The 108,013-nt window shown below is 72.9% G+C and carries 100 protein-coding genes, 2 tRNA genes, 1 pseudogene and 1 riboswitch; of the genes and pseudogenes, 38 read left to right on the plus strand and 65 right to left on the minus strand.

Annotated features, from left to right (window positions below; all coding sequences use genetic code 11):
* The first annotated feature begins 837 nt into the window (after positions 1 to 837).
* Positions 838 to 1,467 carry a CGNR zinc finger domain-containing protein gene (locus AC3ET4_RS07475; protein WP_431947230.1) on the plus strand — a complete coding sequence of 210 codons (630 nt, stop codon included), beginning with the start codon at positions 838 to 840 and terminating at the stop codon, positions 1,465 to 1,467.
* Here AC3ET4_RS07475 and sodX read toward each other — a convergent pair.
* Positions 1,371 to 1,772: a nickel-type superoxide dismutase maturation protease gene (gene sodX, locus AC3ET4_RS07480; protein ID WP_431947232.1), complete on the minus strand. Its 402-nt coding sequence runs from the start codon at positions 1,770 to 1,772 to the stop codon at positions 1,371 to 1,373. The two genes, AC3ET4_RS07475 and sodX, sit on opposite strands and share 97 nt — an antisense overlap.
* Positions 1,773 to 1,944: 172 nt before the next feature.
* On the opposite strand from sodX, the gene sodN reads away from it, so the two are divergent.
* Positions 1,945 to 2,340 (plus strand): superoxide dismutase, Ni, encoded by a 396-nt coding sequence (sodN, locus tag AC3ET4_RS07485; protein WP_361807747.1) that lies wholly within the window; start codon positions 1,945 to 1,947, stop codon positions 2,338 to 2,340.
* Between the two features lie 190 nt (positions 2,341 to 2,530).
* Here the strand turns inward: sodN and AC3ET4_RS07490 are convergent, their stop codons facing one another.
* The 7 genes from AC3ET4_RS07490 to AC3ET4_RS07520 all read right to left on the minus strand — a co-directional run bounded on the left by AC3ET4_RS07490 (position 2,531) and on the right by AC3ET4_RS07520 (position 7,051).
* Positions 2,531 to 2,770 (minus strand): hypothetical protein, encoded by a 240-nt coding sequence (locus AC3ET4_RS07490; RefSeq protein WP_431947235.1) that lies wholly within the window; start codon positions 2,768 to 2,770, stop codon positions 2,531 to 2,533.
* Positions 2,771 to 2,772: 2 nt separating this feature from the next.
* Complete coding sequence (locus tag AC3ET4_RS07495) at positions 2,773 to 3,456, minus strand: IS3 family transposase (RefSeq protein ID WP_431947404.1); 684 nt, start codon at positions 3,454 to 3,456, stop codon at positions 2,773 to 2,775.
* Entirely contained in the window at positions 3,456 to 3,755 is a 300-nt protein-coding gene (locus AC3ET4_RS07500) for a transposase (protein ID WP_431947237.1), read from the minus strand. The genes AC3ET4_RS07495 and AC3ET4_RS07500 overlap by 1 nt, the downstream gene beginning before the upstream one ends.
* A 97-nt stretch (positions 3,756 to 3,852) precedes the next feature.
* A complete protein-coding gene (locus AC3ET4_RS07505; RefSeq protein WP_431947239.1) occupies positions 3,853 to 4,539 on the minus strand; it encodes a hypothetical protein in 687 nt (228 codons plus the stop codon).
* A 108-nt stretch (positions 4,540 to 4,647) separates the two neighbouring features.
* Positions 4,648 to 6,513, minus strand: coding sequence for a zinc metalloprotease (locus AC3ET4_RS07510; protein ID WP_431947241.1), 1,866 nt, complete (start codon positions 6,511 to 6,513; stop codon positions 4,648 to 4,650).
* Positions 6,514 to 6,577: 64 nt separating this feature from the next.
* A complete protein-coding gene (locus tag AC3ET4_RS07515) occupies positions 6,578 to 6,790 on the minus strand; it encodes a hypothetical protein (protein ID WP_431947243.1) in 213 nt (70 codons plus the stop codon).
* Between the two features lie 45 nt (positions 6,791 to 6,835).
* A complete protein-coding gene (locus AC3ET4_RS07520; protein WP_431947245.1) occupies positions 6,836 to 7,051 on the minus strand; it encodes a hypothetical protein in 216 nt (71 codons plus the stop codon).
* 422 nt (positions 7,052 to 7,473) lie between these two features.
* On the opposite strand from AC3ET4_RS07520, the gene AC3ET4_RS07525 reads away from it, so the two are divergent.
* On the plus strand, positions 7,474 to 7,674 hold the full coding sequence (locus AC3ET4_RS07525) for a hypothetical protein (protein ID WP_488175913.1): 201 nt from the start codon (positions 7,474 to 7,476) through the stop codon (positions 7,672 to 7,674).
* A 299-nt stretch (positions 7,675 to 7,973) separates the two neighbouring features.
* Positions 7,974 to 8,318, plus strand: a complete 345-nt coding sequence (locus AC3ET4_RS07530) for a hypothetical protein (protein WP_431947249.1) — start codon at positions 7,974 to 7,976, stop codon at positions 8,316 to 8,318.
* An 84-nt stretch (positions 8,319 to 8,402) separates the two neighbouring features.
* Here the strand turns inward: AC3ET4_RS07530 and AC3ET4_RS07535 are convergent, their stop codons facing one another.
* The 3 genes from AC3ET4_RS07535 to AC3ET4_RS07545 form a co-directional block, all read right to left on the minus strand.
* Positions 8,403 to 8,603: a hypothetical protein gene (locus AC3ET4_RS07535; RefSeq protein ID WP_431947251.1), complete on the minus strand. Its 201-nt coding sequence runs from the start codon at positions 8,601 to 8,603 to the stop codon at positions 8,403 to 8,405.
* A gap of 344 nt (positions 8,604 to 8,947) precedes the next feature.
* Positions 8,948 to 9,349: a helix-turn-helix domain-containing protein gene (locus AC3ET4_RS07540; RefSeq protein WP_431947253.1), complete on the minus strand. Its 402-nt coding sequence runs from the start codon at positions 9,347 to 9,349 to the stop codon at positions 8,948 to 8,950.
* Positions 9,350 to 10,065: 716 nt separating this feature from the next.
* Entirely contained in the window at positions 10,066 to 10,347 is a 282-nt protein-coding gene (locus AC3ET4_RS07545; RefSeq protein WP_431947255.1) for a hypothetical protein, read from the minus strand.
* Positions 10,348 to 10,713: 366 nt separating this feature from the next.
* Between AC3ET4_RS07545 and AC3ET4_RS07550 the strand changes: the two genes are divergently transcribed.
* From AC3ET4_RS07550 to AC3ET4_RS07580, 7 genes and pseudogenes are all read left to right on the plus strand, one after another.
* Positions 10,714 to 13,476: a SpoIIE family protein phosphatase gene (locus AC3ET4_RS07550; RefSeq protein WP_431947257.1), complete on the plus strand. Its 2,763-nt coding sequence runs from the start codon at positions 10,714 to 10,716 to the stop codon at positions 13,474 to 13,476.
* Positions 13,477 to 13,537: 61 nt separating this feature from the next.
* Positions 13,538 to 13,684: pseudogene (locus AC3ET4_RS07555) on the plus strand (ATP-binding protein); the annotation flags it as partial.
* Positions 13,685 to 13,997: 313 nt separating this feature from the next.
* The gene (locus AC3ET4_RS07560; protein ID WP_431947259.1) at positions 13,998 to 15,515 is read left to right on the plus strand and encodes a hypothetical protein; all 1,518 of its coding nucleotides are present in this window, start codon (positions 13,998 to 14,000) and stop codon (positions 15,513 to 15,515) included.
* A gap of 16 nt (positions 15,516 to 15,531) precedes the next feature.
* Positions 15,532 to 16,422, plus strand: coding sequence for a 1-aminocyclopropane-1-carboxylate deaminase/D-cysteine desulfhydrase (locus AC3ET4_RS07565; protein ID WP_431947261.1), 891 nt, complete (start codon positions 15,532 to 15,534; stop codon positions 16,420 to 16,422).
* A 10-nt stretch (positions 16,423 to 16,432) separates the two neighbouring features.
* Complete coding sequence (locus tag AC3ET4_RS07570; protein WP_431947263.1) at positions 16,433 to 16,942, plus strand: GNAT family N-acetyltransferase; 510 nt, start codon at positions 16,433 to 16,435, stop codon at positions 16,940 to 16,942.
* 205 nt (positions 16,943 to 17,147) lie between these two features.
* Positions 17,148 to 17,561, plus strand: coding sequence for an ATP-binding protein (locus tag AC3ET4_RS07575; RefSeq protein WP_319138557.1), 414 nt, complete (start codon positions 17,148 to 17,150; stop codon positions 17,559 to 17,561).
* A 13-nt stretch (positions 17,562 to 17,574) separates the two neighbouring features.
* Entirely contained in the window at positions 17,575 to 18,537 is a 963-nt protein-coding gene (locus AC3ET4_RS07580) for an RNA polymerase sigma factor SigF (RefSeq protein ID WP_431947265.1), read from the plus strand.
* 42 nt (positions 18,538 to 18,579) lie between these two features.
* Here AC3ET4_RS07580 and AC3ET4_RS07585 read toward each other — a convergent pair whose 3' ends face one another.
* Complete coding sequence (locus AC3ET4_RS07585; RefSeq protein WP_431947267.1) at positions 18,580 to 19,005, minus strand: hypothetical protein; 426 nt, start codon at positions 19,003 to 19,005, stop codon at positions 18,580 to 18,582.
* Positions 19,006 to 19,079: 74 nt separating this feature from the next.
* Here AC3ET4_RS07585 and AC3ET4_RS07590 point away from each other — a divergent pair, with 74 nt between their 5' ends.
* Positions 19,080 to 20,048, plus strand: a complete 969-nt coding sequence (locus AC3ET4_RS07590) for a diacylglycerol/lipid kinase family protein (RefSeq protein WP_431947269.1) — start codon at positions 19,080 to 19,082, stop codon at positions 20,046 to 20,048.
* Positions 20,049 to 20,365: 317 nt separating this feature from the next.
* The gene (locus tag AC3ET4_RS07595) at positions 20,366 to 20,623 is read left to right on the plus strand and encodes a WhiB family transcriptional regulator (protein WP_018563321.1); all 258 of its coding nucleotides are present in this window, start codon (positions 20,366 to 20,368) and stop codon (positions 20,621 to 20,623) included.
* A 134-nt stretch (positions 20,624 to 20,757) separates the two neighbouring features.
* Here AC3ET4_RS07595 and AC3ET4_RS07600 read toward each other — a convergent pair whose 3' ends face one another.
* The 6 genes from AC3ET4_RS07600 to AC3ET4_RS07625 all read right to left on the minus strand — a co-directional run bounded on the left by AC3ET4_RS07600 (position 20,758) and on the right by AC3ET4_RS07625 (position 28,440).
* Positions 20,758 to 22,206 (minus strand): sensor histidine kinase, encoded by a 1,449-nt coding sequence (locus AC3ET4_RS07600; protein ID WP_431947406.1) that lies wholly within the window; start codon positions 22,204 to 22,206, stop codon positions 20,758 to 20,760.
* Between the two features lie 367 nt (positions 22,207 to 22,573).
* Positions 22,574 to 23,641: an SIS domain-containing protein gene (locus tag AC3ET4_RS07605; protein ID WP_431947271.1), complete on the minus strand. Its 1,068-nt coding sequence runs from the start codon at positions 23,639 to 23,641 to the stop codon at positions 22,574 to 22,576.
* A gap of 44 nt (positions 23,642 to 23,685) precedes the next feature.
* The gene (locus AC3ET4_RS07610) at positions 23,686 to 25,209 is read right to left on the minus strand and encodes a glycoside hydrolase family 3 protein (RefSeq protein WP_431947273.1); all 1,524 of its coding nucleotides are present in this window, start codon (positions 25,207 to 25,209) and stop codon (positions 23,686 to 23,688) included.
* On the minus strand, positions 25,206 to 26,093 hold the full coding sequence (locus tag AC3ET4_RS07615; RefSeq protein ID WP_431947275.1) for a carbohydrate ABC transporter permease: 888 nt from the start codon (positions 26,091 to 26,093) through the stop codon (positions 25,206 to 25,208). Before AC3ET4_RS07615 ends, AC3ET4_RS07610 begins: the two co-directional genes overlap by 4 nt.
* Before the next feature lie 5 nt (positions 26,094 to 26,098).
* Positions 26,099 to 27,064, minus strand: a complete 966-nt coding sequence (locus tag AC3ET4_RS07620) for a carbohydrate ABC transporter permease (RefSeq protein ID WP_431947277.1) — start codon at positions 27,062 to 27,064, stop codon at positions 26,099 to 26,101.
* A 98-nt stretch (positions 27,065 to 27,162) separates the two neighbouring features.
* The gene (locus tag AC3ET4_RS07625; protein WP_431947279.1) at positions 27,163 to 28,440 is read right to left on the minus strand and encodes an extracellular solute-binding protein; all 1,278 of its coding nucleotides are present in this window, start codon (positions 28,438 to 28,440) and stop codon (positions 27,163 to 27,165) included.
* Between the two features lie 223 nt (positions 28,441 to 28,663).
* On the opposite strand from AC3ET4_RS07625, the gene AC3ET4_RS07630 reads away from it, so the two are divergent.
* The 5 genes from AC3ET4_RS07630 (at position 28,664) to AC3ET4_RS07650 (ending at position 35,387) form a co-directional block, all read left to right on the plus strand.
* The gene (locus AC3ET4_RS07630; RefSeq protein ID WP_431947408.1) at positions 28,664 to 29,443 is read left to right on the plus strand and encodes a GntR family transcriptional regulator; all 780 of its coding nucleotides are present in this window, start codon (positions 28,664 to 28,666) and stop codon (positions 29,441 to 29,443) included.
* 132 nt (positions 29,444 to 29,575) lie between these two features.
* Positions 29,576 to 29,833, plus strand: a complete 258-nt coding sequence (locus AC3ET4_RS07635) for a DUF3311 domain-containing protein (RefSeq protein ID WP_431947281.1) — start codon at positions 29,576 to 29,578, stop codon at positions 29,831 to 29,833.
* Positions 29,830 to 31,461 (plus strand): monocarboxylate uptake permease MctP, encoded by a 1,632-nt coding sequence (gene mctP, locus AC3ET4_RS07640; protein WP_431947283.1) that lies wholly within the window; start codon positions 29,830 to 29,832, stop codon positions 31,459 to 31,461. Before AC3ET4_RS07635 ends, mctP begins: the two co-directional genes overlap by 4 nt.
* A 307-nt stretch (positions 31,462 to 31,768) precedes the next feature.
* Positions 31,769 to 31,845, plus strand: a riboswitch (cobalamin riboswitch).
* A 150-nt stretch (positions 31,846 to 31,995) separates the two neighbouring features.
* Complete coding sequence (locus AC3ET4_RS07645; protein WP_431947285.1) at positions 31,996 to 34,377, plus strand: ribonucleoside-diphosphate reductase subunit alpha; 2,382 nt, start codon at positions 31,996 to 31,998, stop codon at positions 34,375 to 34,377.
* Complete coding sequence (locus AC3ET4_RS07650) at positions 34,377 to 35,387, plus strand: ribonucleotide-diphosphate reductase subunit beta (protein WP_431947287.1); 1,011 nt, start codon at positions 34,377 to 34,379, stop codon at positions 35,385 to 35,387. Before AC3ET4_RS07645 ends, AC3ET4_RS07650 begins: the two co-directional genes overlap by 1 nt.
* Before the next feature lie 59 nt (positions 35,388 to 35,446).
* On the opposite strand, the gene AC3ET4_RS07655 is transcribed toward AC3ET4_RS07650, so the two are convergent.
* The 10 genes from AC3ET4_RS07655 to AC3ET4_RS07700 all read right to left on the minus strand — a co-directional run bounded on the left by AC3ET4_RS07655 (position 35,447) and on the right by AC3ET4_RS07700 (position 43,500).
* The gene (locus AC3ET4_RS07655; RefSeq protein WP_431947289.1) at positions 35,447 to 35,707 is read right to left on the minus strand and encodes a hypothetical protein; all 261 of its coding nucleotides are present in this window, start codon (positions 35,705 to 35,707) and stop codon (positions 35,447 to 35,449) included.
* Positions 35,704 to 36,060: a DUF6247 family protein gene (locus tag AC3ET4_RS07660; protein WP_431947291.1), complete on the minus strand. Its 357-nt coding sequence runs from the start codon at positions 36,058 to 36,060 to the stop codon at positions 35,704 to 35,706. Before AC3ET4_RS07660 ends, AC3ET4_RS07655 begins: the two co-directional genes overlap by 4 nt.
* Positions 36,061 to 36,200: 140 nt before the next feature.
* Positions 36,201 to 36,821, minus strand: a complete 621-nt coding sequence (gene def / locus AC3ET4_RS07665) for a peptide deformylase (RefSeq protein WP_431947293.1) — start codon at positions 36,819 to 36,821, stop codon at positions 36,201 to 36,203.
* A 73-nt stretch (positions 36,822 to 36,894) separates the two neighbouring features.
* On the minus strand, positions 36,895 to 37,866 hold the full coding sequence (locus AC3ET4_RS07670; protein WP_431947295.1) for a tetratricopeptide repeat protein: 972 nt from the start codon (positions 37,864 to 37,866) through the stop codon (positions 36,895 to 36,897).
* A gap of 220 nt (positions 37,867 to 38,086) precedes the next feature.
* A complete protein-coding gene (locus tag AC3ET4_RS07675; RefSeq protein WP_431947297.1) occupies positions 38,087 to 39,310 on the minus strand; it encodes an HD-GYP domain-containing protein in 1,224 nt (407 codons plus the stop codon).
* Entirely contained in the window at positions 39,307 to 40,608 is a 1,302-nt protein-coding gene (locus AC3ET4_RS07680; RefSeq protein ID WP_431947410.1) for an HD-GYP domain-containing protein, read from the minus strand. Before AC3ET4_RS07680 ends, AC3ET4_RS07675 begins: the two co-directional genes overlap by 4 nt.
* A 189-nt stretch (positions 40,609 to 40,797) precedes the next feature.
* Positions 40,798 to 41,118 (minus strand): mycothiol system anti-sigma-R factor, encoded by a 321-nt coding sequence (gene rsrA, locus AC3ET4_RS07685; RefSeq protein ID WP_431947299.1) that lies wholly within the window; start codon positions 41,116 to 41,118, stop codon positions 40,798 to 40,800.
* Complete coding sequence (locus AC3ET4_RS07690; protein WP_431947412.1) at positions 41,115 to 41,774, minus strand: sigma-70 family RNA polymerase sigma factor; 660 nt, start codon at positions 41,772 to 41,774, stop codon at positions 41,115 to 41,117. The genes rsrA and AC3ET4_RS07690 overlap by 4 nt, the downstream gene beginning before the upstream one ends.
* A gap of 230 nt (positions 41,775 to 42,004) precedes the next feature.
* Positions 42,005 to 42,646: an alpha/beta hydrolase family protein gene (locus tag AC3ET4_RS07695; RefSeq protein ID WP_431947414.1), complete on the minus strand. Its 642-nt coding sequence runs from the start codon at positions 42,644 to 42,646 to the stop codon at positions 42,005 to 42,007.
* Between the two features lie 38 nt (positions 42,647 to 42,684).
* On the minus strand, positions 42,685 to 43,500 hold the full coding sequence (locus tag AC3ET4_RS07700) for an SOS response-associated peptidase (protein WP_431947301.1): 816 nt from the start codon (positions 43,498 to 43,500) through the stop codon (positions 42,685 to 42,687).
* Positions 43,501 to 43,554: 54 nt separating this feature from the next.
* On the opposite strand from AC3ET4_RS07700, the gene AC3ET4_RS07705 reads away from it, so the two are divergent.
* The 4 genes from AC3ET4_RS07705 to AC3ET4_RS07720 all read left to right on the plus strand — a co-directional run bounded on the left by AC3ET4_RS07705 (position 43,555) and on the right by AC3ET4_RS07720 (position 47,074).
* The gene (locus AC3ET4_RS07705) at positions 43,555 to 44,250 is read left to right on the plus strand and encodes a M50 family metallopeptidase (protein WP_431947303.1); all 696 of its coding nucleotides are present in this window, start codon (positions 43,555 to 43,557) and stop codon (positions 44,248 to 44,250) included.
* A gap of 86 nt (positions 44,251 to 44,336) precedes the next feature.
* A complete protein-coding gene (gene aroA / locus AC3ET4_RS07710; protein WP_431947305.1) occupies positions 44,337 to 45,680 on the plus strand; it encodes a 3-phosphoshikimate 1-carboxyvinyltransferase in 1,344 nt (447 codons plus the stop codon).
* Between the two features lie 3 nt (positions 45,681 to 45,683).
* Complete coding sequence (rsgA, locus tag AC3ET4_RS07715) at positions 45,684 to 46,685, plus strand: ribosome small subunit-dependent GTPase A (protein WP_431947307.1); 1,002 nt, start codon at positions 45,684 to 45,686, stop codon at positions 46,683 to 46,685.
* A gap of 65 nt (positions 46,686 to 46,750) precedes the next feature.
* Complete coding sequence (locus AC3ET4_RS07720; protein ID WP_431947309.1) at positions 46,751 to 47,074, plus strand: DMT family transporter; 324 nt, start codon at positions 46,751 to 46,753, stop codon at positions 47,072 to 47,074.
* Positions 47,075 to 47,198: 124 nt separating this feature from the next.
* Here the strand turns inward: AC3ET4_RS07720 and AC3ET4_RS07725 are convergent, their stop codons facing one another.
* On the minus strand, positions 47,199 to 47,825 hold the full coding sequence (locus AC3ET4_RS07725; protein ID WP_431947311.1) for a TetR/AcrR family transcriptional regulator: 627 nt from the start codon (positions 47,823 to 47,825) through the stop codon (positions 47,199 to 47,201).
* Between the two features lie 170 nt (positions 47,826 to 47,995).
* On the opposite strand from AC3ET4_RS07725, the gene hisN reads away from it, so the two are divergent.
* Together hisN and AC3ET4_RS07735 are read left to right on the plus strand one after the other, a co-directional pair.
* On the plus strand, positions 47,996 to 48,793 hold the full coding sequence (gene hisN, locus AC3ET4_RS07730; RefSeq protein WP_431947313.1) for a histidinol-phosphatase: 798 nt from the start codon (positions 47,996 to 47,998) through the stop codon (positions 48,791 to 48,793).
* Between the two features lie 155 nt (positions 48,794 to 48,948).
* Positions 48,949 to 49,341 carry a CBS domain-containing protein gene (locus tag AC3ET4_RS07735; RefSeq protein WP_431947315.1) on the plus strand — a complete coding sequence of 131 codons (393 nt, stop codon included), beginning with the start codon at positions 48,949 to 48,951 and terminating at the stop codon, positions 49,339 to 49,341.
* Between the two features lie 82 nt (positions 49,342 to 49,423).
* On the opposite strand, the gene AC3ET4_RS07740 is transcribed toward AC3ET4_RS07735, so the two are convergent.
* Entirely contained in the window at positions 49,424 to 50,884 is a 1,461-nt protein-coding gene (locus tag AC3ET4_RS07740; RefSeq protein ID WP_431947317.1) for a catalase, read from the minus strand.
* A 155-nt stretch (positions 50,885 to 51,039) separates the two neighbouring features.
* On the opposite strand from AC3ET4_RS07740, the gene AC3ET4_RS07745 reads away from it, so the two are divergent.
* The gene (locus AC3ET4_RS07745) at positions 51,040 to 51,450 is read left to right on the plus strand and encodes a Fur family transcriptional regulator (RefSeq protein ID WP_431947319.1); all 411 of its coding nucleotides are present in this window, start codon (positions 51,040 to 51,042) and stop codon (positions 51,448 to 51,450) included.
* On the opposite strand, the gene AC3ET4_RS07750 is transcribed toward AC3ET4_RS07745, so the two are convergent.
* The 5 genes from AC3ET4_RS07750 to AC3ET4_RS07770 form a co-directional block, all read right to left on the minus strand.
* Positions 51,420 to 52,685 (minus strand): hypothetical protein, encoded by a 1,266-nt coding sequence (locus tag AC3ET4_RS07750; RefSeq protein WP_431947321.1) that lies wholly within the window; start codon positions 52,683 to 52,685, stop codon positions 51,420 to 51,422. The two genes, AC3ET4_RS07745 and AC3ET4_RS07750, sit on opposite strands and share 31 nt — an antisense overlap.
* Positions 52,686 to 52,885: 200 nt before the next feature.
* Positions 52,886 to 52,959 (minus strand) — tRNA-Met (locus AC3ET4_RS07755).
* A gap of 51 nt (positions 52,960 to 53,010) precedes the next feature.
* Positions 53,011 to 54,873 carry a tetratricopeptide repeat protein gene (locus AC3ET4_RS07760; RefSeq protein ID WP_431947323.1) on the minus strand — a complete coding sequence of 621 codons (1,863 nt, stop codon included), beginning with the start codon at positions 54,871 to 54,873 and terminating at the stop codon, positions 53,011 to 53,013.
* A gap of 199 nt (positions 54,874 to 55,072) precedes the next feature.
* Positions 55,073 to 55,146, minus strand: a tRNA-Met gene (locus AC3ET4_RS07765).
* Between the two features lie 39 nt (positions 55,147 to 55,185).
* Positions 55,186 to 58,044, minus strand: coding sequence for a UPF0182 family membrane protein (locus AC3ET4_RS07770; protein WP_431947416.1), 2,859 nt, complete (start codon positions 58,042 to 58,044; stop codon positions 55,186 to 55,188).
* 145 nt (positions 58,045 to 58,189) lie between these two features.
* On the opposite strand from AC3ET4_RS07770, the gene AC3ET4_RS07775 reads away from it, so the two are divergent.
* The gene (locus AC3ET4_RS07775; protein ID WP_431947325.1) at positions 58,190 to 58,744 is read left to right on the plus strand and encodes a PPA1309 family protein; all 555 of its coding nucleotides are present in this window, start codon (positions 58,190 to 58,192) and stop codon (positions 58,742 to 58,744) included.
* Positions 58,745 to 58,801: 57 nt separating this feature from the next.
* Here the strand turns inward: AC3ET4_RS07775 and AC3ET4_RS07780 are convergent, their stop codons facing one another.
* The 4 genes from AC3ET4_RS07780 to AC3ET4_RS07795 form a co-directional block, all read right to left on the minus strand.
* On the minus strand, positions 58,802 to 59,869 hold the full coding sequence (locus AC3ET4_RS07780) for a YlbL family protein (RefSeq protein WP_431947327.1): 1,068 nt from the start codon (positions 59,867 to 59,869) through the stop codon (positions 58,802 to 58,804).
* A 43-nt stretch (positions 59,870 to 59,912) separates the two neighbouring features.
* Positions 59,913 to 60,080 (minus strand): hypothetical protein, encoded by a 168-nt coding sequence (locus AC3ET4_RS07785; RefSeq protein ID WP_431947329.1) that lies wholly within the window; start codon positions 60,078 to 60,080, stop codon positions 59,913 to 59,915.
* Between the two features lie 170 nt (positions 60,081 to 60,250).
* Positions 60,251 to 60,709, minus strand: a complete 459-nt coding sequence (locus AC3ET4_RS07790; RefSeq protein WP_431947331.1) for a molybdenum cofactor biosynthesis protein MoaE — start codon at positions 60,707 to 60,709, stop codon at positions 60,251 to 60,253.
* A 58-nt stretch (positions 60,710 to 60,767) separates the two neighbouring features.
* Positions 60,768 to 61,871: an SDR family oxidoreductase gene (locus AC3ET4_RS07795; RefSeq protein WP_431947333.1), complete on the minus strand. Its 1,104-nt coding sequence runs from the start codon at positions 61,869 to 61,871 to the stop codon at positions 60,768 to 60,770.
* Positions 61,872 to 61,998: 127 nt separating this feature from the next.
* Here AC3ET4_RS07795 and AC3ET4_RS07800 point away from each other — a divergent pair, with 127 nt between their 5' ends.
* Together AC3ET4_RS07800 and AC3ET4_RS07805 are read left to right on the plus strand one after the other, a co-directional pair.
* On the plus strand, positions 61,999 to 63,435 hold the full coding sequence (locus tag AC3ET4_RS07800) for a zinc-dependent metalloprotease (RefSeq protein WP_431947335.1): 1,437 nt from the start codon (positions 61,999 to 62,001) through the stop codon (positions 63,433 to 63,435).
* Positions 63,432 to 63,959: an NUDIX hydrolase gene (locus tag AC3ET4_RS07805; RefSeq protein ID WP_431947337.1), complete on the plus strand. Its 528-nt coding sequence runs from the start codon at positions 63,432 to 63,434 to the stop codon at positions 63,957 to 63,959. The genes AC3ET4_RS07800 and AC3ET4_RS07805 overlap by 4 nt, the downstream gene beginning before the upstream one ends.
* A 37-nt stretch (positions 63,960 to 63,996) precedes the next feature.
* On the opposite strand, the gene AC3ET4_RS07810 is transcribed toward AC3ET4_RS07805, so the two are convergent.
* The 4 genes from AC3ET4_RS07810 to AC3ET4_RS07825 form a co-directional block, all read right to left on the minus strand.
* A complete protein-coding gene (locus AC3ET4_RS07810) occupies positions 63,997 to 64,758 on the minus strand; it encodes an AIM24 family protein (protein ID WP_431947339.1) in 762 nt (253 codons plus the stop codon).
* A gap of 16 nt (positions 64,759 to 64,774) precedes the next feature.
* Positions 64,775 to 65,458: an AIM24 family protein gene (locus AC3ET4_RS07815; RefSeq protein WP_431947340.1), complete on the minus strand. Its 684-nt coding sequence runs from the start codon at positions 65,456 to 65,458 to the stop codon at positions 64,775 to 64,777.
* 13 nt (positions 65,459 to 65,471) lie between these two features.
* Positions 65,472 to 67,103 carry a TerD family protein gene (locus tag AC3ET4_RS07820; RefSeq protein ID WP_431947342.1) on the minus strand — a complete coding sequence of 544 codons (1,632 nt, stop codon included), beginning with the start codon at positions 67,101 to 67,103 and terminating at the stop codon, positions 65,472 to 65,474.
* A 72-nt stretch (positions 67,104 to 67,175) separates the two neighbouring features.
* Positions 67,176 to 67,763: a M48 metallopeptidase family protein gene (locus AC3ET4_RS07825; protein ID WP_431947344.1), complete on the minus strand. Its 588-nt coding sequence runs from the start codon at positions 67,761 to 67,763 to the stop codon at positions 67,176 to 67,178.
* Positions 67,764 to 68,143: 380 nt separating this feature from the next.
* On the opposite strand from AC3ET4_RS07825, the gene AC3ET4_RS07830 reads away from it, so the two are divergent.
* Together AC3ET4_RS07830 and AC3ET4_RS07835 are read left to right on the plus strand one after the other, a co-directional pair.
* Positions 68,144 to 69,283 carry a TOMM precursor leader peptide-binding protein gene (locus AC3ET4_RS07830; RefSeq protein WP_431947418.1) on the plus strand — a complete coding sequence of 380 codons (1,140 nt, stop codon included), beginning with the start codon at positions 68,144 to 68,146 and terminating at the stop codon, positions 69,281 to 69,283.
* A 79-nt stretch (positions 69,284 to 69,362) separates the two neighbouring features.
* Complete coding sequence (locus AC3ET4_RS07835; RefSeq protein WP_431947346.1) at positions 69,363 to 70,733, plus strand: ABC1 kinase family protein; 1,371 nt, start codon at positions 69,363 to 69,365, stop codon at positions 70,731 to 70,733.
* A gap of 52 nt (positions 70,734 to 70,785) precedes the next feature.
* On the opposite strand, the gene AC3ET4_RS07840 is transcribed toward AC3ET4_RS07835, so the two are convergent.
* The 5 genes from AC3ET4_RS07840 to AC3ET4_RS07860 form a co-directional block, all read right to left on the minus strand.
* A complete protein-coding gene (locus tag AC3ET4_RS07840) occupies positions 70,786 to 70,986 on the minus strand; it encodes a hypothetical protein (protein ID WP_431947348.1) in 201 nt (66 codons plus the stop codon).
* Between the two features lie 74 nt (positions 70,987 to 71,060).
* Positions 71,061 to 71,372, minus strand: a complete 312-nt coding sequence (locus tag AC3ET4_RS07845) for a hypothetical protein (protein ID WP_431947350.1) — start codon at positions 71,370 to 71,372, stop codon at positions 71,061 to 71,063.
* Positions 71,369 to 71,788 carry a WhiB family transcriptional regulator gene (locus AC3ET4_RS07850; protein WP_431947352.1) on the minus strand — a complete coding sequence of 140 codons (420 nt, stop codon included), beginning with the start codon at positions 71,786 to 71,788 and terminating at the stop codon, positions 71,369 to 71,371. Before AC3ET4_RS07850 ends, AC3ET4_RS07845 begins: the two co-directional genes overlap by 4 nt.
* Positions 71,789 to 71,873: 85 nt before the next feature.
* Positions 71,874 to 72,152 (minus strand): hypothetical protein, encoded by a 279-nt coding sequence (locus AC3ET4_RS07855; protein ID WP_431947354.1) that lies wholly within the window; start codon positions 72,150 to 72,152, stop codon positions 71,874 to 71,876.
* Positions 72,153 to 72,304: 152 nt separating this feature from the next.
* Positions 72,305 to 74,539 (minus strand): ATP-dependent DNA helicase UvrD2, encoded by a 2,235-nt coding sequence (locus AC3ET4_RS07860; RefSeq protein ID WP_431947356.1) that lies wholly within the window; start codon positions 74,537 to 74,539, stop codon positions 72,305 to 72,307.
* A 154-nt stretch (positions 74,540 to 74,693) separates the two neighbouring features.
* Here AC3ET4_RS07860 and AC3ET4_RS07865 point away from each other — a divergent pair, with 154 nt between their 5' ends.
* Positions 74,694 to 74,951, plus strand: coding sequence for a mycoredoxin (locus tag AC3ET4_RS07865; RefSeq protein ID WP_431947358.1), 258 nt, complete (start codon positions 74,694 to 74,696; stop codon positions 74,949 to 74,951).
* Between the two features lie 62 nt (positions 74,952 to 75,013).
* Here AC3ET4_RS07865 and nudC read toward each other — a convergent pair whose 3' ends face one another.
* From nudC to AC3ET4_RS07880, 3 genes are all read right to left on the minus strand, one after another.
* Positions 75,014 to 75,949, minus strand: coding sequence for an NAD(+) diphosphatase (gene nudC, locus AC3ET4_RS07870; protein ID WP_431947420.1), 936 nt, complete (start codon positions 75,947 to 75,949; stop codon positions 75,014 to 75,016).
* Between the two features lie 61 nt (positions 75,950 to 76,010).
* On the minus strand, positions 76,011 to 77,399 hold the full coding sequence (locus tag AC3ET4_RS07875) for a M20/M25/M40 family metallo-hydrolase (RefSeq protein ID WP_431947360.1): 1,389 nt from the start codon (positions 77,397 to 77,399) through the stop codon (positions 76,011 to 76,013).
* A gap of 10 nt (positions 77,400 to 77,409) precedes the next feature.
* Positions 77,410 to 80,967, minus strand: a complete 3,558-nt coding sequence (locus tag AC3ET4_RS07880; protein WP_431947362.1) for an ATP-dependent helicase — start codon at positions 80,965 to 80,967, stop codon at positions 77,410 to 77,412.
* A 112-nt stretch (positions 80,968 to 81,079) separates the two neighbouring features.
* On the opposite strand from AC3ET4_RS07880, the gene AC3ET4_RS07885 reads away from it, so the two are divergent.
* Both AC3ET4_RS07885 and AC3ET4_RS07890 read left to right on the plus strand, forming a co-directional pair.
* The gene (locus AC3ET4_RS07885; RefSeq protein WP_431947364.1) at positions 81,080 to 81,358 is read left to right on the plus strand and encodes a type II toxin-antitoxin system Phd/YefM family antitoxin; all 279 of its coding nucleotides are present in this window, start codon (positions 81,080 to 81,082) and stop codon (positions 81,356 to 81,358) included.
* Positions 81,355 to 81,759 carry a type II toxin-antitoxin system VapC family toxin gene (locus AC3ET4_RS07890; RefSeq protein WP_431947366.1) on the plus strand — a complete coding sequence of 135 codons (405 nt, stop codon included), beginning with the start codon at positions 81,355 to 81,357 and terminating at the stop codon, positions 81,757 to 81,759. The genes AC3ET4_RS07885 and AC3ET4_RS07890 overlap by 4 nt, the downstream gene beginning before the upstream one ends.
* 10 nt (positions 81,760 to 81,769) lie before the next feature.
* On the opposite strand, the gene AC3ET4_RS07895 is transcribed toward AC3ET4_RS07890, so the two are convergent.
* Both AC3ET4_RS07895 and AC3ET4_RS07900 read right to left on the minus strand, forming a co-directional pair.
* On the minus strand, positions 81,770 to 85,114 hold the full coding sequence (locus AC3ET4_RS07895) for an ATP-dependent helicase (RefSeq protein WP_431947368.1): 3,345 nt from the start codon (positions 85,112 to 85,114) through the stop codon (positions 81,770 to 81,772).
* A gap of 252 nt (positions 85,115 to 85,366) precedes the next feature.
* Positions 85,367 to 85,762 (minus strand): MGMT family protein, encoded by a 396-nt coding sequence (locus tag AC3ET4_RS07900; RefSeq protein ID WP_431947370.1) that lies wholly within the window; start codon positions 85,760 to 85,762, stop codon positions 85,367 to 85,369.
* A 329-nt stretch (positions 85,763 to 86,091) separates the two neighbouring features.
* Here AC3ET4_RS07900 and AC3ET4_RS07905 point away from each other — a divergent pair, with 329 nt between their 5' ends.
* Positions 86,092 to 88,869 carry a lysylphosphatidylglycerol synthase transmembrane domain-containing protein gene (locus AC3ET4_RS07905; RefSeq protein WP_431947372.1) on the plus strand — a complete coding sequence of 926 codons (2,778 nt, stop codon included), beginning with the start codon at positions 86,092 to 86,094 and terminating at the stop codon, positions 88,867 to 88,869.
* 121 nt (positions 88,870 to 88,990) lie between these two features.
* On the opposite strand, the gene AC3ET4_RS07910 is transcribed toward AC3ET4_RS07905, so the two are convergent.
* The gene (locus tag AC3ET4_RS07910; RefSeq protein WP_431947374.1) at positions 88,991 to 90,043 is read right to left on the minus strand and encodes an ATP-dependent DNA ligase; all 1,053 of its coding nucleotides are present in this window, start codon (positions 90,041 to 90,043) and stop codon (positions 88,991 to 88,993) included.
* Positions 90,044 to 90,161: 118 nt separating this feature from the next.
* Here AC3ET4_RS07910 and ligD point away from each other — a divergent pair, with 118 nt between their 5' ends.
* The 4 genes from ligD to AC3ET4_RS07930 all read left to right on the plus strand — a co-directional run bounded on the left by ligD (position 90,162) and on the right by AC3ET4_RS07930 (position 94,681).
* A complete protein-coding gene (ligD, locus tag AC3ET4_RS07915) occupies positions 90,162 to 91,202 on the plus strand; it encodes a non-homologous end-joining DNA ligase (protein WP_431947376.1) in 1,041 nt (346 codons plus the stop codon).
* A 183-nt stretch (positions 91,203 to 91,385) separates the two neighbouring features.
* Positions 91,386 to 92,507 (plus strand): Rv3169 family protein, encoded by a 1,122-nt coding sequence (locus AC3ET4_RS07920; protein ID WP_431947378.1) that lies wholly within the window; start codon positions 91,386 to 91,388, stop codon positions 92,505 to 92,507.
* The gene (locus AC3ET4_RS07925; RefSeq protein ID WP_431947380.1) at positions 92,504 to 93,571 is read left to right on the plus strand and encodes a phosphotransferase family protein; all 1,068 of its coding nucleotides are present in this window, start codon (positions 92,504 to 92,506) and stop codon (positions 93,569 to 93,571) included. Before AC3ET4_RS07920 ends, AC3ET4_RS07925 begins: the two co-directional genes overlap by 4 nt.
* Positions 93,572 to 93,811: 240 nt before the next feature.
* Positions 93,812 to 94,681, plus strand: a complete 870-nt coding sequence (locus AC3ET4_RS07930; RefSeq protein WP_431947382.1) for a glycerophosphodiester phosphodiesterase — start codon at positions 93,812 to 93,814, stop codon at positions 94,679 to 94,681.
* Positions 94,682 to 94,801: 120 nt separating this feature from the next.
* On the opposite strand, the gene moeZ is transcribed toward AC3ET4_RS07930, so the two are convergent.
* The 11 genes from moeZ to AC3ET4_RS07985 all read right to left on the minus strand — a co-directional run bounded on the left by moeZ (position 94,802) and on the right by AC3ET4_RS07985 (position 107,774).
* On the minus strand, positions 94,802 to 95,980 hold the full coding sequence (gene moeZ / locus AC3ET4_RS07935; RefSeq protein WP_431947384.1) for an adenylyltransferase/sulfurtransferase MoeZ: 1,179 nt from the start codon (positions 95,978 to 95,980) through the stop codon (positions 94,802 to 94,804).
* Positions 95,981 to 96,085: 105 nt separating this feature from the next.
* Positions 96,086 to 96,847, minus strand: coding sequence for a spherulation-specific family 4 protein (locus AC3ET4_RS07940; RefSeq protein ID WP_431947386.1), 762 nt, complete (start codon positions 96,845 to 96,847; stop codon positions 96,086 to 96,088).
* Positions 96,835 to 97,755, minus strand: coding sequence for an NAD-dependent epimerase/dehydratase family protein (locus AC3ET4_RS07945; RefSeq protein WP_431947388.1), 921 nt, complete (start codon positions 97,753 to 97,755; stop codon positions 96,835 to 96,837). The genes AC3ET4_RS07940 and AC3ET4_RS07945 overlap by 13 nt, the downstream gene beginning before the upstream one ends.
* 118 nt (positions 97,756 to 97,873) lie before the next feature.
* Complete coding sequence (locus AC3ET4_RS07950; RefSeq protein ID WP_431947390.1) at positions 97,874 to 98,917, minus strand: hypothetical protein; 1,044 nt, start codon at positions 98,915 to 98,917, stop codon at positions 97,874 to 97,876.
* Positions 98,914 to 100,704, minus strand: a complete 1,791-nt coding sequence (gene pelF / locus AC3ET4_RS07955; protein WP_431947392.1) for a GT4 family glycosyltransferase PelF — start codon at positions 100,702 to 100,704, stop codon at positions 98,914 to 98,916. The genes AC3ET4_RS07950 and pelF overlap by 4 nt, the downstream gene beginning before the upstream one ends.
* Before the next feature lie 248 nt (positions 100,705 to 100,952).
* Positions 100,953 to 102,599: a dipeptide ABC transporter ATP-binding protein gene (locus AC3ET4_RS07960; protein ID WP_431947394.1), complete on the minus strand. Its 1,647-nt coding sequence runs from the start codon at positions 102,597 to 102,599 to the stop codon at positions 100,953 to 100,955.
* Positions 102,596 to 103,594, minus strand: coding sequence for an ABC transporter permease (locus AC3ET4_RS07965; protein WP_488175915.1), 999 nt, complete (start codon positions 103,592 to 103,594; stop codon positions 102,596 to 102,598). Before AC3ET4_RS07965 ends, AC3ET4_RS07960 begins: the two co-directional genes overlap by 4 nt.
* Positions 103,591 to 104,460 (minus strand): ABC transporter permease, encoded by an 870-nt coding sequence (locus tag AC3ET4_RS07970; protein WP_488175916.1) that lies wholly within the window; start codon positions 104,458 to 104,460, stop codon positions 103,591 to 103,593. The genes AC3ET4_RS07965 and AC3ET4_RS07970 overlap by 4 nt, the downstream gene beginning before the upstream one ends.
* A gap of 79 nt (positions 104,461 to 104,539) precedes the next feature.
* Positions 104,540 to 106,252 carry an ABC transporter substrate-binding protein gene (locus AC3ET4_RS07975; protein ID WP_431947398.1) on the minus strand — a complete coding sequence of 571 codons (1,713 nt, stop codon included), beginning with the start codon at positions 106,250 to 106,252 and terminating at the stop codon, positions 104,540 to 104,542.
* A gap of 159 nt (positions 106,253 to 106,411) precedes the next feature.
* Complete coding sequence (locus tag AC3ET4_RS07980; RefSeq protein WP_431947400.1) at positions 106,412 to 106,528, minus strand: Ms4533A family Cys-rich leader peptide; 117 nt, start codon at positions 106,526 to 106,528, stop codon at positions 106,412 to 106,414.
* A gap of 40 nt (positions 106,529 to 106,568) precedes the next feature.
* The gene (locus tag AC3ET4_RS07985) at positions 106,569 to 107,774 is read right to left on the minus strand and encodes a DUF3152 domain-containing protein (protein WP_431947402.1); all 1,206 of its coding nucleotides are present in this window, start codon (positions 107,772 to 107,774) and stop codon (positions 106,569 to 106,571) included.
* Between the last annotated feature and the right edge of the window lie 239 nt (positions 107,775 to 108,013).

Below are 108,013 nucleotides of genomic sequence, written 5' to 3' on the forward strand. Positions count from 1 at the left end.
CCCCCCCCCCCCCCCCCCCCCCCCTCCCGCGTTCCCCCGCGGCACGGTACGGATCACTTCAGCCCGAGGACGATCGCATCGGACACCGAACGCCAGACCTCCCGTGCCTGCGCGCACCCGGCCGTACGAGGGAACGAGGCGTGCCATGCCGGGGCCGGCTCCCGTCCGTCCGCAGGGGTCCCGTGGACGGCGAACCGCTCCCCGGCCGGACCGGCCGGCACCGGCTCGGCCGTGGCGGCGGGCCGACCACTGCCCCCCGTCGTCGACACCGGCCGCCCGCTCCCGCTCGCGGCGGGTCCGGTCGCGCTCGCGTACGGCCGCGTCCAGCCGGGGCGTCGAGTCGTCGGGCAGGGGATCCGCGTCGGGGAGGACCCCGCCGTCCCCCGGCAGGCCGGCCGGGGGTGCCGCGGAGGGACGGCGGCTCGGGCGCCCGCAGCCGGTGCGGGGCGGTGGCGGTGGGCACGGCGTCGCGAGTGCGGTACGGCGGCCGCGCCGGCCGGCCCGGGTCGCGGGGACCGGCCGTGACGAGAGTGATCCGGTCGCGGGCGAAGCGGCCGTGGGCGATCGTCGTCAGCGCCGGGCCGAGGTCCGCACCGGTCGACCCCGCGTCCGGGAGACGCAGCGGCAGCCGGCCGGAGAGGCCGCCGGCGCCGCAGGCCGGCTCCGGCACCCGGAACTCGGCACGGGCCGGCGCCCCCGCTGTGTCGAGCAGGACGCGCGACCGCTCCCCGGTCGCCGCCGCGGTGGTGTCGGGCCTCCGGCTCCCCGCCCTGCCGTAATACCCTTGGACCTTAAGCAGTCATTACCGACCATAGAGCGCACGCGTAAGGACTACCAGTGGAACTCGCCTATTACTCGGACTATGCCGTGCGCCTGGTGAACAGCGAGGAGCCCGAGCGCGGCGTCGACAACCTGACCTCGGTCGACGCCGTACGCGAGCTCTTCGGTCCGGGCAGCCTGGCCGCGGGCCGGGCCGGCGAAGCCGACGTGCAGCGGCTGCGCGCGGTGCGCACCCGGCTGCGCGGCGTCTTCGAGGCCGCCTCCGAGGGCGACGAGGTGCGCGCCGTCGACCTGCTGAACGCCCTGCTGCTGGCGTTCCCGGTCAGCCCGCAGATCTCCGGCCACGAGTACCTCGACGAGAGCGGCCGACCGAACTGGCACATGCACCTGGCCGAGCACGCGGCCACCGCGACCGCCGCGTACGCCGCGACCGCCTGCATGGGCCTGGCCTTCCAGCTGACCGACCTCGGTGTGGACCGGCTCGGCATCTGCCAGGCCGCCACCTGCCGCAACGCCTACCTCGACACCTCGACCAACCGGTCCCGCCGCTACTGCTCGGACCGCTGCGCGACCCGCGCCAACGTCGCGGCCTACCGCGCCCGCAAACGCCTGGAGAACGAGCGGTCCGCCCTCAGCGGCCTGACGCAGGACACCAGCCAGCCCGCCACACCCGCCGCCGAGCGCTGAACCTCGCGCGGCGGCCGGAAGCGGCCGCGCCCCCGGGCGAGCACGAGTTCGTCCGGGACGGTGCCGAACTCCCTGCTGTCGTTCTCCACGAAGGTGTTGTCGCCCAGCACCCACCAGCCGCCCTCCCGCCGCTCCACCGCGCGTTTGACGATCAGCAGGTCCTGCTGGAGCGGATGCCGCAGCACCACCACGTCCCCCTCCCGGACTTCCGCGGCGCTTTTGACGTGCTGCACCAGCAGCCAGTCGCCGCTCCGCAGCGTCGGCACCATCGACGGCCCTGTCACCTCGACCAGCTGGTACGGCACGCTCCTCCTTCGTTCTGCACCGGCCCCCGCTTGCGCGGGGCCCCTCCTCCATGCTCCCCCAGCCTCAGGGTGACACCCGACTTTTGTCCTAAGCACCAAGGGGCACCCGAGAAAACCACTCGACAGGGGAGTAATCTCCCTGGTGGAAAGACGATCACGAGGAAGGACAGTCATGCTCGCTCGCCTGTTCGCGCCCAAGGTCAAGGTCAGCGCTCACTGCGACCTGCCCTGCGGTGTCTACGACCCGGCCCAGGCCCGCATCGAGGCGCAGTCCGTCAAGGCGGTCCAGGAGAAGTACCAGGCCAACGAGGACCCGCACTTCCGGGCCCGCGCCATCGTCATCAAGGAGCAGCGCGCGGAGCTCGTCAAGCACCACCTGTCCGTGCTGTGGAGCGACTACTTCAAGGCCCCGCACTTCGAGAAGTACCCGCAGCTGCACCAGCTCTTCAACGACGCGCTGAAGGCGGGCAGCGCCGCCAAGGCCTCGACCGACCCGGCGACCGGCCAGAAGCTGCTCGAGCTGATCGACCAGATCGACGCCATCTTCCAGGAGACGAAGAAGGCCTGACCTGCCGTCGGCGACAGCGCCCGGTCCGCGCGGCCCCACGAGGGCCCGCGGGGACCGGGCGCTGTCGTATGCGGACAGCCCGAAGGGCGGTCGCACCGGCGCGGCCGGGAGCGACCGGGCGGGGTGGTGCCGTGCCGCGGTACCGTCCCCGTGCCGCCGGCCCAGCGCGACGCGCCCTGGTGCCCTCCCGTCAGCACGCCGCCGGTCGCACGACGCGCAGCCAGCCGATGACCGCGTCGACGGTGGCGTAGTCGAGTTCGGCGATCCGGGCGACGGCGTTCGCGTCGTCGCGGCGGACCGGCACTCCGGCGGCGTCCAGTGCGCAGTGCAGCATGATCTGGTGCGCCTGGGTGGGCGGCAGGGTCTGCCCCGGACGGATCTGGGAGCGCAGCAGGGAGGAGATCGGCAGCGGGGGTGTCGGTCGGTCCATGGTCAACCTCGGTTTCCCTCGAAGTAGTCGGACAGGGCTGTGCTGAGTTCGAGCCGGCTCTGCCAGGGGCGGTGGTCCAGGAGTTCCGTCCGTGCCCGGGCCCAGAAGGCGCCGACCAGGGCGTGGTCGTTCCGGCCGGCGACCAGGCCGGTGGGGGGAGCCAGACCGTGGGCGTGGGCCCGCTCGGTGAAGACGAGCGTGGTGAAGCGCCCTTCGGGCCGCGGCCCCGGATGGACGGAGTGCCGCAGGACGGCCCTGCTCAGGGCGTCGGCCGCCACCGCCGCGGCCGGTGCGCAGCCCGTGCTCCAGCCCATCAGCCGGCGGGCGTGGGCGTCGAGCACGACCACGCAGAGCAGGTCGCCCTGACCGGTGGCGAGTTCGACGGCGTCGGTCACCCAGAGCCGGTCGGGCACGCCGGGACGGCCCTGGAGCCCGGCGCGGCGCATGAGCAGCTCCACGGTGCCGTGGCTGATGGAGACGCCGTGCCGCAGGGTGAGTTCCTCGTGGATGCGCCGGTATCCGAAGGTGCCGCGCGAGTCGGCGTGGATGGAGGCGATGAGGTCCGTCAGCCACTGGTGGCGGGTGGCCCGGGCCGAGGGGGGCCGGCTGCGCCAGGTGAAGTACCCCGACTCGGAGATGCCGAGGACGCGCGTCGCGGTCCGGATCGGAAGCCCTTCCCCGGCCATCACCCGCACGGCCTCGAATCGTCTTTTGGGGACACCACATCGCGCAGCAGCTCGGTCGCCCGGCGGTGGACGGCGAGCTCGGTCTCCAGTTCGGCGATGCGCTTGCGTGCCGCGGTCAGCTCGGCGGTGTCCACCGGTGAGCTCCGCGGCCTGCCCAGGTGCGGCAGATGCGTGCGCCGCCACTGGTAGATCGTCTGGTCGCCGAGCCCGAGGTCCAGGGCGACCTTCTTCACGGGCTCGCCGGCCGCCAGCAGGTCGAGGGCCTTGCGGCGCAGCTCGGGTGGATAGCGTCTGGGCACGTGATGCCTCCGGAAGGCCGGTCGTGGTCCCGGGCCGGGGACCCGTCTGGGGTTGGGGAGGTGAGGGACGGGCCCCCGGCCCGGAAGCGGTGGGGCGTCAGCTGACGTGGCGGTTCATGGTCACGGTGGGCCGGAACTCCCGCAGCGGGCCGGTGCCGGCTCCCGCCGGAACGGCCGCCGCGGCACGGTCGAGTACGGCCCTGACCTCGGCGGCGAGCGCGTCCGCACGGCGCTCGATCTCCGTCACCGGGTCGCCGCACCTGCGAAGCTCGGCCACCCGGCGCCGGATGTCGGCGAGCCGGTCGCGGTCGCGGGCGCTCAGGGTGAGCGGCCTCGGGGTGGCCACGACGAACTGGTAGGCGCCGGCGAAGGTCTGGCAGCCGGTGCAGTGCTGGTTGACGGCCCGGCTGATGTTCGTAGCGTTGATCCGCCGGAGGTCGACACCGGAGGTCGTGACGATCTGGAAGGACAGGGCGATCGACCGGCACGGCCGGGAGGGCGAGCAGCCCACGGAGGCGGCGACCGCCCGGTTGTGCGCGGTCGCGGCGACCAGCGGCCCGAACTGGCGGAGGGAGAACTCCTCGTCGTACTGGACTGGATGCGCCCGGTTGGCGAGGGTGTGCGCCTCGTCCACGGCGGTGCCGACGCTGCGGGGGATGTGCGACCCCTGTGCGGCGCCGGCCGGGGCCGCGGTGGCCAGGGCGACGAGGCCGGCGGTGGTCAGCACGCCCAGCCGGACGGCCTTGCGGCCCACCGTGCTGGTGCGGGGCTTGCGGTGCGTCACGGACTTCTCCTGTACGGGTGGAAGGGTGGTCGGGGGAAGGGGGTCCCAAGGGACCCGGCCGGCACGTGCGGGACGTGCCGGGTCGGCCCGCGGTTCGGCACTGGAGGGTCAGGTCGGCCACGGCGCGGGGAAGGTCACGGTGAAGCTCGGGACGGGAGGCTCGGAGGGCGTCTCGGACTCCGACGGCGAGGCGGTGGGCGAGGTCGCGGACGGGCTCGGCCCGGCCGTGGCCGTGGCGGTGGCCGTGGTGGTGCCGCTCGGCTCCGGTTCGCTCCGCGTGGTCTGTGGGCTGGGCGGCTTCGACGGTGAGGGGCTGCCGCCCGCGGAGGCCGAGGGGGAGGCGGACGGCGACAGCGAGGGAGACGGGGGTGCCGAGGGCGATGCGGGACCGGTCGCCGGCGGCTCGCCCGCGGCCCCCGTCACCGGCGGTGTGCTGGCGCTCGGCAGCGGTGCGGGGGCGACCGGCCGCACGGGCCGGAGCTCGGGCACTCCGGGCTGCAGGATGGGGGCGATCGGGGGCTGCGGCGGAAGCGGCTTGGGGGTCATCCCGCCCATCCACGCGGCGCACAGCGCCGCGGCTCCGGCCAGCGTGGCCCCGCCGATGAGGAGCCTCAGCCGCAGGTTCCCCTCCGTGGCCCGCACGACGTAGCGGACGAGCCGGCCCCCGAGGCGCACCGAGAGGTACACCGCCCCCGCGAGGGGGAAGATCAGCATGAGGCTGCCGATGACCCCGACCGCTCCGGCGGCGAAGCGGCCGTCGGCGAAGGCGGCCCCCGTCCCGGTCAGCTGCTCGACCAGGGACCGCAGGCTCGTCTCGAGCAGACGCGGCAGGTTCCACAGCACGTAGCCGAGTTCGGCGAGCAGCAGGGGCACCATCGTCAGGACCCAGGTCGTGACGATGGCCCGGGCGGAGCGCTTGAGGTCGGCGACCTCGGGGGGCACCGGACGGCCCGGCAGCATGCTGCGCAGGATCGGCTTGATCTTGCCGAAGAGGTCCGGGACGCCGGCGAGGTCGCCGAGGATGTAGTAACCGTCCAGCCGGACGGCCGGCATCAGCTGCTCGATGATCTCGAAGTGGGCGAGGTAGACGGCGGCGAGGAAGAAGGACTGCCCGGTGGCGAAGTAGCCGCCGGCCAGGGCCAGCATGAAGACGACGTTGAAGTAGACGCCGCCCAGGTCGGTGCGCATGCGCCCGCCCCGGCCGATCCGGTAGACGTCGGTGACGTCGGTGTACATCGACGGCCAGATCAGGAAGATGCCGCAGCCGATGGCCCCGGGCCGGGCGCCTCCGTAGCGGCAGGCGGAGGCGTGCCCGAACTCGTGGAAGACGAGCGAGGCGACGGTCAGCGCGAACACCACCAGCATGAGCACCGGCTGCTCCAGCACCTGCAGCACCGGGGTCATCGCCCCGTGCAGGGCGAACAGCCAGATCTCCATGGCGACCGCCGCCGCGAGCACGAGTGCCACCACCAGCGGCCGGTGCAGCCAGGCCAGTGAGCGGGCGATCCGGGCCACCTGCCGTTCGCGGAAGACGACCCGGTGGCCCTTCAGGACGAGCAGGAGGTCCGCGGTGGGCCCGGTGACCTCGTCGTCCTCCTGCCCGAAGGGCACGGTCACGCCCAGCGGCTGGAGCTTGTTCTCGATCAGGTAGCGCACGTTCTCGGCGCTGACCTCGCGGCCGAAGCGCCCGCTGACCCGGTGCGAGACGGCCTCGGTGTCGCGCCGCCCGTCGATGGCGCGGGCGACCAGGTACAGCAGCCGGCTCAGCTGGACGACCTGCCCGTCCCCCCGGCGGACGATGTACCGGGGTTCGGTGGTCCCCGATCCCTTGTACTCGCCGAGGAGTTGCAGGCCCGCGCCGAGCCGCGGGACGGGGAAACCCGTGTCGCAGGGAGGAGGGTCCCCCACGTCCGCGCCGTACACCGCCGTGTCCGTGGGGCCGAAGCGGTGCGCAATGTGACTTTCCGTCACCATCCTGCTCTTCCTCCCGGGACGGACCGCGCCGCGACGGGCGCGGTCCGCACGCGTACGGGCGTTGTTACTGGCGGATGGTGATGGCCTGGACGGCCTCGGACTGGGCGACCGCGAACGGGGAGAACTGGTTCGCCGCGAGCGACTCGTTGTGGGCGTCGACGTGCGCGATGTTCTTGGTCACGTGCGTGGTCTTGACGAAGCTGAACTTGAGCTTGCCCAGGGCCTCGCGGCCGGGCAGCAGCTCCGCGGACTCGGCGTCGAGCTGGTCGGTGTTCATGGAGGGATGCCTTTCTCGGTGTGCGGAAGGAGGTCGGGTCGCGGACTACTGGCGGACGGTGATGGCCTGGGTGGCCTGCGACTGGGCGACCGCGTACGGCGAGCACTCGTTGCCGGCGAGCGACTCGTTGTGGGCGTTGACGTGGGCCACGTGCTTGGTCACGTGCGTGGTCTTGACGAAGTTGAACTTGAGCTTGCCCAGGGCCTCGCGGCCGGGCAGCAGCTCCGCGGACTCGGTGTCCAGCTCACGCATGTCGAGCATGGGGGATCCTTCGGACGAGGGGTGCGGACGGGAACGGACCCCGACGGGGCGTCCATCAGCACCGGACGATCTGTCTGACGGCGTTGGACAGTAGCCGCGCACCGCGGCCCCGGCAAGCGGCATGACGCACCGGACGATCGTCAACGCAGCCACGGGACAAGGGAATCGGCAGGTGAGGGAGCCGGCGCGGGCCGCCCCGGACGACGGCCCCGGCCCCCGGACATCACTCGAACGGGTCAATCCGCCCCCTGCCCGACGTGGGGATGTCCCGACAGAAGGGGGCGAAGCTCGACGAACCGGTGGCTATCCTCTCGACCCCCGAGGCGTTCGGGCCCACCGAGCGCGCGGTGAGAGGGGTGCACGTGCTTGTCGTTCACGGGGCGACCGCCACAGCCGTCGTCCGCCACCGGAGCGGAGAACCGGTGGTCATGCTTTCCGGCGAACTCCCCGAGGTCCTCACTCCGGCCGCCCTGGACGAACTGCTGAATCTCGCGGCGGCCGTCCTCACCTCCGAGGAGACGGCTCTCTTCCGCCGCTGTCTGACCGCGCTGCGCTGCGGGGAGAAACTCCGGGAACACCGCATCGAGATCGAGGGCGCCGTCCTCACGGTGTACAGCGGTTGAGCCGACCCATATTCCGAGTTTTTCGGCATCGCATTTTCCGGGGCATTTGGAAAAACGCGCGGCACCGCACGACATGCCGTATGAGGATCACCCTGGAGAGTGTTTCCCGGGGGTCTCGGCAGGGACTCATCGAATACCTGACGGCAAAGGTCAGGAGCGTTTTTCGGTAAAAACCCCGCAATTGCCCCGCAGTCGCCCGTTCGGCCGCCTCTCCCCCGTCGGCGGAATGAATGCGGCACACGTCACGAGTAACGTCTGGCGGGCCAACCGGCAATTCACCGAGTGTGAGGAGAAACGCGGTGAGAAACTTCGTTCGCGCTGCCGCGACGGCGGCACTGGCCACGGTGGCCATGGCCGTCCCCCTGACGGCGACGGCGTCGGCCACCCCGTCCCATTCCGCGTCCGCCGCCTACCGGAACGCCGGCTCCGGCCCATGGGGCGGGGACCACGGGCGCTGGGACCGGGACCGCGGCCGCTGGGACCGGGACCACGGGCGCTGCGGGCCACGCCTGTGGGGTTACGGCAGGTGGGACGGCCACCGGGACCGCGGCCGGGGCCACGGCCACGGCTTCGCGCACCAGCGGTACGACCGCTTCGGGTTCAGCCGGCACCGACTCGACTGCGACTGCCGCTACCGCTACTGAACCGCCGTCATGACGTGGGCCCCCGGGAAGGGCATTCTCCCGGGGGCCCACCTCCGCGCGTGTCCGGCGAGGCCGCCGCGCGGTTCAACTGCTGTATACGGTGAGGACGGCGCCGTCGATCTCGATGCGGTGTTCCCGGAGTTTCTCCCCGCAGCGCAGCGCGGTCAGACAGCGGCGGAAGAGAGCCGTCTCCTCGGAGGTGAGGACGGCCGCCGCGAGATTCAGCAGTTCGTCAAGGGCGGCCGGAGTGAGGACCTCGGGGAGTTCGCCGGAAAGCAGGACCACCGGTTCTCCGCTCCGGTGGCGGACGACGGCTGTGGCGGTCGCCCCGTGAACGACAAGCACGTGCACCCCTCTCACCGGAGGCATCGGGTCCGCGAACTCGTCCCGAGAGTGGAGAGAATATCCCCGCGCTCCCCGCTCCTTGTCCGTTCTGGGTTACTTCACCACCACACGCCCCGTCAGGGACGGCTTGGGCACGGCCGACCGGACATCTCGTACCGGTCACCGGACGGTGGCAACAGCCACATCAGCACACTGCTGCACCAGACGGACCGGGCCGACCGCTGTAGGCGCCGAGCGGCGTTTGGCGGTGCGATGTTCCCTGCGCCGGCGTGCGCCGCGCCGGGTCAGCCGGACTCCGACTCCGTCCGCGACCGGGGCTCGGTGGAACCGCGGAGGAGCGATTCGACGAGGGCCGCGACATGCCGACGGTCGGCCTCGGACAGTTGCCGGACGCTGGCGATGAGGGTGGCGACCTCGGGGTCGGAGGCGGCGCCGGCGTCGTCCTCGACGTACAGATGGATCCCGCACGCCTCCGCCGCCGCCCGCCGCACCGCCTCCAACGGCAGCTCCAGGCCCCGCGACAGACCCTCCAGCGTGGCCTGCTGCGGCATCCGGGTCACCCGTGCCACCGTCGCCAGGTGATGCACCGTCGACCGCGGGACACCGCCGCGCCGCGCCACATCGCCGTACGACCAACCCCGCTGCTCCAGCCGGCGCTTGATCAGTTCCTGCAGTGCGTTCACCACGGGATGGATTCTTCCTGCTAGCACGTCGGTTGACCCGTCCGGGTGAGATCGAGTCTACAGCGGCCCCCTCCGCCGGCCCCGGATCCACGCCCCCTCACCTGCGCCTTCACCCCGGTGTGCCACATTGGCCGAAGCCGAGTGCCGCAAAGTGCTTGCCACGGCGCGAGATGGACGCTAGCGTCCAATGTCATTGGACAAGTCGTCCAACGATCGCGGGTGACACGACGCGGCCCCGTCCACGCCCGTCCGCCCCACCGGGTCCGTCCGCGAAGGCGGTCCGCGACCCGGAATCCACACGGCGGTCCCGCGCTCCCCGGGGCACTTTCGTCCGGCGACGCCAAAACCGCCCTCCCTTCTCCGAACCCGTACCTTCAACGCCCCGGGGCGCGGCACGTCACGCCCTCCCCCGGTCGCGTCGGACGGAATCTAGGGGCGATCAAGGCGCCTGCAACCCGGTTGCACGGAACTGGCCGCTTTTGGCCTCTCCGATCACATGGCACAACGGCACGGCCATTGACTCTCACCGCGTCGACAGCAGATATATGCATGCTGCGCCGAGGTCGCGGAAGCGGTGTGCCGCGCCGCACACCGACCACGACCGGCGGAACGTGTGAACGGTATGCGCGGAATTCGAGGGCGCGCCCTTGCGGCGGGCTTCCACCGGACCTCCCTGCGCCATTCCCGGTGCCCCCCGCGCCCTCCCCGTGCCACAGGACCTACCCCCCGGGAGGCCGCTCGCCGGACTGCGGGCCCCGGCGGCGTCCCGCGGCGCTGTCGACGGCCTCGACGACGGGCCGCCGGTCCGCGTCGGACCCGCGCAGGGCGTTCACGCGCAGGGTGTGCAGCATCAGGAGCATCAGCAACGGGCACATCAGGGCCACGGCGAGGATGAAGATCGCGCCGAGCGGCGCTCCCAGCCAGACGGCGACCACCGCCGCGACCGCCGCGGCGAACCCGTAGAGCACGTAGCGGCGACCGGTCACTCTCGTCCTGTCCATGGCGGCCTCCCGCGGTCTCGCCGACGGCCCGCTTTCATCCTACGGCGGCGGTTCCACGCCGTGCCCGGACGCGACAGCCCCTTTCCGCGGCCCGCTCCGTCCCGCCTCGGCACCACGCGTCGCCCGGCCCGTCCGGGGCGCCGCCGCATCCCGTCCTGCGGCGAGGCGCCCGGCCCCGGCACCCGCCGTCGCCCCGGGCCGGGACGGGCCGGGACGGGCCGGGACGGGCCGGGACGGGCCGGGACGGGCCGGGACGGGCCGGGACGGGCCGGGACGGGCCGGGACACGGCGGCTACAGCGTCGCCGCTCCGGGCAGTGTTAGAAATGTCGCGTGGTCGACTTTTTCGACCGATTCGGGGCACAGCCATGCGGTCAGTGACCGAGAAGAGGTCGCGCAGCGTCGCCGGACAGGTCTTCATCCTGCAGGTGGCGATCGTCGTGCTGCTCGTCGCGTGCGGCGTGATCGCCGTCGTCCTGCAGTCCCGGCACGACAGCGAGCGCGAGGCCGTCAACCGCTCCATCGCGGCGGCGAGCGCCTTCGCGCGCGCCCCCGGCCTGGACGACGTGCTCAAGGAGCCGGACCCCTCGCGGACCCTCCAGCCGATCGCCGAACTGGCCCGCAAAGAGGCCGAGGTCGACTTCATCGTGGTGATGGACACCGACGGCATCCGCTACACGCACCCGAACCCGGCCCTCATCGGCAAGCGGTTCGTGGGCGCCATCGGGCCGTCCCTGCAGGGCCGGATCCACATCGAGAGCGTGCACGGCCCCCTCGGCCACGAGGTCCAGGCGGTGGTGCCCGTCTTCGAGCGCGCGGACGACCCGAGCGGGCGGGTCGTGGCGCTGGTGTCGGCCGGCATGAAGGTGAAGAACGTGACCGGTGTCGTCGCCAGGCAGCTGCCGATCATCCTCGGTTCCGGCGCGGCCGCCCTCGCGGTGGCCATGGGCGGCACCGCCCTGGTGGCCAGGCGGCTGCGCCGGCAGACCCACCGCCTGGACGCGGCCGAGATGGCGCGCATGTACGAGCACCACGACACGGTGCTGCACTCCGTGCGGGAGGGTGTGCTCATCGTCGACGGCGACGGGCGGCTGCTGCTCGCCAACGACGAGGCCAAGCGCCTGCTCGACCTCCCCCCGGACGCCGAGGGGCGGCGGATCCCCGAACTGCCGGGGCTCGATCCCGGCGCGGTGGAGCTGCTGGCCTCCGGGCGGGTGGCCACCGACGAGGTGCTCCCTTCCGGTGACCGCCTCCTCGCGGTCAGCCAGCGTCCCACGAAGGGCCACGACGGCCCCAAGGGCACGATCGCGACCCTGCGCGACTCCACTGAGCTGCAGGCGGTGTCCGACCGCGCCGAAGCCGCCAGAGAGCGCCTGAGGCTGCTCTACGACGCCGGCATGGGGATCGGCACCACCCTCGACGTGGTGCGCACCGCGGAGGAGCTGGCCCGGGTCGCCGTACCGCGCTTCGCCGACTTCGTCACCGTCGATCTGGCCGACCCGGTCCTGCGCGGCGAGGAGCCGAGCGGCGTCGCCGGCTCCGGGATGCGCCGCACGGCCGTGGCCGGCATCCGCTCCGACGCCCCGCTCTACCCGCTCGGCACGTTGATCGACTTCCTGCCCTCCACCCCCCAGGCACGGGGGTTCGGCAGCGGCCGCGCGGAGATCGTCGCCGACCTCTCCGAGGACCAGGGCTGGCTCGCCCAGGATCCCGAACGCACCCCCCGCGTCGTCGAGTACGGCATCCACTCGCTGATCGCCGCCCCGCTCAAGGCGCGCGGCGTGGTGCTGGGCACGGCCAGCTTCTGGCGTTCGGAGAAGCCGGAGCCCTTCGACGAGGACGACCTCTCGCTGGCCGAGGAACTGGTCGCCCGGGCCGCGGTCAACATCGACAACGCACGCCGCTACACCCGTGAGCACGCCCTGGCCGTCACTCTGCAGCGCAGCCTGCTGCCGCGCGCGCTTCCCGAGCAGAGCGCGCTGGAGGTCGCGCACCGCTACCTGCCCGCGCAGTCCGGCGTCAGCGGCGACTGGTTCGACGTGATCCCGCTCCCGGGCGCCCGGGTGGCGCTGGTCGTCGGCGACGTCGTGGGCCACGGGCTGCACGCCGCCGCCACGATGGGGCGGCTGCGTACCGCGGTGCACAACTTCTCCACCCTCGACCTGCCGCCCGACGAGCTCCTGTACCACCTCGACGACCTGGTCGGGCGCATCGACCAGGACGAGTCCGGCACCGGTGTCGGAGCCGGCGTGATGGGCGCGACCTGCCTGTACGCGATCTACGACCCGGTCTCGCGGCGCTGCGCGATGGCGCGGGCCGGGCACCATCCGCCCGCCCTGGTCCGCCCCGACGGCGGCGTGGACTTCCCCGAGCTGCCCGCCGGGCCTCCGCTGGGCCTGGGCGGCGTGCCGTTCCAGACGGCCGAGCTGGTGCTGGAGGAGGGCACCCAGCTCGTCCTGTACACCGACGGGCTGATCGAGGACCGCACCCGTGACCTGGACGTCGGCATGGAGATGCTGCGGCAGGCCCTGGCCGGGCACCCGGACCGGCCGCCCGAGGAGAGCTGCCGGGCCGTCCTGGAGGCGCTGCTGCCGGACCGGCCCAAGGACGACGTGGCGCTGCTCATCACCCGCACCCGCGCCATCCCCGCCCGCCATGTGGCCGAGTGGGACGTGCCCGTCGATCCCGCGGCGGTGGCGGAGACGCGGGCCGCGGCGGCGGAGAAGCTGGACGAGTGGGGGCTGCCGGAACTGGCGTTCGGTATGGAGTTGGTGCTCAGCGAACTGGTCACCAACGCCATCCGCTACGGCTCCGCCCCCATCAAGGTGCGGCTGCTGCTGGACCGCACCCTGACCTGCGAGGTGTCCGACGGCAGCAGCACCTCCCCGCACCTGCGCCACGCCGCCACCACCGACGAGGGCGGCCGCGGCCTCTTCCTCGTCGCGCAGGTCGCCGAGCGCTGGGGCACCCGGTACACCGGCGCGGGCAAGGTGATCTGGGCGGAGCAGCCGCTGCCGGCCCTGGTGGACCACGCCCTGCCCGCACGCCCACGCCTGCGGGCACGGCCGACGCCGCGACAGGGCGAACCACCGGCCCGAAACCCGGACGCCGCCCCTTCCACCGGCCCCTGACCGCGGCCTCGCCCGCCCACCGCCGCCGGACACCCCGGCCCCGGAGTCCGCACCCCGCCGCAGCAGCACCTCCCCGCACCTGCGCCACGCCGCCACCGCCGACGAGGGCGGCCGCGGCCTCTTCCTCGTCGCGCAGATCGCCGAGCGCTGGGGCACCCGGTACACCGGCGCGGGCAAGGTGATCTGGGCGGAGCAGCCGCTGCCGGCCCTGGTGGACCACGCCCTGCCCGCACGCCCACGCCTGCGGGCACGGCCGACGCCGCGACAGGGCGAACCACCGGCCCGAAACCCGGACGCCGCACCACGCCGCGGCGGCGGGTCCGCGCCCGTGGAGCCCGGCCCGCCGCTCCGGTGGCGCGGCGGCGGACCTCCCCGGCAGCCCTCCGTACCCCGCCGCGCCCCGAGTCCGGACCCGGCCCGGGCGGACGCGCCCAGCCGGCCGTCACCCCACCGGCCCCGCCGCCCGCCGGGAGCGGCGCGCCGCCTTGATCGCACTCGTGCCCCCTGTTGCCATGACCCACATGGCGACGACGCATGAGCTGACGTCACCGGATGCCCGGCCCCGTGCGCGACACGCCGCGCCGCCGCGCAGCCGCCCGCACTCCGAGGTCCTTCTGCTCGCCTGTCTGGCGGCGCTCTTCACCGTGGTCCAGCTCCTCCTCGTCGTGGCGCCCGGCATGGGCCTCGGCTGGGACGAGTCGGTCTACGTCAGCCAGGTCTCCCCCGACATCCCGTCAGCGTTCTTCAGCGCGCCCCGCTCCCGGGGCGTGCCGGCGCTGGTGGCCCCCGTGGCGCTGCTGACCACGTCGACCCTCGCCCTCCGCGTCTACCTGGCGGTCCTGTCGGGCGCGGCGCTGTTCCTGGCCCTGTGGCTGTGGCGGCCGCTGCTGGGCACCAAGGTGGTGGCGCTCGCCGGGCTGCTCTTCACGAGCCTGTGGGTGACCCTGCTGTACGGCCCCCAGGCGATGCCCAACCTGTGGGTCGCGCTGGTGGCGCTGATCGCGGTGGGCTGCTACCTGCGCGCGGCGGCGCCGGGGCACACCGGCCGGGGCGCGTTCGCCGGACTGGCCGCGGCGTTCGCCGTGCTGACCCTGCTGCGGCCGCACGACGCCGCCTGGCTGGCCCTGCCGCTGGGCGTCGCCGCGCTCTTCCTGCGCGGGCGGCGCCGCGTGGCACTGCTGCTGGTCATCGCCGCCGGGGTGCTGCTGGGCGGCGCCCAGTGGGTCGTCGAGGCGTTCACCTCGTACGGCGGCATCCTCGCCCGGATGGACCGGGCGAACGCGATCGAGGGCGGCCTGGGCTGGCACCTGGCCTTCGCCGACCAGCTCAGCACCCTGGACGCCTCGCACACCTTGTGCCGCCCCTGCGACGCCGTCTGGCAGCACAAAGGTGACGCCGTGTGGTGGTTCGCCCTGCCCGTCCTGGTGGCGGCCGGGGTCGCCCTCGCGCCGCGTCGGGAGGGTCAGGCGCCCGGGGCGCGGTGTCTGCCCGCAGTGTGCGGCCTGTCCTTGGCGCTGCCCTATCTCGTGCTCATCGACTACGCGGCGCCGCGCTTCCTGCTCCCGGCCTACGCGCTGCTCGCCCTGCCCGCCGCCCAGTGCCTCGTGCTGCTCCCCGCCCGGGTCCGGCCGGCGCTGCGCCCGGCGGTCACGGGCGCCGTGGTCGCCGTCGTGCTCGCGCAGCTCGTCACCCAGCAGATCGTGCTCCACCGGGCGGTGCGCATCTCGACGATCGGCAACGAGGACTACGTCCGTATCGCCGTGGAGCTCGACCGGCTGGGCGTCCGTCCGCCGTGCCTGGTCACCGGCCCCATGGCCACGCCGGTCGGCTACCAGGCGCGCTGCGCCTCCGGCCAGACCGCCGGGAACAACGAGAACATGACCCCTGACGGCATCCTGCGCCTCGCCCGCACCCAACCCGTCGCCGTCCTCACCCCACCGTCCGGGAAACCCCCCGCCTACGCCCGCGCATGGCCCTCCCGGCCGCTGCCGGGCCTCAGCTACCACCAGGGGTACCGCGTCCACCTCTCCCCCAGGTGACCGCGACAATGGGCAGGTGATACCGGACGTCCGCCTGCCCTCCCCGCTGGTCGAACTGCACGACGACGAGCGACTCACCGCACGCGGCGTCCGGATGCTCGTCAAGCGCGACGACCTGATCCACCCCGAGCTGCCCGGCAACAAGTGGCGCAAGCTCCATCCGAACCTGCGGGCCGCCCTCGACGGCGGTCACCGCCGGCTGCTCACCTTCGGCGGCGCCTACTCCAACCACTTGCGCGCCACCGCCGCCGCGGGCCGGCTGCTCGGCATCGCCACCACAGGCGTCGTGCGCGGCGACGAGCTGGCCGGACGTCCGCTCAACCCCTCCCTCGCCCAGGCCGCCGCCGACGGCATGCGGTTGCACTTCGTCGACCGGACCACCTACCGGCGCAAGGACGAGCCGGAGGTCCTGGCGGCCCTCCTGGAGCGTCTGGGCCCCGCCTACGTCGTCCCCGAGGGCGGCAGCAACGCGCTCGCCGCGCGCGGCTGCGCGGACCTCGGTGAGGAGCTGCGCGGCCGGGCGGACGTCGTGGGCGTGGCCTGCGGGACGGGCGGCACCCTGGCGGGCCTGGCGGCAGGGCTGGGCCCCGGGCAGCGGGCCATCGGCTTCCCGGTGCTCAAGGGCGGCGGCTTCCTGGCCCGGGAGATACGCCGGCTCCAGGAGGCGGCCTTCGGCGGGCCGCGCGGCGACTGGCTGCTGGACGACCGCTTCCACCACGGCGGCTACGCCCGCGTCCCGGCCGAGCTGCGGGCGTTCGCGGAGGACTTCGGCGGGCGGCACGGCTTCGTCCCGGACGGCGTCTACGTCGCGAAGATGCTGCACGGACTGTTCTCGCTGGCGCACGAGGGCGCTTTCGCGCCCGGGACGACGGTCGCGGCCGTCGTGACCGGACGGCCGACCGGTTAGCCTTGCTGGCATGATCCGAGCCGCGACCCCCGGTGACGTCCCCGAGATCCACGCGATGATCCGCGAGCTCGCGGAGTACGAGCGCGAGCCGGACAGCGCGCGGGCCACCACGCAGCAGCTCCACGACGCGCTCTTCGGCCCCGAAACGGCCGTCTTCGCACTCATCGCCGAGGACGACGCCCTGGGCGTGCCCGTGGGCTTCGCGCTGTGGTTCCGGAACTTCTCCACTTGGACCGGCACCCACGGCGTCTACCTGGAAGACCTGTACGTGCGCCCCCACGCGCGCGGTGGCGGCCACGGCAAGGCACTGCTCGCCGCACTCGCCGCCGAGTGCGTCGAGCGGGGCTACGAACGCTTCGAATGGACCGTGCTGGACTGGAACGAGCCGTCCCTCGCCTTCTACCGTGCGATGGGGGCCCGTCCCCAGGACGAATGGACGGTGCAGAGACTGACCGGCGAACCCCTTCGTGCTCTCGCTGAGCAGGCACGTGTCAACAAAGCGACATTTCTTTCGAATTGAGTCCATCGACCGACTGCCACGTTGCGTGCCGAAGCGCCTACTATGGGTGACAGCCGCGAGGTGCCGGGTCAGGGCTCATTCGCGGCGGCGACCGTGCTCCGTCCGGGCGACACCGGGGTACGGATCGCGATAGCGTCGCTGGCGAACCGAACCAGATCAGTGCAATGCCGATGAGGGCAGTGCGTGTGCCACCTTGGAGGTGAGGGTGTCCCAGATCGCAGGCGAGCCCGGGTCGAAGGACTTCGTCGAGGTCCGGCTGCCCGCGGCGGGGGCCTACCTGTCGGTGCTGCGTACGGCGACGGCAGGGCTGGCGGCCCGCTTGGACTTCACCCTCGACGAGATCGAAGATCTGCGCATCGCCGTGGACGAGGCGTGCGCCATCCTGCTCCAGCAGGCCGTCCCGGGGTCCGTACTGAGCTGCGTCTTCCGCCTGGTGGGGGACGCGCTGTGGGTGACCGTGTCGGCGCCCACGACCGACGGCCGCGCCCCGGAGCGGGACACCTTCGCCTGGACGGTGCTGTCCGCACTGGCCGGCGAGGTGGACTCCAGCGTGGCCGACGACAAGACCGTGAGCATCGCCCTGCACAAGAAGCGCGGTGCCGGACCGGGACAGCTGTAACGGGGGAATCGTCATGAACGATCTGGAAGGCAGCGCCCCAGGGGTGCGGGGCCGCCCCGTACCCGCCCCTGCGGCGCGGCATGACGAGGCGCGGCCGCATCCCGGCACCGGACCGGTGGCCGGCCTCGGGAGCAGTGACTCGGCCGGGCAGACGGATCAGGCGGATCGCATGGCGCAGGAGCAGCAGGAGCACCGGCAGGAGCAGCACGGGCGCCCCGAGGCCCATGACCGGGCCGGGGCCAGGGCGCTCTTCGTGGAGCTCAGCAAGCTCCCCCCGGGCTCCCCGGAGCGCGCCGAGCTGCGCAACCGGCTGGTCCGCATGCATCTGCCGCTGGTCGAGCACCTCGCCCGGCGGTTCCGCAACCGCGGCGAGCCGCTCGACGACCTCACCCAGGTCGCCACGATCGGGCTGATCAAGTCCGTGGACCGCTTCGACGTGGAGCGCGGGGTGGAGTTCTCCACCTACGCCACCCCGACCGTCGTCGGCGAGATCAAGCGGCACTTCCGCGACAAGGGCTGGGCGGTGCGCGTCCCGCGCCGCCTGCAGGAGCTGCGGCTCGCCCTGACGACGGCGACCGGTGAGCTCTCCCAACTGCACGGTCGCGCCCCGACGGTGCACGAGCTGGCCGAGCATCTGAAAATCACGGAGGAGGAGGTCCTGGAGGGCCTCGAGTCCGCCAACGCCTACAGCACCCTCTCCCTGGACGTGCCCGACACCGACGACGAGTCGCCGGCCGTCGCCGACACCCTCGGCGCGGAGGACGACGCGCTGGAGGGCGTGGAGTACCGGGAGTCGCTCAAGCCACTGCTGGAGCAGCTGCCGCCGCGCGAGAAGAAGATCCTGCTGCTGCGCTTCTTCGGCAACATGACCCAGTCGCAGATCGCCCAGGAGGTCGGCATCTCCCAGATGCACGTCTCCCGGCTGCTGGCCCGCACGCTGGCCCAGTTGCGCGACAAGCTCCTGGTCGAGGAGTGACGAGCGGGCGGGGGTGAGGCGGCGCCCGGCGGGCGCCGCGGTTCACCGCTCGGCCGTGCGCGCGATCCCGAGGGCCTCGGTGGCCGACGGATGGACCAGGAGCACCAGCTCGGCGAGGGCGGCCGCGCCCAGGGCGGCGCCCACGGCGGTCATGACGCCGTCCGCCTGCACCATCGTCCAGGCGACGGGGAGGGCGACGAGCTGGATGATCAGCGCGGGGCCGCGGCTCCAGCGGCGCGCGTGCCACAGACCGTAGGCGGCGGCCAGCGGCATGGCCGCCAGCGCGAGGACGGTCACGCCCCCGGCCTCCGCCTGGCGCGGGCTGTCGGGGTCACCGACGAGCCCCAGGACCAGCATCGCGATCCCCCAGGCCGCCAGGGCGGCTCCTTCCAGTGCCGCGACCGCGGCCGCCGCCGCGAGGCGGCGCGTACGGCCCGGCTGCGTCGCGGGCCTCTCGTTGCCACTCACCCCAGCAGGGTAGCCGCCGTGCCCGGGCCACCAGGGGTGCGGCCCGGTACCGCCCGGTAGGTACGCTGGCGGGCATGCGCGCCCTTCTCGTGGTCAATCCAGCCGCCACCACCACCAGCGCCCGGACCCGTGACGTCCTCGCGCACGCGCTCGCCAGTGATCTGGATCTGGAGGTCGCCGCGACCGAGTACCGCGGCCACGCCCGCGACCTCGCGCGCCAGGCCGCGGAGGGCGGGGAGACCGAACTGGTCGTCGCCCTGGGCGGGGACGGCACGGTCAACGAGGTGGTCAACGGCCTGCTGCACAACGGCCCCGACCCGGAAGGGCTGCCGATGCTCGCCGTGGTGCCCGGCGGGTCCACGAACGTTTTCGCGCGCGCCCTGGGGCTCCCCAACGACGCCGTGGAGGCCACCGGCGCGCTGCTGGACGCGCTGCGCGAGCGCCGCTCCCGCACGGTCGGCCTGGGCCTGGTGAGCGGCACCCCGGGCACGGAGGACGAGGGGGTGCCGGCGCGCTGGTTCACCTTCTGCGCCGGGCTGGGCTTCGACGCGGGTGTCGTGGGGCGGGTGGAACAGCAGCGCGAACACGGCAGGCGCTCCACCCACGCGCTCTACATACGCCAGGTCCTGCGCCAGTTCCTCACCGAGCCCAACCGCCGCGCCGGCACGATCACCCTGGAGCGGCCGGGCGAGGACCCGGTGACGGACCTGGTGCTGGCCATCATCTGCAACACCGCGCCGTGGACCTACCTGGGCAACCGCCCCGTCTACGCCTCTCCGCGGGCGTCCTTCGACACCGCCCTCGACGTGCTCGGACTCTCCCGGCTGTCCACCGCCGCGGTCGCCCGCTACGCCACCCAGTTGCTGCGCTCGACGCCGGAGCGCGGTCCCGAGGGCAGGCACGCGGCCTCCCTGCACGATCTGACGGACTTCACCTTGCATTCGCAGGTGCCCCTGCCCTTCCAGGTGGACGGAGACCACCTGGGACTGCGAATCAGCGCAACCTTCACAGGCGTTCGCCGTGCACTGCGGGTGATTGTGTAAGCAGAAGGACACAAAGTCCTTTCACTCGAACGTTTAGACTGCCCTGCACCCCATGGAAGTACGGCTGTGACGGAGCCGACACCGAGGATTCAAAAAAAACTTTCCGGAAGGGGTTGTATCCGCAGCCCAGGTTTGCGAGGCTCTTCCTGGCGATCGGGAGAGCCGCTCATCGGCCGTCGTCGGTAGCCGGAATCCTCACCACTTCCCAGCGGGACCGCCCCAGGAGACTGGGCGATGTCCCGTGTCGTGTCGGGGGATTCGTGAAAGCGTTCACATTCACAAGCAACACCTGTGCAACACAAGGAGATGGAGCAGCCATGGACTGGCGTCACAACGCCGTTTGCCGCGAGGAAGACCCCGAGCTCTTCTTCCCCATCGGCAACACCGGTCCTGCGCTGCTGCAGATCGAGGAAGCCAAGGCCGTCTGCCGCCGCTGCCCCGTGATGGAGCAGTGCCTGCAGTGGGCGCTGGAGACCGGCCAGGACGCCGGCGTGTGGGGTGGTCTCAGCGAGGACGAGCGTCGCGCGATGAAGCGCCGCGCCGCCCGCAACCGCGCCCGCAACGCCAGCGCCTGACGCACTCGCTTACCCCCGAGCCGCAGCGCGCAGCACCTCCGACCGCGCAGCATCGCGACGCGACGCGAAGAGCCCCGGCCGCTCCCCGAGCGGCCGGGGCTCCGGCGTTCCCGCCCTCCGGCCCAGGGCGGGCCTCAGTCCTCCAGGGTGAGTTCCAGGACGACCTTGGTGCCGCGCCCCTCGGCCGGGACCATGTCGAAGGTTCCGCCCAACTCCCCCACCACCAGCGTCCGTACGATCTGCAGCCCCAGGTTGCCCGCCCGCTGCGGGTCGAACTCGGCGGGCAGACCGCGCCCGTCGTCCCGCACCGCTATCCTCAGGCTCCGCCCACGGCGCTCGGCGGCCACCTCGACGGTGCCCTGCTCACCCGGCCCGAAGCCGTGCTCCAGGGCGTTCTGCAGCAACTCGGTGAGCACCATCGACAGCGGGGTGGCCACCTCCGCCGTCAGGACACCGAACCGGCCGGTACGGCGCGTGGTGACCCTGCCCGGGGAGATCTCGGCGACCATCGCCAGCACACGGTCGGCGATCTCGTCGAACTCCACGCACTCGTCGAGGTTCTGCGAGAGCGTCTCGTGCACGATCGCGATCGAACCGACGCGGCGCACCGCCTCCTCCAGCGCCTCCCGGCCCTTGTCGGAGTCCATCCGCCGGGCCTGCAGGCGCAGCAGCGCCGCGACCGTCTGCAGGTTGTTCTTCACCCGGTGGTGGATCTCCCGGATGGTGGCGTCCTTGGTGATCAGCTCGCGCTCCCGGCGGCGCAGCTCGGTCACGTCCCGCAGCAGCACCAGGGAGCCGCTGTGCGTGCCCTTGGGGCTCAACGGGATCGCCCGCATCTGGATGACGCCGCCGTTGCCCTCGATCTCCGTCTCCCGCGGCGCCTTGCCCCCCGCGACGGTCACCAGCGCCTCATGGCTCTTGGTCCGCGAGGGTGCCAGCTCCGTGGAGACCGAGCCCAGGTGGTGGCCGACGAGGTCGGCCGCCAGGCCGAGCCGGTGGTAGGCGGAGAGCGCGTTGGGGCTGGCGTACTGGACGACGCCTTCGGCGTCGAGCCGGATCAGGCCGTCGCCGACGCGCGGCGAGGCGTCCATGTCCACCTGCTCGGACGGGAAGGGGAAGCTGCCCGCCGCGATCATCTGCGCCAGGTCGGAGGCGCTCTGCAGGTAAGTGAGCTCCAGGCGGCTGGGGGTCCGCACGGTAAGCAGGTTGGTGTTGCGGGCGATGACGCCGAGTACCCGGCCCGCACGGCGTACCGGGATGGACTCGACCCGCACCGGGACCTCCTCGCGCCACTCCGGGTCGCCCTCCCGGACGATCCGGCCCTCGTCGAGTGCGGCGTCCAGCATCGGGCGGCGGCCGCGCGGCACCAGGTGGCCGACCATGTCGTCCTGGTACGAGGTCGGACCGGTGTTGGGCCGCATCTGAGCGACCGACACATAGCGGGTCCCGTCCCTCGTCGGAACCCACAGCACAAGGTCCGCGAAGGAGAGGTCGGAGAGCAGTTGCCACTCCGACACCAGCAGATGGAGCCACTCGAGATCGGAATCATCGAGGTCGGTGTGCTGGCGTACGAGTTCGTTCATGGAGGGCACGCAAATGAGCGTACCCGCGCTCATGGCGGGCACCGCCATCAAGGTCCCGCGAAGGCCTCCGACGACCTATGATCTGAGGGCATCATCTTATGGACAGACGGAGTGGTCTAGTCCAGAATTGACGCACGACCGACTTCCGTCCTTCCCGCACAGAAGGATGGAGCGAGGCCGGGGCGCTCTCTGCCCTGACTGCGCCAGGCCTCACGGTCGGCTCTCACGGACCGCGGGAACCGCACACCCCGCGTGTCACGGGCCGACGGCAGCTCCGGGCTGCGGTGCTGGGCGGGTTGAGGGTCCCGTCCCGGCGCCGCGGCCCGAAGTGACCCCCAGGAGCTCCCCACCCGGCGCCCCGCCCCGTTCAACGCGTCTCGGTCACCTTCGCGAGCGCCCGCGGCGCATCCGGATCCTGGCCCCGCGCGATCGTGACCTCGTACGCCAGCATCTGCAAGGGCAGGATCTCCAGAATCGGCTGCACCTCCTCCGCGACTTTCTCCGTCGGCAGGACGAAGCCCGCCGAGGCGGCCTCGACCGCCGCCCGGTTGCCGATGACCACGAGGTCGGCCCCGCGGTCGCGGAGCCGGTCGAGCACCGGCTGGAGCGCCTCGCCGCCCCTGCCCTCGGTGACGATCGCGATGACCGGGAAGACGTTGTCGACCATGGCCAGCGGCCCGTGCAGCAGGTCGGCGCCGGAGAAGGACAGAGCCGGCACGTAGCTGGTCTCCATCAGCTTGAGCGCGGCCTCCTTCGCGGTCGGGTAGCCGTAGCCGCGCGAGGTGAGCACCAGCCGCTCGGCGAAGCGGTAGCGTGCGGCGAGCGCCCTGACCTCGTCATGGCGGGCGAGGATCTGCTCGGCGAGCTCCGGCAGGACCTTGGCGGCGCTGCCGTCGCCGCCCCGCAGCCCCTCGACGAACAGGTAGAGCGCGAGCAGTTCGGCCGTGTACGTCTTGGTCGCCGGCAGCGCCTTCTCCGGGCCGGCCAGCACGTCGATGTGGAACTCGGAGACCCCGGCCAGTGGCGAGCCGGGGTTGTTGGTGACCGCCAGGGTGATCGCACCGGCCTCGCGCGCGGCCCGGGTGGAGGCCACCAGGTCCGGTGAGCCGCCGGACTGGCTGACCGTGACGACCAGGCAGTCCGTCAGGTCCGGGCGGGCGCCGTACGCGGTGGTGGTCGACATCGAGGTCAGCCCCGCGGGCTTGCCCAGGACCACCTCCACCAGGTACTTCGCGTACAGGGCCGCGTTGTCGGAGGTGCCGCGCGCGGTGAGCAGGACGAAGCGCGGCCCGCGCGCGGCGATCTCCCGAGCCGTCCGGAGGATCCGCGGGGCGCCCTCCTCGAGGATGCGGCGCAGCACCGCGGGCTGCTCGGCCATCTCTCCGGCCATGATCCGGCCCGGCATCGGCCGGCCGGTAGGCGTCGGGACGGACATCTGCGGGCCTCCAGGTGATCCGTGCGGACGGGCAACGGCGGACCTCAGTCGCCGGCCGCCTTGCCCGCGATGACCTCCGCTGCCGCCACCCCGCACACCCGGGCGGCGCCATGGGTCGCGATGTGCAGCGCGCCGGAGGGCGGCGCCTGGGGTACGCCCATCTCCACCACCACGGTGTCCGGGCGGTCGGCGAGCAGCGAGCCCAGTGCCTCGGCCATCCAGGGATGGCGGTGCACGTCGCGCACCACTGCGACGATCCTACGAGTCCCCGCCGCCCTCAGCACCTGTGCGGTCAGGGCGTCGCACTGGCGGAAGCGCCCGGTCACCGTGCCCGGCAGGAGCCGGTCGAGCTCGGCGGCGACGCCCCACGGGGTCTCGTCACCGACGGCGATGTTGGCGACCGGGGTGAAGGCGGCGACGTAGGGCGGCCCCGTGATCGGCAGGTGGCCGTCGGTGCGGGTCACGCGCAGCGCGCGGCGTGCCGCCGCCAGGCCGATGCCGGGGTCCGGCTCCGCGGACGCCCGCACAGCGGAGCGCTCGGCCGCCCAAGCGGCCAGGCTCCGCACCCGTGCGGCGGCGTCGGCGAGCCGGGCCCGGGGCAGGGCGCCGTCGCGTACGGCCGCGACAATGGCGTCACGCAGGGCGACTACCGTCTCCTCCTCGGCGAGGCCGCCGCCCACGCAGATGGCGTCGGCGCCGGCGGCGAGCGCCAGTACGGTGCCGCGCTCCACGCCGTAGGTGTCGGCGATGGCGCGCATCTCGATGCCGTCCGTGACGATCAGGCCGTCGTAGCCGAGTTCGTCGCGGAGCAGTCCCGTGAGTGCGGCGGGGCTGAGGGTGGCGGGGCGGTCCTGGTCGAGTGCGGGCACGAGGATGTGCGCGCTCATCACCGCCTTGCTGCCGGCCGCCAGCGCGGCCCGGAACGGGGCGAGTTCGCGGGCGTGCAGGGTGTCCCGGCCGACGTCCACCCGGGGCAGGGCGTGGTGGGAGTCGACGGAGGTGTCGCCGTGGCCCGGGAAGTGCTTGGTGCAGGCGGCGACCCCGGCGGACTGCAGGCCCTCGACGTAGGCCGCGGTGTGCCGTGCCACCAGCGCCGGTTCGGAGCCGAAGGAGCGCACGCCGATGACCGGGTTGCGAGGGTCGGAGTTGACGTCCGCAGAGGGCGCCCAGTTGAGGTTGATCCCGCAGGCTGCCAGCCGGTGGCCGAGGGCGGCGGCGACGTCACGCGTCAGGGAGGTGTCGTCGACGGCGCCGAGGGCGAGGTTGCCGGGGAAGGAGGAACCGCGGCGGGCCTCCAGCCGGGTCACGTCGCCGCCCTCCTCGTCGGCGGCGACGAGGACCTCGGGCCGTACGGCGCGCAGCTGCGCGGTGAGCGCGGCGAGCTGTCCGGGCGACTCGATGTTGCGGGCGAACAGGGCGACGGAGCCCAGTCCCTCGGCGAGCCTGCGCAGCAGCCACTCGGGGGCGGTGGTGCCGTGGAAGCCCGGTTGCAGGACGGTGAGGGCGTCGCGGACGAGGACCTCGGTGTCCGCGGCGCCGTCGTGGGTGTGGCTCAAGCTCCCGGTCATCCTTTCACCGCCCCGGCGGTCAGTCCGGCGGCGACCTTGCGCTGCACCAGCAGGAAGAAGATCACCACGGGTATGCCCATCATGGTCGAACCGGCCATCATCGGCGCGTAGTCCGTGCCCCGCGAGGTGACGAAGTTGCCCAGCCACACGGTGGCCGTCTGGTGCTCCTGGCTCATGATGAGCATCGCGTACAGGTACTCGTTCCAGGCCTGGATCAACGCGTAGATGGACGTGGCGACGAGACCCGGGGCGAGCAGCGGCAGGACGATCCGGAAGAACGCGCCCATGCGGGTGCAGCCGTCGACCAAGGCCGACTCCTCCAGCTCCTTGGGGATGTTGACGATGAATCCGCGCAGCGTCCACACCGTGAAGGGGAGCACGAAGGTCAGGTAGGTGATGATCAGCCCGCTCAGCCTGTCGATCTGGTCGATCTGGTTGAGCAGCAGGAAGACCGGGATGATCATCGCCACCAGCGGCACCATCTGCACGGCGAGGATGGCGACGATCACCGCCTTGCGGCCGCGGAAGACGAAACGGGAGATGGCCAGCGCCGCCAGCAGCCCGATCGCCAGGCCGAGCCCGACGGTGCAGCCGGAGACGATCAGGCTGCGGCCGACCGCGCCCCAGAAGTCGCCGACCTGCAGGGCGTCGGAGAAGTTCTGGAAGGACAGGCTGGTCGGGAAGAACTTGGGGTCGGGGTCGATGGCGTCCTTCGCGGGCTTGAACGCCGTGTTGAGCATCCAGTAGACCGGGAAGCCGCAGACCGACACGACCAGCAGGCCGATCAGGTTCCAGACCGTCCGCCCGCCGCGCCGGTGCCGCCGGGCGGCACGCGCGGCCGGAGCCGCCGCCGGCGCCCTCTCGGCGGGAGCCGTCTCGAGCATGGTCGTCACTCCACCTCTCCGATCTTCAGCATCTGGCGCATGTAGACGGCCATCACCCCGAGCAGCAGGAGCACCGTGACGACGGCGATGGCCGCGCCCGCGTCGTAGTCGTTGGAGACGAAGGCCTGGTCGTAGGAGTAGGTGGTGAGCACCTGGTACGCGGGTTCGGGGTGTCCGTCGCGCATCAGGAAGACCTGCGGGAAGACGCCCATGTCCCAGATGACCGACAGCGTCGTCAACATGACGATGATCGGCCTCAGTACCGGCAGGGTGACGTGCCGGAAGACCTTGACCGGCCCGGCGCCGTCCATACGGGCGGCCTCCTCCAGCTCCCTGGGCACCTGGGTGAGGCCGGCGTGCAGGGTGATGGCGACGAACGGGATGGCGCCCCACACCACCATGAGGGTGATGACGAGGAAGCCCTGCTTGGTGTCGGTGAACCAGTTGTGGCCGCTGAAGTCGGCCCCCGGCAGCCGGCTGAGCAGCCAGTTGAGGACGCCGTAGTCGCTGTCGAACATCCACTTGAAGACGGTGATGGCGACGACCACGGGCATCGCCCAGCTCGCCACCAGCACGATGTTGATCAGCGCCTTGACCCAGGGCGAGACCCGCTGCATCAGCAGCGCCACGCCCATGCCGACGACGAGCGTGAGCAGCACCGCCGCGAGGGTGAACAGCAGCGTGCGCAGGACGACGCCCCAGAAGACCTCGTCGCCCAGTACGCGGGTGTAGTTGGCGAATCCCTGCCAGTCGCCGGGCAGCCCCTGCCAGAGCTCGGCCTGCCCGAACTGCTTGAAGGAGAGGGTGACCAGCCTGACCAGCGGATAGCCGAGGACCAGTAGCAGGACGCCGATGGTCGGCGCGAGCAGCGCCCACGGCAGGGCGGCTCCGCCGAAGCGGCGGGGCCCGCGGCCCGCTCCCGCCGGCCGCGGGCGCGGCGCCTCGTCCAGCGGTGTGTCAACGGCACTCATCATGTGCTCCTCGGGTACTCCAGTCCCTGGCGTCGCGCCGGGGCCGGCCGCCCTGGGGCGGCCGGCGGGCGTCGGTCACTGTGTTGCCCGTGTGCCGGTCAGCCGGCGTTGATCACCGCGTTGATCTGCTCGTCGGCGGACTTGGTCGCGTCCTCGATCGAGGCCTTGCCGACGGCGATGTCGTTCAGCATGTTCTGCAGGATCTGCTTCTTCTCGACCTGCAGCCAGCCGGGGGCGGTCGGGACGAACCAGGTGTTCTCGTTGGCCCGGGCCGAGGCCGCCGTCGCCGGGTCGTCCATCAGCGGGGCGAGCAGCGAGGTGGCGTTGGGCAGGTTGCCCTTGGAGATCAGCACCTTCTGGGCGGCGCTGTCGGTGAAGGCGTTGATCCAGTCGGCGGCGAGGTCCTGCGCGGTGGACTTGGCCGGGATGACGAGGTCGGAGCCGCCGATGAAGTTCGGCAGCAGCTCGCCGTTGGGGCCGGGCAGCGCGAAGGTCTCGAGGTTGTCCTTCAGCTTGCCGGTCTTGTCGGTCTTCGGGTCTGCGGCGGCGCCGCCCTCCCAGCTGGCGCCGTAGATGAGCGCGGACTTGCCCTGGCCGTAGACGATGTAGCGGTCCGACTCGTCCTTGTTCTTGTCGCCGTGGAAGTACGTGTCCAGGACGGACTTCCAGGTCTTCAGCCCTTCGACGGACTTGGGGTCGGAGAGGGTGGCGGTCCACTTGCCGCCCTCCTCCTTGGCGACGTCGCCGCCGGCGTCCTTGACGAAGGCCAGTGCGGTGTACCAGTCGCGGCTGGGCTGGTACCAGGCGGAGAACGTGTCGCCGTTCTTCTGCTGGATCTTGTCGAGAGCGTCGGTCAACTCGGCCCAGGTGGTCGGCGTCTTGGTGACGCCCGCCGCCTTGGCGACGTCCTTGCGCCAGGTCCCGACGCGGGCGCCGGCGTAGTAGGGCACGCCGTAGGTCTTGCCGTTGTACGTCACGGAGCCCTCGAGGGCGTCCAGCCAGTCGCCGGAGTTCTCGAACCTGCTCTTGTCGACGGGTGCGAAGGCGCCCTTCACCAGGTAGCCGAGCGTCTCGGTGTTCCCCATCTCCACGACGTCGGGCACGTTCTTGGTGGCGAGGACGGCGTCGAGCTTCTGGTTCTTGGCGGTCCACTCGTAGTACTCGTGGCGGACCTTGACACCCTTGTGCTTGGCCGCGAAGGCGTCGTCCGCCTGCTTGACCAGCTCCGGCCAGTTCTTCTGTGCGTCGACCGTCAGCCAGACGGTGATCTCCTTGGGCGCCGCGGCCTTGGCGGAGCCCTTGTCGTCCGAACCGCAGGCCGCAACGCCGGCGACCATGACGGCGACACCGATCGCCGCGATCAGCTTGCGCTTCACAACACCCTCCCCAGGGCAGCGAATTCAGTGGTGTAGACCAGTGCCCGAAGCTTGGCCTAGACCTTTGGGGGTGTCAAGGGTGTACCAGAGCACCGGGCGCGTCCGTTACCGGACCGACATCTGGGCTCGTAACGCGACATGGGCCCCGGCCGTGCCACCATGTGAGCCGCGAATGACGGAGGAACCGGTGACGGCAGCACGACAGCACTCGGGAGCAGAGGCGATGGGGACCGACGGCGAGGCCGGCGCAGCGGTGACGGATACCGCGCAGGCCACCGGGGCCGCGGCCGGACGGACCGCGCGGGTGCCGAAGTACTACGGCCTCAAGCGCCATCTGCTCGAACTGACCCAGACGATGCCACCCGGCTCACCGGTGCCCCCTGAGCGGACCCTGGCCGCCGATTTCGACACCTCGCGCACCACCGTGCGACAGGCGCTGCAGGAGCTGGTGGTCGAGGGCCGACTGGAGCGCATCCAGGGCAAGGGCACCTTCGTCGCCAAGCCCAAGGTGTCCCAGGCGCTGCAACTGACCTCCTACACCGAGGACATGCGCGCCCAGGGCCTCGAACCGACCTCCCAGCTGCTCGACATCGGCTACATCACCGCCGACGACCGGCTCGCCGGACTGCTGGACATGAAGGCCGGCGGCCGCGTGCTGCGCATCGAGCGCCTGCGCCTGGCGAACGGCGAGCCGATGGCCATCGAGACCACCCACCTGTCCGCCAAGCGCTTCCCCGCGCTGCGCCGCAGCCTGGCGAAGTACAGCTCGCTCTACACCGCGCTCGCCGAGGTCTACGACGTCCGGCTCGCAGAGGCGGAGGAGACCATCGAGACCTCGCTCGCCACCCCGCGCGAGGCGGGCCTGCTGGGTACGGACGTGGGGCTGCCGATGCTCCTGCTGTCCCGGCACTCGATCGACACCGGCGGCGAACCGGTGGAATGGGTGCGTTCGGTCTACCGCGGCGACCGCTACAAGTTCGTCGCGCGGCTACAACGCCCCTGACGCCGACCGGATTCCCGGTCCCGCCGATCGTTTCCATAACGCAATGCAGGCGGGTAGTGACGCGAGTCCCGTCCTGACCCTAGATTGCCTGCGCATTACAGCGGAGCAAAAGATCAGGACGGAGCCGTAGCAATGTCCGAACCATCCGGAACCTCCGAACGGCCACCGGTGGTCACCCCCACCCGAGTGATCGCCGGTCTCTGCCTCGTCATCCCCTTCCTCGCCATGCTCTGGGTCGGCTCGTACGCCAAGCTGACCCCGGAGTTCGCCGGCATCCCCTTCTTCTACTGGTACCAGATGCTGTGGGTGTTCCTGTCCTCCGGACTGACGTACATCGCGTACGTCCTGGTCCGCCGTGAGGAGCGGGCACGGAAGGAGGCGGCGAAGTGAAGGACGGCGTCAACGGCGTCGCGCTCGCCGTCTTCATCTTCTTCTTCCTGGTCGTCACCGTCCTGGGCTTCCTGGCCGCGCGCTGGCGCAAGGCCGAGAACGCCCTGCACCTCGACGAGTGGGGCCTGGGCGGCCGCAGCTTCGGCAGCTGGATCACCTGGTTCCTGCTGGGCGGCGACCTGTACACGGCCTACACCTTCGTGGCGGTGCCGGCGGCGGTCTACGCGGCGGGCGCGGCCGGCTTCTTCGCCGTGCCGTACACGATCCTGGTCTACCCCCTGATCTTCACCTTCCTGCCCCGCCTGTGGTCGGTCTCCCACAAGCACGGCTATGTCACCACCTCGGACTTCGTGCGGGGGCGGTTCGGCTCCAAGGGCCTGTCACTGGCCGTCGCCGTCACCGGCATCCTGGCCACCATGCCGTACATCGCCCTGCAGCTCGTCGGCATCCAGGCCGTCCTGGACGTGATGGGCGTCGGCGGCGGCGAGTCGACCAACTGGTTCATCAAGGACCTTCCGCTGCTGCTCGCCTTCGGTGTGCTGGCGGCGTACACCTACTCCTCCGGGCTGCGGGCGCCGGCGCTGATCGCGTTCGTCAAGGACACGCTGATCTACCTCGTCATCGCGGTGGCGATCATCTACATCCCGATCAAGCTGGGCGGCTTCGACGACGTCTTCGCCAAGGCCGGGGAGGCCTACCAGCAGGTCAACCCCGCCACCGGCAGCCCCCGCGGATCGCTCGCCCCGGGCGACAGCGCCCAGTGGGCGTACGGGACGCTGGCGCTGGGTTCGGCGCTCGCGCTGTTCATGTACCCGCACTCCATCACCGCCGTGCTCTCCAGCCGCAGCCGTGACGTCATCCGCCGCAACACCACCGTGCTGCCGCTCTACTCGCTGATGCTCGGTCTGCTGGCGATGCTCGGCTTCATGGCGCTCGCCAGCGGCGTCGGCGCCGGGGTGAAGGGCTACAACGGCCAGTTGGCGATTCCGCAGCTGTTCGAGAACATGTTCCCGTCCTGGTTCGCGGGTGTGGCGTTCGCCGCGATCGGCATCGGCGCGCTGGTGCCCGCGGCGATCATGTCGATCGCCGCGGCCAACCTCTTCACCCGCAACGTCTACAAGGACTTCATCAAGCCGGACGCCACCCCCGCACAGGAGACCCAGGTCTCCAAGGCGGTCTCGCTGCTGGTCAAGGTCGGCGCCCTGGTCTTCGTCCTCACCATGGACAAGACCGTCGCGATCAACTTCCAGCTGCTCGGCGGCATCTGGATCCTGCAGACCTTCCCGGCCCTGGTCGGCGGCCTGTTCACCCGCTGGTTCCACCGCTGGGCGCTGCTGGCCGGCTGGGCGGTCGGCATGGTCTACGGCACCTGGGTGGCGTACGGCGTCGCGAGCCCGACGCAGAAGCACTTCGGCGGCTCCTCCGACACCATCCCGGTCATCGGCCAGATCGGCTACATCGGCCTGACCGCCTTCGTGCTCAACGTCGTGGTCACCGTCGTCCTCACCGTCGTCCTGCGGGCCCTCAAGGCCCCCGAGGGCCTGGACGAGACCGTCAAGGCCGACTTCACCGCCGACGCCGGCGATCCCGGCGTGCGCAAGGACGCGCCGGTGGGCGCCGGTCACTGACCGCCGCACCGGCCACGATCACGGGCCGCCGCCCTGGGACGGGGCGGCGGCCCGTCGCCATGTGCACGAGCCGCACCCCGAGGGTGGTGTGCCGCAGTACGCCCGCAGGGGTCGCCGCCCACGCGGAGCCCTGGCCCATGCGTCGGCGGGGCAGACCTCGCCGCTGTGCGCGGCTGTGTCCCCGACTACCGTGACGGCCACGACCGGCGGCGGTGAGCCCGTCGCTGCGTAACCGCGTCGACACAACATCTGGGGGTGTCATGAGCGGGTGCCACTAGATGTATGCTCAACTCCGCTGTCGCCGCAGGGGAACCCGGTGCGAATCCGGGACTGCCCCGCAACGGTGAGCGGGCGCCCTGAGGCGTGCCCGCGAGTCCGGCTACCTGCCGACGGCCCGTCCGGCGCGCCGTCCGGACGGTGAAGTGTCCGGGCCTCGCGGGTTGGGCCGGCGGACGCGCCGCGGCATGTCCTGGCCTGCCCTGCGTGCGCCCTGTCGCTCCTCCGCGTCGCCGCCGTACGAGGGAGAGAGCACACGTGACCATCGCGCCCGCCGCACCCACCGCCGCATCGGACCCCGCCTCAACCGGGGCCGAACTGCTGCGCACCTTGACGGAACTGACCGCGGACCTCCCCGACACCGACCCCGGACGGGTCGCCGCCGCCGCGCTGCGCGGCCGCAGCGCCGCCGCGGACGAGGCGGAACTGCGGGCGCTGGCCACGGAGGCCGCCGCCGGGCTCATCGCGGAGGATCCGCAGTACTCGCGGCTCGCCGCCCGGCTGCTGACCCTCGCCATCGCCGACGAGGCGGCGGGCGAGGGCGCGGTCTCCTTCTCCTCGTCCATCGCGGTGGGACACCGCGAGGGCCTGATCGCCGACGGCACCGCCGCCTTCGTGGGCGAGCACGCCGCACGCCTGGACGCCCTCGTCGACCAGGCGCTGGCCGAGGGCGCGGACGACCGCTTCGGCTACTTCGGCCTGCGCACCCTGCACAGCCGCTATCTGCTGCGCCACCCGATCACCCGCCAGGTCATCGAGACCCCGCAGCACTTCATGCTCCGCGTCGCCTGCGGCCTGGCGGAGGACCGCACCAGCCACTCGGTGGACGAGGTCGCGGCGCTCTACGGCCTGATGAGCCGGCTGGACTACCTGCCCAGCTCCCCCACACTCTTCAACTCGGGCACCCGGCATCCACAGATGTCCTCCTGCTATCTGCTGGACTCCCCGCTGGACGAGCTGGACTCCCTCTACGACCGCTACCACCAGGTGGCCCGGCTGTCGAAACACGCCGGCGGCATCGGCCTGTCCTACTCCCGCGTCCGCTCCCGCGGTTCGCTGATCCGCGGCACCAACGGCCACTCCAACGGCATCGTCCCGTTCCTGCGCACCCTCGACGCCTCCGTCGCCGCCGTGAACCAGGGCGGCCGCCGCAAGGGCGCGGCCTGCGTCTACCTCGAGACCTGGCACGCGGACATCGAGGAGTTCCTGGAGCTGCGCGACAACACCGGTGAGGAGGCGCGCCGCACGCACAACCTCAACCTGGCGCACTGGATCCCCGACGAGTTCATGCGCCGCGTCGACACCGACGGCACGTGGTCGCTCTTCTCCCCCGCCGACGTGCCCGAGCTCGTCGACCTGTGGGGCGAGGAGTTCGACGCCGCCTACCGCAAGGCCGAGGCCGCGGGCCTGGCCCGCAAGACCCTCCCGGCGCGCGAGCTGTACGGCCGCATGATGCGCACGCTGGCGCAGACCGGCAACGGATGGATGACCTTCAAGGACGCCTCCAACCGCACCGCCAACCAGACCGCCGAGCCCGGCCAGGTGATCCACTCCTCCAACCTCTGCACGGAGATCCTGGAGGTCACCAACGACGGCGAGACCGCGGTCTGCAACCTCGGCTCGGTCAACCTCGGCGCGTTCGTCCGGGAGGACGCCGGCGCCGGGGAGGACGTCATCGACTGGGAGCGGCTGGACGCCACCGTCCGCACCGCGGTGACCTTCCTCGACCGCGTCGTGGACATCAACTTCTACCCGACCTCCCAGGCCGCCTCCTCCAACGAGCGCTGGCGCCCGGTGGGCCTGGGCGCGATGGGCCTGCAGGACGTCTTCTTCAAGCTGCGGCTGCCCTTCGACTCCGCCGAGGCCGAGGCGCTCTCCACGAAGATCGCCGAGCGCATCATGCTCGCCGCGTACGAGGCCTCCTGCGACCTGGCCGAGCGCCACGGCCCGCACCCCGCCTGGTCGCGGACCCGCGCCGCCCGCGGCGTGCTGCACCCCGACCACTACGCGACCGAGGCCGCCTGGCCCGAGCGCTGGCAGGCGCTGCGCGCCCGTGTCGCCGCCACCGGCATGCGCAACTCCCTGCTGCTGGCCATCGCCCCGACCGCCACGATCGCCTCGATCGCCGGTGTCTACGAGTGCATCGAGCCGCAGGTCTCCAACCTCTTCAAGCGCGAGACGCTCAGCGGTGAGTTCCTGCAGGTAAACTCCTATCTGGTGGCCGACCTGAAGAAGCTCGGCGTGTGGGACGCGCAGACCCGCGACGCCCTGCGCGAGTCCAACGGCTCGGTGCAGGAGCTGAAGTGGATCCCCGCGGACGTGCGCGCGCTCTACCGCACGGCCTGGGAGATCCCGCAGCGCGCCCTGATCGACATGGCCGCGGCCCGTACGCCGTACCTCGACCAGAGCCAGTCGCTCAACCTCTTCATGGCCTCGCCCACCATCGGCAAGCTCAGCTCGATGTACGCGTACGCCTGGAAGCAGGGCCTGAAGACGACGTACTACCTGCGCTCCCGCCCGGCCACGCGCATCGCGCAGTCCGCCCGCGCGGCGGCCCCGGTCCCCGCCCAGGCGACGCCCGACGCCGACGCGATCGCCTGCTCCCTTGAGAACCCCGAATCCTGCGAGGCCTGCCAGTGATGAGCCCCACCAAGAACCTGCTCGACCCGGGCTTCGAGCTGACCCTGCGCCCGATGCGCTACCCGGACTTCTACGAGCGCTACCGCGACGCGATCAAGAACACCTGGACCGTGGAGGAGGTCGACCTCCACTCCGACGTCGCCGACCTCGCCAAGCTCTCCGCCGGCGAGCAGCACATGATCGGCCGCCTGGTGGCCTTCTTCGCCACCGGCGACTCCATCGTGGCGAACAACCTCGTGCTGACCCTGTACAAGCACATCAACTCCCCCGAGGCGCGGCTCTATCTGTCGCGGCAGCTGTTCGAGGAGGCCGTGCACGTCCAGTTCTACCTGACGCTGCTCGACACCTATCTGCCCGATCCCGAGGAGCGCGCGGCCGCGTTCGCGGCCGTGGAGAACATCCCGTCCATCCGTGAGAAGGCGCAGTTCTGCTTCCGCTGGATGGACTCGGTGGAGTCCATCGACCGCCTGGAGACCAAGGCGGACCGCCGCCGCTTCCTGCTCAACCTGATCTGCTTCGCGGCCTGCATCGAAGGCCTCTTCTTCTACGGCGCCTTCGCCTACGTCTACTGGTTCCGCTCCCGCGGCCTGCTGCACGGGCTCGCCACCGGCACCAACTGGGTGTTCCGCGACGAGTCGATGCACATGGACTTCGCATTCCATGTCGTGGACACCGTCCGCGCGGAGGAGCCGGACCTCTTCGACGAGGAGATGGGCAAGCAGGTCACCGCGATGCTGGAGGAGGCCGTCGAGGCCGAACTGCAGTTCGCCCGCGACCTGTGCGGCGACGGTCTGCCCGGGATGAACACCGACTCCATGCGCGAGTACCTGCAGTGCGTCGCCGACCAGCGCCTGGTCCGCCTCGGGCTGCCCGCCCGCTACGGCTCGGAGAACCCGTTCTCCTTCATGGAGTTGCAGAACGTCCAGGAGCTGACCAACTTCTTCGAGCGCCGCGCCTCCGCCTACCAGGTGGCGGTCGAGGGCACGGTCTCCTTCGACGACGACTTCTGATCCGGCGCGGGGGCGGGGCACGGCGGTCGCCGCTGCCCCGCCCCCGCCCGTGCGCGCGGTCAGAACGCGGTGACCTGGAGGATGTAGACCCGTTCGTGCCGGGGAACGACAAGGTAGAGGAAGAGGCCGTTCGCGACGGTTGCCATCTTCGTCCCCTCCCCGACGCCTTGGAAAGCGGTCCCGTCGAGGTACCGCGCCTCGGCGGCGCGAACCAGTTCCCCAGCCTTCTCCTCCACCTGCGTGACCAGTGCCTCGGGAGCGGGGTTCTCCCCGCCGACCACGTACTGCTCACCGGGCTCGTACTCCCAGGCCCAGCTCACTCACCCACCGCCGCACGGGCCTGATCGAAGATCGCGCGGATCTCGGCCATCGCCGCCTTCCACGCGGGATCGTGCCTGTCGAGGGTCTGGGCCGTGTGCTCGGCCGAGCGCAGACGTCCCGCAGTGTCGAGATCGCGGGCGATCTCGACATGGACGGCCCAGGCGCCGAGGAACGCTCGCAGCGGCTCGATCGAGCCCGAATCGACGGAAAGGGCGATCGCTTCGTTCTTCTGCTGCTCCATCTCCGCGAGACGATGAGGCGCCACCTGCGCGAGCGCCGCACGGAGTGCCTCGGGAGTTCTGGCCGGCCGTGCGATGAGCTCTGTCCCGTGGTGCTCGGGCTGGGTGGTCATGATGCGGTCCTCCTCCGGGTACCGCGGTTCAGCCTAGCCACTGCCGTCGCGCCTCGGCGTTCCTCCCACACCCGTCCACCGTGGGAGCCGGGTCTCGTGGTGGTGTGCGGCAGTGCCGCGCGGGGTGCCCGAGCGGACGCTCAGTCGTTCGGCACGACCTCGTACTTCGGGGTGGACTCCGCCATCTGCTTCAGCGCGTCCTTGCGGTCCCGCTTGGAGAGCCGGTCGATGTAGAGGTACCCGTTGAGGTGGTCGGTCTCGTGCTGCAGGCAACGGGCGAAGAAGCCCTTGCCCTCGACGACGATGTCGTTGCCGTGCAGGTCCTGGCCGCGGCAGATCGCGTAGTCGGGGCGCGGCAGCTCGGCGTAGGCGCCCGGCACGGACAGGCAGCCCTCGTTGCCGTCGTCCAGGACGCGCCGTTCGGCGGGGAGGTCGTCGATGACGGGGTTGACCACGTGGCCGACGTGCCGGACGCCGTCGTCGTCCGGGCAGTCGTACACGAACACCCGCAGCGGCACGCCGATCTGGTTGGCGGCGAGGCCGACGCCCTCGGCGGCGCGCTGGCTGGCGAACATGTCGTCGATCAGCGCGGCCAGCTCGTCGTCGAAGGACGTGACCGTCGTGCACGGCTGATGCAGCACCGGGTTGCCGACGACCGTGATCGGGCGGGCCGTGCCGCGCTCGCGGTGGGCGGCCTCACGCTCCTCCGCGTCCGTCACGTCGTCGGTGAATGCGGTCTGCTCGGTCTCCTGCTGCGACATGGTCCGTCGTACGCCTTCCTGGGGCATTCTGTGAAGCTGGACAGCCCATCAAGAGTACGTGCCCGCGACGGTGTCAGCAGACCTCTTCGAGATCGCGCCAGTCCCGGGTGTCCGGGCTGTCGGCGACCCAGCCGTCCAGCAGGCCCTTCACCAGCCCGACAGGCGCCGCGATGCCGCACTCGCGCTCGGGGGCCCACAGGGCGCCCGGAGTGCGGTGGCTGAGGTGGCCGGGGTGGCCGGGTTCCCCGTGGTCGTGCGGGTCGCGCGAGGCGTCGGAGCCGTCGTCGGTCGGCATCCGGCTCTCGGAGCAGGTGCGGCAGAGCAGCCGTACCGAGGACGACCAGTCCTCGGCGGCGTATCCGGCGTCGGCGGCGAGCTGCTCCAGGGCGTCGCGGTCCGCCTCGGTCGCCGCCTCCAGCAGGACGAGCCAGGTCGGCACGGGCGAGGGCGCCCACAGCTCGATCTCGTCGAAGACGGGGTAGGTCGCGCCGTCGGCGGTGCGCCGCTCGCCGTGCGGGACGCCGTCGTGGAGCACGACCTCGCCCCAGCGGCGGCCGGAGGACGGCAGCGGGATGCTCAGCACCTCGATCCGGGCCGGGTCGATCCGCCGGCCCCACACGACCTCGGCCTCGCCTTCCGGGGAGAGCCGCACCGCGGAGCTGCCCAACTGCATCTCGACGGGGCCGCTCCCCCCGGCGTCGGGGCGCAGCCCGTACGCCTGCCAGGCGCGGCGGGCGAGCGGCCAGTCCTGCAGGGCGGTGGCGGCGATGCCGACGTTCCACCAGTCGGGAGCGCCGGGCGCGCGGTCCAGCAGGGCGACGGCCCGCAGACCGGTGGTGCGCGCCTGCTCCCAGTCGTGCCGGAACTTGTGCAGCAGCGCGAGGTTGTACCAGGACTCCGAACGCCAGGGCTCCAGATCGGCGGCGCGGGTGAGCAGCGCACCGGCGTCCTCGTACCGTCCGTCGCTGATCAGCGTGAACGCCCGGTCGGTCGCCTGCCGCCAGGTGGCGGACGGCCGATGCCGTGCCCTGCCGAAGATCCTCAAGGTGTCCCGCCTGCCGTTCGCTTGCGCTGGTGCCCCACGGTGCCCCGTCCGTTCCCCCACGTCCCGTGCTCAGCGGTGCTCATCAGTCCTCCTTGCCATCGGCAGGGCCTGTCACACACGGCCGGGCTCGTCGTTTTGGCAGCATCGGCGCCATGGTGCGCCTCTTGCGCGCTCTGCGCCTCTGCGGGCATCCAACCATGCCCCTTGGCGCGCCCGCTCATTACCGGTGGGTTAACTCCCCTGCCCTGGCAACGACCCTGGTCAGCGCCTCGACCACGTGAGGGTCGTATTCGTGCGCCGTATCGAGGCGTAACCGCTCCAGGGCCTGCAGCCCGCGGCCCGCGGCCGTACCGCTCCCGACAAAGTCCTCATAGGCGTTGGCCGTACGCACGATGCGTCCCGCGAGCGGCTGTCCGCGGTACGGATCGGCCTGTCCCTCCACGATCCGCGCGACTTCCTCGGGGGCACCCGTCCGGCGTACGACCTCCGCCCCGAGCAGGGCGATGCGGCGGCGTTCCACCTGATCGAGGGACGTGGTGGCGCCACCGGGCACGGGGTCGACGAGGGAGAGCTGGCCGATGTCGTGCATCAGTGCGGCGTGCTCCAGGGCCGCCAGCGCCTTTCCGCCCAGGCCGAGTTCGCGCCCCATGGCGTGGCTGAGGGCGCTGACCCGGCGCGCGTGCCCCACCGGGGTGTAGCCGGCGAGCTCGGTGGCGCGGGCCAGTGAGGTGATGGTCTCCCGGTGGGTGGCCCGGATCGCGGCGTGCCGCCGGAAGGCCGTCTGGGTCAGCAGCAGCGGCACCCCGCACACGGGCAGCGCCCACAGCCCGGCGGACTGCTCCGCCTGCGCCAGAACGACCCCGCCGGCGCACACGGCCGTGCCGACGCCCGGCAGGACGGCCAGCTCGTCACGGAGGGCGGAGGCGAAGGGGTGTCCGGCACGGGCGGCGCCCAGCACGGCGGCGAGCACGGCGTCGCAGAGGATCGTGCTGGCCAGCAGCAGGAGGGCGTAGCCCGGATGGCCGCCGCTGCCGCCGTACAGCGGCTGCGCGGTCGCGGCGGCGAACGTCACCGTCAGCACGCGCCGGGCCGCGGCGTCGCGCGGGGCGCCCGTCAGCTGCCCGGCGCCGACGGCGGCGACGCAGACGGCCACCACGACCGCCACCGCCTCGGCCGCGAGCAGCGCGTAGGCCAGGGCCCCGGCGAAGGCGACGGGAGCGGCCTCCCGGCCCTCGGGCTCCGGGATCCGCAGGGCCTCGCCCACGACGATCAGCGCGCTGAAGGCGGCGGCCGCGGCGGGGTCGGCGACCCCGTGCACCGCCGTCCACACCGTCGCGGCGCCGCCCACGGCGAGCGCGAGCCCGTGGGCGGCCGCCACGACCGGCGGCGTGCGCCTGCGGTGGCGGCGGTGGTCGCCGCCGCCGCGGCGTCCGCCGGCGCTCACGGGCGCGGCTCTGGGGTGCGGCGGGACGGGGTCTCCCGGCGGGCGTGGCGCCGGGTCTGGGCGGGGGCGAGGGGTTCCGGCTCGTCGGCGGTGACCGCCGGGTTCCACCCTTCGCGGCGCACGGCGCGGACGAGGGCCTGCACCATGAGCGGGTCGAAGTGGCTGCCGGCGCAGCGGCGCAGCTCGCCCAGCGCGTCGTCGACACCGCGGGCGGCCTGGTACGAGCGCGTGGAGGTCATGGCGTCGAAAGCGTCCGCCACGGCCACCAGCCGCGCCGAGGACGGGATGGCCTCACCGGCCAGGCCGTAGGGGTAGCCCGTTCCGTCGAGGCGTTCGTGGTGGTGGAGGATCGCGGCGCGGGCGTCGTCGAGGAAGGCGATGCCGCGTACCATCTCGTGGCCGTACGCGGGGTGCAGCTCGATGATCCGCCTCTCCTCCAACGTGAGCGGGCTGTCCTTGCGCAGCACCCGGGTGGGCACGCCGAGCTTGCCGATGTCGTGCAGGATCCCGGCCAGCCGCAGGGCCTCCACGCGCTCGGGCGGCAGGCCGATCTCACGGGCGATCAGCGCCGACGCCCGGCCGACGCGCTCGCTGTGGCCGCGTGTGTAGCGGTCCTTGATCTCCACGGCCTGCACCAGCGCCCGGACCGTCGCCTGGTGCGCGGCCCGCTCCCGGCGTGCCTGGTCCATGACCCAGCGCGCCATGTGCGTCGGCAGCAGGGCGAGGACCGCGGCCACCGCCCCGTACGGGCCCTGCCAGAGCACCGCGGCCACGAGCCCCACCAGGCCGTAGGTCAGATGCGGCGCGAGCGGCTCCAGCAGGGACTCCCGCCACGCCGTGAAGGGCGCGGTGCGCTCGGCGGTGATCAGCACACCGGCGGTCAGGGCCGCGGAGAACAGGCAGAAGGCGAGGACGGCCGCGAGCGCGGGCAGCAATAGCCCCGGCAGCCGCGCGTAGGGGCCGTCCCCGAAGGCGGTGCGCACCTGGGCCGCGGCGGCCGTCGCCAGGGCGAGCTGTGCGGCGTGCCACACACGGCGCACCGGGCGTGGCTCACCCCGGACGGGCGCGAGCAGCCCCCCGGGCACGGCGACGAGAGCGGCCGCGCCCGGGGGAAGCAGGAGCGCGGCCGTGAAGAGCACCGGGGGCAGGGACGCCCCCGTGCGTTCCCCCGCCGCGTAGAGCACCGCCAGCACGGCGGCGGTCGCCCGGACAGTGCCCTCCCAGGGGCCCGCGACGAGGGTGCCGCACGCCGACACCACGACGACCGCGATGTAGACCCGGGCCGCCGCGGGAAGCATCCGGACCGCCCGCCTCGCACGCACCCCACCGAGGCTAGGGGCGCGGCCGCCGCCCGGTCGGGCGAGCGGACGCGATTCCCGCCTTCGGGTGATCCCGGGCGACCTGTCGGCTCGACGTACCGGCGCCGAGCACCCGTGGGATGCCGGGCACCGGTGGGGTGCCTGTGCGGCGCGTCGGCGCCGGGCGCCTCAGCCGGCCGGGGAACCCGTCGGCGCGCCGCCGCCCTCGGCCGGCTCGCGTACCGGCACGACCTCGGCCTCCCGGATCAGCTCGATCCGCGTGAGCACCTTGGCCCGCAGGTCCGAGGGCACGTCGTCCTGCCCGCAGCAGCGCTTGACCAGCTTCTTGACGGCCTGCTCGAGGCCGTACTTCTCCAAGCAGGGGTGGCACTCGTCGAAGTGCTGCTTGAACTTGGCGCAGGCGTCGTCGGACATCTCGTTGTCCAGGTACTCGTAGAGGTGTTCGAGTACCTCGGAGCAGTCCGTCTCATGCGGGTTGCCGCAGCTCATGTGCCCGAGCCCTTCTCGTCTCCCGCGCCCGCCGGGACGAGCCCGCGCTCCCGCGCGTAGTCCTCCAGCAGCGAACGCAGCTGCCGCCGCCCCCGGTGCAGACGGGACATCACCGTACCGATGGGGGTTCCCATGATGTCGGCGATCTCCTTGTAGGCAAAGCCCTCGACGTCCGCCAGATAGACCGCGATCCGGAACTCCTCCGGGATCGCCTGCAGCGCCTGCTTCACGTCCGAGTCGGGAAGGTGGTCCAGGGCCTGGGACTCGGCGGAGCGCAGACCCGTGGACATGTGCGACTCGGCGCGGGCGAGCTGCCAGTCCTCGATCTCCTCCGTGCCGCTGCGCTGGGGCTCGCGCTGCTTCTTCCGGTAGGAGTTGATGAAGCTGTTGGTGAGGATGCGGTAGAGCCACGCCTTCAGGTTGGTGCCCTCGCGGAACTGGTGGAACGACGCGTACGCCTTCGCGTACGTCTCCTGCACCAGGTCCTCTGCGTCGGCCGGGTTGCGGGTCATGCGCAGCGCCGCCGAGTACATCTGGTCCAGGTACTCCAAGGCGTCCCGCTCGAAGCGCGTGTTGCGCTCGACGTCGGACTCCTTCGCCACCTGCACCTCAGGCACCTCGGACGGGCTGTCGTCGTTGCCGCTGACCGGACCCACCTCCTCCACGATGGTCACGGGGCCGTAAGCGGACCCCACGCCATCGGAGGATATCCCGGGCGGGATCGGCGCGCTGTTCCTGCTCTCCTTGCCCGTCGACGGCCACTGCGGCCACGACAGGTAGGGCGCCTCGGCACGCGCTCGGCACTCGGCACTGACCATCCGGCTGCCTTCCTCACTGTGCGTACGTGAATTCCTGGACCCCTGCGACAACACGGGCCGCGCACCGCTCATTCCCGAAGCGGGGGCACTTCCTCCAGCCAGCCCAGCACCGCCTTGGTGATGACGCTGAGTGCCGCCTCCTGGGTGAGGTCCGCCGACTTCGGCACGGCGAACCCGTGGTCGCCGAACGGCACCTCGACCGGCTCGCACCCCGCGGGGAACTCCTCGGGGCGGCCGAAGGGGTCGCGCCCGCCCTGGACGACCAGGAGGGGCATGTCGCCCCGCGCCGCCGCGCGCAGTTCCTCCTCGCGGGACTTCTCCGGCCGGCCCGGCGGATGCAGCGGGAACGACAGCGCCAGCACGCCGACCGCGCCCAGCTCCGCCGCCGTACGGCAGGCCACCCGGGCCCCCGCGCTGCGGCCGCCGGCGACCACCGGAAGACCGGGCCGGGCCAGCGCCGGCCACAGCGCCCGCCATCCGGCGTCCAGCGTCTTCGGCGCGGGCGCCAGCTTCTTCCCGGCCACCCGCCAGGGCTGCTCCACCAGCGCGACCGACCAGCCGTGCGGCGGCAGTCCCGCGGCCAGGGCCTGCAGGTCGCGCGCCTCGATCCCGCCTCCCGCGCCGTGGCCGAGCGCCACAACGGCGCGGGCGCCGCGGGCCCGGTGCCAGGTGACGCGGGCGTCCCCGGCGGGGGTCGGCACGATCTCCATGATCTCGCTCACAGCGGCCAGTCTGGCACCGCGGGCGGTCAGAACAGCGTCGCCTCCTCGGGCGCCTCGATCGGTTCGACCAGTTCCGGCCCGTTGTTGCGGACGTTGCTCACCTCGGACCGCACGGGGTATGCCCGCAGCAGGCCCGGCCGCGGCGGCGCGAGCAGCCCGCGCAGGTCCTCGACGTCGGTGCGCGCGGGGTCCAGCCAGTCGTCCCAGTGGTCAGGGGTGATCCACAGGGGCATGCGCGGATGGATCTCGGCCAGGGAGCGCGGACCGCCGGGGCGCTCGTCGGCGTCGGCGAAGGGCTCGGTGTCGGCCTGCGTGGTGATGACGGTGCAGGTGACCCACCAGGCGCGCGGGTGCTCGTCGGGCAGGGTGCGGTCGCGCCAGAACTCGTAGAGCCCGGCCATGGCGAAGACCGAGCCGTCGGCCGGGGTGACGAAGTACGGCTGCTTGCGGGGCCGCTTCCGCTTCCCCTGCTCCTCCAGGCGGCGCTCGTCCTTGTCCGTGACCCACTCGTAGTACCCGTCGGCCGGCAGCAGGCAGCGGCGCGAGGCGAAGGGGCGGCGGTAGGAGGACTTCTCGTGGACGGTCTCGGCCCGCGCGTTGATCATCTTGACCCCGACGTCGGGGGTCTTCGCCCAACTCGGCACCAGACCCCAGCGCAGGGTGCGCAGCTGGCGCACCACCTCGCCCGTCTCCTTGTCCGGACGCTCCAGCACCGCGTAGGCACTGTCGGTGGGCGCGACGTTCCAGTTGGCGTCCAGCGCCTCGGTGGGATCCCATTTCCGCACGTCGAAGATCCCGACAAGATCCTCGGGCCTCCGGCTCGCTGCGTATCGACCGCACATGAGTGCCAGATTGCCACGGCGCGGGCAGGCCCGGACGCCGTATGGTGCGGAAGCGTGCAGCCCATCGACTCCCTCCTCGGCACCCAGCCCGCGCCCCCGCCCTGGCTGGTGGGCGTCACCGCGGCCGTCGCCCTGGCCGCGGTGCTGCCGCACGCCCTGTGGCGGCTGTCGCGCAACGCGATCACGATCGCCCACGAGGGTGGCCACGGCCTGGTCGCCCTGCTGTCCGGACGCCGGCTGCAAGGCATCCGGCTGCACTCGGACACCTCGGGCCTGACCGTCTCCCGCGGCAAGCCGTACGGCCTCGGCATGATCCTCACCGCGGCGGCGGGCTACACCGCACCGTCCCTGCTGGGCCTCGGCGGGGCCCTGCTGCTCGCGGCGGGGCGCATCACGGTCCTGCTCTGGGGCGCGACGGCGCTGCTGCTGGTGATGCTGGTGATGATCCGGAACGCCTACGGGGTCCTGACGGTGTTCCTGACCGGCGCGCTCTTCCTGCTGGTGTCCTGGCTGACCGGGCCCGCGGTCCAGGCGGGGTTCGCCTACCTCGTGGTGTGGTTCCTGCTGTTCGGGGGCGTACGGCCGGTGCTGGAGCTCCAGCGCAAGCGGCGCGAGGACGCCGCCCCGGGCTCCGACGCGGACCAGCTGGCCCGGCTGACGCACACCCCGGCGGCGCTGTGGATGCTGCTGTTCCACGCGGTGGCGCTGCTGTCGCTGATCGGCGGCGGCCGCTGGCTGGCGGGTCTGTGACCCTTGCGAGCGACTTACTGTTTCCTGCAAGTTTCGCCCGCTTTGTGCGCGATTCGCCTTCGCTGTGAGCCACTACGCTTGGGCCCATGACCGATAACCCCGCGCACACCGCCCTGTGGCCCGCGCCGCTCGCGTCCGCCCCCGTCCACGCGACGGTCACCGTGCCCGGGTCCAAATCGGTCACCAACCGCGCCCTGGTGCTCGCGGCGCTCGCCTCCGAGCCGGGCTGGCTGCGCCGCCCCCTGCGCAGTCGTGACACCGTTCTGATGGCCGACGCGCTGCGCGCCATGGGCGTCCAGATCGACGAGGTCGTCAACCCCTACGGCGGCGAGGCCTGGCGGGTCATCCCGGCCGGGCTGCACGGGCCGGCCACGGTCGACGTCGGCAACGCCGGCACGGTGATGCGGTTCCTGCCGCCGGTCGCCGCGCTCGCCGACGGCCCGGTGCACTTCGACGGGGACCCGCGCAGCCACGAACGACCGCTGCACGGGGTCATCGACGCGCTGCGCTCGCTGGGCGCGCGCATCGACGACGAGGGCCGCGGCGCGCTCCCGCTGACCGTGCACGGCGGCGGGGCGCTGGACGGCGGCCCGGTGTCGGTCGACGCGTCCTCGTCGTCCCAGTTCGTCAGCGCCCTGCTGCTGTCCGGCCCCCGCTTCAACCAGGGCGTGGAGGTGCGGCACACCGGCCCGACGCTGCCGTCGCTGCCGCACATCAAGATGACGGTGGAGATGCTGCGGCACGCCGGCGCCAAGGTCGACACCCCGGAGAACGGCGGCGAGCCGAACGTGTGGCGGGTGGACGCCGGCGCGCTGCTCGGCGTCGACCTCACCGTCGAGCCAGACCTCTCCAACTCCCAGCCCTTCCTCGCCGCCGCACTGGTCACCGGGGGCCGTGTGGTCATCCCCGACTGGCCGCTGCGCACCACCCAGCCCGGCGACGCGCTGCGTGAGCTGTTCACCCGAATGGGCGGTTCGTGCGAGCTGACGGACGCGGGCCTGGTCTTCACCGGCTCCGGCCGGATCCACGGCATCGACGCCGACCTGTCGGAGGTGGGCGAGCTGACCCCCGGCATCGCGGCCGTCGCCGCGCTCGCCGACTCGGAGTCCGTCCTGCGCGGCGTGGGCCACCTGCGTCTGCACGAGACCGACCGGCTGGCCGCGCTGAGCAAGGAGATCAACGAACTCGGCGGCGACGTCACCGAGACCGAGGACGGCCTGCGCATCCGGCCGCGGCCCCTGCGCGGCGGCGTCTTCCACACCTACGACGACCACCGGCTGGCCACCGCGGGCGCCGTACTGGGCCTGGCCGTCGACGGCGTCCGGGTCGAGAACGTCGCGACCACCGGCAAGACCCTCCCCGACTTCCCGCAGATGTGGACGGACATGCTGGGCGGGGCGCCGGCGGCCGTGTCACCGGGCCGGGCCTGAGCCATGCGGCGCTACGGCAAGCACACCGACGAGGACGACGTCCGGGTCCGCCCGAACCGCAAGGGGAACCGCCCGCGCAGCAGCATCCGGCCCAAGCACGAGGACGCCGAGGAGGGCTTCGTCCTCACCGTCGACCGGGGCCGCGTCACCTGCCTCGTCGAGGACCGCACGGTCACCGCGATGAAGGCGCGTGAGCTGGGCCGCAAGGGCATCGTGGTCGGCGACCGGGTGGGCATCGTCGGCGACCTGTCGGGCGAGAAGGACACCCTGGCGCGGATCGTGCGCGTCGAGGAGCGCAGCTCGGTGCTGCGCCGCACCGCGGACGACACCGACCCGTACGAGCGGGTGGTCGTCGCCAACGCGGACCGGCTCGCCATCGTCACCGCCCTCGCCGACCCCGAGCCGCGGCCCCGCCTCATCGACCGCTGCCTGGTGGCCGCCTACGACGCCGGTCTCGAACCGCTGCTGGTGCTCACCAAGTCCGATTTGGCGCCCGCCGGGCCGCTGCTGGAGACGTACGCGCCGCTGGGCGTCCCCTATGTGGTGACCACTCACGAGAACTTCGACGACACGGCGACGGAGGCGGTGCGCGAGCACCTCAGGGGCGGAGTCACCGCCTTCGTCGGGCACAGCGGCGTCGGGAAGACCACCCTGGTCAACGCCCTGGTGGAGCGTCAGCGCGCCACCGGCCACGTCAACGCGGTCACCGGCCGCGGCCGGCACACCACGACCTCCGCGCTCGCGCTGCCGCTGCGGGACGAGGCGGGGTGGGTGATCGACACCCCGGGCGTGCGTTCCTTCGGCCTGGCCCACATCGATCCGTCCCGGGTCATCCACGCCTTCCCCGACCTGGAGCCGGGCACCGAGGGCTGTCCGCGCGCCTGCAGCCACGACGAACCCGACTGCGCGCTGGACGCCTGGGTCGCCGACGGGCACGCCGAACCCGCCCGGTTGTTCTCGCTGCGGCGGTTGCTCGCGACTCGTGAGCGCAAGGAAGGGGACTGAGCCGCCGTTTCCGGGCATGCTGTGTGATGATCGCTCATCGGCAGACGAAATCGGGAGGGCTCTCGATGGCCTGGCTCCTCGTGGTGGTCGCGGGACTCCTCGAAACCGGCTTCGCGGTCTCCCTCAAGCTCTCCCACGGTTTCACCCGCCTGTGGCCGACCATCGCGTTCTGCGCCTTCGCGCTCGGCAGCTTCGGTCTGCTCACCCTCGCCCTGAAGAAGCTGGACGTCGGGGCGGCGTACGCGGTGTGGACGGGCATCGGGGCGTCCGGGACGGCGATCTACGGGATGGTCTTCCTCGGCGACGTCGTCTCGACACTGAAGCTGGTCTCCGTCAGCCTGGTCATCCTGGGCGTCATCGGGCTCCAACTCTCCGGCTCCACCCACTGATCCGATCCGCGCACTGATCCGTCCCCACGCGCCGGTGCGGCTCCGCCCGTCCGGGGCCCGCCGTTCGTCGTCTTCGCCGTCCGGCACCCGTGCCTTCTCGCGCGGGCGCCGTCCGCCCTCGTCGTCAGCCGCCGCTGAGCAGTCCGCGGACCAGCCGGGCGACCCGCCGGCACGCCTGCTCATCCGAGGCCGCGGGCACGGCGACATAGGAGACGGCGACCCGCACCGCGGTCCCGCAGGCCCAGTCGGCCGCCACCTCGTCGAGCCCGGGGAAGCGCCGCTCGAGCACGCCCAGGGCGCGCGCGTGGAAGGCGTCGAGGAGCTCGACCGGGGCCAGCGGAGCGTCGTCCCGGCGAGGCCGCCCGCCCGCCGGCCGTGGCAACGGCACCGGTACGACCGCTGCCACCGGGACCCGGTCCCCGCGGCAGCCGGTGAGCACCGCGCGCACCAGCGTGTTGCGGCGCGCGCTGTGCAGGGTCCAGGCGGTCGCCGCGGCGAAGCAGTCCCCGGCATCGGCGCCGTGCCGTCCGGCGGCGGTGTCCAAGGCGCGCTCCACGCCGGCCAGGAACGCCTCGGCCTCCCGCCGCACCAGGGCACGGGCGAGGCCCTCCTTGCCGCCGAACTCGTTGTAGAGCGTCTGCCGCGACACCCCTGCGATGGCCGCGAGATCCACCATCCTGACCGTCGCCCACGAGCGGACGCCGAGCGCGGTCAGCGCCGCGTCCAGGAGTGCGTCACGCACTGCCGGCACGTCGTCCTCCAAGCGGTGTCACGCGTCCCCGAGCGGTCTCGGCCGGTGCCGAGCGGCGCCTCGCGGCGCCCGGGAGCCGTGTCGTCACCATGACGCGCCGTCGGCCCGTGTCAACCGTCGCCGCGTCTCCTGCGTGACCTCGCCCCGCCGCGATCGATACTGTTCACTCCATGCCGGACTTCAACGACGACCTGCGTCTCGCGCACATCCTCGCCGACGCCGCCGACGCCGCCACCATGGAGCGCTTCAAGTCCCTGGACCTCAAGGTCGAGACCAAGCCCGACATGACACCGGTCAGCGAGGCGGACAAGCGCGCCGAGGAACTGATCCGCGGTCAGCTGGGCCGGGCCAGGCCGCGCGACGCCGTGCTCGGCGAGGAGTACGGCACCGAGGGCAGCGGCCCGCGGCGCTGGATCGTCGACCCGATCGACGGCACCAAGAACTACGTCCGCGGGGTGCCCGTGTGGGCCACCCTGATCGCGCTGATGGTGCGCGGTGAGCACGGCGACGAGGGCGTGGTCGGCGTGGTGTCGGCGCCCGCCCTCGGGCGCCGCTGGTGGGCGGCGAAGGGCGGCGGGGCGTACACCGGGCGCAGCCTGGCCTCCGCCACGCGGCTGCGGGTGTCCCAGGTCGGCCGGCTGGAGGACGCCTCTTTCGCGTACTCCTCGCTGAGCGGCTGGGAGGAGCAGGGCCGCCTCGACGGCTTTCTCGACCTGACCCGGTCCTGCTGGCGGACGCGTGCCTACGGCGACTTCTGGCCGTACATGATGGTCGCCGAGGGCGCCGTGGACATCTGCGCCGAACCCGAGCTCAGCCTGTGGGACATGGCGGCGAACGAAGTGATCGTGCGTGAGGCCGGGGGGCGCTTCACCAGCCTGGACGGGACACCGGGTCCGTACGGCGGGAACGCGGCGGCGTCCAACGGGATGCTGCACGAGGAGATGCTCGCCTATCTGAACCGCCTCTGATCCCCGCCCCTGGTGTACCGCCCCCTCACACCACCGTTCACGCCCCGCACGCCCCTTGCTGCCGACCAGGGCGCATGTGAACATGAGAATGCGTGAGCTTGTGCATTTGTGAAAGCGTTCTCAAGACGGCCACGACGCAGCCCGAGGGGTATCCCATGCTCGTACGCGACGCCATGAGCACGGTCGTTCTCACCATCGGTCCCGCCCACACCCTCCACCAGGCCGCCCGGCTGATGTCCGCCCGCCGGGTGGGCGCCGCGGTCGTCCTCGACCCCGACACCTGCGGTCTCGGCATCCTGACCGAGCGCGACATCCTCAACGCCGTCGGTGCGGGGCTCGACCCCGACCACGAGTTCGCCGCCGCCCACACCACCACCGACGTGGTCTTCGCCGCGCCCGGGTGGACTCTCGAGGCCGCGGCCGCCGCCATGGTGCGCGGCGGCTTCCGGCACCTGGTGGTCCTGGAGGACCGCAACCCGGTCGGCATGGTCTCCGTACGCGACATCGTGCGCTGCTGGCAGCCCGCGCACACGGCCCTGGCAGGCTGACGGCCGGCCCTGGCGGTGGAGCGGAGGGGGCCGGGCGCCTGGACGCACCCGGCCCCCTCCGGGCCCGTGGGGCGGACGCCGCTCAGCCGCGCAGGGCCCGGACGGCGGCCTCCAGCCGCTTGCCGAAGTCCTCGTCGGCCTGGCGGAAGTTGCCGATCGCCCGCTCGGCGATGTCCTCGCGCGACACCTTGGCGAGGAAGCCGGAGAGGTTGGCGACCAGGCGCTCCTTCTCCTCCTCCGACATCAGCCGGTAGAGGTTTCGGGCCTGCACGAAGTCGTCGTCCTCGGCGTGCGAGGGCGCCACGTGGTTGCCGGTGCGGCCGGTGACCGTGGTCGCCGACCACAGAGGACGGCCGGTCTCGGCCGGGCCGCCGAAGCTGTTCGGCTCGTAGTTCCTGGCCCCGCCGTGGCGGCCGTCGTAGAGGGCGCCGTCCCGGCCGTGGGTGCGCGCCTCGGTCGCGTGCGGCCGGTTCACCGGCAGATGGTCGGCGTTGATGCCGACGCGGTAGCGGTGGGCGTCGCCGTAGGCGAAGAGCCGGCCCTGCAGCATCTTGTCCGGGGACGGGCCGATGCCCGGCACGAAGTGGGCCGGGGAGAAGATCGACTGCTCGACCTCGGCGAAGATGTTCTGCGGGTTGCGGTTGAGCTCCAGCCTGCCGATCTCGATGGGCGGGTAGTCCTCGTGCGGCCACACCTTGGTGAGGTCGAACGGATTGAAGCGGTAGGTCGCCGCCTCGTCCGCGGGCATGATCTGCACCTGCACGGTCCAACTGGGGTACTCACCGCGCTCGATGGCCTCGCGCAGGTCGCGCTGGTGGGAGTCGGGGTCCTCGCCGGCGATCCGGTTGGCCTCTTCCTGGGTAAGGTTCCTGATGCCCTGGTCGGTCTTGAAGTGGTACTTGACCCAGAAGACCTCGCCCGCCTCGTTGTTCCACTGGTAGGTGTGCGAGCCGTAGCCGTTCATGTGGCGGTAGCTGGCGGGGATGCCGCGGTCGCCGAACAGCCAGGTCACCTGGTGCGTCGACTCCGGCGACAGGCTCCAGAAGTCCCAGACATTGTCCGCCTCCTGGGAGCCGGTGTAGGGATCGCGCTTCTGGGTGTGGATGAAGTCGGGGAACTTGATCGCGTCCTTGATGAAGAACACGGGGGTGTTGTTGCCGACGAGGTCGTAATTGCCCTCCTCGGTGTAGAACTTCAGCGCGAAACCCCTGGGGTCGCGCACCGCGTCCGGCGCCCCGAGGTTGCCCGCCACGGTGGAGAAGCGCAGGAACGTCTCGGTCTGCTTGCCCACCTCGGCGAGGAACTTCGCCCGGGTGTACTTCGTCACGTCCGCGGTGACGGTGAAGGTTCCATAGGCGCCGGCGCCGCGGGCGTGCACCACGCGCTCCGGTATGCGCTCGCGGTTGAAGCGGGCCAGCTTCTCCAGCAACTGCTGGTCCTGGACCAGGACCGGTCCCCCTGCGCCCGCTGTCTCGCTGTTCTGGTTGTCCGCGACCGGGGCTCCCGCCTCCGTGGTCAGCGGGCCGTTCTCCTGAGCCGTCACGTGCCTCTCCCTGGGTCGGTGCTGTGCCGTGGCCTGAGCCAGAAGTGATCCTACGATAGACAGAGTCCAAATCAAGAAGAGCAACAATCTCGTACTCGGTCGGAACACGGACCGCCGCTGATAAGCTGTTCACATCCCACTGATAGGTGAAACGGATGAGTGACCTGCTGGAACGACTGCGCGGCCGCGGATGGCGCATGACCGCGCAGCGGCGCGTCGTGGCTGAGGTGCTCGACGGCGACCACGTGCACCTCACCGCCGACGAGGTGCACGCCCGGGCGGCCGCCCGACTGCCCGAGATCTCCCGGGCGACCGTCTACAACACCCTGGGCGAGCTGGTGTCGCTCGGCGAGGTCATGGAAGTCGCCACCGACGGCCGCGCCAAGCGCTACGACCCCAACACCCGGCGCCCGCACCAGCACCTGGTGTGCTCCGACTGCGGCACCATCCGGGACGTCCACCCGCACGGCAATCCGCTGGCGGACCTGCCCGACGCCGAGCGCTTCGGCTTCACCGTCTCCGATGTGGAGGTCACCTACCGGGGCCTGTGCCCCGACTGCGCCTGACGCCGCGCCGCCCGGCTCACCCGTTCGGCGGCTTTCCGCACCCCCGGCTCCGGGTGAGTGCGCCCCAGCTGCAGCGTGGCCTCCGGCACCTGCCCGGCCACCTTGGCGAGCGCCTCGAAGGCGTCCCTGGCCACCCCTTCGTCCGGGTCCGCGGTCAGCGGCGCCACCGTCCCCAGCAGGTCCCCCCGCGGGGCGAGCCGGGCCGCAGCGCGCAGCGCGGCCCGGCGCACCGCCGGCGGCCACGGGGCCCGGGCCTCACGCGCCAGTCGCAGCAGCAGCGGCACGTCCGAGGCGTCACCGCACTCCCCCAGGCCCGTCACCAGTCCGGCCACCAGCCGCGGCGGACTCTGCGGGCCGCAGCGCAGCAGCTGCCTGCGGTACGCCGGCGCGGGCGGCTCGCCCCTGCTGTACAGCCGCCAGCGGGCCTGCGCCCGCACGATCCGCGCCGGATCGGCCAGCGACGCGGTCAGCCGGGCCGCCGGCACATCGTCGGGCAGCGCCGCGACCGCCAGCTCCCGCACGGCCGCCGAGCGGGCCCACAGCAACCGCCCGGCCTGGTCCGGATCCATCCGCAGCAACCGCTCCGCGCACAGACTCCGGCACACCTGGTCCGGATCCCGCAACGCCGTGCGCACCAGGTCCCCGCGGACGAACGCGCCCAGTTCCAGGGCCAGCTCGACCCCGAACCGCCGGGTCTGCGGGTCGGCGTCGGCCGCCAGCGCCCGCACCGCACGCCGCCCCTCAGGAGCCGCCAGCACCCCGCGGTACGCCTCAGCGGTGTGCGCCGCCCGGCTCCGTCCCCGCATCCTCAGCAGGATCCGTAGGGCCGCGGCGGCCTCGTCCGGGGCGGTACGGCGCAGCAGCGCAGCCAGGGCGCGGTCGCGAACCTGGTCCACCCAGTCAGCCGTCCGCAGCGCGAGCGCGGACGCCACCACCGGTCCGCCGTGCACTGCCAGCTTCTCCACAGCGGCCTGCCGGGTCCTGCCGTCCCTGTCCATCGCCGCCAGCAGCAACCGCAGCGGTTCGCTCTCGCCCGGCGCTAGGGGCGGGCCCTCCTGGACCCGGGCGGCGCGGTCCAGCAGCAGCCACAGCCGGGGCGGCGCCGCGGCCAACGCCTTCAGCGCCGCCGCCCGGTCGTAGCCGGCGCCCGCGTCCCCGGCGGCGCCCCGCAGCTCTCGCAGCAGCTCCGCCATGTCCGATGCCGCGCACAGCCGACCCCACCGCGTCACATCCATGCGTTCCGCCGGCCGCCGCTCACGCCGCCTGCGCAGCACACCGCCTCCTCGCGCCGCCCGAGTGCCTGCCCTCAGCATCGCGCGCCGGCGCCGGCCGGCCCAGGAGCGTCCACGGCCTTTTGCCCGAACCATGCCGGGGCTGTACCGAACACATAGGAGAAGGGCCCGGAAGCCTTGGCTTCCGGGCCCTTCTCCTTCAGTAGCGGGGACAGGATTTGAACCTGCGACCTCTGGGTTATGAGCCCAGCGAGCTACCGAGCTGCTCCACCCCGCGTCGTTGTGTTCGTAACTGTAGCCCTCCTGCCCTGAGCAGCGCAAATCGCTTTCACGCGGAGAGCTCGTGCTCCAGGGCATCGGTCAGCCGGGCCGCCCGCTCGGCCACCTCGGCGGGGCCGCACTCCACGGCACGCGCGCACCATGCCTTGGCGTCCGCCAGCTGTCCGTGCCGCGCGGCCAGCAGGGCCAGCCGCAGCGCGGCCCGTCCGTGCCCCGCGTCGGCGGCGCGGGTCCACCACAGGGCCGCCTCCGGTTCCGCGCCCTCGCGCGCGAGGAGCAGCCCGAGGTTGAAGGCCCCGTTGCGGCTGCCGCCCTCGGCGGCCTCCCGGTACCAGTGGGCGGCGTCGACGACGTCCCCGCGCTTGGCGGCGCACATGCCGAGCCGCACCTGGGCGCGGCGGTGCCCTTGGCCGGCGGCACGGGCGTACCACTCCTCGGCCTCGGCGGCGGCCTCCGGCGTCTCCCGGGCATCCAGGAGTGCGCCGAGCCGGAAGGCGGCCTCGGGGCTGCCGCCGCCCGCGGCGCAGCGCAGGTGGCGTTCGGCGCCGTGGGTGTCGCCCTCCTTCTGCAGCGCGATGGCGACCTGGAGCGCGGCCTCACCGTGTCCGCTGGCCGCCGCGCGCTCGTACCAGCTGCGCGCGGTGGCGTCGTCGCCCCGCCCGGCGTGCAGGATCCCGAGGTTGAAGGCGGCGTCCACGCTGCCCGCCTCCGCGGCCTTGGAGAACCACGGCTCGGCGCCCGCCGCGTCGCCGCGCTGCAGCAGCAGCACGGCGAGCGCGTTGGCGGCCTCGCGGTGCCCGGTGTAGGCGGCCTTGCGGTACCACTGCTCGGCCTGGGTCGTGCGGCCCTGGCCGGCGCAGAGCAGACCCAGGTTGAAGGCGCCGTTGACGTCTCCCGCCTCGAGAGCGGCCCGGTACCAGCGCTCGGCTGTCTGGGTCTCGCCCTCCTGGGCGTGCAGGGCCCCCAGGGCGTTGGCGGCGTTGCCGTCACCGGCGTTGGCGGCCCGCCGCCACCAGGTGGCGGCGCCGTCGACGTCGCCGGCGTCGCGCAGCAGGAAGCCCAGCGCACAGGCGGCGCGCGGCTCGCCGTCACGGGCCGCGGTCAGATACCAGCGCTTGGCCTCCTCGAACTCGCCGCGCTCCTCAAGGAGCGTGCCGAGGCGGAGGGCGGCTCTGCGGTGCCGCCGGGCGGCGGCCTGCCGGTACCACTGCTCGGCCTCGCGCTCCTCGCCCCGCTCGGCGCAGATCCCGGCGAGCCGGTAGGCGGCCTCGCGGTGGCCGTGCTCGGCGGCCGCGTGGAACCAGCGCTCGGCGCCGACGTCGCGCCGGTGGTCCAGGAGGTCGGCCAGCGCGTACGCGCCCAGGGCGTGCCCGGACTCGGCGGCCTGGCGCAGCCAGTACTCGGCGCCGGGCTCGTCGCCGCGTTCACGGAAGTGCCGGCCGAGCGCGTGCGCGGCCGGGGCGGATCCGGCGACCGCGGCGATCCGCCACCAGGCGGCCGCCTCGTCGGCGTAGCCGCGCTGGTGCAGTAGCAGGCCCAGGTTGTTGGCGGCGGGACGGTCCCCTCCGCCCGCGGCGGCGCGCAGATGGGGCTCGGCGCCCTCCAGGTCGCCGCGCCGCAGCAGCATGGTGCCCAGCACGCTCATGGCGCCGATGTCACCGCGTTCGGCGGCCCGCCGGTGGCGCGCCTCGAGTTCGGCCTCCTCGCGGGCCTCCAGGGTCTCCTGGTCGGGGAGTTCGGACTCGATGAGGCGCTCGTCGTCGAGGCCGCCCACGCGCGGGCCGGGCAGCAGGTCGGCGACGGTGGGCGCGAGCGCGGCGCCGGACGCGGGCAGGGCTGCCCGCCTCGCCGACCCGCGATCCCGGATCTGACGAGTGCTCAGCAGGCTTGCACCGTCCCCCATGAGGTCCATCGTCGCATCACCCGTACCCGGAGTACACCTGGTATGCGGCAAACCTGCAGGGTTCAGCCGATCCAGTCGGTCATGTCATAGGTCACTACAGCGTTTTGTCGACTTCCCGACATGATGCCAACCGAAACCTCAGCGTTATCAATTCCCCCATACAAGTGAAAGGGCCCGGAGTCTATTGACTCCGGGCCCTTTCCTGCAGTAGCGGGGACAGGATTTGAACCTGCGACCTCTGGGTTATGAGCCCAGCGAGCTACCGAGCTGCTCCACCCCGCGTCGGTGAAACAACCGTACCACGACGCGGGGTGGGCCCCCTCATCCCGTCTTCTCCGCCTCCTGCGCCCGCTTCAGGGCGTCGGCGAGGTCCTTCTGCGCCTGGCCGTAGGCGCCCCAGTCGCCCTCCCTGAGCGCCTTCTGGCCCGCCTCGTACGCCTGCTGGGCGTCCTCGAGGGCCTGGGCGACGGTCGCGTCGCCCGCGGCCGGCGGTTCGGTTCCCCCGCCGTCGCCCGAGTCCGGGGGCGGCGGCGGCTTCTCGCCGTCCACCCCGAAGACCGCGTCGAGCGCCTGCCCGAGCGTGTCCTCGAACTCGGTCTGGCCGCCGTAGCTCACCAGCACCTTCTTCAGCAGCGGGTAGTTGGTGCCGGCGCCGCGTACGTAGACCGGCTCCACGTAGAGCAGCCCGCCGTCGAGGGGCACGGTCAGCAGGTTGCCGTACTCGACCTCGGAGTCGCCGCCCTTGAGCAACCTGATCTTCTCCGCCACATCGGGGTCGGAGTTGAACTGGCTCTGCACCTGCTGCGGGCCCGACACCGTGGTGTTCGAGGGCAGCTTCAGCACCCTGATCGCACCGTAGTCCGCGCTCTTGGCGTCGGCGTCGACCGCCATGAAGGCGCTGAGGTTCTCGCGCTTGTTCGGCGTGAAGGTCGTCGTGAGCGAGAACACCTGCGCGTTCTGGTCGGGCATCTTCAGGCTCAGGTAGTACGGCGGCACCGACTTCCCGGTCTTCGCGGCCGGGTCGTTGGGAACCTCCCACACCTCACTGCCGCTGTAGAAGGTCGACGCCTTGGTGATGTGGTAGCGCGTCAGCAGCTCACGCTGCACCTTGAACAGGTCCTGCGGGTAGCGCAGGTGCGCCATCAGCGTGTCGCTGATCGCCGTCCTGGGCTCGACCGTGCCGGGGAAGGCCTTCATCCAGGTCTTCAGCACCGGGTCCTTGGTGTCCCACTGGTAGAGCGTGACCTTGCCGCTGTACGCGTCGACGGTCGCCTTCACCGAGTTGCGGATGTAGTTGACCTGGTTCTGCTGCGCCAGCACGGCGCGCTGCCCGTCGGTCAGCGAGTCCGCGGTGGTGTCGCCGAGCGTGGTGCGCGAGGAGTACGGGTAGCCGTTGCTCGTCGTGTAGGCGTCCACGATCCAGACGACGCGGCCGTCGACGATCGCCGGGTAGGAGTCGCCGTCGATCGTCAGCCAGGGCGCGACCGCCTCGACCCGCTCCTTGGGCATGCGGTTGTACAGGATCTGCGAGTCGTCGCCTACGGCGCCGGAGTAGAAGATCTGCGGCTCGCCGAAGGCCACCGCGTAGGCGAGGCGGGTCACCGGGTTCTTCAGTGCGACACCGCTCTTGCCGGTGTAGGTGTACGACTTCTCGCCCTGGTCGTCGGTGATGTAGTCGATCTCCGGCGTGGACTTGTCGCCGACGATCGACCACTGCTTGGTCTGCTCGCCGTAGTAGATCCGCTGCTGGTACGTCCCGAGGTCGCCCTTGGTCGGCAGGTTGTACTCGATGAAGTCCGGCTCGCCGCTGGAGGTCGTGGTGGTGCCCTTGGCCGCCACCACGCCGTAGCCGTGGGTGTACTTGAAGTGGTCGTTGATCCAGCTGTGCTGCGGGATGCCCTCGAGGTTCAGCTCCCGCAGGCCCACCACCGTGTCCTGCTCCTTGCCGTCGATCGTGTACCGGTCGACGTCGAGCGTGGACGGGAAGGCGTAGTAGCCGCGCACCTTCTGCAGCTGCTGGTACGTCGGCGAGACCACGTTCGGGTCCAGGAGCCGGATCGACGCGGCCGTGTCGGCGTCGCTGCGCAGCTTCTCCTTGTCGTCGCCGCTCGTGCCCGAGTAATCCGTCACCTCGGTGTGGTCGATGCCGTACGCCTCACGCGTGGCGTCGATGTTCTTCTGGATGTACGGCTGCTCCTTGGCGGCCTCGTTCGGCTGCACCTGGAACTTCTGCACGATCGCCGGGTACAGGCCGCCGATCAGGATCGCCGACAGCACCATGAGGCCGAAGCCGATCAGCGGCAGCGACCAGGTGCGCCGCCACAAGGTGGCGAAGAACAGCAGCGCGCAGATGATGGCGATGGCGAACAGGATCGTCTTGGCCGGCAGATAGGCGTTGGCGTCCACGAACCGCAGACCCGTCCAGTCGTTCGACCTGAGGTTGCCGGACTTCACCGCGAGCGAGTAGCGGTCCAGCCAGTACGCCACCGCCTTCAGGGTGACGAACAGTCCCAGCAGCACCGACAGGTGCCCGGTCGCCGCCGCCGTGGCCCGGCCGCCCGGGGAGGTGATCCGCAGGCCCCCGTACAGGTAGTGCACCAGCACCGCCGCCAGCAGCGACAGCACGACGGCCGCGAAGCCGAAGCTCAGCAGGAAGCGGTACCAGGGCAGGTCGAAGGCGTAGAAGGCGACGTCGACGTGGAACTGCGGGTCCTTGGTGCCGAACGGGGTGGAGTTCGTCCACATCAGCCATGTGCGCCACTGGCTGGAGGCGGACGCCCCCGCGATCAGCCCCACCAGCGCGCAGACGGTGAGCAGCACCCACTTCTTGTAGGGGGCGATGCCCATGCGGTAGCGGTCGAGGTTCTGCTGCTCCATGGACATCGCGCTCAGCGGCGGGCGGAGCCGGTGCGCGAGGTACACGTTGACGCCGACGGCCGCGGCCATCAGCAGGCCGAAGACGAAGAACAGTCCGATCTTCGTCCACAGTGTGGTGGTGAAGACCGAGGAATAGTGGACGGAGCGATACCACAGCCAGTCGGTCCAGAAGCCCGAGAACATGACGAAGGCCATGGCCAGCACGGCCAGCAGCCCCAGGGTCATGAGCAGTGTCCGGGCTCGCCGCGACGGGCGGCCCACTCTGATCCGCGGCCCGTGCGGACCCCCGCCGCGGTCCGGCATCTGGAATACCAAGGTGCGCACCTCGAAGTGTCGGTCTCCGTCGGACGCCGTCTCAGCGCCCATAGATGCAACTTACTCAGCCTTTACACAGTTCCCCAAGGCTCCCGATTGGGGAGCGGGTCACAGAACAGGCAGGATGTCGAGCATGTCCAACACCACCTCCGAGGGTGCGCCGCTCGCCGCGAACCCGCTCACCCGTGCCGTCCTGGAGATCGACGACTATGCGTCCGGCCTGGGCTGGGACCAGCCCGCCCGGCTGTTCGCCCTGGTCGACACCGCGGCGCTGCGCGCCCAGGAGCCGAAACTCGCCGAGGAGCTCGGCCTCGGTGACGACAGCGCCGCCGGGTTGACCCCGATCGAGCAGGACGAGCTTCCGCCCGGCGCAGCGCTGGACGAGTTCCTCGCCACCATCGCCTGGCCGGGCGTCGTCAGCGGCTGCGCCCTCACCGTGGAGCGGCTGATGCTGCCGCCGTCCGCGGAGCAGTCCATCCCCGAGGGGCTGGACGACGCCGCGCTGGCTCGCTGGGTCGCCGCGCACCCCGACCGGCAGGAGGTCCGTATGACGGTGGGCGTGCTGCGTGACGGCTCGAGGGAGTCCGCGGTGCGGCTGCGCGAGAAGGACTCCCCCACCGAGGTGCTGACCGGCTCCGCGCTGGTGCCCGGACTGGCCGACGCCCTGGCGGCGACCTTCGAGGACTGACGTCCGACGGCCCCGGGGAAGCGCCCCGGGGCCGTCGAACGCGGTCACGCCTGCCGGCTAACCCGTCGTGCAGGAGGGGAGGGCCGACGTCCTGCCCTCGCGGATGTCCTTGAGCGCGTCCAGGGCGCCGTCGATGGTCTTCACCTTGACCAGGGTGAGGCCGCTCGGGGTGTCCGCCGCCGCCTCCGCGCAGTTGTCCGCGGGGGTGAGGAAGTACTCGGCTCCCTTGTCCCGCGCGGCGATCGTCTTCATGTCTATACCGCCGATGGGACCCACCCTCCCCTCGTCGTCGATCGTCCCGGTGCCCGCGATGAACGTGCCGCCGGTGAGGTCCTGGGGGGTGAGCTTGTCGATGATGCCCAGCGCGAACATCAGGCCGGCGCTCGGGCCGCCGACGTCCGCCAGCTTGATGTCGATCTTGAACGGGAAGGTGTGCTCGACCCCGGCCTGGATGCCCACGATCGCCCGGGGTGCTCCGTCGTCGTCCGATGCGCCCGTGGTGATCCTCACGTCCCGGGACGCGTCGCCTTTCGCTCCCTCGGGCACCACCGTGAAGACGACCGTCTGCCCCGGCTGATGCCTGGTGACCAGCTCGGCGACATCGCCCGCCGCCTTGACCGGCCGGCCGTCCACCGCCTTGATCACATCGCCGGCATGGAGCACGCCCTCGGCCGGGGCGCCCTTGACCACGGTGGAGACGATCACCCGGGAGCCGACGGGTATGCCGAGCTGCTCCAGGGCCGCGACCTTGGCGCTGTCCTGGGACTGGGTGAACTCCTCGGCGTTCTCCTGGTCGGCCTGCTCAGCCGTCTGCCCCTTTGGGTAGAGGGTGTCGTGCTCGACGACCTTCTGGTCGTGCGCCAGCCAGCCGACGACCGCCTCGACGAGGTTCATCGAGTAGTCCGCGCTCGTCACCCGCACCGTGGTCATGTTGAGATGACCGCTGGTCGGGTACGTCTTGTGCCCGGAAATCTGCAGCACCGGATCCCCGCCGTGCGACCCGAGCGTGTTGACCGTGGGCCCCGGGGACATCTCCGCGTACGGGACGGGCCACAGCAGGGCCCCGCACAGCAGCGCTATCAGGGTCAGGGTCGATGCGAGCAGCGTCGCGGTGCGGCGTGGCATGGAACGACAGTACGGTACGGGACCCCCGGCCGCCCCGTGGGCCTCAGGCCCGTCCGCCCGATCCGGTGCGCTGCATGGCCTCGCGGAAGCGCTCGTAGTCGGCGAGCGAGGCGCCGTCACCGGTGGAGCGCGTACGCGCCGCCCAGCTTCCCCAGACAGCCGCGGCGATCGCGGCGACCAACGGGATGAGCAACCATGCGAGCGCTGCCACTTCGGCCTCCCGGACGCGCATGCCGATCAGAAACTATGAGCAGACTAATCTTCTGCTGCTACAACGTTCAGAGCGGGTCGCAGGTTACGCAACCCCAGGTGGGCCACTCAGTGGGCCGCCGGGCGCTGGAGCCGCGGGACGGACGACGGGCGCAGTCGCCGCGCGGTGGGTCATCGGGCGCAGGCGCCGACCCACTCCTCGGTGCCGTCGGCGAAGGCCTGGTGCTTCCAGATGGGGACCTCGCGCTTGAGGTCGTCGATCAGCCGCCGGCAGGCGGCGAACGCCTCGGCGCGGTGCGGGCAGGAGACGGCGACGACCACCGCGAGGTCGCCGACCCGCAGATCGCCCACCCGGTGGACGGCGGCCAGGGCCCTGACCGGGAAGTCCGCCGCGACCTTCTCCGCGACGCGGCGCAGCTCCGCCTCCGCGCTGGGGTGCGCGGAGTAGCCGAGCCCGGTCACCGCTGCGTCCGAGGGACCGTCGTGATCACGAACGGTGCCGACGAACAGCGCGGTGCCCCCGGCGGAGTCGTGTCCCACCGCGCGGAAGACCTCGTCGACGGACAGCTCGGTGTCCCGGATCGCGATGAGCCGGAGGGGTTCGTCGTGCGTCTGTGCCATGCGGCTCATGCTGCCCCATCGTCCGCCCTGAGCAAACCCCCACCGGAACGCGTCGGACCGGCGCCCCTCAGACACCGCGGCGCCGGCGCGCCCTGCGCACCATCGCCGCCGTGCCGACCAGGGCCACCGTCGCGCCGGCGGCGCCGAGTGTGGCGGCGTCCTTGCGCCCCAGGCGCCGCCCGACGACGGAGTTGCGGCCGGAGACCTCCTCCAGCAGGACCGCCAGCACCTCCTCGTTGGTCCACTTCGGCCGCCAGCCCGACTCGTGCAGCCGACTGCCGCTGACCACCCAGGGATGCATGGTGTACGCCAGATCACCCGCCGGTGAGGGGGTCAGGCCCAGCCGGTGCAGCCGGGAGGCCGCTCCGAGCGCCACCGCGGGAGGCAGCTCCATGCGGCGGATGCCCGAGAGCTCCTCGACCTCCTCCTGCTCCAGCCAGCCGTCGCAGCCCACGGCCATCTCGCCGTCGACCCTCTCCAGCGCCGCGTGCTCCAGCGCCGTCACCAGGTCGTCCACGTGGCAGAACTGCCAGCAGGGGCGGCTGCCGCCCACCACCAGCAGGCGCGGCGACTCGAAGTACCGGGTGAGCGCGGTGTCGGTGCCGCCGACCAGGACGGCCGGGCGCAGGATGGTCACGTTGAGGCCGGGGTGGGCGCGGGGGGCGCGCTTGCCGAGCCGCTCGATCTCCAGCAGGTCGCCCACGAAGGACGCCTCCGCCGTCGCGCGCAGCGGCGCGTCCTCGGCGAGCGGGACGTCGTTGTCCGCGTGGGCGCCGTAGACCATGGCCGAGGTGCACAGCACCACGCGCCGCACGCCCGCGGCGGCCGCCGCGGTGAGCACCGTCTGGGTGCCGCGCACATTGAAGGCGCTGCGCGCCCTGGGGTCGGACTCCAGGTCCAGGTCGAGCGCGAGATGGACGACGACGTCCACACCGCGCAGCCGCTCGGCGATCGCCGGGTCCCGTACGTCGAGCACCGCCCACTGGGCGCCGGGGACGTCGCCGCGGCGCTCGTCGATCGCCACGACCCTCTTGACCTGGTCGGTGCCGGCCAGCCGCTGGGCCAGCCGCAGGCCGACCCCGGAGGCGGCGCCGGTGACGGCGACCACCGGTCCGGCGGGGGCCCTGCCGCCGCTCCGCTCTGGGCGAACGGTCGGTTCTGGGGAACTCACCAGGTGTCTCCCACGGTTGTCTCTGGTACCGGTGCGCGGCCCGCAACCGCGGTCCGTACGCAGCCATCCTGCCTGACGGGTGTCTAGGCTGGAGGTACAGCCCACAACACACAGAGCCGAGGAAACCGTGAGCGACATCCCATTCGGATTCGGAGTCCCTCCCGAGGAGCCCGAGGAAGGGGACGACAGCAGGAAGCCGGGCGGTTCCGGCGGCTCCCGGGGACCGGCTGATCCCTTCGGCTTCGGCGGCCAGAACCCCTTCGGCGGCCCGGGCGGGGACAACCCCTTCGCCGCGATGTTCGGCTCGCTCAACCCCAACGAGTTGGGCGCGGCCTTCCAGCAGCTGGGCCAGATGCTCTCGTACGAGGGCGGCCCGGTGAACTGGGACATGGCCAAAGACATCGCCCGGCAGACGGTCGCGCAGGGCGCCGAGGGAGGGTCGAAGGACGTCAGCGTGGGGGCCGCCGACCGCGCCAAGGTGCAGGAGGCGCTGCGGCTGGCCGATCTGTGGCTCGACGGGGTGACGTCGATGCCCTCCGGCGCCGCATCCGCCGTGGCGTGGAGCCGCGCCGAATGGGTCGAGGCGACCCTGCCCGTGTGGAAGGAGCTGGTCGACCCGGTCGCCGAGCGTGTCGGCACGGCGATGGGCGACGTGCTGCCCGAGGAGATGCAGGCCATGGCCGGCCCGCTGCTGGGCATGATGCGCTCCATGGGCGGCGCGATGTTCGGCAGCCAGATCGGGCAGGCGCTCGGCACCCTCGCCGGCGAGGTCGTGGGTCCGACCGACATCGGCCTGCCGCTCGGCCCGGTCGGCAAGGCGGCCCTGCTCCCCCTCAACGTGGAGGCCTTCGGCCAGGGACTGAGCGTGCCCGAGGACGAGGTCCGGCTCTATCTGGCGCTGCGCGAGGCGGCACACCAGCGGCTGTTCGCCCATGTGCCGTGGCTGCGGGCACACCTGTTCGGCGCCGTCGAGGGGTACGCCCGCGGCATCAAGGTGGACACCTCGAAGCTGGAGGACGCGGTCGGCCGGCTCGATCCGTCGAACCCCGAGGCGCTCCAGGAGGCCCTGCAGCAGGGCATGTTCCAGCCCGAGGACACCCCGGCTCAGAAGGCGGCGCTGGCCCGGCTGGAGACGGCCCTGGCCCTCGTGGAGGGCTGGGTGGACGCGGTCGTGCACGCCGCCGCCGCCCCGCACCTGCCATCGGCCGGCGCGCTGCGCGAGACCCTGCGCCGCCGCCGGGCGAGCGGGGGCCCCGCCGAGCAGACCTTCGCCACACTGATCGGCCTGGAGCTGCGGCCCCGGCGGCTGCGGGACGCCTCCCGGCTGTGGGCCTCACTCACCGACGCCCGTGGCGTCGACGGGCGAGACGGGCTGTGGGCGCACCCCGACATGCTGCCGACCGCGAGTGATCTGGACGACCCCGACGGCTTCGTGCACCGCGAGCAGCTGGACTTCTCCGAACTCGACAGGATCCTCGGCGAGGCCGCCGGAGGACACGTGCAGGACGTCCCGCGCGACGAGGGCAAGGGCGGCAGCGAGGGCAAGGGCGACGAGGAGAAGTGAGCCTGTACGACGACGCCCTGCGCGTCCTGAAGGGCTGGTCCGCGCCCGACACGAGCCAGGACCAGCTGCGGCAGACCTACCTCGCGCACCTGGAGACGCACCCGGACGCCATGTGGAAGGCGTGCGCCGAGGGCCACATCACGGGCAGCGCCCTGGTGGTGGACCCGGAGCGCGGGCGGGTGCTGCTGACCCTGCACAAGAAGCTCGGGATGTGGCTGCAGATGGGAGGTCATTGCGAGCCCGGTGACTCCTCGCTGGCCGCGGCCGCGCTGCGCGAGGGCGTGGAGGAGTCGGGCATCGCGGGGCTCACTCTGCTGCGCCCCGAGCCGGTCAACCTCGACAGGCACCTGACGCCGTGCGCGTGGCACCTGGACGTGCAGTACGCGGCTGTGGCTCCGCCCGGCGCGGTGGAGGAGATCAGCGAGGAGTCGCTGGATCTGAGGTGGTTCTCCTACGACGAGGTCGCCGACGTCGCGGACGGTTCCGTCCGGACGCTGCTGGCCCGCACCCGCGCGCTGCTCTGATCTGAGGCGGCGCGCGGGGCGGGACCCGCGGCGGGGCTCAGCGGTTGGTGAAGATGTTGCCCTGGTTCATGCCGTGCGCGCCCTGCTGGCCGAAGCCGTACTGCGCGGCGACACCCCCGCCGATCGGGGCGTTCTGCGGTGGCATCAGTTCGCTGGGCTGCACCAGGACATGGCCCTGGCCGAGGAAGTTGAGCTCCCAGCCCTCACCGGTGTTGCCGCGCCGGCGCCAGACACCGGAGGAGCTGGTCTGCGCCTGCATCTGCACCCGGAGCGAGGACGACCAGGCGACGACCGCGTCGGAGTCGGCGGAGACGTACGCGTCCGGGGTGACGGGCATCAGCAGGGGCTTGCCCGACGTCATCAGCGCCACCTTGCCGTGACCCGAGATGTTGAGGTTGTAGGCGCCGCTGCCGGAGATCCCGAACTGGCTGTCCACGGAGATGACTTCCCAGTGCAGCCCGGAGTCGAGCGCCAGCACATAGGCGCCGTCCACCGTCAGGCCCTCCTGGTCGACATCGACGATGTGGATGTGCTGGGCGAGGTTGGCCAGATAGACCGTGCCCTGCCCGGAGCAGCGCATCAGGTCCAGCCCCTCACCGGTGCGGCGGCGGGCGGAGCGCTGGGCGTGGCTCTGGTACTCGCCGTCGAACTCGATCAGACCCTGGTACGCGACCATGGCGCCCTTGCGGGCCAGGCAGTCGGTGCGGCCGTCGAGCGTGACCCGCAGCAGGTACGGGTTCTGGAGTGCGTACTGTTCCTCGGCCTGGACCTCGGTGTACGCGAAAAGCGGGCTCTGCATGATGTCTCGCTCCCCCTCAGCCCCGGACTCGGAGGCGGTCGGTGCTGTCCTCGCTGGGCTGTACGACGACGAAGCCCTGACCGGAGAAGCCGATCTGGAAGGCCTCGCCGCTGCCGCGCCCGATGAGGGCGGACGCCTTGAAGCTGCGCTTCGCCTTCGTCTTCAGTCCGCTCGACCAGGCCACGAGCGCGTCCGGGTCGACGTAGGTCTCGTCCTCGCCTCGTCCGCAGTCGACCACGACAGGGGTGCCGCGGGAGGTGAGGGCCACCCAGCCGGTGCCCGAGATCCCGACGTTGAACAGTCCCTGGCCCGCGAACTTGGCCAGGCCCTTCACCCGCTCCACACCCCACTGCAGGTGGGCGTCGAAGGCGAGCAGATTGCTGCCGTTGACCGACAGCGCCTCGTTGTCGAGGTAGACGCAGACGACGTCGGCGCCGTAGTCCGCCAGGTACAGCAGCCCGTCGCCGGAGCACTTCATGATCGGCGCCCCCTCGCCGGTGAGCCACTGGGAGGCCATCTGTCGAACGGCGGGCGGGTTGGGCTCGTACTGGACGAAGCCCTCGTAGGCGACCATCGAACCGGTGCGCGCGTAGAGGTCCTGGCCGCTGCTCATGGCCACCTTCAGCATGCTGCTGCCGTGGTTCTCCATGCGGGCGGTGACGGGTGCCGGGGCGTACCCGGAGATCAGTGACTGGTCCATGACGGGCTCCCCCTCAGACCTCGTACGGCTGGACGATGACGAAGTTTCCGGGAGCACCCCTGAACTGCAGGTTCACAGTCTCCCCGCTGTGGCCCGGATAGGCGTTCCTGCGCAGCCGGACCTGGCTGGAGAGCACCACCTGCGAGGCGGCCGACCAGGCGACGATCGCGTTGCTGTCCACATAGGTCGTCGGGGTGACCGGCAGCACCACCGGGGTGCCGTGGGTCTTGACCACGACCGTTCCCGTGCCCTGGAACTGCATGGTGAACAGGGCGCCGCCGGGGATGCCGTGGCCCTCGATGCGGCGGACCTCGTGCTGGAGGGACTCGTCGAAGGCGAGCACGTTCTCCGCGGAGACGCAGATGGCGTCGCCTTGGAGCTCGATGGGGTGCAGATAGGAGGCGTCCTCGGCGAAGAAGACCTGGCCGCGGCCCGTGCAGCGCATCAGCTGCAACTCCTGACCGGTCATGTTGCCGACGACGCGACCGGTGAATCCGGCGCCTTTGTAGCCGAATTCGACCTTGCCCTGGTACAGCACCATGCTGCCCTGCCGGGCGAGCACCGGCTGCCCGCCGGCCTGCCCGAGGTCGGCGCGCATCAGCTTCGGGTTCTGCTGGGTCCAGCGCTGGCCGGTGGGCTGCTCCCGGTACTTCTGCAGAGCGGCCGCGAGTCCGGCGCCGGGCGGCGGCGGGAACTGGCCGGCGCCGGCGTGCGGGGCCTGCGGCGGCTGACCGAAGGCGGGCTGGCCGGGCACGCCCTGACCGGGCATCGGCTGGCCGTACGGGGGTTGGCCGAAGGGCGGTTGACCCGTCTGGCCGGGGGGCGCCGGCGGCGGGACCTGACCGAACGGCGGCTGGCCCGGCGGCGCCTGGGGCGGCGGGACCTGACCGAACGGCGGCTGGCCCGGCGGCGCCTGGGGCGGCGTGGCCGTCGGCGCCACCATGGTGGGGGCTGTGTGCGCGGGCGCGGGGGCCGGCACCGGGGCCGCGGTGGACGGGGTGCCGAAGGCGGGTGCGGGCGGCACGGAGGCCGCCGGGGGCGCGAAGCCCGGCGGGGGCCCGGCCGGGGGCGCGAAGCCCGGTGCGGCCGCGGGCTGTCGCTCCTCGGCCTGCTGCTCCTCGGCGACCTCGCCGCCGAAGTTCTTCAGCAGGGCTTCCAGTCCGCCGTCGAAGCCCTGGCCCACGGCGGCGAACCGCCAGACGTCCTTGAGGTAGAGGTCGGCGAGCATGACGGCACGCTCGGTGCTGAACTCGGCACCCGTGAAGGCGTAGCGGGCGACCTCTTCGCCCCCGGCGACGATCCGCACGTAGCCCGGGCCGATCTGCGACATCTGCCCGGCGCCGTCGATCGTCGCGGTGAAGCTCAGCTTCTGGATCCGGGCGGGGATCCGGTCCAGCGTCACCCGGAAGGACTCGGTGTCCCCGGCCTGCGGCCCCAGCTGCTGAATCGCCTCCTCGGGCGACTTGGGCTGGTTGTAGAAGACGAAGTAGCGGTCGTCGGAGAGTCGTTCTTCGGCGTCCAGCCCGAAGCAGCTGATGTCGAAGCCGAGAGCGGGGCCGCTGATCTGCACACCGATGTACAGATCCGTTCCCGCGGTCAGGTCACTGATCTTGGCCTTGTGGCCGCGCTGGAATTCCCTGGCCATCTCTGAGGACCGTCCCCCCGTCCGTATGTGCTTGCTGCGTTGCGCCAGGCTAACTGCTGGCGCAGAACGGGGCTATTCCCCCGGCTGATCCTCACTCGCCGTGGGCGGGTGCGGCAGCCGGGCCGCGGCGACGACGCCCTCCAGGTACCCGCGCGCACGCTCGGTGCGCGGGTAGGACTCCAGCAGCTTCCAGAAGTCCGGTCCATGGCCGGGCACCAGGAGGTGGGTGAGTTCGTGAAGGAGGACGTAGTCGACGACGTACTCGGGCATGCCCTGCAACCGGTGGGACAGGCGGATGCTGCCCTCGGCCGGCGTGCACGAGCCCCAGCGGGAGTTCTGGTTGGTCACCCATCGCACCGTCCGCGGCCGCGCGCGGCCGGCGAGGTACTGCGCGGACAGTTGCTCCGCCCGGGCGGTCAGCTCGTCGTCGCCGAGCCGGCGGCGGCTCTCCTGGGCGGCGAGCTTGTCGAGCATGACCGTCACCCACCGCTTCTCCTCGGCGGCGGACATCCGGGCGGGGATGAGGACCACGGTGACGTCGCCCTCGCGGTACGCCGAGACCGTCCGGCGCCGTCGGGAGCTTCGGCGTACTTCGACGGCGCCGGTCCGGGGGGAGCGCGAGGGCTGGCCGGAAAGGCTCTGGGCGGGGTCGGCGGACACGCCCCGACGTTACCCGCACCAGGTCCGGGAAGTCCCGTCCCCCGGGATGCCGGGTGAGAAAGGAAACAGCGGGGCACTGCTGGAGAGCCCGGAAAACCGCAGGTGGCGGGCAAACCCCGCGGAAGGCGACGGGGGCCGGCGTGGAGCAGGCCGGGAGGAGGCGGGGAAGACCTGGAAGGACTCGGAAAGCCCGGGAAAGCTAGGGAAAGCCCGGGAACGCCCCCGAAAGACCCGGAAAGTACCGGACGCCGGTCATATCGAATGACTGTCCACAGCACCTGTGGATAACTTTCCGGGCCGGTTCGGGGGTTCAGGGCATGCTGGTCCTGTACGGAGTCGGAACAGTCTCTCGATCGGGAGCCGAGCCCACGGGGGTGGCGATGCGTCCCATGCTCAAAGCGGCGATGCGCCGCAGTTGGCGCAGCCGGGAAAGCCTGCAATTCGGCGTCGACCCGGCACACGCGGTGGTCCTGGACCCGGTGGACGGCGCGGCCGCCGCCTTCCTCGACCTGCTCGACGGCACACGCGGGCTCGGCCCGCTCGCCCGCGAGGCCGAGTCGCTGGGGCTGCGGCCCCCGCAGGCCCGGCGACTGCTCGGACTGCTGGCCGACGGCGGTGTGCTCGACGACGCGACGGCGCATGCCGAACTGTCCGAGACGATACGGCACCACTCCGCCGCGCTGGACCGGCTCCGCCCCGACCTCGCGGCGCTGTCCGTGGTGCACTCCGACCCCGGCGGCGCAGCGGACCGGATGAGCAGGCGGCGGGCCGCCCGGGTGCGGGTGGCCGGGGCCGGCCGGGTCGGCGCGACGGTGGCGGCGGTGCTGTCCGCGGCGGGCGTCGGCAAGGTCGACGTGCACGACGGCGGCCGGGTCGAGCCCTGGGACACCGCGCCGGGCGGCATCCCCGCCGAGCACATCGGCGAGCGCCGGGACGCGGCGGCGCGCGGCCTCGTGCGCAGAGCGGCGCCCGATCCCCGGGCGGCGGCGGTGGGCCGGCGGGGGCCGTCCGCCGTGCCGGAGTCCGGGCTGTCCCTGGTGGTGCTCGCGCCGCGGGACGGCCTGGCCGCCTACGCTCCCGATCCGCAGGGAGCCGCCCCGCTGATGGCCGCCGGGATCCCCCATCTGTACACGGGGGTGATGGAGGGCCGGGGAGTGGTGGGACCTCTGGTGGTCCCGGGCAGCACGGGGTGCGCGGGATGCCTGGCGCAGCGGATGGCGGACGCCGACGCGGCCTGGCCCCGAGTGCTGGCGCAGTTGCGGTCCGGGCGGGGCGGGGTCCCGGCCTGCGACGTCGCGCTGGCCACCGCGGTCGCGGGGCTCGCCGCGGCACATGCCCTGGCCTTCGTGGACGGCGGCCGGCCGCCGAGTTGCGGCGGGCGGGTCGAGATGGGACTCGCCCGGCTGACGACGGAGCTGCGGCCCGTTCCGGGCGACCGCAGGTGCGGCTGCGGGGCGCGCACCGGGGGCGCCGCGGGTGATGCGGGTGATGCGGGTAGCGGGGTGACCGACGACGCCTGAGGTTTGTGACACCGGCGATCCCGCGGTCCGGGAGAGGCGGGGGACAATGACGAGGTGACCGAACGGAAAGAGGGGGCGCATGTCTGATCTTCCGCGCAAAGCGATGACCCGTACCGCCAAGCTGGCGGCGCTCCCGCTGGGATTCGCCGGGAGAGCGACGCTGGGGCTGGGCAAGCGGCTCGGCGGGCGCCCCGCGGAAGAGGTCGCCGGCGAACTGCAGGCGCAGACGGCCGAACAGCTTTTCAAGGTCCTCGGGGAGCTGAAGGGCGGGGCCATGAAGTTCGGCCAGGCCCTGTCGGTCTTCGAGGCCGCCCTGCCCGAGGAGGTCGCCGGCCCCTACCGCGCCGCCCTCACCCGACTGCAGGACGCGGCGCCGCCGATGCCCGCCCGCACCGTGCACGCCGTGCTGGCCGAGCGTCTCGGCGCGGACTGGCACGAGTTCTTCATCGAGTTCGAGGACGTGCCGGCGGCGGCGGCCTCGATCGGGCAGGTGCACCGGGCCGTGTGGCACGACGGCCGCACGGTCGCGGTGAAGGTCCAGTACCCCGGCGCCGGGGAGGCCCTGCTGTCGGACCTCACACAACTCGGCCGGGTGGCGAAGCTGTTCGGGCCGCTGATTCCCGGCATGGACGTCAAGCCCTTGATCTCGGAGCTCCGCGACCGGGTCGCGGAGGAGCTGGACTACGAGCTGGAGGCCCAGGCCCAGCACACCCACGCGGTGGAGTTCGCCGACGACCCGGACGTGGTGGTGCCGAACGTGGTGCACCGCACAGACCAGGTGCTGGTCACCGAGTGGATGGACGGGGTGCCGCTGGCGGAGGTGATCGCGCGGGGCACGGCGGAGATGCGCGACCGCGCGGGTCAGTTGCTGGCGCACTTCCTCTTCGCCGGACCGGCCCGCACCGGGCTGCTGCACGCCGATCCGCACCCGGGCAACTTCCGGCTGCTGATCGACGACGGCCCGGCGCAGGGCTGGCGGCTGGGCGTGCTGGACTTCGGCACGGTGGACCGCCTCCCGGGGGGCCTGCCGCTGCCGATAGGGACGGCGCTGCGCCTGGCGCTGGCCGACGACGCGGATTCGGTGCACGCCTTGCTCTGCCAGGAGGGCTTCGTCAAGCCCACGGTCGCACTCGACCCGGACGCCGTGCTGGACTACCTGCGGCCGATCATCGAGCCGGCGGCCGTGGAGGAGTTCACCTTCGCTCGCGGCTGGATGCGCTCGCAGGCGGCGCGGATCGCCGACCCGCGCTCACCTGCGTACCAGCTGGGCAAGCAGCTCAATCTGCCGCCCTCGTACCTGCTCATCCACCGGGTGACGCTCAGCACCATCGGGGTGCTGTGCCAGCTGGCGGCCACGGTGAGGCTCCGGGAAGAGCTGCTCGAATGGCTGCCGGGCTTCGCAGAGGAGGGCCTGGTCCCACTGGCCGAGGCAGAGGACGCCTCGGCCTGAGGGGCAGCCGGGGGCGGGGGCAGGGAGCGGCTCTACCGCCAGGAGGGGTCCCTCACCACCAGGAGGAGTCCAGTCTGCCCTCGATGCTGCGGATGTGGGTGCGGGCGCAGTCGTCGCAGAAGTACACGCGGCTGCCGTTCTCGACGGAGCAGGTCCAGGTGAGGGGAAGTCCGTTGGCAACGGCCCCGCAGCGGGCGCACGCGGTCGTCTCGGGAGCAGTCCCGACCCGTTCGGATTGCGTCTTCTGGTCCACTTCGCGACGATACCGCGGGGCCGGTCGAAATCGACCGGCCCCGCGGCCTGTGTGTCGTCGCCGATCTTCCGGCGCTACTGCATCACGGCCGTCGCCAGCGCCCGGCGGGCGCGCAGCGAGGCACGTTCGGCGCGGCGCTGGAGGCGCCGGGCCCTGACCATGCGGAGGGCTGTTCGTTCGTGCTCCGCCTCGTAGAGGCGTTCTTGCATATGGGCACGGGCCAGGGCTTCTGGCATGAGTTGCATTTCGAGGTTCCTGTTCTGGCGGTCAGCGGGGGCGTCGGAGGGCCGGGCGGGGCGTTCGGTGGCGGACGGGGTCATCGGGGCCTGCTTCTTGGGGTCGTGCGTGAGGGGATGGTCGATCGTTCCGACAGTTGGGCGCTTCATGCCACAACCGCGTTCTTGCGCGGACGGCCACGGGGACGCTTGCGCGGGACGACGACGCCCTGCACGAAGAGCTCGCCACCCCAGACACCCCAGGGCTCACGGCGGTCCTTGGCACCGGCGAGGCAGGCCTCGCGGACCGGGCAGGTCTGGCACAGCGACTTGGCGTACTCCACGTCGGCCGGGGACTCGGCGAAGAAGACCTCCGGGTCGTAGGTACGGCAGGGGACGGGGACGCCGAGGCGGTCGATCTCGTCGTCGAGTTCGGTGAGGGGCAGCAAGGGGGCCTCCGGGGCAGGGTCGGGCGGAGCGGCGCGGAGCGCCTCGTCACCAGAGCGGTGGTGGATGACAGGCGGGCGTGCTGGGGCGGGTACGGACGGTGCGTGCGAGGTGAGATGCACGATCGCTTCGTTCCTCATCTGCTTGTCGGGGGTGGGAAAACAGAAGGGCCGCGGATCCCGGTCTGGGATTCCGCGGCCCTGAAGGCGCCGGCCTGATCGTCGATCAGGCTGGATCACTCCAGGGTTCGAGCCCGCGGAAGGCCCACTTCAGGTGCTGCTGCTTCTGGTTTCCGGCACCATTGGTCGCCGCAATGGCATAGGCCTGGGCTTCTGCCACCACTGCCGCCGCCGGTGCCTGCGTCGGTCGCTCGCCACCGCGCTCCCGGATGGAGAGGACGGTGGTGGGCAGACCGCCGGACAGACCGGTGCCACGGAACGAGGCACCAAGGAAGCAGGCGGCGACGACCGGGCGATCGGTCATTTTCGTCATGAAGCTGATCATTGGTCTCGCCTCCTCTCGGCGTCTCGTAGGGCGGGTCTGGCAGGTGGTGCCGGGTCAGTACATCACGGATGACACCGCTCCGGGAAGGTCCTTCACGAAGCCGCGTCGTTCGCGCTCACGCAGGCTATGGGGATTTCCATGGGGCGCGCAAACTATTTTCCGACCTCTTCCGCAACAGCTTCACCACCGGCCTCGTCCCCGGGTTCGCCGCCGTCCTCACCGCCGGGCTCGCGCCCCGCGCACAGGGCGAGGACGTCGGCACCGAACTTGTCCATTTTGCGGGCTCCGACTCCGGAGATGACGGACAATTCCCCCTCGGTGGTGGGCCGCACCTCGGCGATCGCCAGCAGCGTCTTGTCGGTGAAGACGCAGTAAGCCGGCTGGCCCAGTGCCTTCGCCTGCTCCACCCGCCATTCACGCAGCCGCTCGTACAGCGCCTCGTCCAGGTCGGAGGGGCAGTCCTCGCAGCGCATCAGCTTGATCTCGCCCGCGTCGGACAGGGTGCGGCCGCACACGCGGCACTGCACCGGGCCGCGCCGCTTCCTGCCGCCCGAGCCGCGCTCCACGCCGCCCGTGGCGGCCGAACGCCCCCCCGCGGCGCCCCGGGCCGCCGAGCCCGGCCGCAGCCCGTTCAGGAAGCGCGAGGGCCGCCTGCCGCCGCGGCCACCGGGCGACCGTGACAGCGCCCACGACAGGGCGATGTGGAACCGGGCGCGGGTCACGCCGACGTAGAGCAGCCGGCGCTCCTCCTCGACCTGCTCGTCGGTCTTGGCGTAGGTGATCGGCATCGTGCCCTCGGTCAGTCCGACCAGGAACACCGCGTCCCACTCCAGGCCCTTGGCGGCGTGCAGTGAGGCGAGGGTGACGCCCTCGACCGTCGGGGCGTGCTGCGCGCCCGCCCGCTCGTCGAGCTCGGCGACGAAGTCCGCGAGCGTGGCCTGCGGCCGGGCGCGGGCGAAGTCCTCGGCCAGCCGCACCAGGGCGGCCAGCGACTCCCAGCGGTCGCGGACGGCGCCCGATCCGGCCGGGGCCTCGGGGGACCAGCCGCGGGTGCCGAGCACCGCCCGGACATGGGCGGGCAGGTCCGCGTCGTCCAGGCCCGGGTCCGAGCCGCCGCCGGCCCGGGCGGCGCCACGCAGCAGCATCCCGGCCTCGCGGACCTCGGGGCGCTCGAAGAAGCGCTCGGCGCCGCGCAGCTGGTACGGCACGCCGGCGTCGGCAAGGGCCTGCTCGTAGACCTCGGACTGGGCGTTCACCCGGTACAGCACGGCGATCTCGCTGGGCCGCACGCCCTCGTCGATCAGCTCGCGGATCCGCCGGGCGGTGCCCTCGGCCTCGGCGGGCTCGTCCGCGTACTCGGTGTAGACCGGCTCGGGTCCGGCCTCGCGCTGCGATACCAGCTCGAGTCGGTGCTGGGCTGCCTGGCCGCGCGCCTGGGACAGCAGGCCGTTGGCCAGGTGTACCACCTGGGGGGTGGAGCGGTAGTCGCGGACCAGCTTCACCACTGTGGCCTGCGAGTGCCGGCTGCGGAACCCGAGCAGGAACTCCGGGGTGGCGCCGGTGAAGGAGTAGATGGTCTGCGAGGCGTCGCCGACGACGCAGACGCTGTCCCGGCCGCCGAGCCAGAGGTCCAGCAGGCGCTGCTGCAGCGGGCTGACGTCCTGGTACTCGTCGACGACGAAGTGCTGGTACTGGGAGCGGACGGCGTCGGCGACGTCAGGCCGGTCTTCCAGGACGCCGACGGTCAGCAGCAGCACGTCCTCGAAGTCGATGGCGCCGCGGTCGCGCTTGAGCTGCTCGTACGTCGTGTAGACCCGGGCGATCTCGGCGGGGTCGCGCGGCACGTCCCGGGCGGCCTTGGCGGCGGCGGCCGGATAGTCCTCGGGCGCCGTCTGGGTGACCTTGGCCCACTCGATCTCGGCGGTGACGTCGCGCAGCTCACCCCGGTCCAGCCGGATGCGGGAGCGGGCCCCGGCCTCCGCGACGAGCTGGATCTTGCGCTCGAGCAGCCGCGGCATGTCGCCGCCGACGGCACGCGGCCAGAAGTACTGCAGCTGGCGCAGCGCCGCGGAGTGGAAGGTGCGCGCCTGCACGCCGCCCGCGCCGAGCTGCCGCAGCCGCCCGCGCATCTCCCCGGCCGCTCGGGCGGTGAAGGTGACCGCGAGCACACTGGCCGGCTGGAGTATCCCGGCGCGCACCCCGTACGCGATCCGGTGGGTGATCGCGCGCGTCTTGCCCGTGCCGGCTCCCGCCAGCACGCACACCGGGCCGTGCAGCGCGGTGGCGACCGCGCGCTGTTCCGGGTCGAGCCCGTCGAGCACGGCGTCCGCCGACTCCGGGACGGCCGGGAACTCCGGGAAGAGCGGGGTGGGGGTCGGTGCAGTCACCCTGCCATGCTGCCATCTCCCCGAGGACGGCCCCGCGAAGTTGTCCACAGCTGAGGTGTGATGGTCACACCGCGAACGATTGCAAGGAATGCCACGGCGAGGGGTTAGCGTTCACGGGATCGACGTCATCCCCAGCCTTGAAGGAGCGAACACGATGTCCGGCACTGTGACGATGTACAGCACCACGTGGTGCGGATACTGCCGCCGCCTGAAGGGGCAGATGGACCGTGAGGGCATCGCCTACACGGAGGTCAACATCGAGCACGACCCGGACTCGGCGAAGTTCGTCGAGAGCGTCAACGGCGGCAACCAGCTCGTCCCGACGCTCCTGGTGTCGCCCAAGAGCGGCGCCGAGGCAGTCGCACTCAGCAACCCCAGTCTGGCCCAGGTCAAGCAGGCCCTCGCGGGCTGAGACCGGTCCGCCCCGGCTGTGCGCACGCGCGGCCGGGGCGGACGACGCGGCGGGCGGCGCGCTCAGCGACGGGCCGGCAGCGGCATCCCGTACCAGCGCTCGATCAGCCGCGCCGCGATGGAGATCCCGTACGGCGGCAGCACCTCGCCGGTCTCCATCGCCTTGCGGTACTCCTCGCGGGAGAACCAGCGCGCCTCGTGCAGTTCCTCGCCGTCCACGGTGATCTCCGCCGACGTGGCCCGCGCCATGAAGCCCAGCATCAGGCTCGAGGGGAACGGCCAGGGCTGGCTGGAGACATAGGACACCTCGCCGACCGCCACCCCCGCCTCCTCGGCGACCTCGCGCACCACGGCCTGCTCGAGGGACTCCCCCGGCTCCACGAAGCCCGCGAGCGTCGAGAAGCGCCCCTCGGGCCAGTGCACCTGGCGGCCCAGCAGCGCCCGGTCCTCCTCGTCGGTGACCAGCATGATCACCGCGGGGTCGGTGCGCGGGTAGTGCTCCGCCCCGCAGGCCGGGCAGCGGCGGATGTGGCCCGCGGCCGCCACCACGGTGCGTTCCCCGCAGCGCGAGCAGAAGCGGTGCATGCGCTGCCAGTTCTCCAGCGCGACCGCGTGCACCATGAGGCCCGCGTGGCGGTCCGACAGCAGGACGCCGGCCTCCCGGAGCCCGGCCGGGCGGGCCGCGTCGTCCAGGCGTCCGGGCAGCGAGTCCTTCTGCAGCGCGAAATAGCGCACCCCCGCCTCGTCGATGCCGAGGAAATAGCGGTGCACCTCGCTCTCCGGCGCCTCGAAGCTCGGCATCATGACGAGCTCGGCATGGCCGTCCGGGGTGTCCTCGATCAGGACCTGGCCCCCGGAGACCACGAACACCCGCGTCGTCGGGTGGCTCCAGGCGGCCGCCAGCCACGCCTCGTCGAGCCGGTGCTCGGCGGCGCGGTCCACGCCCGACGAGCGGGCGAGGGGCGGGGGGAAGGCGGTCGCGTCGAAAGTGGTACCGATTCCGGACGTGTCGGACAAGATTGCTGTCAACTCCCCGTAGCGCGCGGATGGAGGCGGATGCTTACAGAGCCGTGAACTCGCTCCAGAGGTACGCGGACGTCTCCACGCCCTTGAGCAGAAGGTCGATCTCCACCTTCTCGTTCACCGAGTGCCAACCGTCGGACGGCACGGAAATTCCCAGGAACAGGACGGGAACATCGAGCACGTCCTGCAGGTCGGCCGCCGGGCCCGAGCCGCCCTCGCGGGTGTAGAGGACCTCCTTGCCGAAGGCCCGGCCCATCGCCCGCGTCACCGCACGCAGCGCGGGGTGGTCCAACGGCGTCAGACAGGGGCGGGTGGCTCCCCAGAAGGTGATCTCGTGCCGGACACCGGCCGGGACGCGGTCGGCGACCCAGTCGGCGACCAGCCGCCGTACCCGTTCGGTGTCCTGCCCGGCCACCAGCCGGAAGGACAGCTTCACCTGGGCCGAGGACGGCACGATCGTCTTGCCGCCCGGGCCCTGGTAGCCGCCGCCGATGCCGTTCACCTCGGCGGTCGGACGGGCCCAGACCCGCTCCAGGGTCGAGTAGCCGGCCTCGCCGCTCGTCGCGTACGACATGGCCGTGCGCAGCCAGCGCTCCTCGTCGAAGGGGAGGCGCGCGAACAGCGCGCGCTCGCGGTCGGTGAGCTCGACCACGCCGTCGTAGAAACCGGGGATCGCCACGCGGCCGTCCGCGTCGTGCAGCGCCGCGGCGAGCCGGGCCGCCTCGGTCGCCGGGTTGGGGACGGAGCCGCCGAAGGAGCCGGAGTGGATGTCCTGGTCGGGGCCGTACAGGTCGATCTGGCAGTCGACCAGGCCCCGCATGCCGGTGCACACGGTGGGGGTGTCCTCGTCCCACATGCCGGTGTCCGAGACGATCACGGTGTCGCAGGCCAGCCGCCCGGCGCGGGCGCGCACGAGGTCGGCGAAGTGCGGGGAGCCGGACTCCTCCTCGCCCTCGATCAGCAGCTTCAGGTGCACCGCCGGCGCGGTGCGGCCGGTGGCGGCCAGGTGGGCGCGGACGCCGAGTGTGTGGAAGAACACCTGCCCCTTGTCGTCGGCGGCGCCCCGCCCGTACATCCGGCCGTCATGGATCCGGGGCTCGAAGGGCTCGCCGTCCCAGCCGTCCTCGAGCGCGGCGGGCTGCACGTCGTGGTGGCCGTAGACCAGTACCGTCGGCGCGTCCGCGGTGTCGGAGGGCCACTCGGCGAAGACCGCGGGAGCGCCGGGGGTCTCCCACACCTCGGCCACCGGGAAACCGGTCTCCTTGAGCTTCGCCGCCAGCCACTCGGCGCTGCGCCGTACGTCGGCGGCGCGTTCCGGATCGGCCGAGACCGAGGGGATGCGCAGCCACTCGGCGAGGTCGCCGAGGAAGGTCTCACGATGGGCCGCGACGTACGTGCGGACGGCGCTGTCCGGGGTGGTGCTCATGGCCTCGAGCCTAGCGGCCGCCGAAGGGTCCCCCGGCGGCGGCCTCAGGAGCGGTCCTGGGCCCTGCACCCGATCCGGGTGGTGATCCGGGTGCCGGCCCTTGCTCCGGTCCCGGCTCCGGCTCCTGCCCCGGCTCCGGCTCACCGAGCAGCAGGCGCTCCAACGCGGCCCGGTCGGGCAGCGGCTCCGGCCGAACCACCTCTCCCGTCCGAACGTGCAGGAAGGCTGCCGTGACCTGCGACAGCGGCACTCCGCGCTGCTCGGCCCAGGCGAGTCGGTAGACCGCGAGCTGCAGGGGGTCGGCGGTGCCGGACCGCCCGGTCTTCCAGTCGACGATCTCGTAGCCGTCGCCCTCCCGGTACACCGCGTCGATCCGGCCCCGGATCACCCGTCCGGCCAGGGCGAGCTGGAACGGCGCCTCGACGCGGTAGGGAGTGCGCTCGGCGTACGGGGTCCTCAGGAACGCCTCCTTCAGCGCGGCGAGGTCGCGTTCGTCGGCGATCTCGTCGTCGCCCTCGATGCCGGGCAGCTCCTCGGGGGGGATCAGCGGCAGTTCCTCGAAGCGGGACTCCACCCAGGCGTGGAAGCGGGTGCCGCGCCGGGCCGCGGGCCGCGGCGGGCGGGGCATGGGCCGGGCGAGTTCACGGGCGAAGCCGTCGGGGTCGGCGGCCAACCGCAGCAGCGCGGAGGCGCTGAGCGTGGTGGGCAGCGGGACGTCGCGTACCACCGCGCGGGAGCGGAGGAGCTCCTCGGTGAGGGCGTCGAGGTCCCGGTCCCAGGACGCGACGGCGCGGGCCTCCTCGGGGAGCAGTGGCTCCTTGCCGTGCCCGTGCCGGGGCGCGGGCGGGGGCACGGCCGGCGGTGCGTCGAGGTCGTGCGGGCCGGGCTGCCCGGGGATGGCGGGCCGGTCGGCGGGCCGGTCCTCCCACTCGCCGGGGTCGCCCGCGCCGTACGGCCCCTCGTAAGGATCGCCGTACGGGTCGCCGGCGTCGTGGTCGCCGTACCCGTCGTAGGCCTCGTCGTACGGCGGCGGCTCCTCCTCGTCCTCGGGGGGCGGCGGCCAGTCCGGGTCCGGCACGGCGGCCGCCGGCGGGGCCGCCGGGGCGCTCAGCTGGGCCAGCACGCTGCGGGCTGCCTCGCGGCGCCGGGCCATGGCCGCCGGGTCCAGGGGCAGCGGCCACGGTGTCTCGCCCGTACGCGCCAGAGCCGGGTTGCCGGCATCGGGAGCGGGCTCGTCGGCCCAGTGCTCGACCTCGCCGTGGCCGGCCTCGCAGTGCGCGCGCAGCGCCTCGAGGAAGGCGGACGGGCCGAAGGGCCGCTTCTGGTTGGGTCCCCACCAGTGGCCGGAGCCGAGCAGCAGGGAGCGCGGCCGGGTGAAGGTGACGTAGCCGAGCCGGAGCTCCTCGATCCGGTTGTGCTCGGCCATGGCCGCCTTGAAGTCCGCCAGCCCCGCCCGCGACCACTCCTCCAGGTCGGGCAGGGTGGCCGCGTCACCGCGCAGCGCATGCGGCAGCACCTTGGCGTTGAAGTGCCACGACTCGCGGCCCCGCTCACTCGGAAAGCCCTTGCGCACCAGCCCGGGAACGGCGACGACGTCCCACTCCAGACCCTTGGACTTGTGCGCCGTGAGCACCTTCACCGTGTTCTCGCCGCCGGGCAGCGAGCTGTCCAGGCCCTTCTCGTACTGCGCCGCCGTGCGCAGGAACCCGAGGAAGGCCAGCAGCGTGGCCTCTCCGTCCAGGGAGGCGAAGCCGGCCGCGACGTCCAGGAAGGCGTGCAGGGTCTCCCGGCGGCGCGCGGCCAGTGCGTGCGGGGAGGCGGAGAGTTCGACCTCCAGGCCGGTGACGGCGAGCACCCGGTGCAGGACGTCCATGAGCGGGTCGGCCAGGGCGCGGCGCAGTTCGCGTATCTCGGTGGCGAGGCGCGCGAAGCGCACCCGGGCCTCGGCCGAGAAGGGCAGGCGGTCCTCGGGCTCACCGTCGACGAAGGTCTCCAGGGCGTCGGCGAGCGAGATCACCTCGGCCGGGTCCACGCCCTCCACGGCGGCGGCCAGCCGGTCCGCTGTGTCGCCCCGGCCCGGCACCAGCAGCCGCGCCCGCCGCCCGAGCAGGGCCAGGTCGCGCGGCCCGATCCGCCAGCGCGGCCCCGTGAGCAGCCGCACGAGGGCGGCGTTGGCCGTCGGGTCCTGCAGCACCTCGCAGACCGCGACCAGGTCGGCGACCTCGGGGAGGTGCAGCAGCCCGGACAGGCCGACCACCTCCACCGGCACGTCGCGCGCGACGAGCGCCGCATGGATGTCGGCGAAGTGGCCGGCGGCCCGGCACAGCACGGCGATCTCACCGGGTGCGGTGCCCGTGCGGACCAGGTGTGCGATGGAATCGGCGATCCAGGCGATCTCCTCATGCTGGGTGGGCAGCAACGCGCAGCGCACCCCGCCGTCCCGTTCGGCGCCGGGCGCGGGCCGCAGGGCCTCAACGCCCTCGTGCCGCTCGCGCAGCTCGGCGGCGAGGCCGTTGGCGAGGTCGAGCAGGCGGCCGCCGCTGCGCCGGTTCTCCGACAAAGACTGGCGCCGGGCCGGTGTCCCGTCGGCGTGCGAAAAGTGCAGCGGGAAGTCGTCGAGGTTGGCCACCGAGGCGCCGCGCCAACCGTAGATGGCCTGGCAGGGGTCGCCGACCGCGGTCACCGGATGGCCGGTGCCGTCCCCGAACAGCGCGGAGAGCAGCAGGCCCTGCGCCACGGAGGTGTCCTGGTACTCGTCGAGCAGCACCACGGCGTACTGCTCGCGCAGGATGCGGCCGACCTCGGGGCGGGTGCGGGCCAGGGTCGCGGACAGGGCGATCTGGTCGCCGAAGTCGAGCAGGTCGCGCTGCTTCTTCTCGGCGCGGTACGCCGCGGCGAGCCCGGTCAGGTCGATGCGGGCGCGGGCCGTCTCGGGGAGCCTGCGCAGATCCGCGTTGGTCAGCCGGACGCCCTCGAGGTCGGCGAGCCACTCCCGGTCGTACGCGAGCAGCCGCTCGGGCGGCACCAGATGCTCCGCCAGCTCGCCCTCCAGCGCCAGGAGGTCGCTCACAAGGCCGGGGACGCCCTTGGTGAGCGCCGGGAAGGGACCGGGCGCGGCCCGCAGGACGCGCGCCGCCAGCTGGTAGCGCGTCGCGTCGGCGAGCAGACGCGCGGTCGGCTCCAGCCCGATGCGCAGCCCGTGCTCCTTGAGCAGCTGCCCGGCGAAGGCGTGGTATGTGGAGATCCGCGGCTCGCCCGGCGCGTGGTCGGGGTCCGCCGGGTCCGGGTCGGTCACACCGGCCCGGACGAGGGCCTTGCGCACGCGCTCGGACAGCTCCCCGGCCGCCTTGTTGGTGAACGTCAGGCCCAGCACCTGCTCGGGCGCGACCTGCCCGGTGCCGACCAGCCACACCACCCGGGCCGCCATGACCGTCGTCTTCCCGGAACCGGCGCCGGCCACGATCACCTGCGGGGCGAGCGGCGCGGTGACGCACGCCAGCTGCTCCGGGGTGAAGGGGATGCCGAGCAGCTCCTTGAGCTGTTCGGGGCCGGTGATGCGGGAGGACACAAAGGGGAGGCTATCGGGCACCACCGACAGCGGGCCGAGCCGCACCCGGTCCACCGGGGTCAGGGCGTATTCCTCCCTACCGGCGTAGAACAGCAGGTTCTACGCCGGGCCCATGGAGCGCATCCCGGTACGCGAACTGAACCAGAACACCAGTGCCGTGCTCGCACGCGTCCAGCACGGTGAAACCTTGGAGGTGACCGTGAGCGGAACCCCCGTGGCCCGTCTCGTGCCCATCTCGCGCGGCCAGTCCGTGCTGGACCGCATGGTCGCCGAGGGACGCGCCACCCCGCCCGTGGCCTCGGGTCCGGTGCCGGTGCCGCCCGTTCTCGACGACCCGGGGATCGACACGGCGGCCGCACTCGTCGCCCTGCGCGACGAGGAGCGCTGGTGATCTACCTGGACTCGGCGGCGATCGTGAAGATGGTCCGCCGGGAGCAGGGCACTCGGGAGTTGGTCGCCTGGCTGAACGACCGCCCGGACGAGCCTTTGGTGTCGTCGTCGCTCGTCGAGGTGGAGGTGCCGCGCGCCTTGCGTCGATCGGCCCCGCAGGCACTCGCCGGGGTCCCCGGGGTGATCACCCGGCTCTACCGGTTCGAGATCGACGCCGCCGTCCGCGCCACGGCTTCCGCTTACGGCGATCCGCTGCTCCGCTCTCTCGGCTCGGTCCTGGCGACCGCACAGCTCCTCGCGGGCCAGGCGGGCGCGGATCCGCTCGTGTTCGTCTCCTACGACCAGCGCCTGCTGCAGGCCGCGCGGGACCTCGGGCTGAGGGCCGAGGCCCCGGGCGGCTGAGACCCCCGCCTCACTCCACCACGTGCCGCCCCTCCGGGCGGGCGCTGCAGGAGGCGCGGAAGGCGCAGTTCTCGCAGTGCCGGCCGGTGGAGGGGGTGAAGCGCTCGTCGAGGACGCGGGCGGCCGCGTCGGCGAGCAGCGCGTCGGCCCAGTCGCCGCTGAGCGCCTCCTGGCGCTGGACGGTGGGCTGGGTGTCGCCGCCGTCGCGGCGGGCGGCGCCGATGCGCAGCTGGACGAGCTCGGCGCCGCCGGGGGCGGGCCGGGTGCCGTGGAAGAGTTCGTCGACGGCGCCCTCGCGGACGGCCAGCTGGTAGACGGCGAGCTGCGCGTGGCTCTCGACCTCGGCGGCCGTGGGTTTGGCCTTCCCGGTCTTGAAGTCCACGACATAGGCGTTGCCGTCGGCGTCCGTCTCGACGCGGTCCATGCTGCCGCGGATCCGGACGGCCACCTCACCCGTCTCCAAGGTGACGTCGAAGCCGTGCTCGGAGGCGACGGCCTGGCGGCCGCGCTCCATGACGTGCCAGCGCAGGAAGCGCTCCAGGGCGGCGCGGGCGTTCTCCTTCTCCTGCTGGGACTTCCACGGCGCGTCGAAGGCCAGCGCGTTCCACACCGAGTCCAGCCGCTCCATGAGCACGTCCAGGTCGGCCGGGGTGCTGCCGGAGGCGACCTCGTCGGCGAGGACGTGCAGGACGTTGCCGAAGCCCTGCGCCGCCGTGGAGGGCGGCTCCGCCTTCACCTCGCGGCCCAGGAACCACTGCAGGGCGCAGCTGTTGGCCAGCTGGTCCAGCGCGCTGCCGGAGAGGGTGACCGGCTGCTCGCGGTCGCGCAGCGGCACCTCGGAGCGGGTCTGCTCGTACAGGCCCCACCAGCGTTCGGGGTGGGCCGCGGGCACCAGCGGCTGACCCGCGTCCTCCAGGGCCGCGAGCCGGGCCAGACGGCGGGCGGCAGCCTCGCGCAGGGCCGGGGAGGCGGTCGGGTCGACGGTCGTGGCGCGCAGCTCGGCCACGAGGGCCGCGACCGACAGCGGACGGCGCGCCCGGTGGGTGACGTCGGCCGGCTCGACGCCGAGTTCGGTGAGGAAGCGGGAGGGCTGGTCGCCGTCGTCGGCGGCGGCCTTCACGGCCGTCACGACGAGGCGCTCGCTGGCCCGGGTGGCCGCGACGTAGAACAGCCGGCGCTCCTCGGCGAGCAGCGCGCCCGGGGTGAGCGGCTCCGCGAGGCCGTCACGTCCGATGCGGTCGGCCTCCAGCAGCGAGCCCCGGCGCCGCAGGTCGGGCCAGAGCCCTTCCTGGACACCGGCGACGACCACGAGCCCCCACTCCAGGCCCTTGGAGCGGTGCGCGGTCATCAGCCGTACGGCGTCGGGGCGGACGGCGTGGCGGGTGAGCACGTCGGCGGCGATGTCCTGGGCGGTCAGCTCCTCCAGGAAGTTCAGCGCGCCGCGGCCCCCGGTGCGCTCCTCGGCCCGGGCGGCGGTGTCGAAGAGCACGCACACCGCGTCCAGGTCCCGGTCGGCGTTGCGTCCTGCCGCGCCACCGCGCGCCGCGGACCGCTCCAGCCGGCCCGGCCAGGGGGTGCCGTCCCACAGCTCCCACAGCGCCTCCTCGGCGGTGCCGCCGGCGGCGAGCAGCTCGCGCCCCCGGCGCAGCAGCCCGCCGAGCCGCTGGGCGCCCCGCGCGTAGGACGGGTCGTGCGCCACCAGCCGCTCGGGCTCCGAGAGCGCCTCGGCGATCAACTCGTCCGACGGCCGCGGTACGGGGACCCCGGCGGCCCTTTCCTCCTCACGCAGGGCGCGGCCCAGACGGCGCAGGTCGGCGGCGTCCATGCCGCCGAGCGGTGAGCCGAGCAGGGTGAGGGCGTCCTCGACCCGCAGGCCCGGCTCCCGACCCTCCCCCGGCTCCCGCGCGTCCCCCGGCTCCCGGCCCTCCCCCGGCTCCCGGGCCTCCCGCAACGCGGCCTCGGCGCAGACCCGCAGGGCGAGCAGGAGCGGGGCGACGGCGGGTTCGTCGCGCAGCGGCAGGTCGTCGCCGTCGATGTCGACGGGCACCCCCGCGGACGTCAGGGCCCGGCGCAGGACGGGCAGCGAGCGGGACCCGGCACGCACCAGGACCGCCATGTCGGACCAGGGGACACCGTCCTCCAGATGGGCCCGGCGCAGGACGTCGGCGATGCCGTCGAGTTCGGCGCCCGGCGTGGGGTAGGTGCGGACGGCGACCGATCCCCCCTCGCGGACCGGCGTGAGCTCGCGGTGGGCGCGCACGGCCGCGGCCGGGAGCCGGGTCAGCGGCATCCGCCGGGTGAGCAGCCGGGTCGCGGCCAGCAGGGCGGCGCCCGAGCGGCGGGACGTGGTGAGGACGCGGACGTCGGCGGGGCGGCCGTCGACGTGCCGGAAGACCTCGGGGAAGCCGAGGATGCCGTTCACGTCGGCGCCGCGGAAGGCGTAGATGGACTGGTCGGGGTCGCCGAAGGCCACCAGGTGGCGGCCGCCGCCGGCGAGCGCCTGGAGCAGCCGCACCTGCGCCGGGTCGGTGTCCTGGTACTCGTCGACGTAGACGGCCTCGTAGGCCGCGGCGAGGTGGCGGGCCACCTCAGGGCGCCCGGCGAGCAGCACCGCGCGGTGCACCAGCTCCGCGTAGTCGACGGCGCCCTGGAGGTCGAGGACGTCCAGGTACTCGGCGAGGAAGCCGGCCGCCGCCGACCAGTCGGGGCGGCCGGTGCGGCCGGCGAACGCGGCCAGGGCGCGCGGGCCGAGACCCAGCTCGCGGGTGCGGGCCAGCACGGCCCGCACCTCGTCGGCGAAGCCGCGGGTCGTCAGCGCCGCGCGGAGCTCGTCCGGCCAGCGCACCCGGGTCCGCCCCTGCCGTTCCAGATGCGCCTGGCCCGCCAGGAGCTCGCGCACGGTCAGGTCCTGCTCGGGGCCGGACAGCAGCCGCAGCGGGTCCGCGAACAGCTCGGGGTCCTGGTGGGCGCGGACGAGGGCGTAGGCGAAGGAGTGGAAGGTGGTGGCCTGCGGTGCGGCCGCGCCGCCCATCCGGGCCGCCATGCGGTCCCGCAGCTCCCCCGCGGCCTTGCGGCTGAAGGTGAGGACGAGGATCCGTTCGGGGTCGGTGCCGCGCCGCACGCGTTCGGCGACGGCCTCGACCAGGGTCGTCGTCTTCCCCGTGCCCGGTCCGGCCAGGACGAGGAGCGGACCGCCGAGGTGCTCAACCACGGCGCGCTGCGCGGCGTCCAGTTCAGGGGGCGTCACCGGTTTCGGAGCGGTCCGTAGCAGCCGGTAGCCGCCGGAAGGCCCGACCGTCCCCCCGGAGCGCCGTGCGGCGGCGTCCGTCGTCTGGCGTGTGGAGGAGGAGGTCACGTGGTTCGCCGGTTCCGTGTGCGTGCGGGTGCGAGTACGAATACGAGTGCGGGAGTGGGAGCCTGTGCCGCCGGTTCCCGGGAAAGGCCAGGAGCCGACGGTACGCCACTGGTCACCGGGGCCGCCGGGCGTCCCCTGCTTCCCGTACGGATGAGGGGGCGGGCGGGCGCGGGGCGCCGTACTCCGACCGGACGGAGGATGGCGTCAACCCGTCCCGGATGGCGGAAGCTGGATGGTGTGAACGTCGGGTCGTCAGCACTCCCCGCCGGGGGGCGGCACGGGATGCGTGCCGTCCCAGCGGGCCCCGCGCATGTCGAGACGGGGTATGCGGCCCTCGGCCGACCGCGGGGCCGGGCGCAGCGGGGTGCCCTCCGCGCGGTAGTGCTCCAGGGCGCGCAGCTCGTGGCCCGCCAGCAGCCCGCCGTCCGCGCGGACCACACGCCACCACGGCACGGCCCCGCCGTACAGCGCCATGACGTGGCCCACCTGCCGGGGGCCGCCCTCCCCCAGCCACTCGGCGACGTCGCCGTACGTCATGACCCGACCGGGCGGGATCCGCTCGGCGACGTCCAGCACGCGCTCCGCGTACGCGGGCAGCTCGGGGACGTCGTCCGGGTCGTACGCGGTGTCCTTGCTCATCCGTCCCATGGTGCCCCACGGCACCGACAGGGGGGTCCGGCGGAGCGCGCGGGGGCGCCCGGAGAGGGGAATTGCCCCCTCCTGCGCCCATGCGCGGGCCGCTCGTGCCACCATCATCCGGGCGGTGACTGGTGATACGAGATCAAAAAGAGACAGCCGGAGAGCACGACGTGAGCGGGAACGGAGCCGCTCACGCGGTACCTGCTGCCTCCAAGGGCCCTGGGGACGACGCCCCGGCGACCCCGGACGAGAACGCCGGGCAGGCCGTGCCCGCGTCCGGGGACGCCCCGCCCGATGAGAGCCGCGCCACATCGGCGGCGTCGGCCGCGGAGCAGGCCATGACCCCTGCGAGGCCCGCGGTCGACAGCCCGGACCGGCCCGGCGGCGCCGAGACCACCGACGGCGCCGAGGGCCTCGCCGACGGGGAGCCCCCCAAGCCCCGCGCGGAGCAGATCGGCGCGACGCAGCCCGGCACCGGGGAGCCCGACGCACCCCGGACCGTGGTGGAGCAACCCGACTCAGCGCAGCCCCCCGGCGGCGAATCCCCGCACACCGACCCGGTCGCGCGGGACGAGCCGCTGCTCCCCGCGCGCGTGCACCGGCCCGTCGACCTCATGCGCTTCCTCTTCGGGCTGCTCGGCATCGCGGTCGTGCTGATGATCGCGGGCTTCGCACACGCGACGACCTCCGGTGTGGAGCAGGACATCGCCGAGGGAGCCACTCACGCGCCCGAGCCGCTGATCACGGTCGCCGGGCTGCTGGCGACCGTGGCGGTGCTGATCGTGCCCGTGGCGTTCGCCGTGGAGCGCCTGATCAAACGGGACGGGCTGCGCATCGCGGACGGCGTGCTGGCCGCGGTCCTGGCCCACGGGGTGTCCCTCGCGACCGACCTGTGGGTGTCGGGCGCGGCGCCGGTGGCGATCCGGGACGCGCTGACCCGCGACGCGCCCGGCGGCGGGATCACCGATCCCGTCCACGGCTACCTGGCCCCGGTGATCGCCTACATGACGGCGGTCGGCATGGCCCGGCGCCCGCGTTGGCGGGTGGCGCTGTGGTTCGTGCTGGTCGTGGACTCCTTCGCGGTGCTCGTGGGCGGCTTCACCACACCGTTCTCGATCATCGTGACGGTGCTCATCGGCTGGACCGTGGCCTACGGCACCCTCTACGGGGTCGGCTCGCCGAACGTACGCCCGACCGGCCAGAACCTGCTCGCCGGCCTGCGCCGGGTGGGCTTCGCCCCGCTGACGGCCGTCCGCGCGGAGGACGAATCCCCCGACGGGCCCGACTCCGACCGGGGCCGCCGCTATCTGGTGACCCTGGAGGACGGCCCGCTGCTGGACGTCACGGTGGTGGACCGCGAGCAGCAGGCGCACGGCTTCTTCTACCGGATGTGGCGCCGCCTCCAGCTGCGCGGGATCACCCAGCGGCGCGGCCTGCAGTCGCTGCGCCAGGCGCTGGAGCAGGAGGCGCTGCTGGCCTACGCGGCCAACGCCGCGGGCGCCAGGGCGCCACGGCTGATCGCCACCTCGGAGCTCGGCCCGGACGCCGTGATGCTGGTCTACGAGCACATGGGCGGCCGCTCGCTGGACGCGCTGTCGGACGAGGAGATCACCGACGATGTGCTGCGCGGCGCCTGGGAGCAGGTGCGGGCGCTGCAGTCGCGGCGGATCGCCCACCGCAGGCTGGTCGGCGAGGCCCTGAAGATCGACCGCTCCGGCAACGTCTTCCTCACCGACCTGCGCGGCGGGGAGATCGCCGCGGGCGACATCGTGCTGCGCATGGACGTGGCGCAGCTGCTCACCACCCTGGCGCTGCGCGTCGGCCCGGAGCGGTCGGTGGCCTCGGCCGTCGCCGTGCTGGGGCCGGACGCCGTCGCCGACTCCCTGCCGCTGCTGCAGCCGATCGCGCTGAGCCGCACCACCCGGGCAGCGCTGAAGCAGCTCGCCAGGGAGCGGGCGCAGCGCGAACGCGAGGCCGTGCTGACCGCCTCCCGGGCGCGGCCGGCGGAGGGGGCGGACGGCGGAGCCGGCGACAAGGAGCCGGGCAAGGAGAGCAAGGCCGAGCGGCGGGCCGAGAAGAAGGCGATCGAGGACGCGCTGGAGGAGTCCCGCGAGGAGGATCTGCTCACCCGGATCCGTCACCAGGTGCTGCTGATCCGCCCGCAGGCGCCGGTGGAGCCGGTGCGGCTGGAACGGGTGCGGCCGCGCACGCTGATCAGCATCATCGCGGGCGCCTTCGCCGCGTACTTCCTGCTCTCCCAGATCAGCAGCATCGACCCGACGACCCTGCTCGGCGAGGCGAACTGGATCTGGGTCATCGTTGCCGCGCTGGCCTCCGCGCTCAGCTACGTCGCGGCCGCGATGGCGCTGTCCGGCTTCGTGCCGGAGAAGCTGTCCTTCGTCCGCACCACGCTGGCGCAGGTCGCCGGCTCCTTCGTGAAGCTGGTGGCGCCCGCCGCGATCGGCGGTGTGGCGCTCAACACGCGCTACCTGCAGAAGTCCGGCGTACGCCCGGGCCTGGCGGTGGCGAGCGTGGGGGCCTCGCAGCTGGTCGGCCTCGGCTCGCACATCAGCCTGCTGCTGGTGTTCGGCTACATCACCGGCACGGAGAAGACGCCCTCGCTGTCGCCGTCCCGGACGGTGATGGCGGGCCTGCTCACGGCCGGTGTGCTCTTCCTGGTCGTCACCGCCGTCCCACCGCTGCGGCGCTTCGTCTCCTCCCGGGTGCGGGCGCTGTTCGCGGGGGTGGTGCCGCGCATGCTGGACGTGCTGCAGCAGCCGATGAAGCTCGTCACCGGCATCGGCGGCACACTGCTGCTGACCTTCGCCTTCGTGCTGTGCCTGGACGCGAGCATCCGCACCTTCCACGGTGAGGTGAACTTCGCGGCGATCGCCGTGGTGTTCCTGGCGGGCAACGCCCTGGGCTCGGCGGCCCCGACACCGGGCGGTCTGGGGGCGGTCGAGGGCGCGCTGATCGCCGGTCTGACCACCATCGGGCACCTGGACTCGGCGACCGCCACCTCGGCGGTACTGCTGTTCCGGGTGCTGACCTTCTGGCTGCCCGTGCTGCCCGGCTGGCTGGCGTTCACCCAGCTCACCCGGCGGCAGGCACTGTGACGCGGGAGCCCGCGCGGGCTCCCGCCCCGGCCTCCTCGCGGCCCTCCGCGCGGCCCCGCGGACAGGGCGGGGCCGGCGGCGGGCCTGCCCGTACGCGTCCCGAGCCCCGGGCAGGCGCGGCTCAGCGCAGGATGTCCGCGAGCTCGTAGCCGACCGGCTCCTCCAACTGCGCGTAGGTGCAGTCGGCGGGGTCGCGGTCGGGGCGCCAGCGGCGGAACTGGGCGGTGTGCCGGAAGCGGTCGCCCTGCATGTGGTCGTAGGCGACCTCCACGACCCGCTCGGGCCGCAGGGGGATCCAGGAGAGGTTCTTCCCGGCGCTCCAGCGGCTCTGGGCGCCGGGCATGCGGCCCCCGGGCTCGGCCTCCGCCCAGTCCGCCCAGGGGTGGCCCTCGGCGGATTCCGTACGCAGCGGCTCCAGCTCCCCGACCAGTTCCTCGCGGCGGCGCATGGAGAAGGACGCGCACACGCCGACGTGCTGGAGGCGGCCGCGGGCGTCGTGCAGGCCGAGCAGCAGCGAGCCCACGACGGGACCGGACTTGTGCCAGCGGAAGCCGGCGAGCACGCAGTCGGCGGTGCGTTCGTGCTTCACCTTGAGCATGACGCGCTCGTCGGGGCGGTAGCCGAGGTCCGGCGGTTTGGCGACGACGCCGTCCAGTCCCGCGCCCTCGTACTGGTCGAACCACCGCCGCGCGAGCTCGACGTCGGTGGTGGCGGGCGCCACGTGCACCGGGGCCCGTGCCCGCCCCAGCGCGTCGACCAGGGCCTGGCGGCGCCATGTCTGCGGGTCCGCCATCAGGGAGCGGTCGCCGAGCGCCAGCAGGTCGAAGGCGACGAGGGAGGCGGGGGTGCGCTCGGCGAGCTGCCGCACCCGGGAGTCGGCGGGGTGGATGCGTTCCAGCAGCGCGTCGAAGTCGAGCCGGCCCTCCCGGGCGACGACGATCTCCCCGTCGACGACGGCACGCGGCGGCAGTTCGGCGCGGACCGCCTCGACGACCTCGGGGAAGTAGCGGGTGAGGGTCTTGCCGGTGCGGCTGCCGATCTCGACCTCGGCGCCGTCCCGGAAGACGATGGCGCGGAACCCGTCCCATTTGCCCTCGTACAGCATGCCGGGCGGGATCGCGGCGGCGGACTTGGCGAGCATCGGCTTCACGGGCGGCATCACCGGGAGGTCCATGCCGCGATTGTCCGCCCGGCAGGCGCGACCCGCCCGTCGGCCCTACCGTGTCGGGTTACAGCCGGGGACAGTCCGGGGACAGTTCGGGGCAGTCAGGGACGGGAGAGGCGGTGACGGCATGGCGGAGGCGGTCGAGCTGACCGTCGGCGAGCGGACGGTCCGGATCTCGAACCCGGGGAAGGTGTACTTCCCGGAACCGGGCTTCACCAAGCTGGACGTGGCCCGCTACTACCTCGCGGTCGGGGACGGCGCCCTGCGGGCGCTGCGCGACCGGCCGACGACGATGGAGCGCTACCCGGACGGGGTGGGGGGCGAGTCGTTCTTCCAGAAGCGCGCGCCGAAGAACACCCCCGACTGGATCCCCACCGGCCGTATCCGCTTCCCCTCCGGCCGCCACGCCGACGAGATCTGCCCGACCGAGGTGGCCGCGGTCGTCTGGGGCGCCAACCTCGGCTGCCTCACCTTCCACCCCTGGCCGGTCCGGCGGGCGGACCTCGACCACCCTGACGAGTTGCGCATCGACCTCGACCCGCAGCCGGGCACCGACTTCTCCGACGCGGTGCGCGTCGCCGGCGAACTGCGCGGTCTGCTGGAGGAGCTGGGCCTGCGCGGCTGGCCCAAGACCTCCGGCGGGCGGGGCCTGCACGTCTTCGTCCCCATCGAGCCGGAGTGGACGTTCACGGGAGTGCGGCGGGCCGCGATCGCCCTCGCCCGCGAGATGGAACGGCGGATGCCGCGGCAGGTCACCAGCGCGTGGTGGAAGGAGGAGCGGGGCGAGAAGATCTTCGTCGACTACAACCAGACCGCGCGCGACCGCACCATCGCCTCCGCCTACTCCGTACGGCCCAGGCCGCATGCCCCGGTCTCGGCGCCGCTGCGCTGGGAGGAGGTGCCGCAGGTGCACCCGCGGGACTTCGACCTGTCCACGATGCCTGCGCGGTACGCCGAGCTGGGGGACGTCCACGCCGGAATGGAGGAGCACGCCTGCCGGCTGGACGCCGTCCTTGAACTGGCCGAGCGCGACGAACGCGACCACGGGCTGGGCGACCTGCCGTACCCGCCGGACCACCCCAAGATGCCCGGGGAGCCGACGCGGGTGCAGCCGAGCAGGGCCAGGCGCAAGCCGGACGGCAAGACCGGCGGGACCGGCGAGCGCTGACGGGGACGCGACGGGGGCGCCGCGGCGCTCGGCGGGCGCGGCGGTGGCGCGTCCGGGGCACGCGGGCGCGGCGGTGGCGCGTCCGGAGCGCGCGGGCGCGGCAGGGCGCGCGGCCCCGCGCAGGGCGAATGGCCGCCGCACGACCCCTTCCCACCGCGAGCGCGCCGCCGCATCATCAGCCTCATGCCCGCGCCTCGACCCGTGCCCCCGGACGAGCACCCGATCCCTCGGAGCGCCCGGCCCGCACACCACCCCGTCGGGCCCGGCGGGGACGCCCACGACCGTTCCACCTTCCACTTCCTCGACCACGAGGGCCGCACCCTGCTTGTCGCGGGCCTCGGCGTGCACCACGGCCCCGGCCCCGGCAGCGCGGACGCCGACGCCTACGCCTACGCCCACGCGACCCTGACCCGCGGCACCGGCGTCCTCGCGGTGCGCGCCCGCGACACGCTCGGGGAGGACCGCACACGGCAGCAGGTCGGTCCGCTCCGCTTCGACGTCCTGGAACCGCTCCACAGGCTCCGGCTGACCTGCGACGACGAGTTCCTCTCCTACGACCTGCAGTGGGAGGCGGCCTTCCCTGCCGTCGAGGAGCCGCACCACACGCCCTTCCGCGACGGCCGGCTCTTCCCCCAGGCCAGGCGCTTCGTCCAGGCCGGCACCTGCCACGGAGTCGTCCGCACCGGCGACGGCGAGGAGATCCGTGTGGAACGCGGCCGCTGGACGGCCACCCGGGACCGCAGCCGGGACGCGCACCCGGTGCCCCGCCAGGCTCCGGGGCAGGCCGGGGAGGGGCACCGTCCGCGCGGTTTCCCCTGGCTGTGGATGGCGATCCGCTTCGACGACCGCTTCGTGGCGCTGACCGCCCAGCAGGACGCCGACGGCTACCGATCCCTGGACGAGGCCCTGCACATCACCGAGCGCGGCCCGGACCGGCGACTGGGCCGGGCCAGGGTCGACGTGGCCTACCGCGAGGGCACCCGGGCACCCGTCTCGGCCGTCGTCCACCTGGACGGCGGGAGGATCGAGGCCGAGGTGCTGCTCTCCGGCCCGCCCACCGTCGGGACCGGCCGCCCGCGGCCCGCCCGCGACGGGCGGCACACCGGGGGGCAGGGCCGCCGTGGAGGGGTCGACCGCCATGCCTATGACCTGACGGATCCGTCGGTCACAGCACCCGCCGCGTACGAAGTCACCGGCCACACCGCGCGTTTCGCCTGGGACGGCCGGGTCGGCTACGGCATCTTTGAGCACGGCGGCTTCGGCCGCCCCACTTCCAGCGGCTCCACCGGTCAGGAGGCCTTGTGACAACGGTGCGCACCCTCACCCGCGACCCCCTGCTGCTGCGCAGCCGGCTCGACGCGTGGCTGACCGAGAAGCACCCCGGGGCCCGCAGCCGGAACGTGCGCCTGCCCGCCTCGGACGCGGTGCCCGGCGAGACCGTCCTGTTCGACCTGGCCGTCCCCCATCCGGCGGGCACCGCCCGCCAGCGCATCCGTCCCTGCGTGCTGCGGCTGGCCGGCGACCCGGAGGGCTACCCCCTCTTCCCGGCGTACGACATGGCCGCGCAGTACCGCGTCATCCGGACGGTCGCGGCCCGCACCCGCGTCCCCGTGCCCGAACTGCTGTGGCTGGAGACCGACCCCGATCCGCTCGGCGCGCCGTTCTTCGTCAGGGAGCGCGTCCCCGGGCGCGTGCCGCCGGACACCATGCCCTACACCTTCGGCGGCAACTGGCTCTTCGACGCCTCCGCGGAGGACCGGGCGCGGCTGGAGCGTTCGACGCTGCGGGTCCTCGCGGACCTCCACACCCTGCCGGGCGAGGGCACCTTGCGCGCGCATGTGGACGCCCTGCGCGCCCACTACGCGTGGGTCGTCGACGGGACGGCGCGCTCCCCCCTCGTCGAGCGGGCCTTCGCCTGGGTGGAGAAGCACTGGCCCGCCGACCCCGGCGCGTCCGTGCTCAGCCTGGGCGACGCCAGGATCGGCAACATCGCCTACGACGCGGACTTCACCCCGGCCGCCGTCCTCGACTGGGGGACGGCCTCCGCCGGTCCCCGGGAACTCGACCTGGCCTGGCTGCTGCACCAGCACCGCTTCTTCCAGGACCTCACCGTCACCGCCGGATTCCCCGGCATGCCGGACTTCCTCGACCCCGGCCGCGCGGCCGCCACCTACGCGGAGCTGACCGGGCACACCCCGCGTGACCTCGACTTCCACCTCGTGTACGCCGCGCTCCGGCACGCGGTCGTGATGCTGCGGGCCGGCCACCGCCAGGTCCGTTTCGGGCAGCGCGAGATGCCGGCCGACCCCGACGCCCTGATCCCGCACCGGGACACGCTGGAGGCGATGACGGAGGGCCGCCACCGCTGACCCCGGCCCCGGCCCCGTGCCCGGGGGCGCGGCGGCACCCCGCCCGGCCCGGTCGGCGGGGTGCCGCCCGGCCGGCAGGGCGCCGGCGCTACGACCTGCGACCGGACGCCGCGCGTGCCACTCTGACGGGGGAACGGGATGACGCCGTTCACCCGTCTGCCTTGCCGTACACCGACATGTCCTGGTACGGGCTGCGACCCTCGGTCATGAGGGGGCCCCGCGCCGTCGTGAGGAGTACGCATGCACCAGAGCCTCGCCCGTACCGTCGCGGCCACCATCCTCCTGGGCGCCTCCGCGTGCGTCACCATGCCGGCCCACGCCGCACCCGCGGACCCCTCCACCCCCACGGTCTTCGCCCACCGCGGCGCCTCCACCGAGGCGCCCGAGAACACCCTGGCGGCCGTCCGCCGGGCCCACGAGCAGCACATCACGTGGGTGGAGAACGACGTCCAGCGCACCAAGGACGGGGCCCTGGTCGTGATCCACGACGCGACGCTGAACCGCACGACCGACGTCGAGCAGGTCTTCCCGGACCGGGCCCCCTGGCGCGTCGCCGACTTCACCCTTGCCGAGATCCGCCGGCTCGACGCCGGCGTCTGGTTCGCCCCCCACTTCAGCGGCGAGCGCGTCCCCACCCTCGAGGAGTACCTGCGCCTGCTCGACCAGGACCGGCAGGGCCTGCTGCTGGAACTCAAGCGGCCCGAGCTCTACCCGGGTATCGAGAAGCAGACCGTCGACGCCCTCGAGAAGGCCGGCTGGCTCGACCAGGCCCACCTCTCCGGCCGGCTGGTCATCCAGAGCTTCGACGCCGACGCCCTGCGCCGGACCCACGAGCTGCGCCCGGCCGTCGTCACCGGGTTCCTGGGAAGCCCGCCGGTCTCCTGCCTGAAGGAGTACGCGGCCTTCGCCGACCAGATCAATCCGGACGCGAAGGACGTCACCTACGCCTATGTGCAGGCCGTCCACAGCGTCAAGGGCCCCGACGGCAAGCCGCTGCGCATGAACGCCTGGACGGTCGACGACCTCGCCACCGCCGTCCGCATGGCCGCCCTCGGCGCCGACGGCATCATCACCAACCGCCCGGACGTCATCCGCAACGGCGTGCAGTGACCGGGAAGGCGCCCGGCCGACTCGCTCGGCAGTGCCGTCGGACAGAGACGACAGAAGCCCACGGCATCGCAGCTGGGAGCCGTGGGCTTCGTCAGGCCCGCTGATGAGCGGGCGCCGCGCTCAGTAGACCGGCTTGTGCGGCTCGATCGTGTTGACCCAGCCGATCACACCGCCGCCGACGTGGACCGCGTCGGCGAAGCCCGCGGACTTCAGCACCGCGAGGACCTCGGCGGAACGGACGCCGGTCTTGCAGTGCAGGACGATCTTCTTGTCCTGCGGAAGGTCCTGGAGGGCGTTGCCCATGAGGAACTCGTCCTTGGGGATCAGACGCGCGCCCGGGATGGAGACGATCTCGTACTCGTTCGGCTCGCGGACGTCGATGATGTCGATGTTCTCACCGTCGTCGATCCACTCCTTGAGCTGCTTCGGAGTGATCGTCGAACCCATCGCCGCCTCCTGCGCCTCCTCGGAGACGACGCCGCAGAAGGCCTCGTAGTCGATGAGCTCGGTGACGGTCGGGTTCTCGCCGCACACCGCGCAGTCCGGGTCCTTGCGGACCTTGACCTGGCGGTACTGCATCTCCAGGGCGTCGTAGATCATCAGCCGGCCGACCAGCGGCTCGCCGGTGCCGGTGAGGACCTTGATGGCCTCGGTGACCTGGATGGAGCCGATGGACGCGCACAGCACGCCGAGGACGCCGCCCTCGGCGCAGGAGGGGACCATGCCCGGCGGCGGGGGCTCGGGGTAGAGGCAGCGGTAGCAGGGGCCGTGCTCGGACCAGAAGACCGACGCCTGGCCGTCGAAGCGGTAGATCGAGCCCCAGACGTACGGCTTGTTCAGCAGCACGCACGCGTCGTTGACCAGGTAGCGGGTCGCGAAGTTGTCCGTGCCGTCGACGATCAGGTCGTACTGGCTGAAGATGTCCATCACGTTCTCGGCCTCGAGCCGCTCCTCGTGAAGGACCACGTCGACGTAGGGGTTGATGCCCTTGATGCTGTCCCGGGCGGACTCCGCCTTGGAGCGGCCGATGTCCGCCTGACTGTGGATGATCTGACGCTGCAGGTTGGACTCGTCGACCTCGTCGAACTCCACGATGCCGAGCGTGCCCACACCGGCGGCCGCCAGGTACATCAGGGCGGGCGACCCGAGGCCGCCGGCGCCCACGCAGAGCACCTTCGCGTTCTTCAGCCGCTTCTGCCCGTCCATCCCCACATCGGGGATGATCAGGTGGCGGGAGTACCTGCGGACCTCGTCGACGGTGAGCTCGGCGGCCGGCTCGACCAGGGGTGGCAGCGACACGGGGACTCCGTTTGTCGATCGATCACTACGGTGGTTATTCCCGTAACACTGCCACGCCCTTCTTCATTCCGAGACCGCCGTCCCGGGACTCGAGACGATCGGTGGTCACATAGTGGGCGGCGGCTGTCGGCGCAGTATGCGCGAGGCCTCGGCCCAGTAACCCGGCAGGCCGTCCCAGGCCGCGTGGTCGGTGCGGTCGGTGAAGTAGACCGTCGCCGCGCCCTGCCAGCGGGCGATCCGCATGGCGTTCTCCAGGTGCGGGGCGGGGACGCCGTGCACCAGGTGGCAGAAGCGCTCCGGCGGGTGCGCGGCCGTCCACTCCGGGGCCTCGGACCAGCGGTACTGCGTCCACGGCCCGGCGAAGGTCACCAACTGGTCGGCGACCGCGGCATAGCCCTCGTAGGGATGGCAGCCGTGGCCCAGCACGATGTGCCCGGTACTGCCGCCCGCCACGCTCAGCAGCGCGCGCAGGGTGGTGATCACCCGCCGGCAGTCGGACAACTCCGAACTCGTGGTCGGGGCGCGGTCGAGGTAGAAGCCGTCGACCCGGTACCAGTCGAGGAAGCGGTGCGCGTCGGCGACCAGCTGGCCGAAGGGGCGGGCCCCGTGCCGGGTGTCCAGATAGCCGAGCACGGGCACGGCGGCGTCGCGCAACCGGGCGCACGCCTCCGTGTAGAGCGGGTCGACCCGGGCGCCGGGGCCGCGGGCGGCGTTGAGCACCACCCAGTGCATCGGGGCCTTCGGGCGGGCCATCTCGGCCCATTCGCCGGGGGCGACCAGCGGGTGCGCGTACGCGGGGACGCCGAAGCCCAGTCCGTCGCAGCGGTCGACGGGCTTGCGCAGGCCGCTGGGGTTCACACGCGGCATGCCGCCTCCATCCAGACGTCGGCCAGGGATTCCTCGAGGGCGATGCGCGGGCGCCATCCCAGGCGGTCGCGGGCGGTGCGGATGTCGGCCTGCTGCCAGGCGCCGCAGCCGTCCGGGTAGTGGGGGTGGCCACTGCCGTTCGCCGGCGCGTGAGGGTCCTCGACCGCGTGGAGGGCGCCCGCGTAGCCCGCGGCGTGGGCCAGGGACGCCGCGACCTCGCGCAGCGGCACGGCTCGGCCCGTGCCGATGTTGACCAGGCCCTGGGCGGCGGACAGCGAGGCCGCGTGCACGGCGCGGGCCACGTCGCGTACGTCCACGAAGTCCCGCTGCACAGCGAGGCCGGTCAGCTTCAGGTCGCCGTCGCCGGTCTGCATGGCCCGGCGCATCGCCTCCGCGAGCCGCCCGATCGGCGATGCGGTGGGCGTCCCCGGCCCGACCGGGGTGAAGACCCGCAGCACGACGGCGTCGAGTCCGGAGCCGAGCACCAGTTCCGTCCCCGCGAGCTTGCTGACCCCGTACGGGCCGCCGGGCCGGGGCACCGCGTCCTCGGCCGTCGAGGAACCGGTGGGCGAGGGCCCGTACTCCGCGGCGCAGCCCACCTGGACCAGCCGGGCCGAGGTGGCGCTGCGGCGCATGGCCTCGCACACGGACGCGGTCGCGATGGTGTTGTGCCGGGTGAGTTCGCGTGCCCCGCCGCGTGTGGCGCCCGCGCAGTTGACGACGACCCCGGGGTGGACGGCGTCCATGAACCGGGCCAGTGCGCCGGGGCTGCCGGACGACAGGTCGAACCGCACGTCGGCGTCGTCGCTGCGGCCGAGCGCGGTCAGCTGCACGGCGGGGTCCGCCAGCAGCCGCTCGGCCACGTGGCGGCCGATGAATCCGTTGGCGCCCAGGAGGAGGACTCTCATCGGGAGCGCCTCCGCTGCGCGTGCCGTGGCCGGGGGTGCGGGTGGGTCATCGTGGGTAGCTCCTTGGCTTCTTCTTCCGAACTGCTGGGTGTGCCGGGCCTGATCGGCCGCCGTCCGCTCATCGCGGCGCTGCCGGGGCCGGGTGCGCGGTGGCGCGCGAGAGCGTGGCCAGGGCGTGGGCCGCCAGCGCCAGGGCGGCGGCGCCGCAGGCCGCGCCGGGGACGGCGGCCGGCGGGAGGGGGAGGCGGTCCAGCAGGGCGGCGGCGAGCGCGACGGCCTCACCGGCGCAGGCGATGCCGGTGACGATGGCGGCCGGGTCGGGTTGGCCGTGCACCGCGAGCAGCCGGGCGGTGAACAGCAGCAGGGCGAGCGCGGCCGGACCGGCCGGCGCGGCGGGCTCGAAGGGGGCCCCGGCCACGGCGCGGGCTGCGTACAGCAGCGCGAGCACACAGCCGAGGAAGAGCGCGAGCGTGCCCGCCAGCATCGGCCGCACGGCGCCGCCGAACTCCTCCAGGGACCGGCTGCGCAGCAGATGGCCCCGGGAGCGCACCGCGAAGCGGTGGGCGCACCAGGCCGCCGGTGCGAGGCCGAGCGCCAGGGCGGTCAGTTCGGCGGTGGCCTCGGAGGGCAGCACGCCCCCGGCGAATCCGTCGAGGACGCTCGGCCCGCAGAGCCCGAAGCCCACCAGCCAGCAGCTCCACACCGCGCCGCCCGGGCCCGTGCCGTAGGGCGCCCGCAGCGGTCCGCGGCGCAGGGCGGCGAGGAGGGCGAGCAGGAGCAGCGGCACGGCCACGGCGACGACGGTGACGGCGGGCAGCACGCGCAGCGCCCCGCTCGCGGCGGCGCAGACGGCGCCGGGCACGAGGGTGAGCAGCAGCGCCGGGCGGCCGGTCGGCCCGCCCGCGGCGGGCGGGGTGGCGGCGCGGGGCACCCGTGCGTACAGCTCCTCGGCGAGGGTGAAGACGTCGCGGTGCCGGAAGCCCCCCGCGACGCGGTCGGTGACGCCCTGCGCCTCCAGCCCCGCCACGATCTCCAGCGGGTCCACGGCCTCGGCGCACAACTGACGATGACGGTGCATCAGGGACCGGACGGGATCGGCGGGGCCGCGTCTGCGGGGGCCGCTCCTGCTCGTGCCGGTCTCCCCCACCCGCGCGTGGCTCATGCGCGCTCCCGCCTCTCGGCCCCGGCGTACGCGGGTTCGCGGGCGGCGGGCGCGGGTTCGCGGGCGGCGGGCGCGGGTTCGCGGGCGGCGGGCGCGGGTTCGCGGGCGGCGGGCGCGGGTTCGCGGGCGGCGGGCGCGGGTTCGCGGGCGGCGGGCGCGGGTTCGCGGGCGGCCAGCGCCCAGGAGGGCCGGGCCGTCCAGCGGCCCCGGACGCGGGATTCGGCGGGTCGCCCGAAGGGGACGGGGGTGCCGTCGGGGTCGCGCAGCGGGGCCGGGCGGCCGGGCGCGTGGGCGACCAGGTCGAGGTAGATCTCGCGGAACGCCGCCAGGTTCCGCTCGACGGTGAAGAGCTCCAGGGCGCGTTCGCGTGCGGCGGCGCCGAGCCGACGGCGGCGCTCGGTGTCGCGCAGCAGGGCGACGCAGGCCTCGGCGAGCGCCTTGGGGTTGCGGGGCGGCACGATCAGGCCGGTCCCCCCGATGACCTCCCGTACCGCCCCGACATCCGTCGAGACGGTGGCCCGGCCGCAGAACATGGCCTCGACCAGGGTGACCGGGAACCCCTCGACGACGCTGGAGAGGACGACCACGTCCCCCGCCGCGTAGGCGTCGGGCAGCGCGGCGGCGCCCGGCGCGCCCAGCTCCTCGAAGGTGACCGGGTTCTCCCCCGCCGCGTAGGCGTCGGCCGCCTCGTCCGGGAAGAGCTGCGCCGCCAGGGAGCGGCACCGCTCCAGGTACCCGGGGTCGTCCGCGCCGGCACGGACGACCCGCAACCGCGCCCCGGCCTCCTCCTTGCGCACCTCCCCGAAGGCGTGCAGCAGCCCGATCAGGTCCTTGCCGGGCTCGACCCGGCCGACCCACACCAGCGTGGGGTCCCCGCCCTCGGCCTCGGAGACGGGTTCGGGCAGACACCCCTGGTAGCCGGGGTAGACCGTACGGACGCGGTCCCGCTCGGCGCCGCAGTGCTCCTGCCAGCGGCGGGCGTGGGCGTTGCCGGGGGTGACCAGGTCGGCCCTGCGGTACGCCTCGCCCGCCAGATGGCGGTGGAAGGCGGCGAGCAGAGCGCGTACGGGGGCGGGCAGGCCCGCGGCGCGGTGCCGCAGCAGGGTCTCGCGCAGCCGCACGCCGTACTCGGTGACCAGCAGCGGCGTACCGAAGAACCGTTTGGCCAGCAGCGCGGGAAGCAGTGCGGTGCCGCCCGTCACCGCGTGGCAGAGATCGGCGGTGGCGAGGGCGTCGCCGAACTCGTCGTACCAGGGCGCGGAGAGCGGCCGCAGCACGCGCTCGACCTGGTCGGCCGCGAGCAGGAGGTCGCCCACCCCGGCTTCCGCGACGAGGGGGCGCGCGCCGGGCGCCCGGCAGACCTCCTCCAGTACCCGCACCGCGTGCTCGGAGCGGAGCAGCGACGGAAGGCCGCCGTCCTCGCGGGCGAGTACGGCGAGGCCGTGGAGCGCGGAGGCGAAACGGTCCGCCACGCCGTCGGCCCCGGCGTCCCCCGCGAGGACGGCGACGAGGTCGCGGTACCGCTCCAGCACGTGCGCCCGCCGTCGGCGCGCCCTGCCGGTCCCGGCGCCGTGCCCCGGCGCGGGCCCCCACAGCGGCAGGGTGCGCACCTGCTCGACCTGGGGCGGCAGCGCCATCATGCCCGAGGCCACGACGCGTTCGCTCCCGCCCAGCGCGTACACCGCGAACTCGTGGCCGGCAAGCCCGCGCACGAGCCGGTCGACCCAGACGCTCCCCTCACCCCGGGTGTACGGATAACCACCCTCCGCGAGTAACGCCACACGCACGTCTGCCCCCTCTCCGCACCGGTCTGTTCGGGCGGGATGACCGTATTCCGGCGAAGCGGTGGCACGGCGGACGGTCGTCCGCCGCGCCACCGGAAGGGGTGAAGAGACGTGACTTTCCCCGGCGTTGTGCGTTGCGACCGGCTACACGTTCGCCGGGTGTCCCGGGTGGACGGGGACGGTCCCGTCGCCGGGCGCGGGCACCGTCCACGCGTGCCGCGCCCACCGGCACCAGGCGCGCCCCGACCGCGTCAGGCGGTGGCCGCCAGGGCGCGGCGGGCGGCCCGGCGCACGGCGGACTCCTCGGGGTCGAGGACCGGGACCGCCGCCAGCAGCCCCTTGGTGTACTCGTGCTCCGGGGCGTCGTAGACCCGTGCGGCGGACCCGTACTCCACGACCTGGCCCGCCCGCATGACCGCGACGTTGTCGCTGACCTGGCGCACCACGGCCAGGTCGTGGGCGATGAAGACCAGGGCGAGCCCCAGCTCCCGCTGCAGTTCACCCAGCAGCTCGATGACCTGGGCCTGTGTCGTGACGTCGAGCGCGGACACGGGCTCGTCGCAGACGATCAGCCGCGGCTCGGGGGCCAGCGCCCGCGCGATGCCGACCCGCTGGCGCTGTCCGCCGCTGAACTCGTGGGGGTAGCGGTGGTACCAGGCCGGGTCGAGCCCCACCCGCTCCAGCAGCTCCCGTACGCGGGCGACGATCGCGGCGTCGTCGAGCACCCCGGCCGTCCGCAGCGGGTCCGCGATGGACTCGCCGATGCTGCGCCGCGGGTTGAGCGAGGACACCGGGTCCTGGAAGACCATCTGCAGCCCCCGCGCGCCGAAGGCCGACGCACCGGAGCCGGAGCCGGACGCGCCGGAGCCCGCGCCCAAGAGCCGCAGCTCGCCGCCCGTGGGCTCCAGCAGCCCCACGAGCATCCGCCCCAGCGTCGTCTTGCCGCTGCCGCTCTCGCCGACGACGCCGAGCGTCTCGCCCGTGCGCACGGTCAGCGAGACGCCGTCGACCGCCGCGGCCTTGGCGCCGCGCCGGCCGAACTCCCGTCGCAGGCCGACGGCTTCGAGCAGGACCTCACCCCCGGCGGCGCCCCGCGGCTTCGCCGTCTCCACGCGTGGGACCGCGGCCACCAGGTCGCGGGTGTACTGCTGCCGGGGCGCGCCCAGTACGGTGCCCACCGGCCCGCGCTCCACGGCACGGCCGTCCTTCATCACCAGGACCTCGTCGACGCTCCCGGCCACCACGCCCAGGTCGTGGGTGACCAGCAGCAGCCCCATGCCGGTCTCCTGCCGCAGATCGCCGAGCAGGTCGAGGATCTGCGCCTGCACGGTGACGTCGAGCGCCGTCGTCGGTTCGTCCGCGACGAGCAGCCGCGGCTCGCAGGCCAGCGCCATGGCGATGAGGGCGCGCTGGCGCATGCCGCCGCTGAACTCGTGCGGCCGGAAGCGGGACCGCCTCGCCGGGTCGGGGATGCCGACGCGGTCGAGCACCTCCACGGCCCGCGCGCGGGCCGCCCGCCGGGACGCCTGCGGGTGGTGCACCCGGTGCACCTCGGCGATCTGGTCGCCGATCGCGAAGTACGGGTCGAGCGAGGACAGCGGGTCCTGGAAGACCATCGCCGCGAGGCCCCCGCGCAGCCCGCGCAGGTCCTTCTCCTGCGCGGTCAGGACGTCGACACCGGCCACCCGCACCGAGCCGCCGATCCGCGCGCCGCTGCCGCGGTGCAGTCCGAGCAGGGTGAAGGCGGTGGCGCTCTTGCCGCTGCCGGACTCGCCGACGATGCCGAGGGCTCCGCCCTGCGCCAGGGAGAAGGAGAGCCCGTCCACCGCGCGGACGGTGCCCGCGCCGGTGGGGAAGTCGATCGTGAGGTCCTCGACCTCGATCAGCGGTGACGTCATGACAGCACCACCCGTCGGTCGGCCACCGCGTACAGGACGTCCGCGAGGGCGTTGGCGAGTACCACGAAGAACCCGGTGACCAGCACGAGCCCGACGACCACCGGCAGGTCCTCGGTCCTCACCGAGTCCACCAGGCTCTTGCCGAGCCCGGGGATGCCGAAGAGCGACTCGGTGAGCACCGCGCCGCCGAACATCGTCCCGAGGTCGAGCGCGGTCAGCGCGATGACCGGCGGCAGGGCGCCGCGCAGCGCGTGCCGTCCGACGACGGAGCGCTCGCGCACGCCGTAGGCGCGGAAGGTCCGCACATGGTCCTCGGAGAGCGTGTCCAGCATGGAGCTGCGGGTGAGCCGGGCGTACTTGGCGCTCTCGAGGATGGCCAGGGAGAGCCAGGGCAGCACCAGGTTCCAAGCCCACTGCTCGGGGTCCTCGGTGAGCGGGACGTAGGACGGGAAGGGCAGCCAGCCCAGCACCGAGACGAACAGCAGCATCAGCAGGATGCCGATGATGAAGACGGGCACGGCGTTGCCGGCGAGGGTGACCGCGGTCAGCAGACGCTCGGTGAGCCCGCCGTGGCGCAGCGCCGAGAGCACGCCGCTGCCGACACCGATGAGCAGCCACAGCACCATCGCGCCGAGGGAGAGCGAGGCGGTGGCCGGCAGCCGGTGGGCGAGCAGCGAGGTGACCTGCTCGCCGTTCTGGTACGAGAAGCCCAGGCACGGGGCGCCGCAGTGCTCGGTGCCGACTCCGGTGCTGATGTCGGAACCGGCGAACAGGCCGTGCAGGAAGTGCGCGAACTGCGCCCAGGCGGGGTCGTCGAGACCGAGCTGGGTGCGGACCTGGGCGACCTGGTCGGCGGAGCACTTGGGCCCGCAGGCCAGTTGCGCCGGGTCACCGGGCAGGACGTAGAAGAGCGCGTAGACCGCGATGCTCAGCACCAGCAGCACCAGCAGGGCCGCCAGCAGCCGGCGGAGCGCGAACCGGGCGAGGAGCGTCATGACCGCGCCTCCTTGCGCCTGCGCGTCACGGCCCGCAGCCGGCTGCCCGCCCGCGGGTCGAGTGCGGTGCGCACCCCGTCGCCGAGCACGGTGAAGGCGAGGACGGTGACGAAGATCAGGCCGGCGGGCAGCAGCACGTACGTCGGATCGGCCTGGTACCAGGTGGTCGCGGAGGAGAGCATCTGCCCCCACGAGGGCGTGGGCGGCTTGACGCCGATGCCGAGGAAGGACAGTCCGGCCTCGGAGGCGATGTTGGACGGCACCAGCAGCGCGCTGTACGTCACCACGGGCGCGGCAAGCGACGGCAGCAGTTCGCGGCGGGCGATCCGCCAGGTTCCGGCGCCGCCGAGCCGGGCGGCGGCCACATAGTCCAAAGACTTCAGGCTCAGCGTCTGGGCCCGGACGATGCGGGAGGTGCCGCCCCAGCCGAGCAGGCCGAGGACGAGCACGAGCAGCACCGGACGCGGGAAGCCGGCGGGGACGATCGCCAGCAGGGCGATGGAGAAGACCAGGGTGGGCAGCGCCAGCATCACGTCGGTGGTCCGGCTGAGCAGGTTGTCCAGGAAGCGGTTGCCGAGTCCGGCGGCGAGGCCGACCGCGACGCCGATGGCGACCTGCACGACGGTGGCGGCCACGCCGATGCCGAGGGAGACGCGCGCGCCGTACGCGAGCCGCGCGAACAGGTCGCGCCCGGTGCCGGGTTCGACACCGAGCCAGTGGTCGGCGCTCACACCGCCGAAGGAGCCGATCGGGACGCCGCCGAGGGCGGAGTCGACGGCCGTGGCGTGGTACGAGTTCGGGTCCTGGCCCTCCAGCGCCGCCAGCAGCGGGGCGGCGAGGGCGACCAGGACGAGCAGGGCGATCACGGCGACACCGGCGAGTGCGGCGCGCTGGGCGCGCAGCCGCCGCCAGAGCTGCCGGGCGCGGCGAGCACATCAGTGGTGGTCACTTGACCGCGACCTGCGCGACGTCGAGGACACCGGTCCAGTCGCTGATGACGACGTTCTTGACGTCCTTGCCGTACAGGCGCTTGTAGACGGGGTACGCCAGCGGCACGGTCAGCGCCTGCTCACCGATCTTCTTGTCCAGGGCGCCCCAGCGCGCGGCGGCCGCCTGGAGGTCGGTGATCTTGTTGATCTCGTCGATCTCCTTGTTCACGGCCGGGTCGTCGAGCTGGGCGCTGTTGAAGTTGTAGCCGTCCTTGACGATCTGCCGGCCGTCGAAGATCGGGGCCAGGAAGGGCCCGCCGGACGGCCAGTCGGCGCCCCAGCCGGAGAGGAAGAAGCCCGGCTCGGTCTTGACGCTGTGGATCTTCTCGCTGTAGGCGCTGGACTCCAGGCCCTGCAGCCGGACGGTGATGCCGGCCTTCTTCAGGGCGTCCTGCAGGGCGGTGGCGACCTCGGGGCCCTGCTCGTCGCCGGTGGCGGTGTCGTGGGTCAGCGTGACGGTCAGGCCGTTCGGGTAGCCGGCCTCCTTCAGCAGTTCTTTGGCCTTGGCGGCGTCGCCGCTCTTGCCGGCCGGGAACGCGTCGTACGGTGCGTAGCCGAAGGCCTTCTGCGCGGGCAGGAAGGTGGTGGCCGGCTCGGCGAGCGAGGAGCCGCCGAGAGCGTTGACGACGGTGCTGCGGTCGACCGCGTAGGAGATGGCCTGGCGCACCTTGGGATTGTCGAAGGGCTTCACCTTCGGGTTGAAGGCGATGTAGTCGGTGTAGCCGAAGTGGCCGGTGCCGACCCGGCCCGCGAGCTCCTTGTCACCGGTGATCTTGGCGAGTTCGGCGGCGGTGAGGTTGGTGTCGGTGGTGACGGCCGCCGCGTCCTTGCCGGAGCCGGAGGACAGCCGCTGGTTGATCACGGCGGCGTCGAGGCCGGAGCTCACGTCGATGCGGTCCGGGTAGGCCGCGCGCTCCCCGTCGGTCTGCGGGTCCCAGTGGGTGTTGCGCTCCAGGACGAGGCGCTCACCGTCGTTCTCGTTGCTGACGACCTTGTAGGGGCCGGAGGAGAAGGGGTGGTTCTCGTACTTGGTGCCGGTGTCCTTGGCCTTGGGCACGGGGGCGAAGGAGGTCTGGGTGGCCAGGAACGGGAAGTCGCCCTCCGGCTTGTTCAGGTGGAAGACGATGGTCTTCGCGTCCGGGGTCTCGATCGAGGACAGGCCGTTCTTGTCCTTGTACGGGCCCCGGTAGTCCTTGCCGCCGATCAGCCAGTCGCGCAGGTAGGGGGCGCCGCCGGACAGTTCGGCGGCGAAGGAGCGCTCGATGCCGTACTTGATGTCGGCGGTGGTGATCGGGCTGCCGTCCTCGTACTTCAGGCCGTCCTTGAGGTGGTACGTCCACACCGTGGCGTCCTTGTTGGGCGTGCCGGTGTCGGTGGCGAGGTCGGGGACGACCTTCGTACCGGGCGCGCCGTTCTCGCGGTTGCGGGTGGTCAGCGTACGGAAGACCAGTCCGGGGATGTTGCCGCCGCCGGAGGTGTAGAGCCGGGCGGGGTCGAAGTCCTCCTGCGGGGACTGGTTGAGGACGTAGAGCGTGCCGCCCTTGGCGGGCTTGCCGTCGGCCGCCTTGGCCCCGTTGTCCTCCGGGCCGCATGCGGCGGCGCCACCGGTGATGGCCAGGACGACGGCCGCCGCTGCGAGACGGCGGGGTGTGACGGACGGGTGAGGCATCGAGAATCCCTTTCGCGGCTGCGAGATGGCGTGGGCAGGGCTGTGGAAGGCCCGCAGGCAGCGGCGACGGCCCCAAGGGGAGGCCGGGGAGTTCGAGTGTGCGTCGAGCGCTGTGCCCACGGGCGGAAGGACCGGGGCGGAAGGAGGGAACGTTCCCTGTTAAGCGCCCGGCACCGTGGAGCACCGACACAGGATGTCGGCCACGCAGTGCCCGGCCACGCCGATGAGCGCCAGCTCGATGCTGGCGTCGGCGTCTGAGGCAGGGCAGTGCGGCATGTCGAAAACATTGAACGATTAATCGCCCGATGTCAAAAAGCTAGCCCCGGGGGTAGGGCCAGGCGTTGGGCTTGCAGGTCAGGCCCCCGTAGGAGAGGAACTTGGTCTGCTGCATCATGACCGGGGCGAGGGCTCCCTGCTTGGGGCAGAGCACATGGTTGAAACCGAGCCGGTGCCCGACCTCGTGGTTGATCAGCATCTCGCGGTAGGTGAGCATCCGGTCCGGGCCGTAGGTCTTGGCGCCCTGGGCCCAGCGGTACGCGTTGATCATCGTCCGCGGGGTCGACGCCGCGTCACATGACACATTGTCAATCGTCGTGTCCAGACCGGACTTGGCGCACCAGGCGGCCGTCGTTCCCGGACTCGCCAGAGTGATCACGATGTCCGCGGGACCCGTTGAGACCCGCTCGAAGGAACGGGTTCCCGCGTGCGCCCAACTGCGCTTGTCGTTCAGTGTCTTGTAGACCGCGTCCGCGAAGACCCGGGCGTCCAGCGGCAGCCCCTTCTCGACGTCCACCCGCACCCGCAGCAGTCTGCCCTTGCCGGGCGCCTTCTCGTGGCCGCCCACGGTCTGGAACGTCCCGGACAGCCGCAGGTGCGGGTCGAGCGGGTAGGTCTGAGCCATGGCCTGGCCGTAGGTGAGCGGGGTGGCGACCGCGGAGGGTGAGGCCGAGGGGGTCGCTCGGCCCTCGGAGCGGGACGCGGAGCCGTCCGCGCTCCGGCTGCCTGCCGGTGACGCGGCGGCGGACGGGTGACGCTTCTCACCCCCGCCGGCCATCTGGCCCGCCACCACCACGGCCAGCACGGTCACGACCGCCGCGGCGGCGGCGCCGCTGAGAGCGCGGGATGCGGCGGCCTTCTTGCGCCGTTCGGGTTGCCCCCCGGCCTGCGCGGCCGGCGGGGCGTCCTCGGCGGGCGCCCCGAGTTCGGTGGCGGCCGGACCGGAAGGGGAGGCCGGACCGGACGGGGGAGGGGAGGCCGGGTCGGCGGGTGCGGCGGGTGCGGCGGGTGCGGCGGGTGCGGCGGGTGCGGCGGGTGCGGCGGGTGCGGCGGGTGCCGGAACGTCGAAGGCCTCGACGAAGTCCTTCCGCGGCCCCGGGGTGCTGCGGGCTCCCGCGCCGGCGCCGGGCGCCCGGCGCTGCCGCGGGAAGCCGGATATCCGGGACCCGGCCGAGGAGCCCTCGCCCCGGGGGGACTCGGTACCGGGCAGGTCCGCCAGATCGGCGGGCCGCGCCCCGCGCGGCATGCGCGGGGCGGCCCAGGAACCGGCCCGGCCCCAGGCCGCGTGCTCCCGGTGTTCGGGATGGGGGTGGCCCTCGACGTCCTCGTGACCGTCCCCGGAGCCGCCGGACCGGAAGCCGTCCCGGCCGCCTGGCGCCGGCCCGCCGGGCGCCTGGCCCGGCCCGCCCGTCCGCGGCGGGGGCGTGGGGGGGGGGGGGGGGGGGGGGGGGGGGGGGGGGGGGGGGGGGGGGGGGGGGGGGGGGG

The sequence above is a fragment of the Actinacidiphila sp. bgisy167 genome (assembly GCF_057707665.1).

Excerpts from the sequence above, each read along its gene's own strand:
- sodN (WP_361807747.1), top strand. The coding sequence starts at position 1,945 with ATGCTCGCTCGCCTGTTCGCGCCCAAGGTCAAGGTCAGCGCTCACTGC.
- AC3ET4_RS07490 (WP_431947235.1), bottom strand. The coding sequence starts at position 2,770 with ATGGACCGACCGACACCCCCGCTGCCGATCTCCTCCCTGCTGCGCTCC.
- AC3ET4_RS07495 (WP_431947404.1), bottom strand. The coding sequence starts at position 3,456 with ATGGCCGGGGAAGGGCTTCCGATCCGGACCGCGACGCGCGTCCTCGGC.
- AC3ET4_RS07510 (WP_431947241.1), bottom strand. The coding sequence starts at position 6,513 with ATGGTGACGGAAAGTCACATTGCGCACCGCTTCGGCCCCACGGACACG.
- AC3ET4_RS07515 (WP_431947243.1), bottom strand. The coding sequence starts at position 6,790 with ATGAACACCGACCAGCTCGACGCCGAGTCCGCGGAGCTGCTGCCCGGC.
- AC3ET4_RS07520 (WP_431947245.1), bottom strand. The coding sequence starts at position 7,051 with ATGCTCGACATGCGTGAGCTGGACACCGAGTCCGCGGAGCTGCTGCCC.
- AC3ET4_RS07545 (WP_431947255.1), bottom strand. The coding sequence starts at position 10,347 with ATGGACAGGACGAGAGTGACCGGTCGCCGCTACGTGCTCTACGGGTTC.
- AC3ET4_RS07550 (WP_431947257.1), top strand. The coding sequence starts at position 10,714 with ATGCGGTCAGTGACCGAGAAGAGGTCGCGCAGCGTCGCCGGACAGGTC.
- AC3ET4_RS07560 (WP_431947259.1), top strand. The coding sequence starts at position 13,998 with ATGGCGACGACGCATGAGCTGACGTCACCGGATGCCCGGCCCCGTGCG.
- AC3ET4_RS07570 (WP_431947263.1), top strand. The coding sequence starts at position 16,433 with ATGATCCGAGCCGCGACCCCCGGTGACGTCCCCGAGATCCACGCGATG.
- AC3ET4_RS07580 (WP_431947265.1), top strand. The coding sequence starts at position 17,575 with ATGAACGATCTGGAAGGCAGCGCCCCAGGGGTGCGGGGCCGCCCCGTA.
- AC3ET4_RS07590 (WP_431947269.1), top strand. The coding sequence starts at position 19,080 with ATGCGCGCCCTTCTCGTGGTCAATCCAGCCGCCACCACCACCAGCGCC.
- AC3ET4_RS07595 (WP_018563321.1), top strand. The coding sequence starts at position 20,366 with ATGGACTGGCGTCACAACGCCGTTTGCCGCGAGGAAGACCCCGAGCTC.
- AC3ET4_RS07600 (WP_431947406.1), bottom strand. The coding sequence starts at position 22,206 with ATGAACGAACTCGTACGCCAGCACACCGACCTCGATGATTCCGATCTC.
- AC3ET4_RS07605 (WP_431947271.1), bottom strand. The coding sequence starts at position 23,641 with ATGTCCGTCCCGACGCCTACCGGCCGGCCGATGCCGGGCCGGATCATG.
- AC3ET4_RS07610 (WP_431947273.1), bottom strand. The coding sequence starts at position 25,209 with ATGACCGGGAGCTTGAGCCACACCCACGACGGCGCCGCGGACACCGAG.
- AC3ET4_RS07615 (WP_431947275.1), bottom strand. The coding sequence starts at position 26,093 with ATGCTCGAGACGGCTCCCGCCGAGAGGGCGCCGGCGGCGGCTCCGGCC.
- AC3ET4_RS07620 (WP_431947277.1), bottom strand. The coding sequence starts at position 27,064 with ATGAGTGCCGTTGACACACCGCTGGACGAGGCGCCGCGCCCGCGGCCG.
- AC3ET4_RS07630 (WP_431947408.1), top strand. The coding sequence starts at position 28,664 with ATGGGGACCGACGGCGAGGCCGGCGCAGCGGTGACGGATACCGCGCAG.
- AC3ET4_RS07635 (WP_431947281.1), top strand. The coding sequence starts at position 29,576 with ATGTCCGAACCATCCGGAACCTCCGAACGGCCACCGGTGGTCACCCCC.
- AC3ET4_RS07650 (WP_431947287.1), top strand. The coding sequence starts at position 34,377 with ATGAGCCCCACCAAGAACCTGCTCGACCCGGGCTTCGAGCTGACCCTG.
- AC3ET4_RS07660 (WP_431947291.1), bottom strand. The coding sequence starts at position 36,060 with ATGACCACCCAGCCCGAGCACCACGGGACAGAGCTCATCGCACGGCCG.
- def (WP_431947293.1), bottom strand. The coding sequence starts at position 36,821 with ATGTCGCAGCAGGAGACCGAGCAGACCGCATTCACCGACGACGTGACG.
- AC3ET4_RS07680 (WP_431947410.1), bottom strand. The coding sequence starts at position 40,608 with ATGCTTCCCGCGGCGGCCCGGGTCTACATCGCGGTCGTCGTGGTGTCG.
- rsrA (WP_431947299.1), bottom strand. The coding sequence starts at position 41,118 with ATGAGCTGCGGCAACCCGCATGAGACGGACTGCTCCGAGGTACTCGAA.
- AC3ET4_RS07695 (WP_431947414.1), bottom strand. The coding sequence starts at position 42,646 with ATGGAGATCGTGCCGACCCCCGCCGGGGACGCCCGCGTCACCTGGCAC.
- AC3ET4_RS07700 (WP_431947301.1), bottom strand. The coding sequence starts at position 43,500 with ATGTGCGGTCGATACGCAGCGAGCCGGAGGCCCGAGGATCTTGTCGGG.
- aroA (WP_431947305.1), top strand. The coding sequence starts at position 44,337 with ATGACCGATAACCCCGCGCACACCGCCCTGTGGCCCGCGCCGCTCGCG.
- rsgA (WP_431947307.1), top strand. The coding sequence starts at position 45,684 with ATGCGGCGCTACGGCAAGCACACCGACGAGGACGACGTCCGGGTCCGC.
- AC3ET4_RS07720 (WP_431947309.1), top strand. The coding sequence starts at position 46,751 with ATGGCCTGGCTCCTCGTGGTGGTCGCGGGACTCCTCGAAACCGGCTTC.
- hisN (WP_431947313.1), top strand. The coding sequence starts at position 47,996 with ATGCCGGACTTCAACGACGACCTGCGTCTCGCGCACATCCTCGCCGAC.
- AC3ET4_RS07735 (WP_431947315.1), top strand. The coding sequence starts at position 48,949 with ATGCTCGTACGCGACGCCATGAGCACGGTCGTTCTCACCATCGGTCCC.
- AC3ET4_RS07745 (WP_431947319.1), top strand. The coding sequence starts at position 51,040 with ATGAGTGACCTGCTGGAACGACTGCGCGGCCGCGGATGGCGCATGACC.
- AC3ET4_RS07750 (WP_431947321.1), bottom strand. The coding sequence starts at position 52,685 with ATGGATGTGACGCGGTGGGGTCGGCTGTGCGCGGCATCGGACATGGCG.
- AC3ET4_RS07760 (WP_431947323.1), bottom strand. The coding sequence starts at position 54,873 with ATGGACCTCATGGGGGACGGTGCAAGCCTGCTGAGCACTCGTCAGATC.
- AC3ET4_RS07770 (WP_431947416.1), bottom strand. The coding sequence starts at position 58,044 with ATGCCGGACCGCGGCGGGGGTCCGCACGGGCCGCGGATCAGAGTGGGC.
- AC3ET4_RS07775 (WP_431947325.1), top strand. The coding sequence starts at position 58,190 with ATGTCCAACACCACCTCCGAGGGTGCGCCGCTCGCCGCGAACCCGCTC.
- AC3ET4_RS07780 (WP_431947327.1), bottom strand. The coding sequence starts at position 59,869 with ATGCCACGCCGCACCGCGACGCTGCTCGCATCGACCCTGACCCTGATA.
- AC3ET4_RS07790 (WP_431947331.1), bottom strand. The coding sequence starts at position 60,709 with ATGAGCCGCATGGCACAGACGCACGACGAACCCCTCCGGCTCATCGCG.
- AC3ET4_RS07810 (WP_431947339.1), bottom strand. The coding sequence starts at position 64,758 with ATGCAGAGCCCGCTTTTCGCGTACACCGAGGTCCAGGCCGAGGAACAG.
- AC3ET4_RS07815 (WP_431947340.1), bottom strand. The coding sequence starts at position 65,458 with ATGGACCAGTCACTGATCTCCGGGTACGCCCCGGCACCCGTCACCGCC.
- AC3ET4_RS07820 (WP_431947342.1), bottom strand. The coding sequence starts at position 67,103 with ATGGCCAGGGAATTCCAGCGCGGCCACAAGGCCAAGATCAGTGACCTG.
- AC3ET4_RS07830 (WP_431947418.1), top strand. The coding sequence starts at position 68,144 with ATGCGTCCCATGCTCAAAGCGGCGATGCGCCGCAGTTGGCGCAGCCGG.
- AC3ET4_RS07835 (WP_431947346.1), top strand. The coding sequence starts at position 69,363 with ATGTCTGATCTTCCGCGCAAAGCGATGACCCGTACCGCCAAGCTGGCG.
- AC3ET4_RS07845 (WP_431947350.1), bottom strand. The coding sequence starts at position 71,372 with ATGAAGCGCCCAACTGTCGGAACGATCGACCATCCCCTCACGCACGAC.
- AC3ET4_RS07850 (WP_431947352.1), bottom strand. The coding sequence starts at position 71,788 with ATGAGGAACGAAGCGATCGTGCATCTCACCTCGCACGCACCGTCCGTA.
- AC3ET4_RS07855 (WP_431947354.1), bottom strand. The coding sequence starts at position 72,152 with ATGATCAGCTTCATGACGAAAATGACCGATCGCCCGGTCGTCGCCGCC.
- AC3ET4_RS07865 (WP_431947358.1), top strand. The coding sequence starts at position 74,694 with ATGTCCGGCACTGTGACGATGTACAGCACCACGTGGTGCGGATACTGC.
- AC3ET4_RS07875 (WP_431947360.1), bottom strand. The coding sequence starts at position 77,399 with ATGAGCACCACCCCGGACAGCGCCGTCCGCACGTACGTCGCGGCCCAT.
- AC3ET4_RS07885 (WP_431947364.1), top strand. The coding sequence starts at position 81,080 with ATGGAGCGCATCCCGGTACGCGAACTGAACCAGAACACCAGTGCCGTG.
- AC3ET4_RS07900 (WP_431947370.1), bottom strand. The coding sequence starts at position 85,762 with ATGGGACGGATGAGCAAGGACACCGCGTACGACCCGGACGACGTCCCC.
- AC3ET4_RS07905 (WP_431947372.1), top strand. The coding sequence starts at position 86,092 with ATGACCCCTGCGAGGCCCGCGGTCGACAGCCCGGACCGGCCCGGCGGC.
- AC3ET4_RS07910 (WP_431947374.1), bottom strand. The coding sequence starts at position 90,043 with ATGGACCTCCCGGTGATGCCGCCCGTGAAGCCGATGCTCGCCAAGTCC.
- ligD (WP_431947376.1), top strand. The coding sequence starts at position 90,162 with ATGGCGGAGGCGGTCGAGCTGACCGTCGGCGAGCGGACGGTCCGGATC.
- AC3ET4_RS07920 (WP_431947378.1), top strand. The coding sequence starts at position 91,386 with ATGCCCGCGCCTCGACCCGTGCCCCCGGACGAGCACCCGATCCCTCGG.
- AC3ET4_RS07930 (WP_431947382.1), top strand. The coding sequence starts at position 93,812 with ATGCACCAGAGCCTCGCCCGTACCGTCGCGGCCACCATCCTCCTGGGC.
- AC3ET4_RS07940 (WP_431947386.1), bottom strand. The coding sequence starts at position 96,847 with ATGCCGCGTGTGAACCCCAGCGGCCTGCGCAAGCCCGTCGACCGCTGC.
- AC3ET4_RS07945 (WP_431947388.1), bottom strand. The coding sequence starts at position 97,755 with ATGAGAGTCCTCCTCCTGGGCGCCAACGGATTCATCGGCCGCCACGTG.
- AC3ET4_RS07950 (WP_431947390.1), bottom strand. The coding sequence starts at position 98,917 with ATGAGCCACGCGCGGGTGGGGGAGACCGGCACGAGCAGGAGCGGCCCC.
- AC3ET4_RS07960 (WP_431947394.1), bottom strand. The coding sequence starts at position 102,599 with ATGACGTCACCGCTGATCGAGGTCGAGGACCTCACGATCGACTTCCCC.
- AC3ET4_RS07965 (WP_488175915.1), bottom strand. The coding sequence starts at position 103,594 with ATGACGCTCCTCGCCCGGTTCGCGCTCCGCCGGCTGCTGGCGGCCCTG.
- AC3ET4_RS07975 (WP_431947398.1), bottom strand. The coding sequence starts at position 106,252 with ATGCCTCACCCGTCCGTCACACCCCGCCGTCTCGCAGCGGCGGCCGTC.
- AC3ET4_RS07980 (WP_431947400.1), bottom strand. The coding sequence starts at position 106,528 with ATGCCGCACTGCCCTGCCTCAGACGCCGACGCCAGCATCGAGCTGGCG.
- AC3ET4_RS07985 (WP_431947402.1), bottom strand. The coding sequence starts at position 107,774 with ATGCCGCGCGGGGCGCGGCCCGCCGATCTGGCGGACCTGCCCGGTACC.